General features: G+C 66.0%; 106 protein-coding genes, 3 tRNA genes and 1 pseudogene (1 of these 110 running past the window's edge). 36 read left to right on the top strand and 74 right to left on the bottom strand.

Features of this window, described 5'->3' with window-relative positions; all coding sequences use genetic code 11:
- Window positions 1-266 carry the 3' portion of an FAD-binding oxidoreductase gene (locus SSPN_RS0119945; protein ID WP_029535527.1) on the top strand. It extends 1,102 nt beyond the left edge of the window, so only the last 266 of its 1,368 coding nucleotides appear in the window; its start codon lies off the left edge, out of view; its stop codon occupies window positions 264-266.
- Between the two features lie 209 nt (window positions 267-475).
- Here SSPN_RS0119945 and SSPN_RS0119940 read toward each other — a convergent pair whose 3' ends face one another.
- The gene (locus SSPN_RS0119940; protein ID WP_010307663.1) at window positions 476-2,272 is read right to left on the bottom strand and encodes an endonuclease/exonuclease/phosphatase family protein; all 1,797 of its coding nucleotides are present in this window, start codon (window positions 2,270-2,272) and stop codon (window positions 476-478) included.
- 330 nt (window positions 2,273-2,602) lie between these two features.
- Here SSPN_RS0119940 and SSPN_RS0119935 point away from each other — a divergent pair, with 330 nt between their 5' ends.
- Window positions 2,603-3,133, top strand: coding sequence for a hypothetical protein (locus tag SSPN_RS0119935; protein WP_010307662.1), 531 nt, complete (start codon window positions 2,603-2,605; stop codon window positions 3,131-3,133).
- Between the two features lie 200 nt (window positions 3,134-3,333).
- On the opposite strand, the gene SSPN_RS0119930 is transcribed toward SSPN_RS0119935, so the two are convergent.
- Both SSPN_RS0119930 and SSPN_RS0119925 read right to left on the bottom strand, forming a co-directional pair.
- A tRNA-Ser gene (locus tag SSPN_RS0119930) sits at window positions 3,334-3,419 on the bottom strand.
- A gap of 44 nt (window positions 3,420-3,463) precedes the next feature.
- Window positions 3,464-4,024, bottom strand: a complete 561-nt coding sequence (locus SSPN_RS0119925; protein WP_010307661.1) for an RNA polymerase sigma factor — start codon at window positions 4,022-4,024, stop codon at window positions 3,464-3,466.
- A 396-nt stretch (window positions 4,025-4,420) separates the two neighbouring features.
- On the opposite strand from SSPN_RS0119925, the gene SSPN_RS0119920 reads away from it, so the two are divergent.
- On the top strand, window positions 4,421-4,708 hold the full coding sequence (locus tag SSPN_RS0119920; RefSeq protein WP_148272014.1) for a hypothetical protein: 288 nt from the start codon (window positions 4,421-4,423) through the stop codon (window positions 4,706-4,708).
- Between the two features lie 61 nt (window positions 4,709-4,769).
- Here SSPN_RS0119920 and SSPN_RS0119915 read toward each other — a convergent pair whose 3' ends face one another.
- Both SSPN_RS0119915 and SSPN_RS0119910 read right to left on the bottom strand, forming a co-directional pair.
- Window positions 4,770-5,246, bottom strand: coding sequence for a nucleoside deaminase (locus SSPN_RS0119915; RefSeq protein WP_010307659.1), 477 nt, complete (start codon window positions 5,244-5,246; stop codon window positions 4,770-4,772).
- Entirely contained in the window at window positions 5,243-5,731 is a 489-nt protein-coding gene (locus SSPN_RS0119910; protein ID WP_010307658.1) for a tRNA adenosine deaminase-associated protein, read from the bottom strand. Before SSPN_RS0119910 ends, SSPN_RS0119915 begins: the two co-directional genes overlap by 4 nt.
- A gap of 122 nt (window positions 5,732-5,853) precedes the next feature.
- On the opposite strand from SSPN_RS0119910, the gene SSPN_RS0119905 reads away from it, so the two are divergent.
- The 3 genes from SSPN_RS0119905 to SSPN_RS0119895 all read left to right on the top strand — a co-directional run bounded on the left by SSPN_RS0119905 (window position 5,854) and on the right by SSPN_RS0119895 (window position 9,591).
- Window positions 5,854-6,822, top strand: a complete 969-nt coding sequence (locus SSPN_RS0119905) for a prephenate dehydrogenase (protein WP_029535524.1) — start codon at window positions 5,854-5,856, stop codon at window positions 6,820-6,822.
- Window positions 6,823-7,686: 864 nt separating this feature from the next.
- A complete protein-coding gene (locus SSPN_RS0119900) occupies window positions 7,687-8,379 on the top strand; it encodes a TetR/AcrR family transcriptional regulator (RefSeq protein WP_010307656.1) in 693 nt (230 codons plus the stop codon).
- A gap of 33 nt (window positions 8,380-8,412) precedes the next feature.
- A complete protein-coding gene (locus tag SSPN_RS0119895) occupies window positions 8,413-9,591 on the top strand; it encodes a cytochrome P450 (protein WP_010307655.1) in 1,179 nt (392 codons plus the stop codon).
- A 77-nt stretch (window positions 9,592-9,668) separates the two neighbouring features.
- On the opposite strand, the gene SSPN_RS44690 is transcribed toward SSPN_RS0119895, so the two are convergent.
- Entirely contained in the window at window positions 9,669-10,370 is a 702-nt protein-coding gene (locus tag SSPN_RS44690; RefSeq protein ID WP_010307654.1) for an MFS transporter, read from the bottom strand.
- A gap of 191 nt (window positions 10,371-10,561) precedes the next feature.
- Here SSPN_RS44690 and SSPN_RS0119885 point away from each other — a divergent pair, with 191 nt between their 5' ends.
- Window positions 10,562-11,032: a YbaK/EbsC family protein gene (locus SSPN_RS0119885; RefSeq protein ID WP_010307653.1), complete on the top strand. Its 471-nt coding sequence runs from the start codon at window positions 10,562-10,564 to the stop codon at window positions 11,030-11,032.
- Between the two features lie 126 nt (window positions 11,033-11,158).
- On the opposite strand, the gene SSPN_RS0119880 is transcribed toward SSPN_RS0119885, so the two are convergent.
- The 3 genes from SSPN_RS0119880 to SSPN_RS0119870 all read right to left on the bottom strand — a co-directional run bounded on the left by SSPN_RS0119880 (window position 11,159) and on the right by SSPN_RS0119870 (window position 14,060).
- The gene (locus SSPN_RS0119880) at window positions 11,159-11,944 is read right to left on the bottom strand and encodes an SDR family NAD(P)-dependent oxidoreductase (protein ID WP_010307652.1); all 786 of its coding nucleotides are present in this window, start codon (window positions 11,942-11,944) and stop codon (window positions 11,159-11,161) included.
- A gap of 62 nt (window positions 11,945-12,006) precedes the next feature.
- Complete coding sequence (locus tag SSPN_RS0119875; RefSeq protein WP_010307651.1) at window positions 12,007-12,678, bottom strand: O-methyltransferase; 672 nt, start codon at window positions 12,676-12,678, stop codon at window positions 12,007-12,009.
- A 374-nt stretch (window positions 12,679-13,052) separates the two neighbouring features.
- Complete coding sequence (locus SSPN_RS0119870; RefSeq protein WP_010307650.1) at window positions 13,053-14,060, bottom strand: GlxA family transcriptional regulator; 1,008 nt, start codon at window positions 14,058-14,060, stop codon at window positions 13,053-13,055.
- Window positions 14,061-14,103: 43 nt separating this feature from the next.
- On the opposite strand from SSPN_RS0119870, the gene SSPN_RS0119865 reads away from it, so the two are divergent.
- The gene (locus SSPN_RS0119865; RefSeq protein ID WP_010307649.1) at window positions 14,104-15,369 is read left to right on the top strand and encodes an MFS transporter; all 1,266 of its coding nucleotides are present in this window, start codon (window positions 14,104-14,106) and stop codon (window positions 15,367-15,369) included.
- 43 nt (window positions 15,370-15,412) lie between these two features.
- On the opposite strand, the gene SSPN_RS0119860 is transcribed toward SSPN_RS0119865, so the two are convergent.
- Entirely contained in the window at window positions 15,413-16,042 is a 630-nt protein-coding gene (locus SSPN_RS0119860) for an SRPBCC family protein (protein ID WP_029535522.1), read from the bottom strand.
- On the opposite strand from SSPN_RS0119860, the gene SSPN_RS60045 reads away from it, so the two are divergent.
- The 9 genes from SSPN_RS60045 (at window position 15,989) to SSPN_RS0119810 (ending at window position 26,305) form a co-directional block, all read left to right on the top strand.
- A complete protein-coding gene (locus SSPN_RS60045; protein WP_010307647.1) occupies window positions 15,989-17,062 on the top strand; it encodes a DUF1707 SHOCT-like domain-containing protein in 1,074 nt (357 codons plus the stop codon). The genes SSPN_RS0119860 and SSPN_RS60045 overlap by 54 nt on opposite strands.
- Before the next feature lie 43 nt (window positions 17,063-17,105).
- Window positions 17,106-17,606: a DMT family transporter gene (locus tag SSPN_RS63290; protein WP_428842112.1), complete on the top strand. Its 501-nt coding sequence runs from the start codon at window positions 17,106-17,108 to the stop codon at window positions 17,604-17,606.
- 515 nt (window positions 17,607-18,121) lie between these two features.
- Entirely contained in the window at window positions 18,122-18,898 is a 777-nt protein-coding gene (locus SSPN_RS0119840) for a hypothetical protein (protein WP_010307645.1), read from the top strand.
- Window positions 18,895-19,218, top strand: coding sequence for a hypothetical protein (locus tag SSPN_RS0119835; protein ID WP_010307644.1), 324 nt, complete (start codon window positions 18,895-18,897; stop codon window positions 19,216-19,218). Before SSPN_RS0119840 ends, SSPN_RS0119835 begins: the two co-directional genes overlap by 4 nt.
- On the top strand, window positions 19,215-21,056 hold the full coding sequence (locus SSPN_RS0119830; RefSeq protein WP_010307643.1) for a DUF2637 domain-containing protein: 1,842 nt from the start codon (window positions 19,215-19,217) through the stop codon (window positions 21,054-21,056). Before SSPN_RS0119835 ends, SSPN_RS0119830 begins: the two co-directional genes overlap by 4 nt.
- 172 nt (window positions 21,057-21,228) lie before the next feature.
- Window positions 21,229-22,743, top strand: a complete 1,515-nt coding sequence (locus tag SSPN_RS0119825; protein WP_044574677.1) for a hypothetical protein — start codon at window positions 21,229-21,231, stop codon at window positions 22,741-22,743.
- A gap of 80 nt (window positions 22,744-22,823) precedes the next feature.
- Complete coding sequence (locus SSPN_RS0119820) at window positions 22,824-25,139, top strand: hypothetical protein (protein ID WP_010307641.1); 2,316 nt, start codon at window positions 22,824-22,826, stop codon at window positions 25,137-25,139.
- On the top strand, window positions 25,136-25,630 hold the full coding sequence (locus tag SSPN_RS0119815) for a hypothetical protein (RefSeq protein WP_010307640.1): 495 nt from the start codon (window positions 25,136-25,138) through the stop codon (window positions 25,628-25,630). Before SSPN_RS0119820 ends, SSPN_RS0119815 begins: the two co-directional genes overlap by 4 nt.
- 453 nt (window positions 25,631-26,083) lie before the next feature.
- Complete coding sequence (locus SSPN_RS0119810; protein ID WP_044574675.1) at window positions 26,084-26,305, top strand: hypothetical protein; 222 nt, start codon at window positions 26,084-26,086, stop codon at window positions 26,303-26,305.
- A 98-nt stretch (window positions 26,306-26,403) separates the two neighbouring features.
- Here SSPN_RS0119810 and SSPN_RS44680 read toward each other — a convergent pair whose 3' ends face one another.
- From SSPN_RS44680 to SSPN_RS44670, 4 genes are all read right to left on the bottom strand, one after another.
- Window positions 26,404-26,844, bottom strand: a complete 441-nt coding sequence (locus SSPN_RS44680) for a hypothetical protein (protein ID WP_010307638.1) — start codon at window positions 26,842-26,844, stop codon at window positions 26,404-26,406.
- A gap of 43 nt (window positions 26,845-26,887) precedes the next feature.
- The gene (locus tag SSPN_RS49085; protein WP_010307637.1) at window positions 26,888-27,340 is read right to left on the bottom strand and encodes a hypothetical protein; all 453 of its coding nucleotides are present in this window, start codon (window positions 27,338-27,340) and stop codon (window positions 26,888-26,890) included.
- Window positions 27,341-27,681: 341 nt separating this feature from the next.
- The gene (locus SSPN_RS56900) at window positions 27,682-27,849 is read right to left on the bottom strand and encodes a hypothetical protein (RefSeq protein ID WP_158309605.1); all 168 of its coding nucleotides are present in this window, start codon (window positions 27,847-27,849) and stop codon (window positions 27,682-27,684) included.
- Window positions 27,850-28,124: 275 nt separating this feature from the next.
- Window positions 28,125-29,117: a helix-turn-helix domain-containing protein gene (locus tag SSPN_RS44670; RefSeq protein ID WP_010307635.1), complete on the bottom strand. Its 993-nt coding sequence runs from the start codon at window positions 29,115-29,117 to the stop codon at window positions 28,125-28,127.
- Between the two features lie 275 nt (window positions 29,118-29,392).
- Here SSPN_RS44670 and SSPN_RS55060 point away from each other — a divergent pair, with 275 nt between their 5' ends.
- Window positions 29,393-29,578: a hypothetical protein gene (locus tag SSPN_RS55060; RefSeq protein WP_143539448.1), complete on the top strand. Its 186-nt coding sequence runs from the start codon at window positions 29,393-29,395 to the stop codon at window positions 29,576-29,578.
- A gap of 322 nt (window positions 29,579-29,900) precedes the next feature.
- On the opposite strand, the gene SSPN_RS51410 is transcribed toward SSPN_RS55060, so the two are convergent.
- Window positions 29,901-30,662 (bottom strand): competence protein CoiA, encoded by a 762-nt coding sequence (locus SSPN_RS51410; RefSeq protein WP_158309604.1) that lies wholly within the window; start codon window positions 30,660-30,662, stop codon window positions 29,901-29,903.
- Window positions 30,663-30,932: 270 nt separating this feature from the next.
- Between SSPN_RS51410 and SSPN_RS0119770 the strand changes: the two genes are divergently transcribed.
- Window positions 30,933-31,133, top strand: a complete 201-nt coding sequence (locus tag SSPN_RS0119770; RefSeq protein ID WP_010307632.1) for a hypothetical protein — start codon at window positions 30,933-30,935, stop codon at window positions 31,131-31,133.
- A 352-nt stretch (window positions 31,134-31,485) separates the two neighbouring features.
- On the opposite strand, the gene SSPN_RS56895 is transcribed toward SSPN_RS0119770, so the two are convergent.
- The 5 genes from SSPN_RS56895 to SSPN_RS51400 all read right to left on the bottom strand — a co-directional run bounded on the left by SSPN_RS56895 (window position 31,486) and on the right by SSPN_RS51400 (window position 34,580).
- Window positions 31,486-31,812: a helix-turn-helix transcriptional regulator gene (locus tag SSPN_RS56895; protein ID WP_010307631.1), complete on the bottom strand. Its 327-nt coding sequence runs from the start codon at window positions 31,810-31,812 to the stop codon at window positions 31,486-31,488.
- A 324-nt stretch (window positions 31,813-32,136) separates the two neighbouring features.
- The gene (locus tag SSPN_RS44660; protein WP_010307629.1) at window positions 32,137-33,717 is read right to left on the bottom strand and encodes a YfjI family protein; all 1,581 of its coding nucleotides are present in this window, start codon (window positions 33,715-33,717) and stop codon (window positions 32,137-32,139) included.
- Entirely contained in the window at window positions 33,714-34,211 is a 498-nt protein-coding gene (locus SSPN_RS0119750; RefSeq protein ID WP_010307628.1) for a hypothetical protein, read from the bottom strand. The genes SSPN_RS44660 and SSPN_RS0119750 overlap by 4 nt, the downstream gene beginning before the upstream one ends.
- Window positions 34,208-34,432 carry a hypothetical protein gene (locus SSPN_RS0119745; protein ID WP_044574670.1) on the bottom strand — a complete coding sequence of 75 codons (225 nt, stop codon included), beginning with the start codon at window positions 34,430-34,432 and terminating at the stop codon, window positions 34,208-34,210. Before SSPN_RS0119745 ends, SSPN_RS0119750 begins: the two co-directional genes overlap by 4 nt.
- Complete coding sequence (locus tag SSPN_RS51400) at window positions 34,422-34,580, bottom strand: helix-turn-helix domain-containing protein (RefSeq protein WP_158309603.1); 159 nt, start codon at window positions 34,578-34,580, stop codon at window positions 34,422-34,424. Before SSPN_RS51400 ends, SSPN_RS0119745 begins: the two co-directional genes overlap by 11 nt.
- A gap of 118 nt (window positions 34,581-34,698) precedes the next feature.
- Between SSPN_RS51400 and SSPN_RS0119740 the strand changes: the two genes are divergently transcribed.
- The 3 genes from SSPN_RS0119740 to SSPN_RS51395 are packed head-to-tail and all read left to right on the top strand — an operon-like array spanning window position 34,699 to window position 36,739.
- Entirely contained in the window at window positions 34,699-35,352 is a 654-nt protein-coding gene (locus SSPN_RS0119740; protein WP_010307626.1) for a hypothetical protein, read from the top strand.
- A complete protein-coding gene (locus SSPN_RS0119735) occupies window positions 35,352-36,530 on the top strand; it encodes a site-specific integrase (RefSeq protein WP_010307625.1) in 1,179 nt (392 codons plus the stop codon). The genes SSPN_RS0119740 and SSPN_RS0119735 overlap by 1 nt, the downstream gene beginning before the upstream one ends.
- Entirely contained in the window at window positions 36,527-36,739 is a 213-nt protein-coding gene (locus SSPN_RS51395; RefSeq protein ID WP_083821965.1) for an Arc family DNA-binding protein, read from the top strand. The genes SSPN_RS0119735 and SSPN_RS51395 overlap by 4 nt, the downstream gene beginning before the upstream one ends.
- A 121-nt stretch (window positions 36,740-36,860) precedes the next feature.
- Here SSPN_RS51395 and SSPN_RS0119725 read toward each other — a convergent pair.
- The 4 genes from SSPN_RS0119725 to SSPN_RS0119710 form a co-directional block, all read right to left on the bottom strand.
- Window positions 36,861-36,933: transfer RNA gene (locus SSPN_RS0119725), tRNA-Arg, on the bottom strand.
- A 42-nt stretch (window positions 36,934-36,975) separates the two neighbouring features.
- A tRNA-Ser gene (locus SSPN_RS0119720) sits at window positions 36,976-37,065 on the bottom strand.
- An 81-nt stretch (window positions 37,066-37,146) separates the two neighbouring features.
- Window positions 37,147-39,141, bottom strand: a complete 1,995-nt coding sequence (locus SSPN_RS0119715; protein ID WP_029535520.1) for an acetoacetate--CoA ligase — start codon at window positions 39,139-39,141, stop codon at window positions 37,147-37,149.
- 82 nt (window positions 39,142-39,223) lie between these two features.
- Window positions 39,224-39,925, bottom strand: coding sequence for a dienelactone hydrolase family protein (locus SSPN_RS0119710; RefSeq protein ID WP_010307622.1), 702 nt, complete (start codon window positions 39,923-39,925; stop codon window positions 39,224-39,226).
- A 258-nt stretch (window positions 39,926-40,183) separates the two neighbouring features.
- Here SSPN_RS0119710 and hisC point away from each other — a divergent pair, with 258 nt between their 5' ends.
- Together hisC and SSPN_RS0119700 are read left to right on the top strand one after the other, a co-directional pair.
- The gene (gene hisC, locus SSPN_RS0119705) at window positions 40,184-41,245 is read left to right on the top strand and encodes a histidinol-phosphate transaminase (RefSeq protein ID WP_010307621.1); all 1,062 of its coding nucleotides are present in this window, start codon (window positions 40,184-40,186) and stop codon (window positions 41,243-41,245) included.
- A 76-nt stretch (window positions 41,246-41,321) separates the two neighbouring features.
- On the top strand, window positions 41,322-41,525 hold the full coding sequence (locus SSPN_RS0119700; RefSeq protein ID WP_010307620.1) for a hypothetical protein: 204 nt from the start codon (window positions 41,322-41,324) through the stop codon (window positions 41,523-41,525).
- 227 nt (window positions 41,526-41,752) lie between these two features.
- Here SSPN_RS0119700 and SSPN_RS57745 read toward each other — a convergent pair whose 3' ends face one another.
- From SSPN_RS57745 to SSPN_RS0119680, 4 genes are all read right to left on the bottom strand, one after another.
- Entirely contained in the window at window positions 41,753-42,331 is a 579-nt protein-coding gene (locus SSPN_RS57745) for a hypothetical protein (RefSeq protein ID WP_010307619.1), read from the bottom strand.
- A gap of 50 nt (window positions 42,332-42,381) precedes the next feature.
- Window positions 42,382-43,134, bottom strand: a complete 753-nt coding sequence (locus tag SSPN_RS0119690; protein ID WP_010307618.1) for a L,D-transpeptidase — start codon at window positions 43,132-43,134, stop codon at window positions 42,382-42,384.
- Window positions 43,135-43,521: 387 nt separating this feature from the next.
- Entirely contained in the window at window positions 43,522-44,079 is a 558-nt protein-coding gene (locus SSPN_RS0119685; RefSeq protein WP_010307617.1) for a DUF4352 domain-containing protein, read from the bottom strand.
- A gap of 157 nt (window positions 44,080-44,236) precedes the next feature.
- Complete coding sequence (locus SSPN_RS0119680; RefSeq protein ID WP_010307616.1) at window positions 44,237-44,743, bottom strand: GNAT family N-acetyltransferase; 507 nt, start codon at window positions 44,741-44,743, stop codon at window positions 44,237-44,239.
- A 50-nt stretch (window positions 44,744-44,793) separates the two neighbouring features.
- On the opposite strand from SSPN_RS0119680, the gene SSPN_RS0119675 reads away from it, so the two are divergent.
- A complete protein-coding gene (locus SSPN_RS0119675; protein ID WP_010307615.1) occupies window positions 44,794-45,366 on the top strand; it encodes a helix-turn-helix domain-containing protein in 573 nt (190 codons plus the stop codon).
- Between the two features lie 769 nt (window positions 45,367-46,135).
- Here the strand turns inward: SSPN_RS0119675 and SSPN_RS61720 are convergent.
- On the bottom strand, window positions 46,136-46,258 hold the full coding sequence (locus SSPN_RS61720) for a hypothetical protein (RefSeq protein ID WP_010307614.1): 123 nt from the start codon (window positions 46,256-46,258) through the stop codon (window positions 46,136-46,138).
- Here SSPN_RS61720 and SSPN_RS60040 point away from each other — a divergent pair, their 5' ends adjacent.
- Window positions 46,259-46,420, top strand: coding sequence for a hypothetical protein (locus SSPN_RS60040; RefSeq protein ID WP_010307613.1), 162 nt, complete (start codon window positions 46,259-46,261; stop codon window positions 46,418-46,420).
- Window positions 46,421-46,784: 364 nt separating this feature from the next.
- Window positions 46,785-46,940: a hypothetical protein gene (locus tag SSPN_RS57740; RefSeq protein ID WP_010307612.1), complete on the top strand. Its 156-nt coding sequence runs from the start codon at window positions 46,785-46,787 to the stop codon at window positions 46,938-46,940.
- Between the two features lie 162 nt (window positions 46,941-47,102).
- Here the strand turns inward: SSPN_RS57740 and SSPN_RS0119655 are convergent, their stop codons facing one another.
- The 5 genes from SSPN_RS0119655 to SSPN_RS0119635 form a co-directional block, all read right to left on the bottom strand.
- Window positions 47,103-48,515: a GH1 family beta-glucosidase gene (locus SSPN_RS0119655; protein WP_010307611.1), complete on the bottom strand. Its 1,413-nt coding sequence runs from the start codon at window positions 48,513-48,515 to the stop codon at window positions 47,103-47,105.
- Between the two features lie 7 nt (window positions 48,516-48,522).
- Window positions 48,523-49,404: a carbohydrate ABC transporter permease gene (locus tag SSPN_RS0119650; protein ID WP_010307610.1), complete on the bottom strand. Its 882-nt coding sequence runs from the start codon at window positions 49,402-49,404 to the stop codon at window positions 48,523-48,525.
- Between the two features lie 3 nt (window positions 49,405-49,407).
- The gene (locus SSPN_RS0119645; protein ID WP_010307609.1) at window positions 49,408-50,361 is read right to left on the bottom strand and encodes a carbohydrate ABC transporter permease; all 954 of its coding nucleotides are present in this window, start codon (window positions 50,359-50,361) and stop codon (window positions 49,408-49,410) included.
- A 6-nt stretch (window positions 50,362-50,367) separates the two neighbouring features.
- Entirely contained in the window at window positions 50,368-51,645 is a 1,278-nt protein-coding gene (locus SSPN_RS0119640; RefSeq protein WP_010307608.1) for an ABC transporter substrate-binding protein, read from the bottom strand.
- Between the two features lie 442 nt (window positions 51,646-52,087).
- Window positions 52,088-52,708, bottom strand: coding sequence for a helix-turn-helix transcriptional regulator (locus SSPN_RS0119635; RefSeq protein WP_029535515.1), 621 nt, complete (start codon window positions 52,706-52,708; stop codon window positions 52,088-52,090).
- Window positions 52,709-53,085: 377 nt separating this feature from the next.
- Here SSPN_RS0119635 and SSPN_RS0119630 point away from each other — a divergent pair, with 377 nt between their 5' ends.
- Entirely contained in the window at window positions 53,086-53,433 is a 348-nt protein-coding gene (locus tag SSPN_RS0119630; protein WP_010307606.1) for a hypothetical protein, read from the top strand.
- Window positions 53,434-54,121: 688 nt separating this feature from the next.
- Here the strand turns inward: SSPN_RS0119630 and SSPN_RS62785 are convergent.
- Entirely contained in the window at window positions 54,122-54,433 is a 312-nt protein-coding gene (locus SSPN_RS62785) for a transposase (RefSeq protein WP_010307605.1), read from the bottom strand.
- Between the two features lie 161 nt (window positions 54,434-54,594).
- Here SSPN_RS62785 and SSPN_RS53815 point away from each other — a divergent pair, with 161 nt between their 5' ends.
- Window positions 54,595-54,960, top strand: a complete 366-nt coding sequence (locus SSPN_RS53815; RefSeq protein ID WP_010307604.1) for a hypothetical protein — start codon at window positions 54,595-54,597, stop codon at window positions 54,958-54,960.
- 186 nt (window positions 54,961-55,146) lie between these two features.
- On the opposite strand, the gene SSPN_RS0119615 is transcribed toward SSPN_RS53815, so the two are convergent.
- Window positions 55,147-55,575 (bottom strand): SsgA family sporulation/cell division regulator, encoded by a 429-nt coding sequence (locus tag SSPN_RS0119615; protein ID WP_010307603.1) that lies wholly within the window; start codon window positions 55,573-55,575, stop codon window positions 55,147-55,149.
- A 374-nt stretch (window positions 55,576-55,949) separates the two neighbouring features.
- On the opposite strand from SSPN_RS0119615, the gene SSPN_RS0119610 reads away from it, so the two are divergent.
- On the top strand, window positions 55,950-59,657 hold the full coding sequence (locus SSPN_RS0119610) for a BTAD domain-containing putative transcriptional regulator (protein ID WP_044574666.1): 3,708 nt from the start codon (window positions 55,950-55,952) through the stop codon (window positions 59,655-59,657).
- Window positions 59,658-59,659: 2 nt separating this feature from the next.
- On the opposite strand, the gene SSPN_RS0119605 is transcribed toward SSPN_RS0119610, so the two are convergent.
- From SSPN_RS0119605 to SSPN_RS0119585, 5 genes are all read right to left on the bottom strand, one after another.
- Window positions 59,660-59,884: a hypothetical protein gene (locus SSPN_RS0119605; protein WP_010307601.1), complete on the bottom strand. Its 225-nt coding sequence runs from the start codon at window positions 59,882-59,884 to the stop codon at window positions 59,660-59,662.
- A gap of 124 nt (window positions 59,885-60,008) precedes the next feature.
- Window positions 60,009-60,626 (bottom strand): helix-turn-helix transcriptional regulator, encoded by a 618-nt coding sequence (locus SSPN_RS0119600; protein ID WP_029535513.1) that lies wholly within the window; start codon window positions 60,624-60,626, stop codon window positions 60,009-60,011.
- A gap of 65 nt (window positions 60,627-60,691) precedes the next feature.
- A complete protein-coding gene (locus SSPN_RS0119595; RefSeq protein ID WP_010307599.1) occupies window positions 60,692-60,916 on the bottom strand; it encodes a hypothetical protein in 225 nt (74 codons plus the stop codon).
- Window positions 60,917-61,967: 1,051 nt separating this feature from the next.
- The gene (locus SSPN_RS0119590; RefSeq protein WP_010307598.1) at window positions 61,968-62,378 is read right to left on the bottom strand and encodes a cold-shock protein; all 411 of its coding nucleotides are present in this window, start codon (window positions 62,376-62,378) and stop codon (window positions 61,968-61,970) included.
- A gap of 228 nt (window positions 62,379-62,606) precedes the next feature.
- Entirely contained in the window at window positions 62,607-64,061 is a 1,455-nt protein-coding gene (locus SSPN_RS0119585) for an amino acid permease (RefSeq protein ID WP_029535512.1), read from the bottom strand.
- A 419-nt stretch (window positions 64,062-64,480) separates the two neighbouring features.
- Between SSPN_RS0119585 and SSPN_RS0119580 the strand changes: the two genes are divergently transcribed.
- Window positions 64,481-64,795, top strand: a complete 315-nt coding sequence (locus tag SSPN_RS0119580) for an HC3 family zinc finger protein (protein ID WP_158309602.1) — start codon at window positions 64,481-64,483, stop codon at window positions 64,793-64,795.
- Window positions 64,796-65,501: 706 nt separating this feature from the next.
- On the top strand, window positions 65,502-68,870 hold the full coding sequence (locus tag SSPN_RS0119575; protein WP_010307595.1) for an ATP-binding protein: 3,369 nt from the start codon (window positions 65,502-65,504) through the stop codon (window positions 68,868-68,870).
- Here SSPN_RS0119575 and SSPN_RS44645 read toward each other — a convergent pair.
- The 3 genes and pseudogenes from SSPN_RS44645 to SSPN_RS44635 form a co-directional block, all read right to left on the bottom strand.
- Window positions 68,867-69,225 (bottom strand): annotated as a pseudogene (locus tag SSPN_RS44645) (IS3 family transposase); the annotation flags it as partial. The gene SSPN_RS0119575 and the pseudogene SSPN_RS44645 overlap by 4 nt on opposite strands.
- On the bottom strand, window positions 69,212-69,445 hold the full coding sequence (locus SSPN_RS62780; protein ID WP_010307593.1) for a reverse transcriptase N-terminal domain-containing protein: 234 nt from the start codon (window positions 69,443-69,445) through the stop codon (window positions 69,212-69,214). The gene SSPN_RS62780 and the pseudogene SSPN_RS44645, both read right to left, overlap by 14 nt.
- A 47-nt stretch (window positions 69,446-69,492) precedes the next feature.
- On the bottom strand, window positions 69,493-70,434 hold the full coding sequence (locus SSPN_RS44635) for an AraC family transcriptional regulator (RefSeq protein WP_010307592.1): 942 nt from the start codon (window positions 70,432-70,434) through the stop codon (window positions 69,493-69,495).
- 1,417 nt (window positions 70,435-71,851) lie between these two features.
- Here SSPN_RS44635 and SSPN_RS55045 point away from each other — a divergent pair.
- Window positions 71,852-72,394, top strand: coding sequence for a cytochrome P450 (locus SSPN_RS55045; protein ID WP_143539669.1), 543 nt, complete (start codon window positions 71,852-71,854; stop codon window positions 72,392-72,394).
- A gap of 49 nt (window positions 72,395-72,443) precedes the next feature.
- On the top strand, window positions 72,444-73,058 hold the full coding sequence (locus SSPN_RS0119555) for a response regulator transcription factor (protein ID WP_010307590.1): 615 nt from the start codon (window positions 72,444-72,446) through the stop codon (window positions 73,056-73,058).
- Between the two features lie 117 nt (window positions 73,059-73,175).
- Here SSPN_RS0119555 and SSPN_RS0119550 read toward each other — a convergent pair whose 3' ends face one another.
- From SSPN_RS0119550 to SSPN_RS60025, 26 genes are all read right to left on the bottom strand, one after another.
- On the bottom strand, window positions 73,176-73,607 hold the full coding sequence (locus SSPN_RS0119550; RefSeq protein ID WP_010307589.1) for a cold-shock protein: 432 nt from the start codon (window positions 73,605-73,607) through the stop codon (window positions 73,176-73,178).
- A 621-nt stretch (window positions 73,608-74,228) separates the two neighbouring features.
- The gene (locus SSPN_RS0119545) at window positions 74,229-76,076 is read right to left on the bottom strand and encodes a 1-deoxy-D-xylulose-5-phosphate synthase (RefSeq protein ID WP_029535508.1); all 1,848 of its coding nucleotides are present in this window, start codon (window positions 76,074-76,076) and stop codon (window positions 74,229-74,231) included.
- Complete coding sequence (gene ispH, locus SSPN_RS44630; protein ID WP_237710671.1) at window positions 76,077-77,105, bottom strand: 4-hydroxy-3-methylbut-2-enyl diphosphate reductase; 1,029 nt, start codon at window positions 77,103-77,105, stop codon at window positions 76,077-76,079.
- Window positions 77,106-77,592: 487 nt separating this feature from the next.
- Window positions 77,593-78,678 (bottom strand): polyprenyl synthetase family protein, encoded by a 1,086-nt coding sequence (locus tag SSPN_RS0119535; protein WP_010307586.1) that lies wholly within the window; start codon window positions 78,676-78,678, stop codon window positions 77,593-77,595.
- A gap of 887 nt (window positions 78,679-79,565) precedes the next feature.
- The gene (locus SSPN_RS61715; protein ID WP_275296520.1) at window positions 79,566-79,802 is read right to left on the bottom strand and encodes a 3-deoxy-7-phosphoheptulonate synthase; all 237 of its coding nucleotides are present in this window, start codon (window positions 79,800-79,802) and stop codon (window positions 79,566-79,568) included.
- Between the two features lie 164 nt (window positions 79,803-79,966).
- On the bottom strand, window positions 79,967-81,223 hold the full coding sequence (locus tag SSPN_RS0119525) for a dihydrolipoamide acetyltransferase family protein (RefSeq protein WP_010307585.1): 1,257 nt from the start codon (window positions 81,221-81,223) through the stop codon (window positions 79,967-79,969).
- A 1-nt stretch (window position 81,224) separates the two neighbouring features.
- Complete coding sequence (locus SSPN_RS0119520) at window positions 81,225-82,217, bottom strand: alpha-ketoacid dehydrogenase subunit beta (protein ID WP_010307584.1); 993 nt, start codon at window positions 82,215-82,217, stop codon at window positions 81,225-81,227.
- Between the two features lie 68 nt (window positions 82,218-82,285).
- Window positions 82,286-83,422, bottom strand: coding sequence for a thiamine pyrophosphate-dependent dehydrogenase E1 component subunit alpha (locus tag SSPN_RS0119515; RefSeq protein WP_010307583.1), 1,137 nt, complete (start codon window positions 83,420-83,422; stop codon window positions 82,286-82,288).
- Window positions 83,419-85,536 carry a pantoate--beta-alanine ligase gene (locus tag SSPN_RS0119510; protein ID WP_237710794.1) on the bottom strand — a complete coding sequence of 706 codons (2,118 nt, stop codon included), beginning with the start codon at window positions 85,534-85,536 and terminating at the stop codon, window positions 83,419-83,421. The genes SSPN_RS0119515 and SSPN_RS0119510 overlap by 4 nt, the downstream gene beginning before the upstream one ends.
- A 1,144-nt stretch (window positions 85,537-86,680) precedes the next feature.
- Window positions 86,681-86,875 (bottom strand): hypothetical protein, encoded by a 195-nt coding sequence (locus SSPN_RS0119505; protein ID WP_010307581.1) that lies wholly within the window; start codon window positions 86,873-86,875, stop codon window positions 86,681-86,683.
- A gap of 258 nt (window positions 86,876-87,133) precedes the next feature.
- The gene (locus tag SSPN_RS56885; RefSeq protein WP_158309601.1) at window positions 87,134-87,298 is read right to left on the bottom strand and encodes a hypothetical protein; all 165 of its coding nucleotides are present in this window, start codon (window positions 87,296-87,298) and stop codon (window positions 87,134-87,136) included.
- Between the two features lie 296 nt (window positions 87,299-87,594).
- Window positions 87,595-88,815, bottom strand: a complete 1,221-nt coding sequence (locus tag SSPN_RS0119500; protein ID WP_010307580.1) for a beta-ketoacyl-[acyl-carrier-protein] synthase family protein — start codon at window positions 88,813-88,815, stop codon at window positions 87,595-87,597.
- Window positions 88,815-89,054, bottom strand: coding sequence for an acyl carrier protein (locus tag SSPN_RS0119495; protein WP_010307579.1), 240 nt, complete (start codon window positions 89,052-89,054; stop codon window positions 88,815-88,817). The genes SSPN_RS0119500 and SSPN_RS0119495 overlap by 1 nt, the downstream gene beginning before the upstream one ends.
- 32 nt (window positions 89,055-89,086) lie before the next feature.
- Window positions 89,087-90,109, bottom strand: coding sequence for a beta-ketoacyl-ACP synthase III (locus tag SSPN_RS0119490; RefSeq protein WP_029535506.1), 1,023 nt, complete (start codon window positions 90,107-90,109; stop codon window positions 89,087-89,089).
- 776 nt (window positions 90,110-90,885) lie between these two features.
- Window positions 90,886-93,591 (bottom strand): DEAD/DEAH box helicase, encoded by a 2,706-nt coding sequence (locus SSPN_RS0119485; RefSeq protein WP_010307577.1) that lies wholly within the window; start codon window positions 93,589-93,591, stop codon window positions 90,886-90,888.
- A 46-nt stretch (window positions 93,592-93,637) separates the two neighbouring features.
- Complete coding sequence (locus SSPN_RS62775; RefSeq protein WP_083821957.1) at window positions 93,638-94,051, bottom strand: ATP-binding domain-containing protein; 414 nt, start codon at window positions 94,049-94,051, stop codon at window positions 93,638-93,640.
- Between the two features lie 86 nt (window positions 94,052-94,137).
- Entirely contained in the window at window positions 94,138-97,386 is a 3,249-nt protein-coding gene (locus tag SSPN_RS0119475; RefSeq protein ID WP_010307575.1) for a hypothetical protein, read from the bottom strand.
- Between the two features lie 41 nt (window positions 97,387-97,427).
- Window positions 97,428-97,913, bottom strand: coding sequence for a hypothetical protein (locus SSPN_RS0119470; RefSeq protein ID WP_010307574.1), 486 nt, complete (start codon window positions 97,911-97,913; stop codon window positions 97,428-97,430).
- Window positions 97,914-98,420: 507 nt separating this feature from the next.
- Window positions 98,421-99,473, bottom strand: a complete 1,053-nt coding sequence (locus SSPN_RS0119465) for a type III polyketide synthase (RefSeq protein ID WP_158309600.1) — start codon at window positions 99,471-99,473, stop codon at window positions 98,421-98,423.
- The gene (locus SSPN_RS44625) at window positions 99,473-100,075 is read right to left on the bottom strand and encodes a methyltransferase (RefSeq protein ID WP_049887642.1); all 603 of its coding nucleotides are present in this window, start codon (window positions 100,073-100,075) and stop codon (window positions 99,473-99,475) included. The genes SSPN_RS0119465 and SSPN_RS44625 overlap by 1 nt, the downstream gene beginning before the upstream one ends.
- A complete protein-coding gene (locus SSPN_RS58475; protein ID WP_049887641.1) occupies window positions 100,075-100,287 on the bottom strand; it encodes a hypothetical protein in 213 nt (70 codons plus the stop codon). The genes SSPN_RS44625 and SSPN_RS58475 overlap by 1 nt, the downstream gene beginning before the upstream one ends.
- 172 nt (window positions 100,288-100,459) lie before the next feature.
- Window positions 100,460-100,849, bottom strand: a complete 390-nt coding sequence (locus SSPN_RS56880) for a transposase (RefSeq protein ID WP_010307572.1) — start codon at window positions 100,847-100,849, stop codon at window positions 100,460-100,462.
- Window positions 100,850-101,377: 528 nt separating this feature from the next.
- Window positions 101,378-104,800: a right-handed parallel beta-helix repeat-containing protein gene (locus tag SSPN_RS0119450; RefSeq protein ID WP_010307571.1), complete on the bottom strand. Its 3,423-nt coding sequence runs from the start codon at window positions 104,798-104,800 to the stop codon at window positions 101,378-101,380.
- The gene (locus SSPN_RS0119445) at window positions 104,785-105,792 is read right to left on the bottom strand and encodes a hypothetical protein (protein ID WP_010307570.1); all 1,008 of its coding nucleotides are present in this window, start codon (window positions 105,790-105,792) and stop codon (window positions 104,785-104,787) included. The genes SSPN_RS0119450 and SSPN_RS0119445 overlap by 16 nt, the downstream gene beginning before the upstream one ends.
- Window positions 105,789-109,085: a hypothetical protein gene (locus SSPN_RS0119440; RefSeq protein WP_010307569.1), complete on the bottom strand. Its 3,297-nt coding sequence runs from the start codon at window positions 109,083-109,085 to the stop codon at window positions 105,789-105,791. The genes SSPN_RS0119445 and SSPN_RS0119440 overlap by 4 nt, the downstream gene beginning before the upstream one ends.
- Before the next feature lie 280 nt (window positions 109,086-109,365).
- Window positions 109,366-109,578, bottom strand: coding sequence for a hypothetical protein (locus tag SSPN_RS60025; RefSeq protein WP_010307568.1), 213 nt, complete (start codon window positions 109,576-109,578; stop codon window positions 109,366-109,368).
- A 291-nt stretch (window positions 109,579-109,869) separates the two neighbouring features.
- Between SSPN_RS60025 and SSPN_RS0119430 the strand changes: the two genes are divergently transcribed.
- A complete protein-coding gene (locus tag SSPN_RS0119430; RefSeq protein ID WP_010307567.1) occupies window positions 109,870-110,184 on the top strand; it encodes a hypothetical protein in 315 nt (104 codons plus the stop codon).
- Window positions 110,185-110,670: 486 nt separating this feature from the next.
- Here the strand turns inward: SSPN_RS0119430 and SSPN_RS0119425 are convergent, their stop codons facing one another.
- On the bottom strand, window positions 110,671-111,702 hold the full coding sequence (locus SSPN_RS0119425; protein WP_010307564.1) for a hypothetical protein: 1,032 nt from the start codon (window positions 111,700-111,702) through the stop codon (window positions 110,671-110,673).
- 57 nt (window positions 111,703-111,759) lie between these two features.
- On the bottom strand, window positions 111,760-112,404 hold the full coding sequence (locus SSPN_RS55035; protein WP_148272011.1) for a hypothetical protein: 645 nt from the start codon (window positions 112,402-112,404) through the stop codon (window positions 111,760-111,762).
- A 301-nt stretch (window positions 112,405-112,705) separates the two neighbouring features.
- Here SSPN_RS55035 and SSPN_RS0119415 point away from each other — a divergent pair, with 301 nt between their 5' ends.
- Complete coding sequence (locus SSPN_RS0119415; RefSeq protein WP_083821951.1) at window positions 112,706-112,963, top strand: hypothetical protein; 258 nt, start codon at window positions 112,706-112,708, stop codon at window positions 112,961-112,963.
- Window positions 112,964-113,449: 486 nt separating this feature from the next.
- Here the strand turns inward: SSPN_RS0119415 and SSPN_RS0119410 are convergent, their stop codons facing one another.
- Entirely contained in the window at window positions 113,450-114,481 is a 1,032-nt protein-coding gene (locus SSPN_RS0119410; RefSeq protein WP_010307564.1) for a hypothetical protein, read from the bottom strand.
- A 21-nt stretch (window positions 114,482-114,502) separates the two neighbouring features.
- Window positions 114,503-114,790, bottom strand: a complete 288-nt coding sequence (locus SSPN_RS0119405) for a hypothetical protein (RefSeq protein ID WP_148272010.1) — start codon at window positions 114,788-114,790, stop codon at window positions 114,503-114,505.
- Window positions 114,791-115,343: the final 553 nt, after the last annotated feature.

Raw genomic sequence — 115,343 nt, 5'->3', positions numbered from 1 at the left:
CCTACCGGGATGCGAACTTTGCGGGCGTCATCGCCGGGATGTGGCCCGACCCGGCGGACAACGAAGCCAACATCGCCTGGGTGCGCGACTACTACGCCGCGACCGCGCCGCATAGCGAGGAGGGCGGGTACGTCAACTTCATGGCCGGCGACGACCAGGACCGGATCAAGGCGAACTACAAGGGGAACTTTGACCGGCTGGTCCAGGTGAAACGCGAGTACAACCCGCAAAACCTCTTCCACCTCAACCAGAACATCCGCCCTTGAACGACGTATGCGCAGGTGACGGCCCGTGAGCACCCGTGGGTGCTGAACACGCTGCTTTGGAAGGTGCTGGCATGGAGCGAACGGACCGTTCGCCTCGCCTATTGACGTGAACAGTCCGTTCGCTTCACACCGGTAGGCGAGGCAGAACCAAGCCACTCTCGCTGCGGCGGCCACCGGAACCGCCCGGCAGGAACGAGCCTGGAAACAGGCTAGAACTGGAGGCGGGCGACCTGGGGGTCGTGGTCGCTGGCCTGGTCGGCGAACTCCGCGTTGATGTGGACGACGTCGTACTCCGCCGTAATCGACGGGGCGGCCAGGATGTGGTCCAGCTGCTGGGAATTGCCCTCGTAGACGTAGCTGTAGCGCTCGGCGGGCGGCAGCGAGCCGGCCAGCGGCACCAGTGCTCCCCCGGTGGTCAGCGCCGCGAGTGGCGGGGCGAAGCCGTAGTCGTTGAGGTCGCCGAGCACCACAACCGCGGCCTCGTCGTTGACCGCCCGCGCCTCGTCGACGAAGACACGAACCGCCTGGGCCTGCCGCTCCCGCTGCTCCTCCGACGACCTCGCCGGCGGCTGGAGGCGGCCGTGCAGCGGCTGGTCACCGCCCTTGGAGTTGAAGTGGTTGGCCACCACGATCACCGGCGTGTCGTGGAACAGGAACTCGCCCGCCAGCGGCTTGCGGCTGTCTCGCCACGCCTCGTTGGCCGGGTCGATGCGCCCCGGCGAGGCGCTCAGTGCGATCCGCTGGCCGTGGGCCACCGGGTGCACCGGCGTGGTCGCGTCGCCGCCCGGACGATCCACAAAGGACACCCGGGCCGGGTTGAACAGGAAGGCCACCCGGATGTTCCCGCCGGGCTGCCCGCCGTCGGCGTTGTTCTGCGGGTCGATCTGCCGCCACTGGTAGCGCGGCCCGCCCGCCGCCACGATCGCGTCGGTGAGCCGCTGTAGCGTCTGCGCCGCGGCCACCACGCCGTCGTCGGTCGGCCCGGAGTTGTCCTGAACTTCTTCCAGCGCAACGATGTCCGGCGTGGCGAGCCGGTCGACGACGCCCTCGGCGAGCCGGTCGAACTTGGCCTGGTCGGCGCACGGGGCGAGGTTCTCGACGTTGTACGTGGCGACGGCGAGCTCGTCGCGTCCCTGCGGCCGCGTCGTCTCCGGCTGAAGGCCGCCCGGCACGTGCTCGCCCAGCCGCCCGGCCTCCAGCACGTACCCACCGAAGCGCGTGTAGTCCAGTGGTCCTTCGGTGCTGCCGCGCAGCCGGTCACCGACGTTCGCGGCGGGGAACGGCGCGTCCGACAGCGACTCGACCTTCAGCCGCCCGGCGTTGGCTTCGGCGTAGCCGGTGTAGGTGGTGCCGCCGCGGCCGTTCGCGTTCTGCTCCGGCTTGCTGGTGATCCACAGCGCGCGGTAGGCGTCGGTCGGCGCGACGACCCGCACGTCCTCGACGCGCAGCAGCATCCCCTCGCGCGACTCGAAGTAGTCCAGCGCGAATCGCTGCGGCTCCAGCTCGCGCTTGTCGATGTTGCCTTCCAGCAACGCGAACTCGGCAGGGACGGTGTCCGCCCCGAGCACCTCGGCCGGGACGCTGCCCTTGCCGGTGGCCTGCCAGGTCGCCTCGGTGAGCTCGGTGACCGACTGGTTCGGCGTGGTCTCCGGCGTCTCGCCCTCGGCCGTCGGGTAGTACTCCGCGACCAGCCCGGAGACCGCGACCGCGTCGCCGACCGCCACCGCCGGGGTCTGCTTCCCGGTGAACACGAAGAGCCCTTCGCTGGTGCGGGGGTCCGCGTCGGGTTCCGGGTCCTGGAGCCAGAACCCGCGGGACGAGCCGAAACCGCGCACGCCGGTGACCACTCCCGGCACCCCGGCCACCCGCTGGCCGGCCAGCGGCGAAACCCGCGTGGTCCCCTGGACGTCGTGGATGCGGGCCTGCTGCTGCGGCGCCGCGGCCGCCATGATCGGCGCCACCAGCAGCGCCGCTGCGGTGGCGGTCAGCAACGACGTGATGCGCATTTTGGCTTCCCCTCGCCAAGCGACCTGATCGACGAGAAGCTACCGCCGAAAAGCGAGCGGGAAAACACGATCACGTGAACATGCCAGTATCTCAACCTCCTGTTGCGCTACTAAGACTTTCTCCGCACCAGGGGACCTTCTTGCCGCGATGCGGCTCATGGCCGCGAGCCGCCAACCGTTCCGCACGGTCCTGGCCATCTAGGCACCAGCGACGCCCGTTCGGGTGGTAGAACCGCTTTGGATGATTTTGCCGACCGCTGACAATCGCAACGGCCCCGACACGTCTGCCTGATCGAAGAGTCGGAAACAACCCGGTTGTAGGAGAAACAAATGCGCAAGATCAGCCGAATAGCCGTTCTGATCCCCGGCGGGCTGCTGGCCGCAGCGGTGTTCGTGAGCGGGTGCACGTCCCTGGCCGGACAGCCGACATCGGCGCCTACCCCGCCTGGATCGGCGGCAGGCGCCGCGATCATTACCAACCCCGAGACGGACGCCAGGGCAGGCGCCGTGGCCCCGAACATCCACGCCGTCGACGTTGCCGTCGATCTGGAGTTCGCCAAGAACAACGGGGCATGGATGGTCTCCTGGGTCGAAGGCAGGATGGATGACTCCTCCATGTCGGCGCCCCACCCGGTTAGCACCGGCGGACCGGTTCAGGTCGCCGCGCTCGCTCCGGATGTCCAGTTTCTCAGCCCGTTCGAAGGTGCCACGCCGACCGGCTCACCCCAGCTCGGCTCGGAGGGACTGGGTGTAGTTCCGGTCACCTTGGACGATTTCACTCAGCAGGGAAACCAGTCGGCCAAGATCTGGCTCGAAGAAAATGGCCAGGTCACCAAGATCGCCGCACGGTACCAGCCCTGACCAGGACCGCCGGGGGTTCGTGCCGTTGTGTGCCGCGCAGAGCTAGCCCCGGGGTCAGGAAGCACGAGATGATCTACCTGAATGGCGTCGCGCAAGCCGACCGGGTTGTGACCGGTGCCCTGATGCCCGCCTAACAAGACCAACTGGGACCGCATGATCAAGGGCCGGTCCCCGTCTTCACGGGAACCGGCCCTTGCGAGCGGTAGCGGTGGGATTCGAACCCACGGTGGCTGTTAACCACACGCGCTTTCGAGGCGCGCTCCTTCGGCCGCTCGGACACGCTACCGCCAGCTAGGCTACCGGTCACCCGACAGCGCTCGACAGCGGGGGTCAGCGCCAGGCCCGCATCATGCTGGCGAGGCTGGCCCTGGCCCGCGAAAGCCGACCTCGCACCGCCTGCTCACCGGCACCGACGCGCTGGCCGATCTCGACGTAGGACAGGCCGTCGACCTCCGCGAGCAGCCAGACATCGCGCTGCCGGCTCGGCAGGACAGCGAGCGCGCGCCGCAGCGCCAGCACACCCTCTGCCGCCTCCGCGACCCGCTGCGGATCGGCGATCAGCGCGGCGGACCCGACCGCGGGCCGGTGCTCGGGGATCACACCGACGGGAGCGGTGCGGCGCGTCCGCCGGCGGCGCAGCACGATCAGGCAGTACCGGTGGGCGACCTTGAACAACCAGCTCCGCAGGGCGGCCGGTTCGGCGAGTTCACCGGCCCGCCGCCACACCGCGATGAACGCGTCCTGCACCACGTCCTCCGCCTCGACCCGGTCGCCGAGCATCCGCAGCGCCATGCCGAAGATCCCCTCGGAATACCGGCGCACCACCAGCTCGAAGGCACCGGTGTCGCCGGTCGCGATGCGCGTGGCCAGGACTGCATCAGTCGGCTCCACGTCACACTCCCCTGCAACGCGATCAGTCCGCCCGTCGCAAGCGGACGAGCTCATCGTCACAGGCCCGGACACCGTTCGCGGTGCGGACAGGCCGCCCGAACCGGTGGAAGCTGCCAGATCCACTCTCCCTCCCACCTGGGGTTCGAGCGGCGCAATCGACCTCGCCGGAATTGATCACTCCGGGAGTCCCGGCGGTTTCGCGCGGACGACGGCAGTGGCGGTGGTGCCGAGTGGAGGTGTTCGAGCAGGTCATGGGCAGTGCGGACACTGTCCACTCTGGCCATCCGGCGAGGATGTGGGCGCGGATAAACCAAAACCCGTCCTTGGACTGCGGTTTTCCCGCGCTGCGGCCGCCTATCGTGCATCTGGCGCGAGGCGGTCGAGAAGGGAGCTGTGGTGATCGAGATCGAACACCGCCCGCCCGACTCGCCGTACATCGAGCGGGTCTGGAGCAGCAGGGGTGCTTCGGCGGCAACCCGCATGCACTCCATCGCGTACGCGGAACCGGGAGCTGGTGGTCTCTGGGAGGACCGCTCGGCGATCGTGAACGACCGCGTCGCCCAGCCCGCCGGGGCGGTCGTCGCCAGGCTGTATGTCGTCGGTGCGGCCGACATCAACGTCGCGACCGCGTGGGCCGAGAAGCCCACACCGCCCGCTACGGCAGCGTCGACGTGCGCCCCTTAGTCGAATAGGACGGCTGAAACCGGGCCGCCCGGGCGCGGGTCGGTCGTGGTGATGCGGGTTCCTACTCGCGGTGGTCGGCGAAGAAGTCCTCGAGCAGCGCCGCGCACTCGTCGGCCAGCACGCCGCCGACCACCTCCGGCCGGTGGTTCAGGCGGCGATCCCGCACCACGTCCCACAGCGAGCCCACCGCGCCGGTCCGGGGTTCCCACACCCCGAACACCACCCTGGCCACTCTGGCCAGCACCAATGCCCCGGCGCACATCGTGCAGGGCTCCACCGTGACCGCCAGCGTGCAGCCCCCCAGCCGCCAACCGTCGCCGTGCGCGGCGGCTGCGGCCCGCAACGCGAGGATCTCCGCGTGCGCCGTGGGGTCCTGCAGCGCTTCGCGCTGGTTGTGCGCGCTGGCGAGGAGCCGCCCCTCCTGGTCGACCACGACCGCGCCGATCGGAACATCCCCAGTGGACGGTGCTTCGGCGGCGACTCGCAACGCGGCCCGCACCAGGTCGGTGTCCCCGGCGCGGGCACCGGATGTGCTCACTGGTCCAGCTTCTCCAGCACTTTCGCGAAGTTGTCCCCGAAGCCGCAGCGCTGGGCGATCATCTCCAGCTGCTCGTCCGGGTAGAGGTCGACCTCTTCGATGATCACCAGCAGCTCACCCTCGGGCAGCCCGAGATCGGACAAGATGGCGAGGTTACCTTCCGGCCACACCTCTTCGTCGTCCTCATCGGGCGGGTCGATGCGCAGCAGGTCGAGGACGTCCGCCGCGATGTCGTAGTCCAGCGCCGCGGCGGCGTCCGACAGCAGCAGGTCCACCCCTCCGGGCACCGGTCTGATCAGCACGAAGAACTCGTCGTCCACATTGCACATACCGAACACCGCGCCGGTGGAACGCAGCTCGCGCAACGCCGTGATCGAGGCGTCCAGGCCGGTCAGCACCGATTTGTCCATCGTGCTGCACCGCCACCGCCCGTCCTCCCGCACCACGGCCACGGCGAAGCCAGCGACCGGCTCCTGCACCGTCATGAGGACACCGTAGAGCGTACGAACGCCACCCGAAAGCACTATTGTTGGCTCGTAACCTTCCGGGCATTGTTTGCCGCTCAACCGGGTGCGTGGTCGACGGTGAAGTCGGGCAGGATGAACCGATGCGTGCCGTGTGCGTGATCGGACTGGGACTCATCGGCGGCTCGGTGCTGCGAGCCGCCAAAGCTGCTGGACGCCCCGCCTGGGGCACCACCAGGTCGGAGTCGGACGTCGCCGCCGCGCGGGCCGACGGTTTCGACATCCTCGACATCGGGCCGACCCTGCGCCGAGCCGCCGAGGAGGATGCGCTCGTGGTCGTCGCGACGCCGCTGACCGCCGTGCGCGACGTGCTGCGGGAGGTCGCCGAGCACGCCCCCGAGGCCTGGCTGACCGACGCAGTGAGCGTCAAGGGTCCGGTCGCCGCCGAGGTCCGCAGCCTGCTGCCCGGTGCCCGGTACGCCGGTGGCCACCCGATGGCCGGGGTGTCGGGTTCCGGCTGGTCGGTCGGGTCGGGCGAGCTGTTCGCCGGGGCGGCCTGGGCGGTGACCGCCGAGGAGGACACGACGCTCGCCGCGTGGCGGGAGGCCGCCCAGCTCGCGCTGGACTGCGGCGCCCAGGTGGTGCCCACCTCCGCCGCCTCGCACGACTTCGCGGTCGCGCGCATCTCGCACTTGCCGCACGTGTTCGCCGCGGTGCTCGCGTCGGTCGGGGCCGATGGCGGCCCGCTGGCGCTGTCGCTGGCCGCCAGCTCGTTCCGGGACGGCACCCGGGTCGCGGGTACCGCGCCGGAGTTGGTGCGGGCCATGACCGAAGGCAACCGGATCGCGCTGCTCGACGCCGTGGACGACGCCCTCGGCCGGCTCGGCGCGGCCCGCGGGTCGCTTGCCTCGACCGGGGGCCTGAAGTCCACAGTGGACGCGGGCCACGACGCGCGGCAGACGCTCGACGAACTCGCGACCGCGGCGCGCGCGAGCGCGACCGTGCAGCTCAACGGCACCGCGCTGGAGCGCCTGCGGGAGCTCGGCGAGCGCGGCGGACGGGTCGTCGCGCTGTCGGCGGAAGCCGCCGCCGTGGAGCTCCCGGTGGCCTGATCACCGCAATTTCCATTGAAATCAGAGCTCTGATTTCAATGGAACCTTCTCGCCCTGGCCGATCCGCAACCGCGACGCCGGAGGTCCCACAGGCTGCCGCAAGCGGCGTAGCCGCCTTGGCCCACCCTCGCAACTGGCACCGCTGCGGGTTCTCGGCTTCTTCTCACGAGGACAGTCCGGACGCCGCTGGTCATACACGGGTCCGGGATCCCACAGCCGAGAAGCCGCTGAGGTTCTGCCACCCGCGCCGCATGCAAGATGAGGTGGAAGAGCTCGACGAATCGAGGGATTCTGGACATTAAGAGAGGCCGCCCTGTGCGTTGAGGCGGCCTCTCCATGATCCGCTCCGACCACTGCCGGGCGGGATGGCCCTCACCTGGTCCCGCTCGTCAGCATGGGTCGGGCGGCGATGTTCGGTCGGCTACCGCTGCTCGCCGGATCCCGGTTCGGAATCGCCGAGGAACTCCTCGCCCTTCTCAACGGCCTTGTCGATCTGCTCCTCGTGACCGAACTACTTGGCCACCTCGGCCGCCTTATCAAAGGCTCTGCTCGATCTTCTCGCCGTGTTCCTCGCCGCGGTTCGGTAGGCGGTCCTTGAACTCGCCAAATCTCATGGTGCCCCCTTACGGGCGGCGGGGAAAGCCCTTTCGGTATGGGGGCTGCCTGCAGAAGCTAAGCCCGCCCAGGCGGCAACGCGCGCCGGTTGGTGCTTCCGGGTGACGCGTCAAGACCGCGTCAAGGCGGACCCGAGGTCCATTGCCCGCCGCAGCGGCTAGCGTTACCGTGACAAATGACTGGTTGACCAGATTTCAAACCTGGTCAAAGCGTCATCGCAAGCGCCTACCCGGACCAAGGAGACGCACCATGCCGCAGCCCACCGAACGTGCCGACCGCATCCTCAACGCGGCCGGCGAGCTGGTGATTCGGCTGGGCTACCGGAAAGTGACCATCGAGGACATCGCCAAGCAGGCCGGCGTCGGCAAGGGCACCGTCTACCTGCACTGGCGCACCAAGGAGCGGCTGTTCGAATCGCTGTTCCTGCGCGAATCGGTGGACCTGATCACCGGGCTCGTCGACGCCGTGCGCCGCGACCCCGACGAGGTCCGGCCGCACCGGTTCATGCAGAACTCGTTCCTGGCCACCCAGCGCAGGCCGCTGATGCGGGCGCTGGTCACCGACGACGCGGAACTGCTCGGCAACCTCAAGCAGACCTCGGCGCAGATCCGCGGGCAGGAGTTCACCGCCCGTTACTTCGAGCTGATCACCAAGTACGACCTCGTCCGCGACGACGTGCCGCACCTGATCTTCTCGATGAGCGCCACCGTCACCGGGTTCTTCGTGGTGGACAACATCAACCCGCACCTGGCGGGCCCGGACGACCGCGCCAAGGCGGACGCGCTGGCGCTGACCGTCCGCCGCGCCTTCGAACCCGAGCAAGGACCGGACCGCGCCTCGCTGACCGCGGCCGCGGCCGAGATCAGCGCGCTGTTCGACGAGATCAACGCGAACTACCGGAAGTGGATCTACACCTCCGAGATGGACCTGGAGCGCACCTGACCGGTGGCGCTCGCCAACAGGAAGGGGCACCACATGACGACCCTCGCCGATGCCTGGGGGATAAACGAATCGCAGTTCTGGTTGCGGGGGGTGCGACCGGATCAGCCGGTGGCGAACGACTCGGCGGCCGGGATCTGGAACGTCTACGGATACCCCGAGGCTCTGGAAGCCCTCAGCGACCCGGCGACCTTCTCCTCGGCCACCCAGCGGCTGGTGCCGGAGGCGTCCGGGTTCCGGGAGGGCAACATCGTGCAGATGGACCCGCCGGAGCACAACAAGCTCCGCAAGCTGGTGAGCCACGCGTTCACCCCGAAGGTCGTCGCGGGCCTGGAACCCCGGATCGCCGCGCTGACCAACGAACTCCTCGACGCCGTGTCCGACCGGACCGAACTGGTCCGCGACCTGGCCTACCCGCTGCCGGTCATCGTGATCGCGGAACTGCTGGGCGTGCCGAGCAGCGACCGGGGCCTGTTCAAGAAATGGGTCGACGCGATGTTCGAGACCTCCAGCCAGGTCTCTCTCAAGGACCGCTCGAAGGAACAAGAGGAGTACCTGGCGAAGGCCCTGGACCAGGTCCAGGAGCTGACCAAGTACCTGGGCGAGCACGTCGCGGAGCGCCGGCGGGCGCCGCGCGAGGACCTGCTGAGCAAGCTCGTCCTGGCCGAAGTGGACGGTGCGCGGCTCAGAGACGCCGAGGTGGTCAACTTCGGCATGGTGCTGCTGATCGCCGGGCACATCACCACGACCATGCTGCTGGGCAACACGGTGCTGTGTCTGGACGCGCACCCCGAGCAGTTCGCGAAGGTGCGGGCGGACCGGTCGCTGGTGCCCTCGGCGATCGAGGAGTCGCTGCGCTTCTTCAGCCCGTTCGCCGCGGTTTCCCGGGTAACCAACCGGGAGGTCGAGTTCGGTGGCCAGCGGATCCCCGCCGATGAAATGCTGCTGCTGTGGGTCGCGGCGGCCAACCGGGATCCCCGCCAGTTCACCGCCCCGGACGTCTTCGACATCAGCCGGGATCCGAACCCGCACATCGGGTTCGGGCGGGGCATCCACTTCTGCCTGGGCGCGCCGCTGGCCCGGCTGGAGGGGCGGATCGCGCTGAACATCCTGCTGGACCGGTTCCCGAACCTGCGGACCGACCCGGCGGAGGGCCCGGAGTTCATCCCCAGCCCCACCATGACCGGAGTCCGAAAGCTGCCCCTGCTGGTCTAGGAAACGCGCGTCCAGGCTCGACCTGTGTGAAGGGGGAAGGCCGTGAGTGCGCTTGGGGGCCATGTACCCAAGCGCACTCACGGGTCTTGACCAGCGGGTTCAGGTGACGGGTTGGGCCTCCTGGGCGGGAGCCGCAGCCGTTGCCGTGGTGGCGACCGCAGCGGTGGTCGTGGTCGGGTTGGTCCGCCAGAAGAGGACCCGGGCAAGGAGGGCGACGGCGGCCGACACCGGCCCCAGGGCCACCCAGCCCCGACCGCTCCCCCGGTCAGGCCGCCGAAGCCCATGCCCAAGTACAGAGCCGACGAGGCGAGCATCGACACCACGAGCACCCACAGCACGGCCCGGTTGCGCAGCACCGACACACGTTCCCGGATCCGCATCACCGGCGGCGCCGGGACCGGCGGACGGGCCAACAGGGCGATCGAAGCGAGCACGCCCAGCACGGCAACGGTCCAGAAGAGGCCCTGGTAGCCGATGGAGCCTTCGAGCAGCACGCCCAGCGGCACACCGATAACGGTCGCCAGGGTGAGCCCGCTGAGCGCTGTGGACACTGCACGCCCACGGCGATCCAGCGGCACCAGGCCGGCGGCGATCACCACGGCTGTCGGGGTGAAAAGGCTCGCGCCCAGCGCTCCGAGCACGCGGGCAGCGGTGAGGGCGGCGAAGTCCGGGGCCACCGCCGTGACGATGGTGCCCACCACGAACAGGGCCAGCGACAACCACAGCAGTCGCCGGCGATCCCATCGACCGACCACAGTGGACAGAACAACGAGGACCATGCGCCAAGCCGCTGCTTCAGATGCTGTGGCGCGGAGGGTGGCAACGGGGAGCTTCGTCGCTGCAGTGGCACCAGCCGCTCAGCCAACCCGCAGCTTGCACCGCCGCGGGTTCTCGCGCGGCGTCCGGGATCCCGCCACCCGATTGGGAAAGAACTTGTTCCGACGGCGCCGCTTGGGGGATTCTGCGCCACATGAGCAATGCCACGGACACCTTCGCCGCCTGCCTGCGCGACCTCGACGTCGCGGGGACAGTCGTCGAGTTCAACACCGACGTGCCGACCGCGGCGGCGGCAGCCGAACGGCTCGGCTGCGAGCTCGGCGCGATCGCGAACAGCCTGATCTTCACCGCCGACGACGAGCCGCTGCTGATCGTCGCCAGCGGCGCGCACCGCGTGGACACCAAGCACGTCGGGCGTTTGCTCGGGGTGCGCAAGATCCGGCGGGCCACCCCGGAATTCGTGCTGGAGGCGACTGGGCAGCCGGTGGGTGGTGTCGGTCCGGTCGGGCACCCACGGCCGATCCGGACCGTGGTGGATCGGATGCTGGCCGACCACCGGGAGGTCTGGGCGGGCGCGGGCTCCAAGCACGCGATGTTCCCGACGACGTTCGACGAGCTGGTGCGGATCACCGGCGGTTTGCCCGCCGGAGTGGAGAAATCCTGAGCGACACCCCGACCAGTTCGTGAGGGCCATGCCGGTTCCGCCCGGAACACTCACTCACGACCCACGATGCGCAACGAGGCCTCGCCGACTGGGCGGGGCCTCGTTCTTGCTTGCGGCGCAAGCGGATTAGACGCTCGGCTCGAAGCGGCCGTCGATCGCCGTCCAACCGCCCTCCACCAGCTGGAGGCTGCCCGTCACGTACGAGGCGGCGTCCGAGGCGAGGTACACCACGGCACCGGCGATCTCGTCGGCGTGCGCCCAGCGCTTCAACGCGGTCTTGTCCGCGTACGCGCCGTACCAGCCCTGATCGGACTTGATCTGCTCGGTCAGCGGGGTCTCGAACGGTCCCGGCGCGATCGCGTTGACCCGCACGCCCTTCGGCCCCAGTTCTGCGGCGAGTGCGCGGGCGATCTGCACGACGCCGGCCTTGGTCGCGGCGTAGATGCCCTGCCCTGGTTCGACGACCACGGCGCGGAAGCTGGCGAAGGTGACGATGCTGCCCCGGCCGCGTTCGGCCATCCGGGCGCCGAAGTCCCGCACCAGCCGGTAGGTGCCCTTCAGGTTGACGTCCACGACCCGGTCGAACTCCTCGTCGACGGTGTCGACCAGCCGCTTGCGGACGTTGATGCCCGGCGTGACGACCAGGACCTCGGCGTCTGCCTCGGCCTCCGCGAGCCGTTGGATCTGCTCGCCGTCCCGCACGTCCAGCTCGCGCCAGCTCGCCTCGTGCCCGAGCTCCCCGATCGCCTTGGCGGTCTCCTCGGCCCCGGCCACGTCGACGTCCGCGACGACCACCTTCGCGCCGAACTCGGCCAGCCCCACCGCACTGGACCGGCCAAGACCGCTGCCACCGCCGACGACGACCGCCTTTCGCCCGTCGAGCCGGAACAGGTTGGCGAATCGATTCGTCATGATTTGTCCTCCCGGGTAGCGATCAGTCCACTGCGGACGCGGCTACTGGTCTGACCACTAGATCATTCACCAGGCGGCAGGACGACGGCAAGGGTGAAGCCGTCGTGGCCCTTCGCGCCGACCGTCTGGATCGTGGTGGCCGACGCCCGCGACTCGGCGGCGAGCATCTCGTGGAACCGCCGCGCGCCCTGCACGGCCGGATCGCTGCTGTGCTCGTCGACCACCGCACCCCGGCGGACCACGTTGTCCACGATCACCAGCCCGCCCGGCCTGGTGAGCACCAGCGCCCAGCGGAAGTACTCCGGGATGTTCGGCTTGTCCGCGTCGATGAAGACCAGGTCGAACGACTCCTCAACCAGCTCCGGCAGCGTGTCCAGGGCAGGGCCGACCCGCACTTCGGTGATGCCGTCCAGGCCCGCGCGAGCCAGGTTGGCGCGCGCGACCTCGGCGTGCTTCGGCTCCGCCTCCAGGGTGACCAGCCGACCGTCCGCGGGCAGCGCCCGGCCGAGCCAGATCGTGCTGTAGCCGGCGAGCGTGCCGATCTCCAGGATGCTGCGCGCCTGCACCGACCGGGCGAGCAGGTTCAGCAACTTCCCCTGCAGGGCCGACACGTTGATGTGCGGCAGCGCGGCCTCGTCGCTCGCCTGCAGGGCGGCGGTCAGCACCGGGTCCTCCGGCGTGAGCAGCGCGCCCAGGTAGTCGTCCACCGCAGCCCACTGCTGCTGTTCAGCCATGCCGACCTCCTCGTCGACGCCCGTTGCACCTGGGCAAGCCTGCGGCGGTCAGTCCGCCGCGCTTTGCCTGAACCTTGCTCCTGCGCAGCCCAACCCGCCAGGTGTTCGGAGCCCAAGTCACATCCCCGTGCGCGTTTCTTGTGTTATAGAGGCTGTTTTGGAAGTGATCGTCCAGGGTGCGGTAGGGCGGATTTTTGTCTTCGACACGGCGCCAGCTGCTCAGCTCACGCTCGCAGCAAGCACCGCCGCGGGTTATCGGACTGTGCCCACCCGTCGGGGTTCTTGGCGAGGCCAGTCCACGGCGTCTGAGGTTCCGCCACCCGCACCGCCACGCAAAACGAGCCTGGAAGAGCCCCTACAGCAACCAAAAGCGCTCACGGGCTCCCTACGGCTGCGCTTCCTCGGAAGGTGCTGCGGTACGCACTCGGGGACACCCCGAGTGCCGCCTGCAGGTGCTGGCGCAGCGAAGCCGCAGTGCCGAATCCCGCGTCCGCCGCGATCCGGTCGACCGGCAGATCGGTCTCCTCCAGCAGATGCCGGGCTCGCTCGATGCGCTGCTGGGTCAGCCATTGCAGCGGTGAGATGCCGACCTCGTCGCGGAACCTGCGGGTGAACGTGCGGACGCTCATAGACTCCCGCGCCGCCAATTCGCGCAGCGCCAGCGGCCGGTCCAGGTGCTCCAGCGCCCATGCCCGGGCCTGCGCGGTCGACGAGAGCTGGGGTTCGGGGATCGGGCACCGGATGTACTGGGCCTGGCCGCCGTCGCGGTGCGGCGGCACGACCGTCAGCCGCGCCACCTCGTTGGCGACCGCCGCGCCGTGGTCGCACCGGATCATGTGCAGGCACAGGTCGATGCCGGACGCCTCCCCAGCCGAGGTCAGCACGTCGCCGTCGTCTGTGTAGAGGACGTCGGGGTCCAGCCGGACCGCCGGGTAGAGCCGGCGGAACCGGTCGCAGGAGTTCCAGTGCGTCGTCGCCCGGCGGCCGTCGAGCAGCCCGGCCGCGGCCAGCACGTAGACCCCGGTGCAGATCGAGGCGATTCGGGTGCCCGGCCGGATCCGCGCGAGCGCCTCGGCGAGATCCGGGCCGAGCAGGCCTTCGGTCTCGGTCTCGTCCGGCTCGTGCGATGCCGGGACGATCACGGTGCTAGCCCCGGCCAACGCTTCGGGACCACGCTCGACGCTGATCGGGAAGTCCGCGTTGGTGCGCACCAGGCCGGGGACGAGCGTGCACGTCACGACGTCGTACAGCGGCGTTCCGGCAGGTGAGCGGGCATTCCCGAACAGCTGGTGCACTAGGCCCAGTTCCATCGGCAGCACGCCGTGGCGGACCAGCACCGCGACTCGACTGGCCATGTCCCGATTCTTGCACATGTTGGCCATCAGGCCACTCGTTCGGCCGCGCCCGGCGACGCAGGGTCTGGGCATGACGACCGAAACAGTTCCCCGGACGCGCATCCACCGCGCGTGGTGGGTCGCCGCCGTCACCGCGCTGGCGGTCATCAGCGCGGGTGCCTGTGCTACCACGGCGGGCCTCCTGGTCACCCCGCTGCACGACGAGTTCGGCTGGTCGCGCGCCACCATCGGGGTCGCGGTGTCGGTGAACCTGGCGCTGTACGGGCTGACCTCGCCGTTCTCCGCGGCGCTGATGGACCGCTTCGGCATCCGGCGGGTGGCGGTGGGCGCGCTCCTGCTGATCGCCGCGGGTGCCGGGCTGACCACGATCGTTTCCGATTCCTGGCAACTGGTCCTGGGTTGGGGCGTGCTCGTCGGGATCGGTTGCGGCGCGTTGGCGATGGCGTTCGCCGCGACCGTGACGCACCGCTGGTTCGTGGCTCGACGCGGCCTGGTGACCGGTTCGCTGACCGCGGCGAGCGTCTTCGGGCAGTTCGCGTTCCTGCCGGTGATGTCCTGGGTCGTCGAACACTTCGCGTGGCGCACGGCGATCGTCGTCCTCGCGCTGATCGCGTTGGCCACGGCACCGCTGGTGTGGTGGGTGCTGCGCGACCACCCCGCCGACCTCGGCTTGCGGCCCTACGGCGCAACGGGTTTCGAACCCAAGCCCGAACCCGTGCCCGACGCGGCCCGCCGCGCGGTGCGACTGCTGTTCGACGCGGCGCGGACCGGCCCGTTCTGGCTGCTGGCGGGCACTTTCGCGATCTGCGGGGCATCCACCAACGGGATCATGTGGACCCACTTCACTTCCGCCGCGCATGATCACGGCATGCCGACCACGGTGGCGGCCTCGCTGCTCGCGGTCATCGGGGTGGTGAACGTGGCCGGCACGATCGGGTCCGGCTGGCTCACCGACCGCTGCAGCCCGCAACTGCTGCTGGCGGGCTACTACGGGCTGCGGGGCGTCTCGCTGCTTGCCCTGCCAGCACTGATGGGGCCGACGGTGCACATGGGGATGATCGTCTTCGCGGTCCTGTTCGGCCTGCTCGACGTCGCCACCGTGCCTCCGACGATCGCCCTGTGCCGCGAGGTCTTCGGCCACGGAGGCGCGATCGTCTTCGGCTGGGTGAGTGCGGCACACCAGGTGGGCGCCGGGCTGATCGCCTACTTCGGCGCGGTGACGCGGGATCTGCTGGGCTCCTACGACGCGGTCTGGATCGGAGCCGCCGCGCTGTGCGGGGCTGCCGCCGCGATGGCGATGACGATCGGACGCTCGCGTCGAGCTGCTACCAGCTGAACCCGCCGACCTGCCACACGGCAGCCCAGCGGGGACGGGACGTTCAGGCGCTCGTCTGGTCGAGATCCGGCGTGAGCTGGGCGGTCGCCGCGGCCACCCCGTCGGCGATCTGGTCGCCGTCGGCGGTGCCGGAGTCCTCGGTCGCGGTGGCCCACGCCCTGATGACCTGCCGGGAGAACCGCTGCACCTCGGCCGAGTTCTCCCATCCGGGGATGTCCTCGCCCCGGAGGTACACGTCCAGCCCGAGCAGGCCGACGTCCCAGGCGGGCCCGACGAACAAAGCGCCCGCGCCGCTGCTGATCGGATCCAGCGGAACCGAGTGCATGACCTCGACCCCGGTCCCGGGGCCAGACCCGTCACCGTCAGAAAGCCGCAGCTCAACAACGCTGTTGTCCTCGTCGAACGTCGTCTTCAGCAAGCGCGGCGCCGTGCAGCGCAGGATTCGACCGCCCGCAGTGCCGTCGAACCAGTGCCAGCCGCGTCCCCACAGCTCTCCGGTGACCGGCAGGAGCCAACATCGCAACGTGTCCGGTTCGGTCAACGCGCGCCAGACCTCTCTGATCGAAGCGGCGTAGTTGCGGCGCAGCAGGACGCTCACCTGCCCACCGCCGTCGATCGAGTGCTGGCTGACCACCCGCTGCACGGCGGCTACCTGCTTGGCGATGTCGATCATCTGGTTCCCCTCAGTCCCGACTACGGGCCATCATCGGCCCTCGACCCGCCGCGCGCTCGCCGCCGCCGTGACCAGCTGATCCGCATCGCCAGCGCACAGCAGGCAGGCAATTGGCCGATCCGGGTCAGCTGCCAACTCCTGGTCGGGCCGCAGGAGCTGGACGACGTCGACTCGGCGAGTGGAAGCAGCGAGGGGACGTCCAGCGGGCACTGGCCGTCGGGGCCGGAAACCGAGATGAACACCCGGTCGAACCCGGAGGCGGAGTCGATGTCCCACCGGGTGCTCCGCCGATCAACACCGCTACCGAGCACCGGACCCGGCCGGCGCCAGGCCGACGCACCCGGCACGCGCGTGAAGGCGGCCAGGTGCGAGATGCCCGCGATTTCCCGAATCCGCCTCGGCCGCGCGTCCTACACTGCCGGCATGAGCAGCCCAGACGGGAGCGGGGACCGATCCATCCGCGCCTCCGATGCCGAACGCACCGAGATCGCACGACGGCTGACCGACGCGGTTGGCGATGGACGGCTGACCTTGGCCGAGTTCACCGAACGCGTGGACGCCGCCTACCAGTCCGTCACGCGCGGAGAACTCGACGCGCTGGTGACCGACCTGCCGGCCACGGCATCTGACCGCCCCGTCGAGCCCACCGACGGGACCAAACGCCGGTGGAAACTGGCGATCATGGGCGGTTCCGACTACAAGGGGCGCTGGCGGGTGCCACGGAAGTCGGGGTACTTCGCGCTCATGGGCGGGTCCACGATCGACCTGCGCGAGGCGACACTGCCCGGCCCGGAGATCGAGATCATGCTCGTGTCAATCATGGGCGGCAGCGACGTGATCGTGCCGCGCGGAGTGCGGGTGGTGGTCGACTCCACGGACATCATGGGCGGCAACACGATCAAGGTGGACGAGGAAGCAGAAATGCCGAACGCCCCGCTCATCCGCATCCGCAGCTTCTCGATCATGGGCGGCAACGACATCCGCCACCCCAAGCGAAAAAAGCGCTTCTGGTCCGACTGAGCGTTTTCAACCTCTTGCGTTGCGGCGCGGGTAGCGGTGCGAGCTGCGAGGGTGGGCCAAAGCGGCAAAGCCGCTTGGGCAGCCTCGTACGGTAGGGCTTCCAGCGTCGCGGCTGCGTATCGGCCAGGGTGAAAAACGCTTACTGAACTGCAGAACACGCCAGGCCGACAAGCGTTTCGATGCGCCAAGCCGGGATTCCGGGCCGCGAGTTGGTTTTGGCGTAATAGAGCAATACATCGGCTCGTTCGCAGCCCTCTCCCTCGACCTGGCGGGCATGGACATCGGCGTCGCCTACGGCATTTGGGCCGCCTCCGGCGTCGCCCGGACCGCGCTGGCCTCTCGCATCCTGTTCAACGAACCGCTCACCAAGGTCATAAGCGTGGGCATCGGTCTCATCATCGCCGGTGTCCTGTTCATCGAGCTCGGCGCCGCTGGCTTGCGGTGCTGGCGCGTTCGGCTCAGCGGGAACTTGACGAAGCTGCTTTCGAGCTGGGTGGAGGCCGCTACACCCGGGAGCAGAGGAACCCGCTCGCCGACCAGTTGACTGCCCTTTGCCACAGCGCTGCGCGCTGAGGCAAATGAGCGGCTGATCGACGCGGTGGATTGAGAATGACGGACAGCAAGGCGTGGCGGTTCGGCGTCGGCGGCTGGACGGCGGAGGCGCTGGCCTTCCTGGACTCCGAAGCGCCCGGCGAGTAGCCGGGAAAGTTGGCAATTTATTGGCAACTGGGGCCTGAACGGCAGGCAGCAACCCGGCCGTATATGCCCCGGAAAAACAAGAAACCCCCAGTTCAGGGGGTTTCTTGCTGTCTCGACCAGACGCGCGCCCGAAGGGATTCGAACCCCTAACCTTCTGATCCGTAGGCGCGTGAATCGGATCCGGTGAGTCTGCCGGAATCCGAATTCCCTGGTGAAGTCCGACGAAAGTCCAGAAACGGGTTGCTATTTCAGCCCCGTCTGACGAGTCCGTGAGACGCGTGTGAGACGGGTCGGCCCCCGTCGGTGCAGCAACACCGACCGAGGGCCTTGGTCCCCACCTGCGGATACCAGGGAGAACCCGTGACTGAGTATGTCAGCAATGCCGGCCGTCTTGTCGCCGAGGACGTGCACCGCCACATCGAGGAATTGAAAGCCGATGGCGTGCGCGTCGCCTTCTCCGACCGCCTACCAGAGCCCGCGTTCGCGACGCTGCGCCAGGACGGGAAGGTGCTCACCGCCACCGGCACGATCAACATGGACACCGCCGGTGACCTGACTGTTGTGCTCTGGGACGGCAACGAGCACATCGATCGCGCCATGCTCAAGGTCGCCAAGAAGGCACTCGGCGGCCGGGCCTGGTCGTGTGGTTCCGGCGATTGTGACCGGTGCTGGACCAACCCGGACGGCTCGACCACGTACCTGCTCCGAGGTTGGCTGGGGTTGACGCGGGCCGCTGAGTTCCTGGAGTTGCACATCCTGCGTGAGCAGCTGGACCGGCCTGACTCGTGCCGCCGCTGTGGTCGCGGGGTGCGCACCTACAAGCCGTTCGAGGGCGGCTGGGTGTGCCGCAAGTGCGCCACCGACCCGACCGAGCTGGAAGGCGTGGCAGCGCAGCGCGTGTGGTCCTGCCGGGAGCTGGGTGCCCGCCACATGCTCGATGCGCTGCGTGCAGAGGAAACCGGCGCCTACGCCGAGGCCACGCAGAGCTGGGAGCTCGCCGAGCATTTCGGGTCCGAAAAGGACATGGCTTTCTGCATCGAGCTCGCCGGTGGCATCGCCGACCGCAGGCAGCGCCAGGCGGTCCTGCGCGCTCGTCGCGCCGCCAAGCACGCCCGCGTGAACGGAGGTGCGGCGTGATCACCACGTTGATTACTCCGGCTTGGTTGGGTAGTGCGGCGCGGGAGTTGCTGGATCGGCTTGCAACGCAGCGGTACGAGCTGAGTAGCAGTGCGGACAACGCTGCGCGGTGCGCGGCGAAAGCAGCCCTGTATGAGCGTCAGGCCTGCGTGTGGCGGGTGCTGTCCAAGCACACCGATGACCTCCTGGCCACGCATGCGATGTGCGATGCCGGCTTGTACGCGACGGACGCCGCTCGGGAGTACCGGCAGCTGGCGAAGTTCTGGCGTGACCGCGCCGAAACCTCCGAAGCCGCCGCAGCTGAGGGCGATGCGGCGTGAAACTGCTCCCCGGCTTTGTGCACAAGAACACCGTGCCAGCACACCGCCGTGTCGCCGCGTCGAGCGAGCACGGGTTGGCGGCGCTGGCGGATGCCGAGATTCGGACGGCGGATGCCGAGCTGGACCGGGACCTTCGCCGCCAGCGGGGCGAGTTGGAACTAAAAGAGGCCCGCGATCAGATCCAGGAACGCGCCTCGCAGCGTCGCGTGTCGACTGACCTGCGCACCAAGCAGGCTAAGCGGGCGATCAAACGGCGCACCAGGCGCGCCAAGCGGCGGGCCCGCAGGCAGTGGTGGGACGGCGCGAAAGCCCAGTTCATCGCGGCGCTGGGTGGCCGCCTGGTGGCCGTGCTGGTCGCGATGGCCGCCGGCACTGCCTGGTACGGCCAGTTCCGCTACCTGCACGGCCCGGCGCCGCAGGGCCTGGCGCTGCTGCTGCCGTTCGCGCTGGCCGGTGCGACCGCGCTGGAGGTCCTGGGTCTGGCGATGGGCACCGTGGTCCGAGCGGCCGGAGAACACCGGGACCGGGCACTGCGGGCCCGGCTGCTCATGTGGGCCGTGATCGCGTTCAGCGCCTGGTCGAACTGGACCCACAACGGGCCCGCGCTGGCCGTCCTGTCGGTGGCCGGGCCGACCGCGTGGGAGATCCACGAGTGGTGGCAGCGCCGCGCCCGGCTGCACGCCAAAGGCAAGTTGCAGGCCCGGCCGGTGCGCCCGCGGTTCCCCGCGGATCAGTGGCTGCTGTTCTTCGGCCGGACCCTGGCCGCCTACAGGGTCGCGGTCCGCGACCGGATCGAGGACGCCGACACCGCTCTATCGGTCGCGGCGACCGAGCGGCAGGTGGCCAAGATCCGCCGCGCGACCGAACGGCAGGCGGCCAAGAGCCGCCGGTGGCTCGGTCGCCGGGCCGCGAAGAAGTGGGGCCCGGTCGTCCAGCAGATGCTGGCGGCCAGCCGGGCGGCCGACGCCGAGCGGGCCGACCGGGTGCTGAGGGAGGCCCAGAGCGTGCTGGACGCGGCCGCGTTGGTGTGGGGACCGGAGGCACTGCGGGAGGCGACCGAGCCTGCGGCCCAGCCGCTCCCGACCGAGGCGACCGGCGACCGGCCCCGCCGCTGGTTCTTCGGCCGTCGCCGCGACCGAACGACCGAACGAGGCGACCGGCGACCGAACCAGCCAGGCGACCGAGGCGACCGGTCGAGGCGACCGGAACGACCGGGGGTAGCCGACCGAAAGCAGGCGACCGGGACGACCGGGGGCACAACTGAGCTGGTTGACCGGCCGCAGACGACCGAGACGAAGACGACCGGCCCGACTGCCAAGGCGACCGAGACCGGCGACCGGCCGCGTGGTGGCAAGGCGACCGACAAGAGCGGCCGAGGCGACCGGGCGACCGAGATGACCGACCGACCAGGCCGGGACACGACCGACCGAGGCGACCGAGCTGGGGCGCTGCGGGTGGCGACCGACGACCGACCGACCGGCACGACCGAGGCGACCGAAGCCGACAGGCGGCACGCGACCGGCGCGGCCGAGCCAGGCGGCGAGACCGGCGACCGGAAGGCGACCGGCAACGGCGACCGAGGCGACCGGCGCGGCCCGGTGCGGGTGGCGACCGAGCCGACCGAGGTGGACGTGTCCGATCTGCTGGAGCCCGCTCGCCAGGTGGCGGCCGAGCTCGGCGACCGGCTGAGCCGGGACGCGTTGCTGGAGGGCCTGCGGGCCCGGGGCCTGTCGGTCGGCGGTCGGCGACGCGCCGCGATCTACACCGCTATGCAAGCCGAGCGCGCAGCCACAACGACCGACATGCACCCGGTCGTGCCCGAAGGCGAGGCCGCGTGATGAGCACCCCCGGCCACCGCCACGACACCGAGGTAGCGACGGGCAAGACCCGCAAGCAGTAACCGTTCCGCGTCCGCAGGTTCCCGCCGGACCTGTCCGGCCCGGCGGGGCCGCTGGGGAAACGGACCCCCGACCGAAGTCCGAACGATCACGAGAGGTGGTGAAAGGGCAGATGACCAAGACGCGCACAGGAACCGCCGGGCTGGCCCGGGCCGTCGTCGGCGGGGCACCGGTCGGCGCGGTCGCAGCGGCGGAGATCGGCGCCGCGGCCGGGCCCGCTGGGCTGGGTGCTCTGCTGCTGGCCGTCCTGGCAGTCGGGTACCGCACTGTTGCCCGAAACCGGCCGATGTCCACTCGCCGTGCGGCGGAACGAGCTGCGCGCCGCAGTGAGCGCCAGGCGCAGCGGCGTCGCCCGTCCGGCGCGCGGTCGACCGGCATCCTGGGCGGTGCCCGTCGCGTTGCTGGACGGGCTACCGCCAAGCCCAAGAAGGGCAAGGCCGCAGGGAAGTCGACCACGGGGAACCCTGGCTCGACGACAAAGCAGCTCAGACGCAAGCCTGCCGCCAGGAAGTCGACCAAGGGGAACCCTGGCTCGACATCGAAGCGGCTCGGACGCAAGCCTGCCGTGGGGCACCAGGCCCCCACCAGGTCGACGGCGCCCCGTCGTGGCGGGCTGGGCCGGACCCTGGGCCGTGTCGGCGGTGAAAAGACCCGCAAGCACGGCACTGGCCGTACGGCTGCCGGTGCCCGCAGCGGTTCCGGTTCCCGTCCAGCTGGTCGCGGCCCGGGCCTGGGGCGTCGCCTGCTGGGCAGGATCACCGGCAAGCGGCCGGCGGGCACGTCGAGCCGCCCAGGGCGCGGCAGGAAGGCCGCCAGGGCGGCGAAGCGGTCCCGCAAGGCCATCAAGGCAGCCCGCAAGCAGCAGCGGCAGCGGGAGGCCAAGCGTCGCAGGAGCGCCGCTCGTGTGATCTCCCGCAGCAAGTGGTTGCTGTGGCGTCGGCGTATCGCGAAGACCGGCCTGCTGCGGGTCCTGTGGAACGTGGGGCACTGGACCGTGCGCAAGTCCCTCGCCGCGCTGTTCGAAGCCTGGTACTGGACCTGCATCGCTGGTCACCGGCTGGGCAACCGGGTCCGTGCCCTGCACTTCGATGCGGTCACCGCGCTGCGGGCTCCGTTCGTGGGCTTGTTCGCGGACTGGCAGCGATTCCAGCAGGCACGCCAGGCACGGCACGAGCGCGAAGTGGAGCGCGCCACCGGCAAGAAGACCGAGAAGACGACCACCAGCCCGACCGGGTTCGGTGGCACCTATCAGGAAGGAACGCAGCCCATGATCCGAACGAACGTCCGGGACATCATCGAGTCGATCCAGAACGCTCAGCGCCTGGGCCGAGGTGAGAAGCCGCACGCGGCGGAAGTTCACCAGTGGCACAAGGATGTTGCCGAGTTGGCCGAAGTGCTGGCCGACTTCCTGACCGAGGATGTCGAAGTGGCCATCGAGACGCTGCCGCCGGAGGGTGCAGCCCACGACATCACCGCCGCTGTCCCGGACGGGTTCAAAGCCAGCGCGGAACAGGTCGCCGAAGCCACCTACGCATGGGAGCAGGCGCAGGGGACGAAGCTGGATCGCCTGTACTCCGACGACGTCCGAGAGGACGCCTGGGACCGCTCGACGATGCCCGAAGCCTGATCAGGCGGGCAGCCAGGACACGGCACGTCCTGGCTGCCCCTTTCCCTCCCGCCCGCTACGAACGAGAGAGATTGCCCATTATGTCGACCAGCGACCCCACCACCAACACCACGCCGAAGACCACCGCTAGCAGCACCAACGGGGGGCACGTGACCGGACACAATGGACCGGGCCCGACCATCTGGCAGACCTGGCTCATCACCACATGGGTCGGTGCGGGCGGCGTGCTCGCCGACGCCGCAATGGACCCGAACCTGCTGGGCCACGTCGGTCTGACCGCCGGCGCTGGCCTGTTGGGCACCTTCGTGGGTGGCGCGGTGATGCCCGCTGACAAGGACGAGCAGCGCCGACTGGTGTTCGAGTCCGGCCTGTTCGGCACGGCAACCGGGCTGGCCGCTGGCGCCTGGGCGTGGTGCGCGGACGCGGCAGGTTTGTTCGCTGATCTGTGGCAGCCGGGCATGTGGAGTGGCTTGGCTCTGGGCGGCGTCGCCTGGGGATCCGTCTACATCGCCCTGCGCGTCCGAGTCCGCCGCGCTCGTAACCCCAAGTCCGAGACTGCCGCCAAGCTGCGGAAAGCCGAACTGGGCGGGGACTACGAGCAGATTTTCCACGACGCCGGGTTCGGCCTGGTGGAAATCCTGGATGTCACCGCCGGGTTCGGCGGCGCGAGTGAACGCGTGCTCGTCGAGCTCGACCTAGAACGGAACGACACCGCCCAGAGCGTGAGGAACGCGGAAGCGAAGCTGATGGGGATCACGGCCCGCGTCATGCGTGAACGCCGTGGCATCCGCATCCCCGGCGACGCGGTGAAGGTCACCGAGGTCCAGGGCGACGCGAAGCGCGTGTTCTTCGACGTGACGCTGCGGGACGTGCTCACCGAGAAGTTCGACCCGTCCGACGGGGAGGACATCACGGTGCCGGTGTTCGACCCGGAACACCCGCTCATGCTCGGGTTCTACCAGCACGGGGCCCCGATCGAGCAGCCGGAAGCGGGCCCGCACGGCGTCGCCATCGGCGCGTCCGGGTCGGGTAAGTCCACCTACTTCCGGGCCCAGATCGTCCACTACCTGCGTCGCCCGCACGTGGTGCTGGGCATCGCGGGCATGTCGAAGCTCTCGGCGTTCCTGCGGCCGTTCATGCAGCCCGTGGTCGATGGCCGGGCCACCCGGTCCCCGTTCGCGATCATCGGCGGCGGCGACAACGGCACCCAGGAGGAAGTGGACAGCGCGGTGAAGGTGCTCATGGCCGCGTACATGCTGTACCGCCACCGGATGGCCAACCCCAGCATCCCCCGCGACGACGGGGGCAACGTGATCCCGACCCCGAAGCACCCCCGGTTCATCGCGTACCTGGACGAGGTGGACGCACTGATCAAGGCCAAGAAGGACGGAACCCAGCACATTCCGGTCACGCTGCCCAACGGGGAGAAGGCCACCGTCCCGCACATGCTGACCACGCTCGGCTCGAAAGGCCGCAGCGAAGGGGTGGAACTGGAGATCGGCACCCAGCGCACCACCGACTCTCACATGGGGTTCAGCGGGAACGACCTGTTCGTTAACACCAACCGCCGCGCGATCTTCCGCACCAAGTCCAGCCACGACGCGCGGGCAGTGGGCGGTGACCGCCTGGACCCGACCCGCATCCCGGAGCACACGTTCGTCCTGGCTCTGGGATCGAAGGCGGAGCAGATCCCGGCGAAGGTGTTCTACTACTCCGCCGACCACATCGCGCTCGCGATGCAGGCAGCGGAGGTGAACGGCACCTTCGGTGACCTCTCCGGCGACGAAGCCGCCGCCCTGGGCGAATTGTGGTCCGGCCGGTGGTCCGCATCCCGGTTCGGCCACGTGGCCGACTACTTCGGGTTGCCGCTGCCGGACAGGGGCGAGTACCCGACTAGCGGTGACGGTGGCCAGGCACAGCAGCCGGGCCCGGTGCGCCGGACCGGCGGCGTCGACCGGGTCGGAGCCAAGAGCACCCGCTTGCAGGAAGCGATCGAGCGAGCCCGGCGGGAAGCCGCCGGCCAGCAGAACGAACGGAAGGTCGACGAGCTGGCCGACTCGACAGTGAACGCGGTGATCGCGGACATGGAGGCGATGCTGGCTGACTGCGCCGGACTGGCACGTGACGCGACACCGGCCGACGTGCTGGCGAAGGTCCTGGAGGTCATCGGGGACCGGGTCGGCGCGGAACCGGTGGAGATCCTGGGCGCGCTGGGCTGGGTGTCCGCCGAGACCAGCACCGCGGACTACAACCGAGCGGCGGAAGACCTTCGGGACGCCCTGCGCGCGGCCACTGGAAACCCGAACCTGACGACGAAGCCGAAGCGCATCGTCTCGGGCGAGTCCCCGAAGCGCGTGTTCGTCCGCGACGAACTGGACGGGAAGGGTCAGGCGTGAACCTCGACGATGTCGACCGCGAAGCCGCCAAGCTCGCCCAGGACGACGCCGTGCTCAACCAAGCATGGCTGTGGCACCTCCCGCAGAACCGCGTGGAAGCGTTCGTTCTGGGCCCGGCGCTGATCGGATACGGGGTGACGCTGGCAGGAGCCGTGTCGGTGCCGGTCTGGCCCTGGTGGCTCCGCCTGGGCGCGGCGACGGTACTCGTCGGCCCCTGGCTGCTGGTGGCGTCCGGCATGGCCGTCCGCTCGTGGTGGACCGGTGCCGGACCGCTGGCCGCGCTCACCACCGTGTGGCCGCTGCTGGCGTGGCTCGCCCTGGTGGTGCTCCTGCACACCCAGCCGCTCCCGGTGTGGGCGCAGTGGTGCTACCTCGTCGGGTACCTGGCCGCAACGGCGGGAACGGTGTCGTGGTGGCACCAGTGGACGGAAAAGACGCGCGCGGTCCGCCGCCGCATTCGGTGGCTGCGGGACGACACGACCCAACGGTAAGGCGGTCGGTTCCCAACTCGTGACGGCTCCCAGGTACTCCCCTGGGGGCCGTTTTCCTGCCTTGGGCCGGTAGCAGACCCCCCGTAGCAGGGGGTGTTGCAGACCTCGTAGCAGACGTGTTGCAGACCCGCGCCGTAGCAGACCCCGTAACAGACGCCCTGTTACAGCGATTGAGCTGCGAAAACGTGCCAGGTTGCAGAGGTCTGTTACGGACCTGGGGAACACGCGTTTCGAGCCCCTGGCAGGGTCTCGGCGCCCTTCACCGGTTCACCGCGTCCGGCGTCGCAGAGGTCTGCTACGGACGCACCAGCAGCGTTGAGCGCACCGGCGTCGTGGACCGGGCGGCAGGGAACGAGCCCAGGAGCCGAGTGGACGCCTAGTATTCTCCGCCCCAGGGTTGCCGCTACGTTCATACCCATGCCAATGGCCCCTAAACTCGCCAAGCTTCGTAGCATGTCCGACGCCGACATTGAGGCGTTATACGACAACATTTCCGAAACCACGGTAGTCGGGCTGAACTACTACGCCGATGAGTTGAATCGGCGCGCCTATGAACGTGCTGCCTTTGCTGCGCTGGCGGAGGCAAAAGCTTCTCGTCGGTTGGCGGTCTGGAACATGGTGGTGGCGCTCGTCGCTGTTGTTGTCGCTGTAGTGGCGATCTTCGTGCAGGTTTGACTGTGGGCTAGCGATTTTTCGGAAGCGACCAGCAGGTCGGCGCGAAAAACTGTTCGACGCGCCGACTTCCGCTATGACCAATGTCAGGGCCACCACGACTAGCCGCACGGCCCGAAGAACCTGCACTCGATCAACTCCCGCGGGTCCAGCTCCCGGGCATGGGCCTCGGCTTCGTCCAGGAACGCCGACATCTCGGTAGGGTCATCCAGTGCGGACATCGGAAAGAAACGCTGGATTATGTCGTGCTTCTCGCAGCCACGAACGTTGCCTGCAGTGTTGAACTTGATCGGCTTCGGAGCCCAATCCCAGGTGCTTTCGTCAATGTCCGTGACGGCGTCGAGGATCTGCGGGCCAGCTTCAGCGATCTCGTGGATTTCGACGGCGCGGTAGGACTGCGGGTAGTCCCAGATTGGTTCAGCTGTGTCTGGCACGCCATCGTCGTCGATTTCGTTGTCAAGCAACGGGCTGACGATCCAGCCCCGCTGTCCGACGAGGTAGCGGTGGAGTTCTCCCACCAGGTCTCGGTCCGTGTCGGTCATGCTGCATCTCCTCTCGCTCAACGGCGACAAACAGGTGGGACAACTAGCTCGCGAAAGCCACTCCGCACGCTCCGAAGACCCGGCACTCCATCAGCGCACGCACATCCGCTGCGCGCGCTCTCCGCTCCTCCGCGTCTAGGACCTCTGCAAGACGCTCATAGAAGTGCTCACCATCGGGCACGAAGATCGCTCTGATGTCGTGCTCACCGCAGCCCCTATAGGCGCCAAAGGAGTCGACCCTGACACCATCGGCCGAGCCCCAGTCAGTGAACGAGAACCTGCATTCGAGAGGTGCAGGTGTCACATCGTCGAGGCGATGGAATGCCTCACTTTCGAAGCTGCCCTCGTACTCCCAGCAGGTTTCCGGCCCGAGAATGTAGCCCGGCTCGTTCTTGTCGAACGTTCCGTCCGGTTGCCAACCGCGGGGGGAGAGGAAGTCATGCAGTTGCTCAAGACGTTCGCATTCGATTGACGGTCCATATACCACGTAGTCCATATGGCCTAATCGTCATCGGTAAGCAGCAACTTGACCATGCAACGCGTTCGTGTGGTCCGTCCTGGCACCGGTCTGCAAGGGCCTTATTGACGACGGCCCTGGGGTCGCATGCCGTTGGACGGCATCCCGAGAGCGGACCTATCTCACGCGCGATCACAGACGCCGTTGCAGTCCTTGCAGGACTTCTTCGAGCACTTCCCGTGTCGGGGGTGCCCACTGCTGGAGAGGCGGGGGAATCGTGAAGCGAGGGCGAGTCGGCACGTCCGCCAGGTCGAGGACGCCCTGGATGCGCGGCCACGGGTTATGGCCCGACGGCTGGAGGTGGTGCCGGCCAGTAGGAGTCACTGGCAAACCTTCCCGGTGCAGAGGTCCTCGTGCAGGTTCAGCGCCGCTAGGTCTGCGTACTGCTTGCCGCAGCGGTAGCAGGAATGGGCGAGCCGGTTGCGGCACTGCTCGACGGTTTCGCCTTCCCTGCGCTGCATGTGTGGTTTGACGGCGCTCCAGGTCACGGCAGGACCACCCGCCGTCGGGACCGGGCGGGGCCGGTGGCGTCGGGGGTTGCTTCCACCGGCCCCGTGGTTCCGCCGCGCGCTACGGGCAAGCCGTTTCGCGTCGGGCGGGCGGTAGTCGCGCTGGGACTGCTGACCAGCCACCACATCAGTAATCCGGTGCCGTACATAGCGGCCCACAGAAGGACAGCGGCGAGGATCAACAGCCATTGCGACACGCCTTTAGCGTCGTCGCCTGGTCACTGTCAGTGGAGGGGTTGCACCATGCGCATGCCCTATGCGCATAGAGCCTGTGCGGCGGCGAGGTCCCGCCGATACGCCTCGGCCCAGTCCGCAGACTGCTGGTCTGTGGGCAAGTCCTCCAGTCCGGTGGTGAGCATCTCCACCGCCCGCTGTGGCCGAACCTGATACAGCGCACGCCCGCGCTCCAGCTCCCAGAACGCAGGGGAACGGTAGTAGTGCCACGGTGGCGCTCCTGGCAACTCGGCGAGCGCCCGTTCAGCCAGGTCCCAGGCGTCTTCGACGAGCCGCTCTACTTCGTAGGTGTCTCCGATGGCGGCGTGTCCACGGGCTTCCTGTAGAGCGTCGTAGGCGATTTGGCCGGGGTAGATGTCGCGGTAGCGGCGCGCAACCCGGGTAAGTCCGATCGTCGCGCCGACCTCTCCGCGAAGCCACGCCACGTGTCCCTTGAATGACCAGACGGTGGCGGCAAGGTCGTCATCCTCCGCCTCAACCGCCCACTCCAGCGAGCGAGAGAACCACCGGCATGCCTCCTGGTAGCTCCGCAACGCCGTGTTGAGCCAGCCGTTGTACTGCGCCCATTGGCCTGCCTGGTCGACGACATCGCGGCGGATCGACCCACGGGCTTCAGCCGCGAGCGTCTCCATGAAACCTAGGTATGCGCGAACCGGGTGGAGGACGGGCGCAACGCCAATGCCGTCTTCCAGGCGTCGGGTGGAAGCGAGCACGGCGCCGAGTGATTCCAGCGCGGCGCGGTCGATGGCGCGCGGCGCACGCGCGACGTAGGCGAGCCGATCACTATCAATGTCGGGCCCGAGCAACGCGGCCGGCGCATGACGGTCGACAAGCGACCCACGCGCGCCGAGTAGTTCGTCGAGCCGGGCCGCCATCGCCGGATCAACCGCCTGGCGATCAGCCTCGTACCGGGAGAGGCTGGACTGACTGATGTGCGCCTGCCGGGCCAACTGTGGCTGAGATATGCCCGCGTCTTCTCGCAGCCTGCGGAGCGCCTGCCCGAACGTTTCCATGACGGAACCTGTTTCGCCGGAGTCGGGTTCTTCGCCGTCCCCCCGGGGAGCTACCCCGGGGGCTGTCGACCTCCGGCGAAGAGGTGATGTTGAGGGTAGCGAGTACCTGATCAGCTGACGAGGGCAGCGGGAGACGGCCCGCCATGCGGAACCTGCGGATTCGACATCCGCTGACTGTCACGTAGCCGCAGGTAGCACGCGCATCGGTTCCGACTCGGTGCCATTGATCGCGAGCCGCCATGACTGCCCGGGCTACTCGGCGGATACTGCCGGTCATGCGATGGCTACGTTGGCGACGCCCCAAGCCAGTTGACTCCAAACGTGTCCGCGACCCCGCCGAGTGCGACCACCCCAACGCCAAGCTCTACACCGGGTCTCCGTACTCAGAGGACATGATCGTGTGCCCGGACTGCATCACGCTGCTGGCCAAGGTCTTACCGCGGGAGCCGTGGCTGTACTGATCCCAGCGGGTACCGCAGAGGACGCAGGGCTTCCCAACCGCAGCCACACCCCGAAAACCACATGACCACCGATCAAATGGCCACGTGCCGCACCCACTCTGACCAGTGCGTCTAATCGGCCGTCTCACCGGATCTCACACGCCGAGTGGTTGCAGAATCAGCAATCAGCGTCAGGTTTTCGGCGACGCGACCAACCGCAGAATCGAGTAGGAGGGTCGGGTTGCCCGACCCTCCTACTCGATTTGATCAATTCGCCAACAGCGTCCCTGTGGTTGCGGGGGCCTGTTGCCGGCGACCGGTTGGCGGCAGACAGGATTCAACGCTAAGCCTGCTTCGACGTGAACACCACGGTGAAGTCTGGATGCCCCGGCTTGTGATAGCGGGTTTGACGGGATGTCAGCGCAAACCCGACCTCTGTCCGCGAAACGGTCTTTGTGAACTTCAACGCCTGGTCCGGGTAGTTCACGCCCGTCAGCTCGCCGTCTTCGGTGTACCACTGGCGCGATTCACCTTGCCGGACAATCCTGCCGAAGTTGCATCGCCACATCCGCTCGGCGCGCTCATCGATGACGAACACACCTTGGTGATACCTGTCGTGGACCCACAAAATCTCGTTCGGAACACGGGCTTCGTCATCTTCCTGGGCTGCAAGGAGTCGGGCCGCACGCGATGATGTGAATACCCACATGGTGGCAAAAAACCCGATGCCTCGATCAGTGCGATTGCGACGCTGCATTTCGTTGACACTTATCGCGGAGTCTTGCACCTCGACAGCTACTCGGTCGCCAGTTGGCACCGTCACCGCGACATCGACCCGGCGACCCACGCTCAGGTGCGGTTCTTCGATTTCGACGGTGTAGCCGAGCGCGCGGAAGCGGTCGGCGAGGAGCCGCTTGGCGAGATGGTGGCGCATGCTCTCTCCGGCCCAGTCGCATACGGCACCTGGCGCGTGGGCGAAATGGGCAACCTTGACCCGGCCTCGTTTGAGGATGGCGTCGCTCGCGCACATTGGGCAGGCGTAGGCACCATCGGGTAGGTCGCGGGTGGCTTCAACACGCTCGCCAGAGCGTTGCGCTACCAGCATGGCGTTACTCCCTTTCCACACATGGCCCTGCATCCACCGCCGCCGACCACCTGATCAGCATCCTGCCAATGTGGGGGCGGGCAGTAGATCATCTGGGGCTGAACCGGCCCCAGACGTGACGGTGCCCCGCGTCCCAATTATGACGACGCGGGGCACCCTCTCTCCCTCACCCCAACCCGGACACCACACCAACCGGGCGAGCTCTGCGAGATCACGCTAACCGCAGGGCCTGAAACCGCCAGCGAAACAACTAGAACCAGAGGACCATCCGTGGACAACGAGATAACCTGCGAGAACTGCGGACACAGCGAGCGGTGGGACCACGGCGACTACTTCGGCGAGAAAGTCGACTTCGCTCACCACGTCTGCGGCAAACCGCGTACCTACCAGATGTGCGGCCCGGACTGCGACCACTCATTCCCCGGCTGCGCACGCATACCCGAGCACCCCAACTACAACCCGGACATCTAGCGCGCCCCGTACCCGGTGCTGGGACGCTGTTAGCGAGTTGATCAACACGGCGGTACCCCCGGCCTTTGAACCGGGGGCACCGCTGCCGACAACGCCACGCGCACGGAAGCACTTCGAACGCACATCCAAAGGTGGGGACAGTGCAGGGGCTGGCTCACCGTTTCGGCCGTGAAAGCCCTTCCTGGGGTTGGGTCTTTCACAGCCGACGAGGACCTGTTCGAGGCCGCCGAGTTTCGTAACAACGAGGCCGGGAAGCCGGAGGGATGAAACGAAACTGGGTGCGCGGAAATAGACTGCGGGAGAGTCCTGCCCCGCTCGTTTTGCCGTGCTCCTGGGGCTGTTTCGCGGGTGTTCACCAGGCGCAGGGGCGGGTTTCTCCCGTACCGGTGTTGCGACCGTAGTGGTCGCGGACATTGCGGGTGTCCTCGACGCTGGTACCGGGTGGGATCTTTCCCGTGCGGTAGGGGCTGCTGTGGCCGGCATGGGCGACCGCGACGGACAACAGCAGAGCCCGCTGGGGGCCGTTGAGGTCCAGGGCGTCGGCCACGCGGTTGGCCAGGACGACCGAGGGGGCGCGGGTGCCGGCCTCAAGCCGTTGGATCGTGACCTCGTGACAGCGGGCAAGGCGGGCTACGTCGACCTGGCGCAGCTGCCGCTGGACACGCACCGAGCGGAGCATGGCCCCCACCGCGGGATCAACGTGGCGTATGGGCTGCCGTGAGCGCCACCAAGGGTCAGCGTGTGCGGTTGTCATGTCAGCTCCCCGATCTCGTTTCCATGTGCGGCGGCACTCTTGCCGAAGCCGTGCCGCGTGCATTGGCCCGAAAATCGGTGTCTCCGGCGGCTTTTGACGCGCGCCGTGATCGTTCTCCGTGATTTCGGGCCCTGATTTGCCCGCTGAGCCGTTTTCCGCGAGTCCCGAGGGTGATTCCACCCGCCAAACAGGTTTGGACGGGCCCAGCGGCTTCCAGTGCATCGGCCTCGAACGGATCGAACGGCAGGCTCATGACGCCTCCCGTAGACGGCCGGAAGGATTGCCAAAATTGCCAATATCAGGCTGGTGTGCCGCAGGGTTGACGTCGTAGCGCTCGCTGGGCCGACCTCTGCGCTTCTCCTCCGGCTGGGGCTGGAGCCGGACCCAGCCGAGTTCGTCCAGGTCGGCGACCGCCTCACGCACGTCGTTGGTCTCCGTTACCCACGCCTGACCACCGAGTTCGCGCCACGCCTGGCGCACCGTGAACGACGGGATCTTCTTGCGCTGGATCCAGTGCAGGACGGCGCGGGCTGGCTCCCACGGGCTGCGCTGGCCGCTCATCAGCTCGAACGCGTCCAGGGCGTGTCCGATGAAGTACGGGGCCAGGTCGACCGCCTGGCGCATGTCGTTTTCGGCAATTTCGGCAACGTTCGGGTTCATGAACAACGCGAACAGGCCAGCGATGCGGACCAGCTGACCGGGGAGCTTGTTCGCCCAGTCCGCAATGTGGGCGAGGTTGCCTTGGTCGGGATGCAGGCGCGGTTCCAGCTCGTTGCGGAACGCGTTGAGCACCTTCCGGGCGGCCTCGCTGAGCACGATCTCGGTCGTCTGCTCGCTTTCCCGCACCGTGCGAGCGAGATTCCTCACGGACTCGCTGTAGTCGTGCAGGACCTTCTCCGGGACTGGCGCGGAGTCCTCGGCCATACGCGTTCCGACCAGCGACTTTGGCAGGGCAAACAGGAACCGTGCCAGCAGGCCAGCGCCGCGGAAGTGGCGTGCCTCGGCCAAGCCAGCGAGCAGGTCCGGCTGGACCGCGAGGCCGATGGACAGCACCGGCTCACTGATGGTCAGCGTCTCCCGTGACACCCGATCGACGCGGCACTGGTCGCCCGACCACGCCTTAAGGACCAAGTCCAGGTTTGGGATACCGCTGGAGTACCGGCCAGCGAGGATGGAGAACAGGCCAGCCTCGGCGGACATCACGCCGAGCCGTCCACCCTGCTGCGCCATGATCTGCGCCAACTTCTCCGGCGTGGAGTCGTCGGCGAGCAGTCGCGGCACCGGAGGAACAACGGTCGACTCCAGCTCCTGAACCGCACTCTCTAGTTGGGAGAGAGTGTCGCGGTCGGTCCGCCCAGACCGCTTCAGTTTCTCCACGGCATTGAACCGCAGGTCATAGAGGGCCTTCTGCATGGCCACGTCCTGCTCGGATTTCTCCCGCAGCTCCTCTTCGACCTGGAGCAGCGGAGCGGTCACCGCAGCGAATACCGGCGACTTGCGCTCGCCGGAGGGCAACGCAGCGGCCGTGTAAAGGGCCAGCACCTCTACCCAGTCTGGTGCGACGCGCACACGTCTGCGGCCCCCGGCGGACGTTGCCAAAATTGCCAAAATCAGCAGGAACGGCAGATCGCGAGGGACCTGATAGCTAAGCGCCACCGCGTCCACCATCGCCCACAGCTCCGCTGGCTCCCGGTCGAGCGACTCCGGCAGGGGGGTTTTGGCATTTTTGGCAATGGATTCGGGGGTGCCCCACTCCACCATGTGCACCGTGCCGCCCTCGTCCGCCCAGTCCTCGGCGTTCGGGTTGTCCCGGCTGTAGGTGAGAGTCACGCCGCGGCCTCCTTACTGATCAGGGGCCGACCGGTCGCCCAGTCGACGGGACCGCCGCAGTACTCCCCACGCCGTGCGACGCAAGCTTGGTGTAGCTGTCCTGGAATCGACCTGCGGCGGGCCAGCTCGGCGTAGGTGGGCGCGGAAGCCACAGCGCGCCAGTCGATAGCACCAGCGACCGCGTGTGACGTCTCGACGGCCGTCCGGCGGCGGTCCCACTCGAACCACTCGGCGAGTAGTTCAGCGACATGTGGGGACGACATCAGCAGTCGCCAGCACTCGGCGTCGTGGCGCAACTGCGCGTACTCGGCGCGAGTCAGCGACACCGGCTCGGCAAGCAGTTTCCGCCCGACATCCGAAAGGCTGGGCCGCTCAAAGCGCGCTGCGCTAACATCGGTGCGGCTCAGCGGCGTGGTTGCCTTGTTGTGAGCTTGAGAGCGGCCTTCGGGGGCGTCATCCCCGGGGCCGCTTCGCTCGTTCAGCGGGCTGGTCACGCGGCCGCCTCCTCCTCGGACAAGGCGCGGACGATCGAGGCGGTGACCACGCGATAGCGGCCCCCGACCTTGAGCACCCGAGCGGGGAATTGGCCAGTTTTGACGGCCTCATAGGCAGTGCTTCGGGGCATTCCGAACGCGGCGCCGCCGGTTGGCACGTCGACAGTCGCCGGCCACTGGCGGATCTCGTCGAGCGTTGGCGCCTTGGTCTCACGCGGCATTGCCGTCACCGCCAGCCTGGCTACGCAGAGCACGGAGCACCTCGGCCGGGTTGAACCGCAGCTCCCGGCCAACGCGGTAGTAGGGAATCCGATCGGCTGCTACTAGGCGACGTAGGCCGCGGTCCGAGATGTTGAGCTGTGCGGCCATGCGAGCCACGCCTACAAGCTGAACGGTCGACTCGACATGGTCAACTGTCGAAATGGTCATGAGAGCAGTCTTATAGACAGTGCTCGACACTGTCAACCTGATGTCATAGCCTGTCGATGTGACAGAGCCAAGCCAGTCTCCCAGTGACCTCGTCGCCGAGCGGATCAAAAAGACCCGCCAGAAGCGCGGCTTCACCACCACGAAGGCACTAGCCCAGCGATGCGCCGAGATCGGTGCGCCTCAGCTCACGGCGCCCGTCCTCATGAATATCGAGAGCGGACGGCGAGACGACGCTGGTCGACGGCGTCGCAACATCACAGTTGACGAGCTACTGGCCCTGTCGCTAGCCCTGAACGTGTCCCCGTTGTCGCTGCTGACGCCGAAGGATGACCTGGCGACGGTCGATGTGACACCGAGCCTGACCCTCGAAGGCGAAGCGCTGGGCAAGTGGATCGCCGGCCGGGAACCCGAGTTCGCCGGTGTTCCACCGTTCGACACGGAAGACTCGGACACGTTCCAGTGGGAGGCCGATCTGCCCGCCTGGCGTCGCGTCGAGATCCTGGACGAGCGCCTCCAAAGGGACGCCGAGATTCGGAAGAGCTTCCGTAGAACAGATGCCCTTAGAGCCGAGATCGAGCGCCGTATCGAGGCTGGCGAGCTACCGGCCGATGTGCACACAGCGTGGAAGTGGCGCGCCACGACAGATAGCTGGACCCTCACCAGCCCGTCCGGTGAGTGCGTCGAAATCCCCCGACCCGAAAGCGAGGACTGATGGCAGGTGACCCGATCAAGCGGGTAGAGCTGAGCGACGGCACGGTCAGGTACCGGTTCGTTGTGGACATTGGCCGCGACCCAAAGACAGGGAAGCGGCGGCAGATCACCAAGACGTTCGACACCAAGCGGGAAGCCAAGGCCGAGCACGCCCGGATCAAGCACCAAACCGGGGAAGGCTCGTACGTCGCGCCGTCAAAGCTCACGGTCGGCGACTGGCTTGATACCTGGCTCAAATCGGCAACGGTGGACCTGGAGAAAGCCACCGCCCGCAGCTACCAGGACGCGCTTCGCTGCGTCTATGACCTGCTCGGCGACCGGAAGCTTCAGACGCTCACCGAAGAGGACATCGACGACCTGATCAGGTGGATGCTGACCAGTGGCCGGAAGATCGGCGGGAAGCCTGGCACCGGGTTGGGCCTGCGTTCGGTGCAGCTGATGCTTAACCGGCTGCGGGCGGCGCTGAACGAGGCTGTTCGGCGTCGGCTGGTGGTGCGGAACGTCGCCGAAGCGGCACGCATCCCCAAGGCTGCTCGGGAAGCAGCAGCGGAGGCCAAGGCGGAACGGACGCCGTGGAGCACGGAGGAGGTCAAGGCGTTCCTGGCCACGATCCGGGAAGACCGGCTGTACGCGCCCATGCTGCTCTCGCTGATGGGGCTTCGCCCCGCCGAGGCGTGTGGGCTGCGATGGACGCCTGACGTCGACCTGGAGGCGCAGACGGTCAAGGCCGGAGACAACACGCGGACGCTCGTCGTCGGCGAGGTTGTCGAGAAGGGCGCGAAATCCGAGGCGGGCAAGCGCGGTTTGCCCCTGCCAGTCCAGGCTGTGTCCGCGCTGAAGGCGTTCAGAGCCCGCCAGGCCGCGGAGAAGCTGGCGGCCGGCGAGGCGTACGAGGACAGCGGGTATGTGGTGGTGGACGAGCTGGGCAGAGCGGTGAAAACCGATTGGCTGCGGCGTCGCTTCTACAAGCTGATCGAGCGGGCAGGCGTGCGAAAGGTGCGGCTGTACGACGCTCGGCACGCCTGCCTGACCTACCTGGCTACCAGTGGTGTCCCGGACGTGATCGTGTCCGCTTGGGCTGGTCACGCGGACCTGAGCTTCACGAAGCGGGTCTACATCCATCCGAACGCCGATCACCTCAAGGTGGCGGCTGATCAGCTCGGCGAGCTGCTCGGATGAGTCACCCTTTCGGCGGTACTACGACAGTACCAACACGGTGCTACAGTGGTGCTATGAATGACAAGCCGGTCAGCCTGAACCTCCGCCTCCCCCAGGAGCTGCACAAGCGGCTCAAGGCGCGGGCTGACGAGCAGCGGCGGTCTCTCAACTCGGAGATCGTTCTCCTGCTCGACGAAGCCACCAGCGGAAAGCAGTACGACCGTACGTGAGAAATTGTGAGACGGTTCCCCGTCTCACTGGAAATGAAGCAAGGCCCCGATCTGGACTTTCCTGCCAGGGAAAGCAGGAAACCCCCTGCTAGAGGGGGCTTCCGACTGTCTCGACCAGACGCGCGCCCGAAGGGATTCGAACCCCTAACCTTCTGATCCGTAGTCAGATGCTCTATCCGTTGAGCTACGGGCGCATTTTCAGTTGTGCGGTCCCCGCCTTCCGGCGGAGGCCACAGCGGAGGCTCCGGGATTTGAACCCGGGAGGGGGCGTAACCCCCAACCGCATTAGCAGTGCGGCGCCATAGACCAGACTAGGCGAAGCCTCCCGGTAACCCTCGCGGCCACCGGAGAAAAGATTACACAACCCTCCGAGCGGCCGTCACGGGGGGGGTCGGTTTTGCGGTCCATCAGGTCGCCAGGTCCGTGCTTAGCTGCACGAACGGATCGAGGGACGCCGGGTTCTGCAAGGCATCGCGGCTGACCGCTCGCTCCGGCGGGGTGCCGGTGAGGATCTTCTTCACCGGCACCTCCAGCTTCTTGCCGTTGAGGGTGCGCGGCACCTCGTCGACGACGATGAACCGGTTCGGGACGTGCCGCGGCGAAAGCTCGGTACGCAGCGCCGCCCTGAGCTTCGGCTGGACCTCGTTCAGGTCGGCGCCCTCCGCCAGCACCAGGAAGCACAGCAGTTCGCCGTCGGTTTCGCCCACGCCCGACGTGTCGATCACCAGCGAGTCGACGATCTCCTCGAAGCCCTCCACCACCCGGTAGAACTCCGCGGTGCCCATCCGGACGCCGCCGCGGTTGAGGGTCGAGTCGCTGCGGCCGTAGATCACCAGGGTGCCGCGGTCGGTGACCCGCACCCAGTCACCGTGCCGCCACACGCCCGGGAACGTGTCGAAGTACGCCTCGCGCAGCCGCGAGCCGTCCGGGTCGTTCCAGAAGAACACCGGCATCGTCGGCATCGGCTTCGTCACCACCAGTTCGCCGACCTCGTCATGCAGTTCCTTGCCGTACTCGTCGTAGGAGGCGACCGCCGCGCCGAGCATCGGGCAGGAGATCTCGCCCAACCACACCGGCACGTCCGGCGCAGCGCCCACGAACGCGGTGCACAGGTCGGTGCCGCCGGAGATGCTGGCGATCTGCACGTCGGCGCCGACGGCGTCGGCCACCCAGCGGAAGCCGTCGGTGGTCAGCGGCGCGCCGGTCGAGCCGACGGTGCGCAGCGCGGATAGGTCAAGGGCGTCCTTTGGGCGCAGCTCCCGCTTGAGGCAGGTCTGGATGAACGGTGCCGACGTGCCGAAGTAGTTCACCCGGTGTTGCGCCGCAAGCTTCCACAGCGCCGACAGCGACGGGTAGCCCGGGCTGCCGTCGTACAGCACCAGGGTCGTGCCCGTGAGCAGGCCGCCGACCAGGAAGTTCCACATCATCCAGCCGGTCGTGGTGAACCAGAAGAACCGGTCGCCCGCGCCGAGGTCGCAGTGCAGGCCGATGGTCTTGAGGTGCTCCAGGACCATGCCGCCGTGGCCATGCACGATGCCCTTCGGCAGGCCGGTGGTCCCGGAGGAGTACAGCACCCACAGCGGGTGGTCGAACGGCACCGGGTCGAACTCCAGCGGCGGGCCGCGGTGCCGCGCAAGCAGGTCGTCCCAGCCGATGGCATCCGCCAGCTCGGCGCCCTCGCCGAGGTAGTCGACCAGCACCGTGCCCGTCAACCCGGGCATCGCCGCGCGCAGTTGGTCCACAGTGGACCGGACGTCGAAGCTGCGGCCGCCGTAGGAGTAGCCGTCGACCGCGATCAGCACCTTCGGCTCGATCTGCACGAAGCGGTCCGCGACCGCCCGCGCGCCGAAGTCCGGCGAGCACGACGACCAGGTCGCACCGAGGCTCGCCGCGGCGAGGAACGCCACCAGCGTCTCGGGGCTGTTCGGCGCCAGCGCCGCAACCCGGTCCCCCGCCCGCACGCCGAGCGCCTTGAGGCCCGCGCGGGCGGCGGCCACCCGGGCCCGCAGTTCGCCGTAGCTGATCTCCTCGCTGCCGCCGTCCTCCCGTACGAAGATCACCGCCAGGTCGCCGTCCCCCTTGCCCGCGCCGTCCCTAAGCGCGTGCTCGGCGTAGTTCAGGGTGGCGCCGGGAAACCACTCCGCGCCCGGCATCACCTCGGCGGTCAGGACCCGCTCGGCGCGGTCGCGGAAGCGGACGTCGAAGAAGTCCGCCACCGCAGCCCAGAAACCGCGCAGGTCCGACACCGACCACTGCCACAACGCCCGGTAGTCGGGCAGGTCGAGGTCCCGCTCGATGCGCAACCAGTCTCGGAACGCGGCCATCCGGCTCGCGGCCACGCGCTCCGCGCTCGGTTGCCACAACAGCTCGGGGACTTGTCCTGGATTGGTGCTCGACGTCATGGGCTCTTCGTAACCCACCGCGCCCCCGTTCGCCTAGCCTCCGGTGGCGGTGAGCTGCTGGTTCTCCGCTGGAGACGCGCGGTCAGCGCAGGTGGAGGTCCAGCCAGTTGCGGGCTCGCTGCCACGCCTCCGCCGCCGCGTCCGCGTCGCGGTCGAACCGGTGCCCGGCTCCCGGGTAGTGGATCACGTCGGTCGCGGCCTGCGCGGTGTCGGTGACCTCGCGGAGCTTCTCGACCTCGCCGGGCTCCATCTCGTCGTCGTCGCCGTACAGCCCGAGCCACGGGCAGGACAGCTCCCCGGCGATCTGCACCAGCGGCGGCACCGCCGCGGACAACGGCTCCAGGATGCCGCGCCCGCCGATGCTCACCGCAGCCCCCACGGTGCGGCTCGCCGCCACCACCAACGCCGCCGAGCCGCCGATGTCGAAGCCGAGGATCCCCTGCCGGTCGGCCGGTACGCCCTGGTCGGACAGCCAGAGGAAGGACGCGTCGGTGTCGGCGAGGATCGTGTCTCCGGACAGCCGCTGCACCTGGTCGTGCACGTGCTCGTCCGGCTGGTGGTCGTGGAACTCGTCGGTTCCGTCGCGGTGGTAGAGATGTGGCGCGACGGTGAGCCAGCCCTCTTCGGCGAGGGAGCTGCACAGCCGGCGCACCCGCTCCGTGACGCCACGGGCCTCGTGCAGGACGACCAGTCCACCGCGTACCACGGTGTCCGGTTCGGCGACGGTGAACCGGAGCTGGGTGCCATCGGTGAGCGCAAGCGTCTCGGTCCGGGTTTGGATCATGCCGTGCAGGTAATCACGCCGAAGTGAACACGAGTCAACGAAGTCCACCGGTCGGACGAGCGAAATACACGGACGGCCGCCAAGACAAGCCATCAGACGGAACCGTCCGTCGCACCAGCCCCGCCGGGCAGGCTATGCCCCACGCGTCCCACTGCTCCAACGCGATCTTCGTCACCGGCTTCGCGAAATGACCCGTGCCCCTGTTACCCGGTCAGGCGAGCTAACGTCCAGGTGACCCATCGGAGCTAGGAGTCGTAAATGACTGTGCGCACTCGTGCCGACCTCGACCAGCTTCCCGCTTACGTCGCTGGTCGGACCATACCCGGCTCGATCAAGCTGGCCAGCAACGAGGTTTCCGAAGGCCCGCTGCCCAGCGCGGTCGCGGCGATCAACCAGGCGGCCGGCGAGGTGCACCGCTACCCGGACATCGGCGTCGGGCGGCTGACCGAGGCACTGGCGGCGCGGTTCGGGGTGGAGCCGGAGCGGATCGCCGTCGGCTGCGGGTCGGTCGCGCTGTGCGAACAGCTGGTGCAGGCCACCTGCACCGCTGACGACGAGGTCATCTTCCCGTGGCGGTCGTTCGAGGCGTACCCGATCATCACGCAGGTCGTGGGCGCCACACAGGTCCGCGTGCCGCTGACCGCCGAGCACGCGCTGGACCTGGAGGCGATGCTCGCGGCGATCACCCCGGCCACCCGGCTGATGTTCGTGTGCACGCCGAACAACCCGACCGGCACCCTGCTGCGGCGGGCCGAGCTCGAAGCCTTCCTGGACCGGGTGCCCTCGGACGTGCTGGTGGTGCTCGACGAGGCGTACTTCGAGTTCGTCACCGACCCGGACGGCCCGGACGGCATCGAGATCGCGCGGACACGCGACAACGTGGCCTCGATGCGGACCTTCTCCAAGGCGTACGGCCTCGCCGGGCTGCGCGTGGGATATACCGTGGCCCCGCCGGAGGTCGCCGCAGCGCTGCGCAAGGTTGCCATCCCGTTCAGCGTCAACGCCCTAGCCCAGGTCGCCGCGATCGCTTCGCTGGAAGCGCAGGACGAGTTGCGGAAGCGGTGCGCCAACGTGGTCGCCGAGCGGGAGCGGGTGCACCGCGAACTCGTGGCCGCCGGGTATGCGGTTCCCGAGACGCAGGCGAACTTCGTCTGGCTGCCGCTGGGCGAGCGCACCGCCGAGTTCAACGAGCACTGCCTGCAGAACAAGGTCGTGGTCCGTGCTTTCGCCGGCGAGGGCGCGCGGGTCACCATCGGACAGCCCGAGGAGAACGACGCTTTCCTGGCCGCAGCCCGCTCGTTCGGCCAAACGGCGCAGTGATCTTGCGCCGATTCGGTGCACCCGCGAGTCCGGGGGGCACCGAATCGCCGAATGCTGCGCCGTATTTCCGCGAAACGTGATCGCGCCGGGCGATGGCCCCACGACCCGGGCGGCCGACAACATCGGCCTGAAGCGGCCGGCCACGCACACCACGGGCACCGTCGGCGCCGACGAGAAGATCATCGTCCTGCTCGCCCTGAAGCCCGGAGAAGACGCCCTGGGTCAACGCCGCCAAGCGGGCGACGGCGTTGACCCAGGTGCTGGATCGCATCGCGGCTGACCGGTTTTTCGGGATGGCCCCGTAAACAGTGGTGGTGCCCTGCGAAGAGAGGGGGAGTACTTCGCCGGGCACCACCACCGGGGGTGTGGTCGTTCGAGCCGGAACGACCACTCGGAGTGCGTAGTGATCTACGCAGCATCGGAATCTAGTGCTGATCAAACGGTGCGAGCCAGCCAGCGACTTAGGCATGCACTCGTTCGAGTGAAATAAACCAATCGGTCGGATGATCAGCCGGTCACCGGGTGGTGTCCGCGAACCGCGACCGGTGCTGGCGCGGTGGGCAGCGGCTTGGCGGCCGACACCTGCCTCGGCGGGGTCTGGACGGGGTCGCTCGGCCCGCCGGGGCCGCCGGGCGCGCACTGGTCGCGCCCCGGGCCGCCCTGCCAGCCGGGCCCGCCCTGCCAGCCCGGCCCGCCGGATCCACCGTGCCAGCCGGATCCGCCCTGCCAGCCCGGCCCGCCGGATCCACCGTGCCCGCCGGATCCACCCTGCCAGCCGGATCCGCTCGGCTTGCCCGATTCGCCCGGCACGCAGGGCCCTTCGGTGCCCGGCTTCTCGGGGACGGTCGGGTGGTCCACGATCGGCGCGTTGGTGCAGCTGTTGGCCTGCGGGGAGAGGATCGGCACCACGGCCCCGAGCACCCCGATGTTGTTGCCGCACAGCTGGATCGGCAACACGCTCAGGTTGTTGTCGTTGCCGATGTTGATGCCGTCGTTGTCCGCGCTGTCCGCGAACGCTGGCGCGGCGCCGGCCAGCAGTCCGGTGCCGGCAGCGAAAACTCCGGCGAGGCAAGCAGTCTTGCGCATTCGTAGCACTTCCTTTTCGGTGTACTTCGGGGACTTTCCATCCACGGCGATCACCGCAGATGGACGAGGGTGCCCAACGGCAGGGTGGTCAGCAGGCGAAGCGCGTCGTCGGGTACGCGAACGCACCCGTCGCTGCTCGCCTGGCCGAACACCGCGGGGTCGGGCCATCCGTGCAGCGCGACCGTGCCCGGGCCGCCGCCGTAGGTGCTGAAGGTGTCGGAGTGCGCGCCGAGCGGCAGGATGATCGGGCTGAACCTGGTGACGGTCTCCTCGATCGCCGCCATGATGAAGGTGCGGCCGCGCGGCGTCGGCGAACCCGGTGCGCCGACCCCGACAACCCACGCCCCGATCGCCGAGCCGTCCTCGCGCACCACGAGCCGACGCGCATCGATGTCGACGTCCACGACGTAGGGAGACCGCGCCCGCTCGACTTGATCGTCGGTGCGGACCCAACCGGTCGCCCCGTTGGGGCGCGACGGTAGCAGCACCTGCGCCCACGGGCCGTGTTCCGCGATCACCGGCACCCAGGTGGGATTCCCCAGCTGGGTGGCCGGGAGCTTGGCGAACACGGCGCCGCCGGGTGCCTCGTGCACTGCGACGTCCCGCTTGATGTGCAGCACAACCCCGCTGGTTTCCGCGTTCGGCGCCGGGTCCCGCGGCGCCTTGGGGAAGTTCGCGAAGGTTGTCGCGGAGGCCTGCATGCCGAGGTCGGCTTGCGCTATCGCGTGGGCTGGCTCGATCGATGCGCCCGAGCATCCGCTGATGCCCAGGCAGAGCGCACCGAGCGCGGCGGCAGCCGCCATCCGGACGCGGCGACCGGCGTGGTCGGGGCGTCTGGTACTCGTTGTGCGACGATTCATGATCAGCTCCTGGCCCGTTGGCGTACCTGTTGTCGGCAGCTCCGGCGAAGGCCGGGAAGCACCTGCAGCGGGCAGCCTGATCTGCGAGATCAAGTGCCGCCGGGACGCTAACGCGCACTCTGCGGCCACCGACGCGGACCGACCTGATCCCGATCACCCGCATCTGCCGCTTGATCAGGACAAACGGGTCGGGGAAACCGTTGAGTTTGGAGTGTTACACAAAAGGTAATCGCTCGATCGTGTGTCGTTTTTACCTCTAGCGAGCGACAAAAAGGCCGGGGTGTCCGCGTCAAAGCGACTCGGAAAACCCGGCTTAGGGGCCGTGCGACCTCACTTCCAGCTGGCAAGGGGACCCAACGTCTTGCTGTTGACGCCGGTCGGCGAGTACTCGACCGTCAGGCCGGGGGCGTCCGTCGGCACGTCGTAGATGATCTTCCCGGTGACCGGCTTGTCCTTGTCGGTCAGCAGCTCGATGAACGATCCGGAGATCTCCATCGAGGCGATGGCCGGCTCGTACCGGTTGCCCTCGCCGTCGACGAGGCAGAACTCGTCCTCGCTGACGTTGCCGACGACACCGGCAGCCAGCGCGGCCTCCGCGTCAACGACGACGTACTTGCCCTTCTCGGGATCGAAGTCCGTCTCCTCGGTGAAGTCGGTCGGGGCGCTGATGGTCAGCTTCAGCTTGGTACCCTGGTCGGTCTTGACCGTGACCGACTGCCCGAAGGCAACGCTCTGCGGCCCGGTGGACTCGGACTCGCCGCTGCTCGGGCTGGTCTCGCTGCTGGACTTGGAGTCCCCGCCGCCGGAGGACTGCGGCTTAGCGCCGACGCCGCAGCCGGCCAGAGTGATCAACAGCGCCGCAGCTAACGGCGCAATCAGCCTCTTCAATTTTCCTCGCACGAAAATGTTCAGGCCCAATACGACGCGCGAACCTTCCCACAAGCCCCCGGACGGAACAATCGGATTCGCAAATGTCTTAGGGAGCACTTGGACTGAACACCGGATGACGAACACACCGCGCGAAACACCTTGCCACGAAAAGGATTTACGGCACCGGATCCAATTTTCGCTGTAGCAGTGCGGTATCGATCCAGCGGCCGAACTTGTGGCCTACTTCAGGCAGCCGCCCGACCTCCCGGAAACCGCATGCGCGGTGCAGCGCGACCGAGGAGTCGTCGCCGTCGTCGGCTATGACCGCGATCATCTGCGTCGCCCCGGCCCGCGCGCTATCGGCCATCAGGTTGGTGAGCAAGGACTTCCCGAGGCCCCGCCCGGTCCACCCCGGCGCGAGGTAGACGGTGTCCTCGACGGTGTGCCGGTAGGCGGGCTTGGGGCGCCACGGTCCGGCGTAGCCGAAACCGACCACCTCCGCGTCGATCTCGGCGACCAGGAACGGCAGGCCCTGGTCGGCCAGCGCATCGAGTTTCTGCCGCCACTGCGAGACATCCGGCGGGATGATCTCGAACGTCGCGGTGCTGCCGTCGACGTAGTGAGCGAAGATCTCGGCCACCGCGCGCAGATCCCCGTCGACAGCTCGCCGCACCGTAATCATCACAACCCCAATTTCTCTATAGTGAAAGTTTCGACCATTATAGTGAAATCATGGATCTGGTGGAACTGGGCAAGCGCGTACAGGCGTTGCGGACTGATCGGCGCATGACGTTGCAGGACCTGGCTGCGGCCGCATCGGTGAGCGCGGGGATGTTGTCGTCCGTGGAGCGCGGGCAGAAAGCCGCGACGATCGTCGTGCTGGCACGCATCGCGGACGGCTTGGGCGTGCCTGTAGCGGACCTGATCACCGCGCCGGAGCGGGTGATCGTCCGGCGCGCGGCCGATCAGGACGCCGTCGACGAACCCGGCGGCTGGCGGCGGACCATCCTCAGCCCGGTGGTGCCTGGCGTGAACTTCGAGTGGATCCGGTCCACCCTGCCGACCGGTTGTGATGCGGGGACCTTCCCCGCGTACGCGGCGGGGTCGCACGAGTTCGTCGCGGTGGAATCGGGCAGCCTGCGGCTGACCATCGGCGACGAGAGCTTCGACCTAGCGGCCGGCGACTCGCTCTACTTCGCCGCCGACGCCCCACACGGCTACGCGAACACCACCGACGAACCGTGCACCTACTACGTGGCCGCCCTGATCATGCGCCCCCGCCGCGCCGCCGACTATTCGCGGTGAAGGGCACCTTCACCGCGTCCACCCCGCAATTTCAATTGAAATTGGACCTCCGGTTTCAATTGAAACTGCGGACCCGATGACGTGGAGCGGGGTGCGGCCGGTCGGTGCGCAGGGAGGGGAAGCGCACCGACCGGCCGCTCGGCTCGACGCCGCGAGGTCAGGGGCATGGGCATCGAGCCGGGTTCCGGGGCGGTCCAGGGCAATGGCTGCGGTTCTCCTGGCCAGGGTCCGTGAGTACTTTTGGTCGGTATAGAGGCTGTTGGAAGGTACTGGGGTGAAGCGAACGGACCATTTGTGTCGTCTATCGAGGTGAACGGACCGTTCGCTTCGCAGCGGTTGGTGAGGCACAGCCAGGCCACTCCCCCGCGCCGTCTGAGAACCCACGGCAGTGCAAGCTACGGGAACCGCTTTAAGCGGCTTCGCCGCTTCAAAGGCACAAGCCCGCACTACCGCAACCCGGACGATCACTTCCCAAACAGGCTCTGTAGCAACAAAAAGTGCCCACGGTCGTGAGCACAAAAAGTGCTCACGGTCGTAGAGCTGCGCAAACGTTCATCCAGGTGATCACGGGCTTTGAGCAACGCTCGCGCAGGTGACCCGGAGGACACGGCGTTGGAGGTCCAGTGGTGGAACTGGACTGTCCGGTGGTCCCGTCAGTTCGCGTAAGCGGTGGCGACCGCGTAAGCGGTGGCGACCGCTAGGCGGTGGCGGCTGCCTTGTTCGCGTTGTCGCTGCTCGGCTTCCACGTCGGCGTTGAGGTGCCAGACCGTCAGCGCACTTCGCCCGCGCCCGCATGTTGGGGGCGGTAGCGCTTCCACGTGACGATCAGGTTGTAGGCGATGATCGCCGAGATGGCCCCGATTTGCGGCATCACGTCCAGCACGTTCGGCATGTGATCGGTCCTTCACGCGCTGGCGCGCGCATCGTTGTTCGCGGTTTCGTGCACGACTGCGTCGGCGTGGAACTGCTTGAGTCCGCAGGCGTGACCGTCATCGAACTGCCCGAGCTTGCCGACGCGGCAATGGCCGCCAACGCACACCTACGGATCCGATAGAAGCTTCAACCACCAGACCTGAAGCAGGCCCGCTAGCCCCGGCTGCCCTATGCGCATAGGGCAGCCGCATGCCGCAACCCCTTACCCACAGTGATCATGCGTCGACGCTATGGGCATGTCGCAACCGTTGCTCCTGCTAGCCGCCGTTTCCTGTGGGCCGCGATGTACGGAGGCGGCCTCTACCTGTGGTGGCAGTGGAGCAAGCCGTGCGCGACTAACCGCCCGACGCGACGCAGCCCCCTCAATCCCGAACGCGGCGCGCGGCGGTACCTCGGCGGGGCCGGCCGGTGAAGGCGTCCACCACCGGCCCCGTCCGGACTCGGGAGGAGCGCAGGGGATCAGCCAGGGTGCCGTCAAGCCGCACATGCAGAAGCGGGCAGGCGAAACCGCTGAGCAGTGGCGTATCCGGCTGGCGCATAGCTGCTACCTCTGTGGCTCGGAGTACGCCGACCTAGCCGTGCTGGCGCCGCATGAGGACCGATGCGACGGGATGAGCGCCCAGCGGGATGGCCATGACTGACTCTCCGGTGCCCGCCGATGACCTGTGCAAACGGCAGCCGCAGACTTCCCAGGGCGCGCGTACGGACTACACGCTCCGCATCACCGGCATCCGACCGCGGTCGAGATTAGTGGGATTTCGCTGAACAAGGAAAATCATCTGCGGAAGTGCGCTACCTCGATGTCAGTCCGCAACTCGATCGACCGAGGCGGCGTCCGGGATCGCGTTGGCGGCCACGACGCGCGAAAAGAACCGGGCGCTGTCTTTGATCGTGCGTTGCTGGGTGTCGAAGTCGACGTGAACCAGACCGAACCGCTGCGAATACCCCATCGCCCACTCGAAGTTGTCCAGCAACGACCAGGCGAGATAGCCGCGAACGTCCGCGCCTTGCTCGATCGCCCGGTGGACGGCGCGGAGGTGCTCGGCGAAGTAGTGGATCCGTTCGCCGTCTCGGATCCGGCCGTCGAAGTCGACCGCGTCAGGGAAGGCAGCGCCGTTCTCCGCCACCACGAGCGGAACGTCCGGGCAGTGCCGGTGCAGCCACAGCAACAGGTCAGTCAGCGACTCTGGTGTCTGCTCCCAACCGAACGAGGTGAGCGCGCCGCGTGGCGGAAGCACGTTGAAGCCCCGCTGACCTGGAAGGCCGCAGTTGCTCGGTTCGGTTGGATCCGGCAACGGTGCCACCCGGGTCGGCGCGTAATAGTTCACCCCAATCCAGTCGATCGGGGCGGTAATCGTCTTCAGGTCGCCATCCTGGATCGCTGGTTCCAGGGCCTGCAGGTGAGCGACATCGCCGAGCACGTCCTCGGGATAGCCGCGGCCCAGCACCGGATCGAGGAACATCCTGTTATGCATACCGTCGAATTTGCGCGCCGCCTCGCGGTGCGCCTCGTCGTCCACATCGACCAGTACCGGCGAGAAGTTCAGCACGATGGAAAATCGCTGCTCAGGGCTTGCGGCTGTCCGCAATACGTCCATTCCCAACCCGTGGGCCAACAGGAGATGGTGCGCCGCGACCAGTGCCGTGCCGGGTTCGGTAACTCCTGGCGCATGCACCCCGTTGCCGTAGCCGAGAAAGGCCGAGCAGAACGGCTCGTTGAGCGTCGTCCAGTCCTGAACTCGATCGCCAAGAGCGCTGTACACCGTCGCCGCGTAATCGGCGAACCGTGCGGCGGTGTCGCGGACGCGCCATCCCCCGGTGTCTTCAAGCGCCTGTGGCAGATCCCAGTGGTAGAGCGTGACCATCGGATCAATGCCCTGGCTGAGCAGCTCGTCGACAAGCCGGTCGTAGAACGCGATTCCCGATGGTTGCAACGTCTTGCCGTCCGGCATGACTCGGGGCCAGGACACTGAGAAGCGGTACTTCGGGAACCCGAGTTCCGCGATCAGTGCGACGTCTTCGGGGTAGCGGTGAAAGTGATCGCAGGCCGTCTCACCCGTGTCACCGTTGATGACTGTGCCCTCCCGGGCGGTGAACGTGTCCCAGATGGACGCTCCACGACCATCTTCCTTCGCACCACCTTCGATCTGGTACGAGGCCGTGGCAACCCCCCAGGCAAAGCCCGGTGGGAATGCAAGTTCCTGCCCGTTGATCATAACCACCTCATCCGTTGACTGAAGCTCGCGTAATTCCGTTCACGATCTGACGTGCCAGCAAGATAAATACGATGATAACGGGCAAAACGCCGAGTGTCGTACCGGTCAGCATCAACGAGTAATCCAGGAAGTACCCGCTCGCCAGCCTCGACAGGGCGACCTGAACGGTGGGGCTCTCGTTCGGGTCCAGCACGATCAGCGGCCAGAAGAAATCGTTCCACGCCGCCATGAACGTCACCATGCCCAGCACCGCCGCTTGGGGGCGGATCGCCGGGACCGCGACGTGCCAGAACGTTCCCCACATCGAACAGCCGTCGACCCGTGCCGCATCGACCAGCTCGACGTGCACCGCTTCCTCGCACGCTTGGCGCATCCAGAAAACGCTGAACGCGTTGATCAGTCCCGGCACGATCACCGCTTCCAAGCGGCCGTACCATCCGAAGTTTCCGACCACCATGTACAAGGGGACCACGCCGAGCTGGGCGGGCACCATCACCGTACCGAGCACGACCAGGAACAGGGTGTTCCTTCCTGGGAAGCGCAGGCGAGCGAAAGCGAATCCGGCGAAGCTCGACAGCACGACGGTCGACACCATGACCGTGCCCGACACGATCAACGAGTTCTGGATCGCCAACCAGAAATCCACGGTGTCGAAAACACGTCGGACGTTGTCCAGGAAGTAGCCGCCTGGGATCAGCGGAGGACTCGCCTCACCGATCGCCGATCCGTCACTCGAAGCCACCACGAAGGACCAGTACAGCGGGAAAACCGACGTCGCGACCACTGCGAAGAGAAAACCGTAGACCAGAACGCCGGGCCGGCGGTCCAGCCGCCGCGCGCGCGCAGATCCGCGAACCTGCGGCGGCCGGCCAATGACACTCGCGCGCATGACTCAACCGCCTCCCCGAATTCGACGGGCCAGCACGAAGTTCGCCAAGGCGGCCAGCAGGCAAATAACGAACAGCACCCACGCGATCGCAGCCGCGTACCCGGCGTCGAACAGGCCGAACCCCTTCTCGTACAGGTACATGGTCAGCGTCTGGAACTGGCGGTCGTTGCCACCGACACCCGCGGTTCCCGACGAGTCGAACAGCTGCGGCTCCGCGAACAGCTGCAGGCCGCCAATCGTCGACACCACCACGGTGAAAATGATGGTCGGTCGGATTCCGGGGACGGTGATCGACCAGAATGACCGCCACCTCGATGCTCCGTCCAGCGCTGCGGCTTCGTAGAGCTCACTCGGGACGTTGCGCATAGCCGCCAGGTAAAGCAGGGAGTTATAGCCGGTCCAACGCCACATCACCATGACCGCGATGGCCAGGTGGGACGACCAGCGCTGCCCCTCCCATTCCACGGGTTCCACGCCGAACATCCCGAGGACCCAGTTGGCCACGCCGAAATCACGCCCGAACAACTGACCGAAGACCAACGCCACGGCTACCACGGAAACAACGTTCGGCAACAGGACGCCAGCCCGCCATGCGGTTCCCGCCCGCAGTGGCCGGTTGAGCAAGGCCGCAATGCCGAGAGCGGCGAACAACTGCGGAACGGTGGAAACCAGGAAGATGCTCGCGGTGTTGAACAGGGCGTTGTAGAAGTCGGGGTCGGCGAACAACGCAGAGTAGTTCGCCAACCCGACGAAACCCTGATCGCCGTCGATCAGGTTCCAGTCATGCAGCGAGACCCACGCGGTGTACAGCAGTGGGAAAAGGCCGAACACCGCGAACAACACGAAGAAGGGCGCGATGAAGAGGTACGGAGTAACTCGACCGTCGATCCTGGCGAGCAGTTGGCTCGAGCGTGAGCCCGAAACAGTTGACGGCAAGGCCGACGGGCGCGCTGCCATCGGACCCTACTTGATTGCTTCGCGTGCCTGCTGGACCGCTTCTGCCCATGCCTCATCGAGGGTTTGTTTCCGGTCTTCGACGCGACCAAGCGCCAGACCGAACTTCGGGCGCACGAGGCTGTCCTTGGGACCGCGGTAGTTCGGTCGCAGGCTGTCCCCGGCGGCCGCGTAGATCTTGCCCACCGGCGCGTTGTTGAAGTAGGGATCGGTCTTGCTGACCACCTCGGGGGCCTGGTAGGCGGCTGGCGCGCTGGGCAGGATTCCGCTCTGCAAGAAGATCTTCTTCTGCTGCTCGGGAGCGGTCAGCCACTTCGCGACGTCGTAGGCTTCCTTCTGGTGTGTGCTCTGCTTGGGCACAGCAAGGTAGGAGCCGCCCTGGTTGCCGCTGTTGCCGGGGACCGTCGTGACGTCCCATTTGCCCGTGTTCGCGTTGCCGCCCGCATCCTTGATCTGTTCCAGCATCCAGGCCGGGCAGTTCATGACGGCGAACGAACCCTGCTTGACCGCGACGTTCCACGCCTGGGTGTAGGTGGTCACCTTGGCGGTCTGCCCCTTCGCCCCGATGCTCCCGGCGATGTCGAAGGCGCGGCGCAGGTTCGGATTCCGGTCGGCGATGAACGAATCGTCCGTCTTGGAGAAGAAGTTCTCCTCGGACTGGTTGAGGATCGCGGTGTAAATGCTGCCGGCGGAATCGGCGAACTTCGCATCAGGTACCGCGGCGCTGAACCGATCGGCAACACGGCCGAAATCTTCCCAGGTGGGCCACAGCTTGGCCACCTCATCGCGGTCGGTGGGCAGGCCGGCCTTCTCGAACATGTCGCGGCGGTAGCAGAGTGCGAGACCACCCATGTCCGTCCCGAGACCGAGGACGAAGCTGCCGTCCTTGCTGACCCCCTGCTGCCACTTCCAAGGGGCCCACTGGCCCTGCAACTCCTTGGCCCCGAGGTCGGCAAGGTTGACGAACTTGTCCTTCGACTGCAGGAACTGCGGCATGTACTGCTCTTCGATCGCGACGACGTCGGCGACGCCGCTCCCGCCTGCGAGATGGGTGGCAAGCCCCTTGTGGTGAGCCTCGAAGTCGGAGACTTGGGGCACTAGGTCGATGTTGGGGTGCTGCGCCTCGTACTCCGCGAACAGCGGTTCGTAGCCGAACTCGCCGAAGGTCGCGACCTTGATCTCAATCTTCCCGCTGTCGGATCCGCCGGCTCCCCCGCATCCTGCCAATCCCACCACCAAGGCCGCGCTCATCGCGAGCGCTGACCAGGACGAACGTCTCATCGTCATCGCACTTCCTCATCTGTCAGTCGCGAGCCACCATGTCGCAAACTGATCATGAGTTCACCGGGTGCCCGAAAAGCGTGTCCACATCGGGAAGCCAAGTCTGCCCATTGGTACATCCGGCCGTTGCCATGTGCCATCGGATGGACGCGAGGAGTCACGTGGGCCACGGCGCCAACCCCCTCCAAAGAGACTTGTGAAACATGCTCACTTGCTGCCATAATCTCTTCATTTTTTGCTCTACGCCCTTACCAGCGCGCCTGTGGTTTGCTTGTCCAGGCTAACGCTGCCGAGTCGTCGAGCTTCGGGAAGAACGCGTCGCCGAGCGAGCTTCCTCGTTCGGCGACGCGAACAGACCCTCCAACATCCGCGGGGCGGCTGTCAGTAATTCTCACCCATTCGCAGCCCTGCTGCGGCGTCCGAACGGGAACCAGACTGTTGACGCGTGTCAGATCACGCCTGCACGCATTGCGTAGGCGACGGCATGTGGCCGGTTGCGCAACTTGAGCCTGTTGGTCATTCCGTAGATGACGTTCTTCACGGTGCGCTCCGAGTAGGCCAGCTTCTCAGCGATATCAGCAGTATCCAAGCCCTCGGCCAGCAAGCGGACGACATCGAGCTCGCGAGGTGTCAACCCGGAAGCGCTGATACCGCGCGGTGCCAGGACCTCCCGCTGCAGACGAGCGATCTCGCGGAGCAGCTCTCCGACCAGTTCCGAAGGCAGCACGCCACCTCCGGTCGCGGCGACCTGGATGACTCTTATCAAATGGTCGTCGGTGGCCGCACTGCGTGGTATCACCGCCGCCACACCACATTCCACCGCCGCGAGCAAGCCAGCCGGATCCAACTGGTCAATCACCAGGACTGCACTGCGCTCCAGGTCAGCCCCCAAGGCGCGCAAGGCGGCCACCCCGTCAGTCAGCCGCTCGGCTGCCACGACGACGACGTCCACCTCGACCAGGTTTCGATTCGGCACCACCAACACCTCGGCGCGAGAGTTGAGGCAGCTTGCAAGCCCGGCATGCGTAATGGCATCAGAGGCAAGCACAGCCACGCGTACTCGTTCCATCGCACCTCCCGTGGTTTCTCTCTCTGCACCGAACAACCTGCCGGAGCCGACTCCACAAGGTCTCTACGTCTTCTCAAGATCAGCTAGCCGCGGGTGAAGTCCGGCGGAAATCACGCCATCTCACATCCGCACATGTGCTTACCGAACCAGTCCACCACGTGCGGATACGTGCAACCTCGCAGGGACGCGAGGGCAACGTGCTGGCCGGTACCCCAGCGGGGCGCTAACGTTGCGCTACAGGATCGGGATAAAACACTCCCACCGGACGCCTGGGATCGCGTCAATTGCCAGCCAAAGGCGGTCCGTATCCCCTGCGGCAGAAAAGATCAGCCTCGCGCTTTCTTACTTTTGCTCGGACCGCTCAAAGGGAGGATGAGATGTCCGTCACGGACCGGGACGCAGCCCTATCGGCCACCCCACAACAGGATTTCGCAGACGCCCTCGATCAGGTGCTCTTCCACATGGGGTCAGCCCTCGACGAGGAGCAGACAAACATGGTGGCAGGCCACCTGGAGCGCCGAAACGTGCTGCCCGCTGCGGAGGCGATGGCGTCCATCGGGGCGGAAAAACGGCGGCGGATGTCTCGCGAGGACCGGAACCTTCTCCGCCTGGTCATCGAAACGTACGACGGCAATCGCACGGACATCGATCGCTTGGACTCGCAAGCTGTCCTTGACGCCCCGACCGTCAGAATCAGAGCACCCCGATTCCTCGGTCTGGCTTGATCCCCAGAAGCACCCGAAAACGAGGCTAGCGAAAATACCAGAGGCTGCCCCGCACGAAGGGCATGGCGCCTGCGCCGTCCAAAGCACCTCCCCAGCGATTTGCGCTCACGGTCGTCTCCCCCGCGTCCGTTGATTCGGCTGGTGAACACCGAAGACAGGATGCCGTGTCCGCCCCATAGAGCGGCTCATCCGAACGTTCTGCTCACGGGATGTGTTGTTGTCCGAAAGTCGACATCCGTGCGGGGGTCTCGCGATAGCGCCGCCCGCAAGCTCTCCACATGCACATACGTCTTCAGCAGCAAGATCAACCTTAGTGCGCCACGGCCTCGAGCCCTGCAGCCGCCGGTTCTTCTGCAAAGACCCACTGACTTATGGCAGCCCACTCGAGGGGGTAGGAATTCCTACCCCCTATTTTGCTGCCAGAAACCGCGCGGATTGGACGAGACCGCAGGTCGGTCCCCGAACTTTCGCAGACCCAGCACTGCCTGACAGGCACAACTCAATGCCCGGCGTCCTTTGCGGGAACGACAACGGCAGCGGCCATCGGTCAGCAACTTGCTGAGGTAACGGGCGAGTTAACGGGAAACGTCGAGCGTGATGCCCCTACGACCACCAGGCCGCCCGCGCAGTCTCACAAGAGTGTCAAACGGGCGTGGCGAGTGCATCGCGGATAATTTGGTAGACGGCCCTAGCCTGGAAGCGTTCGAGGCAGGCAGCGAATGATCTCGCGTTTGGGCCGTACTTCGACGGTTCGCCATTGCAGGTATTCGCGGGTGCGCTTGTCCCATCGCAGGCCGGTGAGTACGGCTCGGAACAGCGCTGCGTTGGCCCGCCGATGCCCGCCTCTGTTGAGGCGATGGCGCTGGGTCTTGCCAGCGGAGGCCTCGACCGGGCTGACACCGCACAGCGCCGCGAACGAGGACTCGCTTCGCAATCGGTGCGGGTTGTCGCCAGCGGCGATGAGCAGCTTCGCTGTGGAATACGGGCCGATACCGCGCAACTGCGGCAGTGCGGGCGCGGCGGCCCTGACGGCCGTGGTGATGCGCTGCCAGGGGTCGTGGATCTCCTCAGCGAGGTGCTGGATACGACAAGCCAGCCGGCTGAGCGTGTGCGCGACAGCGGCGGTGACACCCCGATTTGCCTCGGAATCCCGGAATCCAGGTGGGCGGAACGGGCAACGAGCCGGCTGAGACTCTCCGCGGCGAGTTCCTCGCGCAGCTGCGGCTCGGCGTTGACAGGACAGCCTTGGGTTGGTTGATTGCCTGCACCCCTGGCCGTCACCGCAGAGTCCTTGGCGAGTTTGAGCACCCGGATCGCTTCCAGAGGCTCGTCACCGCTTTCGGCGTGACCACGGTCTCGCCGGATAACACCGTGGGCGGCTGCCTCGGCATCCATCGCGTCGCTCTTGCCGCAGCGCCCGCGCATCGCCCGGTTCGGCCTGTTCACCTCGACTACATCCACACCGGCCGCACCCAGGAAGCGAGCCAGCCCGGCCACAACGAGGAGGATCCGGCTGTCGGCCTGTGAGGCTGCGGCAGAACGCCGGTCATGGGCGGCGTCTCCGGGTCCGCTCACCTCTCACAGGCACGCTAGATGATCAGCTGGGGTGTCCGCACCGAGAAGAAGATGATCTTGTGGTGAGAACTCGTCTACCAAAGACCCAGCCCCATCTCAACGTAGGCCACCCCGACGCACAGCCTTACTGAGATCACCTCAATGCAGGTCATTCTGCAGCAATCGACTAAGCTCCTCGTCGATGCTCATCCACTTGTGCTCGTCACCCGGGGCGACGACGTCGTAGGTCTCGTCCAGGAAGTCCGCCAGTTCGGCAGCGTGCGCTTCGAAGGCGGCCTGCCCGGACGGCGAGCTCAATGCGATAATGACGAGCTCGTGGTTGTCGGGTTGGGGGATGATCTGCACGTCACCTTCGCCACTCGCAACGATCAGCCCGTCCGCCAGGAGGTCCCGGGCGATCACCCAGTCGATCTGACCAGTCATCCCAGCGTGGAAGCTCATGTTCACCGCGTACGGCTCACGGCTCTCGTACCGCAGTTCCACCCAAACCGGGGACCTGACGCCCGCCGGGGCCGTGAGGTCGAAAACCACGTTAGAACGGATCGTCTTGTGGTTCTGGCTCGTCATGGCTGCACTCCTCAGCGTCGGATCCTGCACAACACCGAGCATTGCCGTCCTGGGTCCACAACTTCTTCACACCGTCTTCAGCCCGTCGCACGCCGCCGACGACCACCCTCCGCAAGCCGTGGAACAGCTCAAGAGGTCAAGCTGACGTGCAGAAACGACACCGACCGCGAGACGCGTCAGAGACGCAGCGGCGCCAAAGCACCCCTCCTGACGGCGCGCGTGCGCAAAGGGGCAATCCTTCGAGCAAACAGCGCGCATGTACAAACGGGCAATCCTTCGAGCAAACAAGATCAAGGACACAAACGGATGCCCAAAGGTGCACTACCTTGCAAGAGACCCAACCGTCGGTGGCTTCTGTGTAACAAGGGGTGGCAATGCCTGCGAGCGTGAGCGGCCCGCTCAAGGTCGAATTGCTGGGGCCTTCGCGCGCTTGGCTGGGACAAGAGGAGATCACGCTGGGCCCACCACGCCAGCGAGCGGTGTTCGCGGCGGTGGCGCTGCACGCCAATCACGTCGTCTCCCGACATGAACTCATCGACGCACTGTGGGGAGAACGCCCTCCCACCAGCGCCGAAGGAAGCGTCTACACCTATATCTCGGGCCTGCGTCGCCACCTGGAACCGCAGCGCTCCCGACGGTCCAACGACGGCGTCCTGGTCTCGCAACCAGCCGGTTACACGCTTCGGCTCGCTCCGGAAGCCCTGGACGTAGCCGTCTTCGAGCGACTGCGCGACCAGGGCCGGCAACAGCTTTCCTCCGGTGACTGCGAGGCCGCGGTTGAATCCCTGAACGCTGCATTGGGTCTGTGGCGCGGGGAAGCGCTGTCCGGCGTCCCGGGGCCATTCGCCGAGCGTCAACGCGAACGCCTGGCGGAACTGCGCCTGGCGACCATCGAACACCGCTCGAAGGCTGTCCTCGCACTGGGCGGTCACGTGGATTTGGCTGCGGAGCTTGCCGGGCTGGTCCGCGACTTCCCGTTGCGGGAGTCCCTGCGCGTGTTGTTGATGACCACCCTGTACCGCAGCGGACGACCGGCGGAGGCATTGGAGGTCTACCGGGACGCCCGCCGGATGCTGGTTGAAGAACTCGGCGTCGAACCGGGGCCCGAGCTGAGTCGAGTGCACGAACAGATCCTGGCCAACGATCCCGCACTGGACGCAGAGCCGGCGAGGCCACCGGTGGTTAGCAGAGCACAACGTCCGGCCAGCAGCGCACCGCTCTCGGTCGTTCCGGCCCACGTCACCCGTGCGCTGCAGCGAAGCGAGGAAAGCCGCTTCGTCGGACGCGCTTCGGAGGTCGCACGCCTGCAGGACTTGGTTGTCGAGGTGCTCGCCGGCCGTGGCCGACCGGTGTGGATCGAGGGCGATCCGGGGATCGGGAAATCCGAGCTGCTCACAGTCGCGCTCGCCGATGCCGGCCGCCGCGGCTGCCAACTCGCGTGGGCGGTGGCCGACGAACTGAGTCAGCGATTCCCGCTCCAGGTCATGACGGAGTGTCTCGGCATCGATGCGACGGCATCCGACCCGCGGCGGGCACAGCTTGCCGCCACCCTGCACGGCGAGCATTCCGCGGACCCGGTCCACCGGTTGCTCGAACTCGTCGATGAGATCTGCGTGATCTCGCCGCTGATTCTGGTCATCGACGACCTGCAGTGGGCGGACGAGGCCAGCGTTCTGGTGTGGCACCGGCTCTGCGCGGCGACGCGCCAATTGCCACTGCTGCTGGTCGCGGCATCACGCCCGGCACCAGACCGGGCGGAGGTGGGACAACTGCGCCGCGCTGTCGAATCGCGGGATGGCGCGGTTTTCCTGTTGGCTCCGCTGTCCGAGACCGAGACCGATCAGCTGCTCGGCGAATTGGTCGGCGCCAAACCAGGTCCGGTGCTGCGGGAAATAGCCGGACGCGCCGCGGGAAATCCGATGTACGTGCAGGAAATGACCGACGCCTTGCTGCGGGCCGATGCCGTGGCCATCGGCGATGGCACTGCCGACGTCCCCGCGTCATCGATCTCGGATGCCCCTCAATCCCTCGTTGCCGCAGTTGGTAAGCGACTCGACTTCCTTTCCCCGCGCGCCCGGGAAGTGCTCCGCTGGGGTGCGCTGTTCGGTATGGAATTCTCCGTCACCGACGTTGCCGCGGCCACTGGCCAACAGGCGTTCGAGCTTCTGGCGGCCTTCGAGGAAGCTGTCGCTGCCGATGTCGTCGTAGATGCCGAGACCGAACTGGCGTTCCGGCACCCGCTACTGCGGCAGGCGCTCTACGACGGAATCCCGAAGGCAGTGCGGGGCGCGCTGCACCGGCAGGCGGCGGAGGCATTCGCCCGCGGCGGTGCCCCGGTGCGACAGGTCGCCGAACAACTCCTGGCGGCACCGGCCGTCGACGACCGCTGGGTGCTGGAGTGGCTGGCGGAAAACCACGTCGCGGTGTCCAACCGGGCACCGCTGATCGCCATCGAGCTGTTCGAACGTGCGCTCGAAACCTGCCCGGCCGGTGACGCCAACCGAGAAGTGCTGCTCGCTGCGCTCGCGAAGGTGCTGTTCCGGGCGGGCCGCGAGGCGGAGCCGCAAGTGCGGCAAGCCCTCGCCATCGCGACCGCCCCGTACCGGTCGGCGGAGATGCGGCAGCTGCTGGCGGCGATGTTGTTCCGACGGGGCGAAACAGCCGCGGCGATCGACACTCTGGGGAGCTCGGACAACGATCCCGAGGTACCAGAGATCTGGCGGGCCCGGCACAGATCGCTGCAGGCCAACTTCCGCCGCGGCGACCTCAGCGACCTCGACGCGACCGAGAGTAGCGCCATCGACTCCTATGCGGAGGCGGCGGCGGCGGGTGAGCCCTACCCGATCGCGCACGCGTTGCAGACCAGATGGCTGGTGGACACGGTGCGCCGGGATCACATGCGAGCGCTGGAGTACGTCGACAGTGCGCTCGAGGTGATCGGCGACGATCCCGACCTCTCCGAATTCCGCTTCGATCTGCTCGACAACCGGACGTTCACCTTGCAGAACCTGGATCGCCTTGACGAGGCGGAAGAGGCGATGCGCTTGGCCCGCAAGGTCGCGGCACAGGACCTCTCGTCCAGCCCTCTCCAGGTGACCGAGGCGGTGCACTACTACTGGGTGGGCCGCTGGGACGAAGCCATGCTCGAGTTGCAGACTCTGACCGAGGATGGACCTGCGATCTCGTTCTACGGATTACGTGAGCCCGGTCCGGCCGCGTTGCTCTCGCACGGCGTCGGCGCGTTGATCGCCGGGCGGCGGGAAGACACCAAGACGACCGCACGTCATCTCGACGCGGCCGAGGAATATTCGCCGGCGAGCGGCGCGGAGCGGGAGAACGTCGACTTCTTGCTGGTCGCCCAGGCATTGGCGGCCGAGCAACGCGGGGAAGCGGACAAGGCCCTGTCCATCATGGATCCGATCCTAAGTCCGGGGTTCGCGCCCCTGATGCTGCGGCACCAATGGCTGCCAGACCTCGTCCGGCTGGCGGTTGAGGTCGGCGATCTCGACCGGGCACACCAAGCGTTGGACGTGTGCCGAGAGGAAGCGGGCGAGGAAAGCCAGCCGGCTCGGGCGTTCACCGCAGCCGCCCGCTGCGAAGGACTCATCTCCGGCGACCCCGAACCGATCATGGCCGCGGCGGAGCACTACCGAGAGGTGGGACGCGGGGTCGAACTCGCCGCGGCTCTGGAAGATATCGCGCTGCTCCTGGCCCAACGGAATCTGCAGGACGACGCCCAGCGCAAACTCGACGAGGCAGTCGAGCAATTCGGCCTGCTGTCCGCCCGCTGGGACATCCGCCGAGCCGAGTCCAGGCTACGCGCACATGGGATTCTCCCGAGTCCGCACGCCCGGGTCGTGCGCCCCGTCGAGGGCTGGGCTGCCCTGTCCCCGGAAGAGGTCAGGATCGCAATCCTGGTCTCGGAAGGGCGTTCCAACCCGGACATCGCGGCCGAGCTGGCCGTGCCACGGCGAATTGTGCAAAGTCATGTAACCAGGATCCTGGGCAAGCTGAACGTGCACTCTCGATTCGCTGTCGTCGACGAAGTTCGCAGACACGTCCCAGACGGCGCGCTGACCTAGATTCACACGTAATCGCCTGGGTCGACATCCAACAACAGATCTCGCAACGCCGCGCGCAACCGTTCGACCTGCAACGGCGTGAGCACCACATCGATACCATCTGGAGTGGTCAGAACCATCCTTCGTCCAGCGAACACAAGCGTCAGTTCGCGATCGCCGCCCTGTTCGTCGGAGCACGGAAGCACGCATCCCGCTGCATTCGCGGGGATCTCATCCGTGGCGAGCATCAAGGTCCTCCTTCGCGCCGCGACCTTCCGACATACGCCGGGTTCGGTAGCCAGCGCCGGGAAGTTAGCCGAGCGGCCAACTGTTTCGCGCAGTCGCACACCCACGTCGCCCGTCTCCTTCTGATCAGATCGCTCCGACTCTCATCGCATAGGCCACCGCGTGTGGCCGGTTGCGCAGGTTGAGTCGATTGGTCACCCCGTAGACGACGTTCTTGACCGTCCGCTCGGAGTAGCACAAGTGTTGCGCGATCTCCGCGGTGTCCAGTCCGTCAGCCATCAACCGCAGTACGTCTACTTCCCGGGAGGTTAACCCGGATGCGTTCAAGCCCTTCGGGGTCAACACTTCCCGCTGCAGGTAATCGACCTGCTTGAGCAACTCGCCCAGCAGGTTGGGTGGCATCATGCCGCCGCCCTTGGCCGCGGCGATCACGCTGTTGATCAGTCTCGATCCGGTAGCCGCAGTGCGCGGCAGCACAGCCACCACGCGGGATTCGACCGCACCGAGCACATCAGCCGGGTTGAGTTCGTTGGTAACCAGCACTCTGGGCATCGACCACTGCTGTGCGGAATGCCGCATATCAGCCAGAATCTTGGCATTGACGCGGTCTGCGGCGAACACGATCACATCGGCTTCAGCGGGGTTGGGCACCACGAAGAGCTCGGCCCGCGTCTTGAGGAAACTCGTCAAGCCCGCCAGGGTGATCGGATCCTCGGCCTGCACACCCACGCGCACTCGGTTCATCGGGGCCTCCCACACGCTCTGTGATGTCGTGATCTCAGTGTGCGAAGGCCGTCTTCACAATTTCTCTACATCTTCTCTACGTTTGTTCTCCCTGACCACAGCTGCTCGATCAGGCTACACCGGCTCCACTCGTCGAGGAGGAGATCGATCCACAGGACATGCAGTTGAGCAGCCCGTTCATTACCCGCCGCACGGCACCGCAGGACGTACTGGCGGGCGTCCGACATCTCGGTCTCCAATTGCCGCAACACAAGCCCGCCATCTTCGGGCTGCTCTTCCGTTCCCAACACGTTTCCTCCCCATCATGTTGGACAACCAGGCCTGAGGCCTCGCGGAACTCCGCTCCGCCCCTCGGGACTGGCCAAATGATTAACCTGGGTTGCCTCGTCGCACCATCCATTCGACGAAATGCAAAATCGCTGCAAGTAGCGGCTGAGCGCGTGCGGCGAGCACTGGCCGGCGTGGCGGGCCTGCCTGAGATCGGCCCGTTGAGCAGAACCTGGGCGCCGGCCAGGTACAGCACCATGCCCTCTCAGGCAGCGGGCACCGCCCGATACGTCGCTCTCTGCACTGATCGCGGCATTCCAGCGTGACGGAGCGCCGCTGTCGTTTGACCTGTAACCAGCAACCCCTCCCTTGCCGGCCAAGATGAACAGTTTGCGCGGGCCTGGCAGGCCCACCGCCGGAAACCTGCCAGGCCCTACGAAGGCGTCGTCGGGAGTTGCAGACGACGCCGAGTTCGCGCTGCGCGGAGCAGCCGGATCCGCGCGCTCGCATGAGGTGTAACCGGGTAGGAAACCGGGGGAAACTCGCCGTCTGCGATGCGCACATCGCTTTCGCAGCCCCCGCACCCACAGACACGGCCGATCACCTGCCCGCAGCGCCGCGTCGGATCAGGAGATTCGCCGATGCTGATCGACCGTGGTCGAGTGATGATCGCAGCCCGCATCTGCAATGCACCTTCCTCAACATCGTCGTTGGCCTCGTGCATTCAAAACTGCGCTCAAATGAGCATCGCGCAGCCCAAGGGCCGAACAATGATTTCCGGGCTATTCAAGACCTCGTCGGGCGCCCACAACAAATGCATGAAGAAATCTAAGCCCCACGGGACACGCCGTCTTGCCCATTCGCGCACATCTCGTCCGCGCAGCGGCGGCACTCGCCGCAGCTAACACGACTTGACCGAAATCAGAATTCCAGATTACGGAAACGATTGGGCGGTGGATCGTAGGACAGGTGATAAATGCCGAATGCCCGGTCAGAAGGGCGTTGCGCCCCGACCGGGCATTCGGATCTTCTAAATGTTCAGCGAAGCCAGTTCTACGACGCCGGGCAGGCCTGTCAGTCCTCCACCCAGCCGTGGCGCCGCGCGAACGCAACGAGTTGCTCACGCACCTGCAGGATCTGCCCGCCCGTCATGTCGGGCACAGCCCCGATCAGCACATCCGTGATGTTCTGAGTGAACTCGACCGGCGTCAGAACTTCGCACAACTCATCGCTCTTCCGATCATCGGCGGCGGCCTGCGCCACGGACGTTTGCGAAACGACACTGAGCAACCGCACAGCTACGGCCTTCGTGCCCTGGTTGCCCGGCGCCGCCTCGAACTGCACCCGCGTGCCGCCGCGAAGAACGTGCTTGAGTTCCTCACCCAGGATGGACGCGTGCAGGAACACGTCCTCGCCACCGATGTCCGGCTCGATGAAACCGAACCCCTTGATCCCGTCGTACTTTACGATCGTACCTGTTTGCACCGCTACCGCCCTCAACCTCAAGTCCACGATTCAACACCACCAACAATTGCATCAATAGTTTAGCGCCCGCGACGCGAAAACAGAACGCATCTGGACACTCGTTTCGCTCCGCGCAGCGAAAATACGAGAACGCGGTCACGAGCTACCCCGAATTACCCGTGACCACGTCCCGTGCCGGCGTTCCCTAGGCGCGGACAAAGGGCGCACCGACGTTCTGGAGGAGCCCGGCTAATGATCCTCGCCGGTTCCCTCCAGAGACTTCGCCGCGTCCACTCGCTTGCGGACGCAGAACCAGCCGATCACCAGCGCGAGCGCGAGCACCGGCACGCACAGCAGGGTCATCCGCCCCGCCGGGACGTCGAACCACATCAGGAACGCGACGGACAGCAAGAACGCGATCGTGACGATCTGGGTGACCGGCGAGCCTGGCAAGCGGTAGGTCGGCCGCGTGACTGCTCCGGTCCGCGCCTTGCGCACGAACAGGAGGTGGCACAGCATGATCATGGCCCAGGTGGTGATGATCGCGATCGCGGTGAAGTTCAGGACGATCTCGAACGCGTCAGCGGGCACCACGTAGTTCAGGCCCACACCGAGCACGCAGACCGCGCCGGTGAGCATGATTCCGCCGTAGGGAACCTGGCTGCGGTTCATCAAGCCGGTGAACTTCGGCGCCGAACCGGCTGCCGCCATCGAGCGCAGGATGCGGCCGGTGGAGTAAAGCCCGGAGTTGAGGCTGGACATCGCGGCGGTCAGCACCACGAGGTTCATCACGTCACCCACAGCCGGAACTCCGACCTGCGACAGGACCGTCACGAACGGGCTCTCGCCCTTCTGGTAGGCGTTCCACGGCAGCAGCATCGCCAGCAACACCACTGAACCGACGTAGAAGATGCCGATCCGCCACATGATCGAGTTGATCGCCTTCGGCATGATCTTCGCCGGGTTCTCCGTCTCCCCCGCGGCGACACCGACCAGTTCCACGGCGGCATAGGCGAACACGATCCCCTGGACCACGAGGACCAACGGCACCAGACCGTTGGGCAGGATCCCTCCGTGATCCGCGATCAACTGCGGCCCTGGCACCGTGCCACCGATCGGATGTGCCGTAACCAGCAGACCGATACCAACCGCCATGAACGCGACCAGTGCGCCGACCTTGACGATCGCGAACCAGAACTCCATCTCACCGAAAAGCCGCACCGAGACCAGGTTCAGCGCAAGCACCACCACCAGCGCCACCAGCGCCAGCACCCACTGCGGCACGGGCACGAACAAGCTCCAGTAGTGCGCATACAGCGAGATCGCAGTGATGTCGGCAATGCCCGTGGTCGCCCAGTTCAGGAAATACATCCAGCCGGCAACGAAAGCACCCTTCTCACCCATGAACTCCCGCGCGTAGGACACGAACGCGCCCGACGACGGCCGATGCAGAATCAGCTCGCCCAGCGCACGCACAACGAAGAACGCGAACACACCGCAGACGCCGTACGCGATCGCCAGCGCCGGACCAGCCTGCGCCAACCGCCCACCAGCACCGAGGAAAAGCCCGGTACCGATCGCACCCCCAATCGCGATCATGTTGATGTGGCGAGGTTTCAGGGACTTGCGGTATCCCCTGTCCCCTGGGTCCACATGTGTTTCCGGCTCCGGCTGACTAGGATCCTGCAGTGTTTGCTTAGTCACAGAGTTCTCTCGTTTCCGGTGTCGTCTCCTGAACAACACGCCAATGCGACCCACGGGAGATCGCCAGACTCGTCGTGCTCGTGACACTTGGAGTGGAATGCTGGGGCTAAGGTTCCGAATGGTCAAGATTTCCACCCGAGAACGGGATTTCCGGGCAGCCCCCATGTCCCGCTGAGGCAACGCTTCCTGTTTTGCTCCGAAAATCCTGCGCGAACGGGCAGCACCCGTAGCGCTACATTTGCCGACGAAGCACCGAATTGTGATTTAGACCATCTCGGGCAACCCAAAGGTACACGTGGGTGCCGACCAATCGCGAATTACCCGCTTGCTTTCGTAACGTCGACGTCGTGAGTCGGTTGATGCAGCGGCATCGAAAACCGACGGCGCAAGTTCCGCAACGACATGTGGAGGCGATCAACGTGAGCACCGTTCGGTGGCGGCCGGTGGACGGCGCCAGGCATGCCATGCGCAAGGAGCAACTTCACCGCGAGCTCGGCGCCGAGTTAACCGCACTCTGCGGTAAGACCATCAAACTAGTCCGACCAAAGGAAACCGACTGGTTCTGGGACAGCTGCCCAGACTGCTGGTCCGCAGCGAAGATCATCAACAGCGCCGCGGCCCGCGAGAGGACGCTGCACCGAGGTGATTCCGGTGCGGGCTGGGCCGCCGTGCCCGTGGTGGTCCAGGACGAGTGCTGCTCAGACGATGGTGCCGATTCGCGAGGCCGGAGGTGAAGTGTCGCAGAGCACGCCAGCGGCACGCGAGCGCAGCGAATCCGCATTCCCCCAAACGCGCAGTCGCGCAGCATGTCGTGTACCCGAGCCGGGTTCGACGTCGCAAGCCCCAGGTCGGGGAACCGCCGGGCTGAGTCAAGGCATGGACGTTGCCGTCCGGCCGCCGGGTCTTGCCGGAACACCGCCACCGGTCGATCTGGGCGCCATTGGCACTCGTGGTTCTCACCGACACGGCCGGAGGAGAAGATCTTTCCGTCCAGGATCACAAAAGGCGAGACCGCGGATTTTGGCCCGCTGGAGGGCTTCGTGCAGATCCGGACCTGGGCTGCCAACCATGATGACCTGTCGGGATACCGGTAGCCGGTCGCGTTGTCACGGGTCGACGTGGGGACCGCAGGACGGTCCCCAAACGCCGCAACCCCAGCAAGGCCTGCGGAAACGCGGTCAGCGGCCAGCGTGTTTCGAGTGTGCCGATGCGGCACGTGATCAGGAGGAGCCTGCCTCTTGTGGATCATCCTTGGTCAACTCTTGGACCCAGCTTTACTCAAATCACCTCGATGAATCGGCTCTGCACCCGAAAGTGTGTAATAAGACCGGCTCTTGGCGGCATGGACTCGGGTATCGTCACCGCGCGCACTCGAGCGGATGACTCCGATTGGTGCGCCTTGCGCCTCGCCGAGCGTGTACTGAGGACTGGAGTGACCCGATGACAGCTGAACTCCGCATCGAGTTGCTCGGCCCGGTGCGGGCCTGGCGCGGAACCGACGAGCTCGCACTCGGTTCCGCCCACCGCCGGGCCGTCCTGGCCATACTGGCGACCTACGCCAACCGTGCCGTCTCGCGGCAGGAGCTCATCGACGCCGTGTGGGGCGAGACTCCCCCGACCAGCGCCGAAGGCAGCATCTACACATATGTTTCCGGCATCCGCTACGCCCTGGAGCCCGGGCGCCCACGGCGCTGTGCCGAAGAGCTCCTGACCTCGGTGAGCGCTGGCTACTGCCTGCGGATTCCGGCCGAGGCGTGCGACGTGCACCGCTTCCAGGAACACCGTGATCGCGCCCAGCGCTGCTGGGCCGCACGGGACGCGGCCGGAGCCATTGAAGCATTGGATTCCGCCCTGCGGCTTTGGAAGGGCGAGGCGCTCTCAGGCGTTCCCGGACCGTTCGCCACGAACCAACGAGCGCGCCTCGCCGAGTTGCACCTCGCGACATTGGAACGGCGCGCCGAGCTCATGCTCGCCGCGGGCGGACATGCGGAGATCGTCGCGGAGCTGTCGATTCTGGCACGTGAGCACCCATTGCGAGAAGGATTGCGCGAGCTGTTGATACTCGCGCTCTACAGATGTGGCCGACAGGCTGACGCACTGGCGGTCTTCCACGAAACCCGCCGAACGCTGATCGAGGAGTTGGGCACCGAACCGAGGCCAAAGCTACGTGACCTGCACGAGCAAATACTCGCCAGTGCTCCCGGGCTGGCGAAAACCGACGTTCAGGTAGCAGTCCCGAAACCGACGCCACCCAAGGTTGCGTGGGCCGGATCTCCGCAACCCGTCCGTCCCGCCAACTTCGTCGGGCGTGCGGACGAGGTGGCCTTCCTGCGCACAGCGGTGTCCGAGGTCGCTGCGGGGAATGGCCAGTCGGTGTGGCTGGAAGGTGTGGCCGGCATCGGGAAATCCTGGTTGCTGGCCGAAGGACTCGCCGAGGCGACGGCGTCGGGCTGCCAACTCGCGTGGGGGGTGTGCGACGAACTCGACCAGCCTTTCACGCTGCATGCCCTGCTGGGCTGCCTCGGTATCGAGGCGGATTCGGCGGATCCGCGGCGTGCCGCACTGGCATACGAACTGGGCGGCGGTTCCGGCGTATCGGTTCCCGCAGACTGTCTATCGGAGGCCGTGCACCGCCTGCTCGGACTGGTCAGCGAGCTGTGCGCGGACGCTCCGCTGATCTTGGTGCTCGACGACCTCCAGTGGGCCGACGAAACGAGCCTGCTGGTATGGCAGCGCTTGTGCCAGGTCAGCAGGCAGCTGCCGCTGCTGCTCATCGGGGCGTGCAGACCCATTTCGTCTCGGCGTGGACTGCAGCGACTGCGCGCCTACGCAGAAGCCGAGTGCGAGGCTCTCGCGCTCGCGCCTTTACCGGATTCCGAGGTGGGCGATCTCCTCAGGAAGATCGTTGGACTCCCGGTCAACGCCGAGCTGCGGAACCTGGTCCACAGCGCCGGTGGAAACCCCCTGTACGTCCGGGAGATCGTCAATGGTCTGCTGCGCACTGGCTCGATCGTCTTCACCGACGACAAAGCCGGGACCGACCCCTCGTTGCGAGGGGAGGTCCCGGACGTAGTGCTCTCGGCGATCGGGAGCCAGCTGGCGTTCTTGTCCGGCCCGACCGCGGATTTCCTGCGTTGGGCCGCACTGCTCGGCGAACGCTTCTCGCTGACCGACGTGGCGACCGCGCTGGGCAAGCCGGCGTCGGAACTGAGTGAGATGATCGACGAGGCGTGTGCCACCGGGCAGCTGAAGGAATCCGGCGAAATGCTCGCCTTTCGTTATCCGGTGGTGCACCAAGCCTTCTACGGCCGGATTCCCAAGGCCGTCCGGCTGGCCTTGCACCGGCAGTTGGCAACAGCCCTGGCTCAGGCGGGAGCGCCAGCCGAGCGGATCGCTGGCCAGTTGATCGCAGCACCGGAGCCGGTGGATTCGTGGGTGGTCGACTGGCTGCTAGCCAACGTCGCTGTCCTGGCCAGCAACGCGCCGCGCACCGCGACGGCGTTGTTGCGCTCCGCGCTCAACCGCGTATCGATGTCCGGTCGGGCGCGCGAGGAGCTGGCGGCGACCTTCGCCCGACTGCTGTTCTCGCTGGGCCGAGTACCGGCGAACACAGCTCAGTACGTGTTGTCCAGGACCACCGACAGCCTGCTCGCTGCGGAGGCACGGCTGATCCTCGCTTACAGCTACTACCGCAAAGACCAGCTCGGTGCCGCCCTCAGCACGCTTCGTCCGGCGATGCGTGACGAGCGTGTTGCCGATAGCTGGAAGAGGCGGATTCAGCCCCTGCTCGCCACTTTGGACCCCACCGACCCGGCCGTGGTCCCGAAGCCACGCGTGGCGCACGACTCGCTGGACCTACCGGACACCTACAGCGCGGTGCCCGAACTAGGTGACCTGTGGCTGCTCGCCCTGCAGGACACGACACTCGCGCTTCAGAGTCTGGACCACCTCAGCGATCCCTTGGCGGCTTTGCGAGGTGCCGAGCACTTCGCGACCTCACACACCCTTCCTGGTGAGGTCGCGCTTGCCGGCGCAGTGCACTACTACTGGCTGGGGATGTGGGACGACGCACTCGCCAGGATCACCGCAGTGACCGAATGTGCACCGGAGACGGAGTCATACTTGCTGGCGCGGCCAGGTGCGTCCACGATCGTGCACGGAGTCGCAGCGTTGGTCGCCGCGCACCGCGACGACCAGGAGACGGCGTTGGGACACCTGCACTGCGCAGGACAATGGTCGCGGACCGAGTTCCAGCCCGGCATCGATTTCGTGCTCGCGACACGTTCGCTGCTCGCCGAGCAGCAGGACCGACTGCCTGAGGCGCTGGCCTGGCTCACCCCCGTCATCGGATCGGACTTCGCGCCGATGGTGCATCGCTACCGATGGCTTCCCAGAGTGGTCCGGTTGGCGACGCACCTGGGCAAGTCCGATCAGGCACGAGCCGCGCTGCGGGTGTGCGAGTCCGATTGCATCCGAACCCCGTCACCGTCACGTGAGGCTGCGGTCGCACATTGCCGAGGACTGGTCACCCGCGATCCCGGGGAGGTCGTCGCGGCGGCAGACCACTACCGGTGCATCGGCCGCAGGATAGAACGCGCCGCCGCCGACGAGGACGCCGCAGCCCTGCTCACCGAGCGTGGTCTTGTCGAGGAAGCCCGAGCCGCACTTATGTCCGCACTTTCGGCATTCACCGATGTGAGGGCGTTCTGGAACGTTCAACGCGTCGAGTCTCGAATCCGGGAGCTCGGAAACCACCGAATCGCAGCCGCACCAGCGCCACACCAGACGTCGTCGCCGCCACAGTATTAGATGAGGTGTGTCAATGATCTTGGACGGACCTCGGTGGTTTCCTCAGACCGCGGTGACGGTGAGGTGATCTCGGTGTGCCTCGCGGCGGTGCGGTAACCAAGGCTGTTGTGGAGTCGTTCCCGGTTGTAGAAGACGTCGATGTAGTCGGCGACGGCGAAACGGACGCGGGCCCGGGTTGCGAACGGTTCTCGGTGATATGTCTCGTTTTCCAGCAAGGTGAAGAACGACTCGGCGACGGCGTCCCAACACACACCAGTGCGACCGACGCTTGTGCGGACGCGACTTTCCTCGCAGAAAAACGGGAAAACTCAGCCGATATGTACCTGCGTTCCGCGTCGGACTTAAACACCCGTCCCGGTCGACGTGTCTGTGGGTGACGAACCGCTGCCCGGGCGGAACCGCAGCATCAGCTCCTGCAGATTTCTGACCTTGGCCAGGTCTCCTGCCTGCGACACCGTGAAGATCCGTCGCCGCAAACGCCTCACGTTGCCCTCGGCTGCGTCCCAATCGGCTTGGGACCAGCCGACAAGGCACGTCTGCCGCTTCTCAGCGGTCAGTCCCCCGCCCCACCGCATTCCATCTGCGGTGCTCAACGATGGCGAGGCGTCAACGAGGGTCCACGTTAGTGGTCGCGATGGTCTTTTGGAGTGTGGCCGAAGTGCTGGCGGAATGCCTTGGTGAAGGTGTGGGCCGAGTTGAAACCGGATTCGTAGGCGATTTGGGTGATCGTTTTGTGAACATTGGCGGGGTTCTCGAGTTGTTGTCGCGCGTAGTGGAGGCGTTCTTGGCGAATGAGTTCGCTTGGGGTCGTTCCAGCTTGGCGGAGAACGGTTTGGATTTGTCGTTGCGACCAGCCGAGTGCTTGTGCGATCGATTCCGTGTTGAGTCCAGAGTCCCGCGCATTGCCGCGAACGTGTTGGCGTATTTGGGTTTCGATCTCGCGTGCGTGGCTTGTCGGCGGTTGGGTGTCGCCGAGGACGAGCAGGCAAACCAGGTCGGTGAGGTGTTGGCTTGCTCGGTCGAATTGGGTTGCGGAGAGGGAGTGGCGTTCGGTTTTGAGGGTTACGAGGCTGGTGTGGATGAGTCGCCCGAGACCGCGGGTGAGGTCCATTTCGGGGTTGAGGAGTGCGGCGCGGCCGAGACGGTGGTCGATCTCGCGACGGGGCATGGTGAGGATCATGCCCCTATGACGGGATCCGACCCCGAGGTCGAACGGAGTGTTCACGGTGAACAGCGCGCCAGCGCCGGCGGTGAGCACACGCTGGTTGTTGGCGTCGCGTAACGCGAGCGAGCCGCTGGTGGTAAGGACGAGTCTGTACCGCTCGTCGGGGTCGGTATGAATATGGCGCTTGGTGCGCTGGACCCATTGCGGGGTAGAGACGCCCCAGGCCACGAGTTGGTAGGACTGGGTGCGTTGGCAGGTTGCGCGGCCCTGGAAGTCGTCCGGCCGCAGGACTCGGGAGTTGACGGTGCAGTGGAATGAGCTGATTCGCTCGCACCAGTATTCGAGCCGGTCGGCGCGTGACATGTCCACGCTGGTGGTATCCACGGTGGTGGTAGACACGTGGTAACTCGGTGGCATCGCGGCCTCGGGCTGTATCAGGGACGGATATCGGGAAGTCTAGGCCGTGTGGCTTGTCTCGACTAGACCGTTTAGTGGCAGCGCTTCGCTCATAAGTTGGCGCGGGTCGCCGCAGCAATCGGCGGAAAGGCCGCAATTGCGGAGCGGTGACGGAGGACACAATCGACGGCCGAAGCCACCCGGCCAAAACCGGTCCGCGATGTCGCAGGCGACGCAATCCGAGAATGCGGGCCTCGCCCTCGGCCCGGGTGTGGGTCCGGCCGCGGTCCGGTGCGCGGACCGATCAGCCAAGCCCCGCACCCCAGGGCGTGTGCAAGGTTGACCTATCCGGTTTAGGTAGTTTCGGGCGGGAAGGTGGGTGGCAGGTTGCCCAGGTGGTGGACAGGTTGGCCAGGTGGTGGACCGTTTCGATACCGGCGGCTGTGCCGTTCGGTCGGCGCCAGCGCCATATCCGGTTCGCAAGTTTCCGTCCAGAACAAAGACCTTCCAGGCTGCGGGTCCTGGCACGTCCGTACCCGCCCACGATTTCCATTGAAATTGCGGAGGTTGTCCACAGGCATCGGCGTGTCGGGATGCGACACGCCGACGGTCCGCAAGTTCCATTGAAATCGAAGGTTCGATTTCAATGGAACTTGCGGCTTCTCTCCGCCGAGGCGGACTCGATGAACGTCTTCGCACCGGGAGTCACACGACCCCGCAAGGACTCGACTGTGAGGGTGGGCCGGTCAAGCACACCGAAAGGGCCGGCAGCACCGAAAGGGCCGGCAGCAGCCGCTGCCCATATAGGATTCCCCGTCCACCGCCTCCAGCGCCCGCCAGAGACCGTCCACACGACCCCGCAAGGACTCGACTGTGGGGGTGGGCCGGTCAAGCACAACCCGAACCAGGGAAGCCAAGAACACAAGAGCGCGGCTCCTGGACAGACCGTCACGGCTTGAACAACCCGATGATCTCCCACCGGAAACCGCGCCCTCGTCTCGCGTCCTACCTGGACAAAACCCCGCCGCAACCCTCAGATCAACCTTGCACACGCCCTGGCCCGCACCGCGTGACGGTGCGCCACTTGTACACCCGCCGCACGGGAGACACCGAGTTGTGCGGCGCTCCGGGCGGCCCGCCAACCAGGCGACAAACCGTTTTACCAGCCGCGAATGGCCATAAATGGCCAGTCAGGCGTCACGGAGCGCCATCGAACCTCTCCAGTCGTCGCTTCGGTGAGTAAGTCAGACCAATTAACCACACTGGAGACCTTTCCCGATCAAGTAAATCTGAAAGGAACCTCGACAGCACAGTCGTGCGCGTGTGGGCGGTTGTCGTGCGTTTCTGGGCGCAACAACGACGGACGCGCCCTTTTACAGTCGCCTTACCTGCAACACCAGGGACTCACGGAGAGGTAGGAATGGCAACAGACGCCTTGCTGTATCGATTAACGGGCGAGAAAGAACCGGATCCGTTACCGCTGTGTAACGACTTGCGGGAAACCGGGAGTGGGCGGGACGATCAGACTTTCAGCTCGGAGCATCTCTGGCATGGCGCATCGAGTCACCACGATCCCGATGATCCCGAGCTTCGCCGGTTCGTGCGGGTGAGCTCGCAGCAGTTCACGCTTCACAACCCACCTGCGCATACGCGGATTCGCACCACGATGCAACCGGCGTCCACCGGGCATGCGAGCAAGCGGCGGCGGAAACAGCCGGGCGAGGATCTGGCCTCGGCGCTGGTCGCGGCCCGTGATGAGGAGGGCAACCCGCTGCCGGACGGCGAGTTGCTCGGTTCGCTGGCACCGTTTGTGACCGCGGGCAATGACACGACCGTGAACCTGCTCGGCAACGGGATGACGTTCCTGCTCGATCATCCGAAAGCGCTGCGCGCCATGCTCGACGATCCTGGGAAAATTCCGGCTGACCTACCTACCGAAAAGCCTGACCAAGCTTCCTGGTAGCGAGAGACCCGGCATTTCCAGAACGAGCGCCACTATGCAGGAAAGAACTATGGAAAAAATCCGCGTGGTCATTCACTCGCCGGATCACTTGACGCACTTGGGACTTACCAACTGCCTGGACGGAGACAAGCACATCGTCGAGACTGGGGGTGACAAAGCCGATGTTGCCGTGATCGTCATCGAAAACGCCGACATATCCACCATGAAAGAGCTGCAGCTGCTCAAGCCCGACGCTGCCACCTCCCTGCTCCTCATCGTGGGCGGCCGATGGCACGCCGACATCTCCGCTGCGGTAGAACAGGGTGTTCGCGGAGTCCTGTGGCGCCGACATTTCTCCGCTACGTCGTTCATCCAGGCCATTCGTGCCGTCGGCAGCGGTGGCGGATACTTCCCCACCTCACTGCAAGGCGCGCTCATCAAGCAAATCGTGCACACCTTCCGCGAAGTACTCGCACCGCAAGACTTGACCCCTTCCGGGTTCACCAACCGCGAAATAGATGTGCTCCTCCTCGTCTCCGAAGGATTCGACCTCCAACAAATAGCCGAGAAACTGCACTACTCAGAACGCACTGTCAAGAACATCCTCTACCAGTTCATGAAGCGGTTCAACCTACACAACCGCGCTCACGCCATCGCCTACGCAATCCGCTCAGGTCTCATCTAGCCGGGTACAGCGGCCAGCGGCCCGGAAAGCGGAGCATCCGGGCCGCATGGCTGGCGTGGAGCCCTGCGGGACCAACTCGTGGGGCCCTCTGCCCCGCTCACCCGTCTACGCAGCCACCTACTCGACGATCCAGCCGTGCTTCGACGCCAGTGCAACGAAATCCTCGCGAACTAGCTGAATCTGCTCAGCGGTCAGCCCGGGAAGTCGCTGGAGAAGCCGTTCAGTTACCTCGCTCCGCAGCTCATCCTCGGTGAGGACGTCGCACATTTCCTCCGCCTCCGTCGCTGTCACGGTCGGCGCGACGGCAGCCTCGGCGGCATGCTTTGACTCATTGCCACCATTGTTATCCACAATATGGAGGTTGTACGCCTTGAGCCCCCGTTGGCCCTCCATCACATCGAACGTCACCCTGGTACCGATCGCGAGCGAACTCCAGCCACGACTGAGCGAGTCTATGTGGAAGAACACATCTTCCTGAGACCCGCCGTCCTGGGCGATGAACCCGAACCCGCGCTCTTCATCGAACCGAACAATGCGACCAGTTAACACCGGAAAACCTCAACCTCCCGAACACCGTTGCACTAGAAACCTGCCAAAGACACGTCCACAACTCGACAACCGACACTGAAGCCTGCCCGAACAACTTCGGAATGATGCCCAGATTTCCCTTACCTGATCAACGACCCATCCAGATCAGGTCTGCCTGAACGAGGATGGATCTCGTCTTGGCCTGACGCGCCGAGCACGGTGCGTGGCGGAAAGCAACGACGACGGCCGAAACACTGGACTGCGCGACCGATGAGTTCGCCTGGTGTGGCACAAGCACCGGTGGCGCTGCCGGTCCCCGCAGTGTCCGAAGAGGACGTCGCTTCGGGCAGCGATGGTAGCCGTGGCCCTTTCGATCTTCGGCGAGGAGTTGTGACTGTCGGCTTCCGGTCAGATGAGCAGGCTGCGAGGTGCGGGGCGCTTCCCGGGGAACTGTCCCGAGGTGGCGGGCTCAGTCAGCGACCTCCTTGACGTTGTCGGCGAGCTTTCTGATGTTTCCAGAATTGACCCGCGCTATGTGCATCCGGCCTCGATCGGGGCGAACCGATACTTGGGCTGGAGGTGGATATCGACGATCACCGGGATCGATGACTTTACGTGCGAGGGGTTCCCGACCGGAAGGGCTCATGCTCTTACCTCTGCGATTCGCTTTCCCGCGAGCTGCTGCTGTCGGGGCAGCAACCCGCCTGGGACCAGACGCTCAGCCATTTCGCGCTGAATTCGCCTGGCCAGCAGGTCCGCGCTCAGCTCCGCACCGGCAAGCAGTTCTTTCCGCTTACCCGCCGCGAGGAATGCTGGCGGTATCCCCAACGCGCATACCGGTGTGTGCACACCGCGGTCGTGCAGCAACTGTGCGAGCGCTGTGCCGAACCCGCCGGCCCGGTTGTTGTCTTCGACAGTGACCACCAACCGATGCGCCGCTGCCAGTTCGGCCAACAACGGGTTCACCGGCAATACCCAGCGTGGATCGACAACTGTGACACCGATGTGATGGCTGGCCAGCTGCGCTGCCGCAGTGACGCAATCCTCGGCCATAGCACCGACGGACACGATGAGCACATCCGACTGCTTCCCGCTCACGAGCATATCCAGGGTGCCTATGGTGGAGACTGCGGGAATATCGGGTCCGACGGTGGCTTTCGGGAATCTGAGGACCGTTGGACCCCCTTGGTATTCAACGGCCTCCCGCAGTTCGGCGCGCAGCGTGTCGGCATCACGCGGCGCGGCAACTCGAATGCCGGGCACATTGTGCAGAATCGACAAATCCCACATGCCGTGGTGGCTGGGGCCGTCCTCGCCGGTCACCCCGGCTCGGTCCAGCACGAATGTGACCGGGAGCCGGTGCAGCGCCACGTCCAACAATGCTTGGTCGAACGCTCGGTTGAAAAATGTCGAGTAGATCGCCACTACCGGATGCAGGCCACCCATCGCCAGCCCAGCCGCCGAGGTGACCGCATGCTGCTCAGCCATACCGACGTCGAATACTCGTTCCGGATAGTTGCGGGAGAATCGAGACAACCCAACGGGACGGAGCATCGCGGCGGTGACGGCCACCAGGTCGGCCCGTTCGTCGGCCAGCCGTGCGATCTCTTCGCCAAAGGCATCGGTCCAGGTCTGCTTCTTTCCGCCACCGGATGGGGCAAATGCCGGAGCATTTGGACCGACCGCGTGCAGGCGATCGGCCTCGTTCTCCTCGGCTGGTGCGTAACCTTTTCCCTTGCGGGTCACGCAATGCACGACGACGGGCCGTCGCAGATCGCGGGCCTGACGCAGCGTCCTCTCCATTGCGGCGATGTCATGACCGTCGACTGGGCCAAGATAGTGTAGGCCGATGCGTTCGAAGAGCGACTCATCGCTGGTGGTTCGACTGTCATTGGCGCGCCTCATGCGCAGCCTGGCGAGATGCTCGGCAACCGCGCCTACCGTGGGCGCATAGGATCGGGCGTTGTCATTGAGCACGATTACCACGGGTCGATTCGGCTCCGCGCCGATGTTGTTCAACGCTTCCCAGCACATCCCGCCGGTCAGTGCACCATCGCCGAGCACAGCGACTGCGGTGCGGGTGCTTTCCTTGCGGATATCGAATGCTTTCGCGAGGCCGTCCGCATAAGATAATGCGGTTGAGGCGTGCGAGTTCTCCACGAAGTCGTGTTCGGACTCGGATTGGCTTGGGTATCCTGAGATGCCACCGCGTTGGCGCAGGCGATCGAATTCCGAGTGGCGTCCGGTGAGGAGCTTGTGCACGTATGTCTGATGTCCGGTGTCCCAAATGATCGGGTCCGTTGGCGAGTCGAAGACTCGATGCAGCGCGAGAGTCAGTTCGACGACGCCGAGATTGGGGCCGAGATGGCCGCCGGTGCGACGCACGGTGTCGATGAGCACTGATCGGATCTCATCGGCAAGCTGGACCAGATCGGCTTGGCTCAATACGCGTAGGTCCGCAGGGCCATGAATGGTCTGTAAAATACACATTCAGACGCCTCCTGCTTGTGTGGAGTGTTCTGGAGTGGAGGTCACTGACTCGCCTGCGTGGCCACGTACTTGCGTTGGGAGGCCGAAGCTGAGTGTTTCTTTGGCGACGACTCGTTCCAACACAGTGGTGTGCCCCAGGCCAGCCAGTGCATCGAGTAGATCGGACACCAGCTGCGGTGGTGCCGAGGCACCGGCTGTGATGCCGATTGTGCGTGCGTCTGCGAGCCACCGTGGATCCACGTCGCTGACATCGTCGATGAGAAAAGCTGGTGTGCCCATGCGTTCCGCGACTTCCACCAGTCGAACCGAGTTCGATGAGTTCGCCGAGCCGACCACGACGATGAGGTCCGCCTGCGCGGCGATCGTGCGTAGCGCGTCCTGCCGATTCGTCGTTGCGTAGCAGATATCGTCCGAGTTCGGGCCCGTCAAGTGCGGAAACCGAGCCCTCAGGCGCTGCACCAGCCGGTTCGCCTCGTCCACTGCGAGCGTGGTCTGCGTCAGGTAGGAGACCGGGCCGTCGATCTCCAAGGCATCGATGTCGTCTTCGGTTTCCACGAGTCGGATTTGCTGTGGTGCTTCGCCGAGGGTTCCTTCGCTCTCCTCGTGGCCTGCGTGGCCGATGAACACGATGGTGTCGCCGCGTTCGGCGAATCGCCGCGCTTCTGAGTGCACTTTCGTCACCAGCGGGCACGTGGCATCAACCACCCGTAGTTGCCGCTGCTGGGCCTGCTCGCGCACGGCCGGTGCCACGCCATGCGCTGAGAACACCGCTGTTGCGCCGACCGGCACCTCATCGAGTTCATCGACGAAGACCGCACCGCGCTCTTCGAGGTCCCGTACGACGTGCGTGTTGTGCACGATCTGCTTGCGGACGAAGATCGGCGCCTCTTGGCCGGCGAGCAGCCGCTCGACGATTGTGATGGCACGTTCCACGCCGGCGCAGAACGCCCGAGGACTAGCGAGCAGTACCGTTCGTGACGCCGCTGCGGCGCCCCAGGCTTCCACGCTGGAGAGCACTGAGTGGATCAATCGGGCGTCGTCAGGTGCAGTTTCGGCCGGTGCCAGCGCAAGATACGCCGCTGGTCCGCCGGCCGCGGCCGCCGTACGGAACAGTTCAGTCAACCGGTGATCGGCGCGCAGCTCAGCGATCGCCTGCGTTGGAGCGGTTTCCGATTGAACCGAGTCAGCTGTAACCCGGGCGGGGGTAGCCGTGACCCCGGACCGATGCAATGTGCCCAACAAGAATGGAGCCGAGGGACAATGCTGTGACCACCCCTGCCCACGAACCTCGTTAGCCACAGTGACGCCGTCCACGGTGACGCTCCCGGCTGTCCCGGTGCCGCTACCGAGCACTGCGACCGCGCGGTGTCCATCGAGCGCTGATGAGAGCTCGTGTGGGCTTGTACCCACCAGCAGCTCCATCCCGAAACTGGCGGCCGCGTGGTGATATGGGGCCGCGACGTCCGGCGTTGTGAGAAGGAGTGGCCGCATTGTGTTCCCTCCGCGGTCCGCTGGGTCAGTGCGTCCTGCTGGTCAGCCGGTGAGCCATGTCGGCCAAGGTGTTGTGCACGGGGCGGGGAAACGGCGCGTTGTCAAGCGCCCGAGTCGCGCTCGCCAAACGGTCCTTGATCATGCCTTCGACGATCTGCAATGCACCGGTCGATACGAGTACGTGCCGGATGGCCTCAGCGCCGCTCGCATCCAAATCCGGGTTACCGACAAGCGACCTCAGCAGTGCCACCTCCGTCGAATTTCCCTGTTGTAAAGCAACGGCGATAAGCGTGGTCCGCTTGCCGTCCCGCAGATCGTCCACAGTTGACTTTCCGGTTACCTCGGGATCGCCGAATACTCCGAGCACGTCGTCCCGGAGCTGGAATGCTTCCCCAAGGGGCAGCGCATAGGCGGTACACGCCTCCAGTACCGAGCTGCCGCCGCCCGCGATGGCCACACCGAGATGCAGTGGTCTCTCGACCGTGTATTTAGCGGTTTTGTACCGGATCACCCGAAGTGTCGCGGCGATGTCGGCGGACAGACGTTGCTCAGCCAGCAGATCATGATATTGGCCGAGTAGGACTTCCGTGTGCATCGCGTCCAGCACCGGACGAACCGCTCGGTACTGCTCATCGGTCATTGCGCTGGTGGTCAGCATCTCCATAGAGAGAGCCAGCGCGAGATCACCCAGCAGGATTGCGGCGCTGGTACCGAACCACTCCGGGTCGCCCTTGCTGGAGTCGTCGCCGCACCAATGAGATGCCAGCACTCGATGTGCGCTGGGATTTCCACGGCGGACATCCGAGCGGTCGATAATGTCGTCGTGTATCAGTGCGAACATGTGGAACAGTTCCAACGAGGCTGCGACGTCGATCGCGACGTCGATAGGGTGCCCGTTGGCTGCCGCGTGCCAACCGCACAAACACAGCACGGGGCGGATTCGTTTTCCGCCCTGCTTATGGAAGTCGCTCAGCAAACCAAGAAGCGCGGCCGTCTCATCGGAATCTGCCGTCGTGATCTTAACTTGAAGAAACTCGGCCAGTCGCTGGTCGGCCATGCTTCTAAGCCAGTCGAGGTCAAGTGTTTCACGAGTGCCGACGTCTACGGTCATGGCGCCCTCCTGAGCTGGGTGACGATGGTTGACCAGCGGCCGCTCATGGCGGAATTTTCCGGCATCGTTTGGAGCGGCGTTCCAGACTGCGGACCGCCGCGCTTCAGCTAGTGGACGAAGGTGGAGCAGACCGCATCGTGCGGCGCTGACGAAAAAGAAGGCGATGACCGGGCCGATCCTGGCGGTCTGCGGTTGTCGGTGGCAACTTCTCGGCCAACACTCGGTGCCACCGTTGGCTACTACGTGAAACTGGCGAAGTTGACCAGGGACAAGGTCTTGCTTACGGGATCTTTAGATGTACCTCCACGTAGTGCGGCCGGTATTGCGACGTGTGCGATGTGGTCGCCACGTTCGGCATATACCGTACGTGGCAATATACGCATGAGGATGGGGCGTTTAGCGCAGGACTGCACGTTTGTACACGCCTCGTTGCCCGTTTGGCGGGTCTTCGAGCTTAACCGCTGCTAGCAGGACCGTGACGGCGTCTTCGGTGGTTCGGCCGTGTGGTCAGCCGGGCACGAGCCGGGACGACGGCACCGTCTCGGTGAGCATCGTTTTCGGACACTGCGGGACCGGAAGCACCACCGGTGCTTGTGCCACACCAGGCGAAGGGTGTGCCCGCCGAAGGGCCGATCCCGGGGGGCAGGTGGCCACTCTCTCCTTGAGCGAGGTGGCGGCCAGCCCACCCGACGGGCAGCAGCTGGCCTGCTCATCGGCAGTGATCACAGGCACCATGTCGATGTGTGGCGGATTGATCGTGCCGCCTGGGCCGCCTGCCGACGAGGACGGCAGGCGGCTCCACAACGTCTTTACACCGTAATCGAGTCCAGGACAGAACTTGACCGGAACCGCCGGACCGCCGAACGCACCGTCGCCGGCCTGTTCGGCTACCGTCGATACGCCCGATACGGCACGTTGTTCTGTGTCTTACTCACCCTTGCCGCCGCGCTCACCTCCGTCACCTCGTCGAGCACGTCGTCGAGGAGTCGGGTCTGGTAACCACCGGGCGAGGCGAACGTGTTGCCGTGCATGGGATCGCATACCCATGTCACTGGTGCGCACTCGGCCGTTGAGCCTCGGTGATTCCGCTTCCCGCACCGGCTCAATCCGCGGTCCGCCCACATCGGTGCGAGTCCGCAGAACCTGCTGGGACACGTCTCGGCGAGCATGCAGCAATTCGATGACGCGCTGGTCGATATCATCAGTCCTTCGGCGAAGCACCGACATGTCGACCTTTCCGTCGACGTACTCGTCCGGCATGGACATGAGAGACATAGCTACCTCTCGGCTACGGCGCTGAGATGAGTTTGAGTGGCTGCTCGATATGATCGGCGACATAGCGGAGGAAACCGGACGCAACGTCTCCATTGCAGACTCGGTGATCGAAAGTCAAGCCGAGTTGCACGACTTGGCGCACCGCCAACTCACCATCGTGGACCCAGGGCTTGGCCACGATGCGTCCCACACCGAGCATCGCTGCCTCAGGGTGATTTATGATCGGTGTGGCACCGTCGATTCCATAACGGCCGTAGTTGTTCAGTGTGATCGTCGCACCGGTCATTTCGGACGGAGTCAGCGTGCCGGACCGAGCGGATTCGGCGAGCCGCCGGATCTCACTGGACAGTTGTGAGAGGGTCATCCGGTTGGCTTTGTGCACCACAGGAACCAACAACCCCTTGTCAGTCTGCGCTGCGAAGCCAAGGTTGACGTTGGCGAAGCGGATGATCTCCTGCCCGCCAGTATCTACTGTGGAATTCAATTCGGGGAACCGGAGCGCGGCTGCGACGCAGATGCGTGCCAGCAGCGCAAGCACACCAGTCCGCTCGGTAGCGGAACTGAGTACGTCCCTGGCCGTGAGCAGGTTGGTAGCATCTGCATCGACCCAACACGTAACGTCTGGTATCTCACGCCGACTGCGGGAAAGCTTGTCGGCGATTTTCTTGCGCACCGAGCGAATCGGAATGCGCTCGGTTTCCGTACAGTCGACCGCATCGGCTCGGCGGCCTGCGGCTACCGCTCTTTCGACGTCCGCACGCAGGACAAGACCACACGCGCCGGTGCCCTGGACGGTCCGCAGATCGATCCCGTTCACCCTGGCGAGGCGGCGAACCAGTGGTGAGACCACAGCGACCGGTGCGCCCGCCAGAGCCGGCGGGGTGGTATGTGTGACCGATGTGGGACGCACAACGGTGTTCGCGGCGTGATGAACAGGCACCGAGCGAACACGGCGGCGGCTCCGAGGGGGTACAGCACGGACGCCAGAGCCGACAAGCACCTTGCCCACATCCTGCGACCGCTCGGGCGTGACCTCAACTGTCACCAGAGTGCTGCCAACGGCGAGGATCTCTCCCACCGCGCCTACCCGACTGGTGACTGTTCCCTCGTACGGGCAAGGCAGTTCGACTGTGGCCTTCGCGGTCTCCACCTCGACCACCGGCTGGTCGACCTGCACGTGATCGCCAATGTCCACGAGCCATCGAACGATTTCCGCATCGATGAGACCTTCACCGATGTCAGGCAGCCGGAACTCACGGATCGGTGACATGTCAGCAGGTCTCCCCATCGGATGTGCCCGGCTCCCATTGCAGGCGAGCCACGGCATCGAGAATCCGGTCCACGGAGGGCAGGTGGTGGTTCTCCAACATCGGTGGCGGGTACGGAATGTCCAGCCCGGTGACCCGAAGAATCGGCGCTTCCAGGTGGTGGAAGCACCGTTCGGTGATGCGCGCTGCGATCTCCGCGCCTGGCCCCGCGAAACCGGCAGACTCATGCACCACGACGGCGCGTCCTGTCCGCCGCACTGCGGCGGACACCGTTTCGTCGTCGAACGGCACCAATGAGCGCAGGTCCAGGACTTCGAGTTGCCAGCCTTCCTTGATGGCTTCCGCCGCCGCCTCCATGCACACCGGCAGGCTTGGACCATACGTGATCAGCGTCGCCGAAGTCCCATGACGACGGACCGCCGCAGTGCCGATCGGATCCACTTCCGGGATGGACTCCGGCGACCACTGAGCTTTGGACCAGTACAACCTCTTGGGTTCCAGAAAAATCACTGGGTCATTGGAAGAGATCGATGCCCGCAGCAGGCCATAGGCGTCAGCATGGGTGGCCGGGCAGACGACGTGCAGCCCCGGCGTGTGCATGTAGTAGGCCTCAGATGAGTCGCTGTGGTGCTCGACCGCACCGATTCCGCCGCCATAGGGAATGCGGATGGTGATCGGTAGCTGGATGCGGCCCTTCGTCCGGTTGCGCATGCGGGCGACGTGGCTGACCAGTTGCTCGAAAGCCGGGTATGCGAAGGAATCGAACTGCATCTCCACGACCGGACGCAGCCCGTTCATCGCCATTCCCACGGCGGTTCCCAAGATCGCCGCCTCCGCCAAGGGAGTATCCGCGCACCGGTCGCTGCCGAATTCGGCGGCCAATCCGTCGGTGATCCGAAATACCCCTCCCAGCGCACCCACATCCTCGCCCATGATGTGCACGGATGGATCCTCTTGCAGAGCGTCCCGCAGGGCTGCGTTGAGTACCTGCGCCATCGTGATCGAGCGCTGGTTGGAAGTCCTTGCTTCGGGGACTGATCCCGCAACAGCGGCCGAAGCTCTAGTCACAGTTGGCTGTCCCCTTCTGCTTGCGCGTGCAGCTCGGCACGCACCATTGCTTCCTGCTCACTCAACTGGGGTGTCTTCTTCGCGAAGACGTGCGAGAACAATGTCATCGGATCCGGGTTCGGCTGGTGCTCGTGGCGCTTGCGCAGGTCTGCCGCGAAGTCGTCGGCCGAGCGAGCCGCTCCCTCGATGTCGGAGTCGTCGAGAACGCCCAGGCCGCGCAAGGATCGTTCCAGCACCAGAACCGGGTCGTGCTCGCGCCACCGGTCGACCTCCGAGGGGTCGCGATACCGGCTGTCATCGTCGGAGTTGGTATGCGGATCGATGCGGTAGGTCATCGCCTCCACCAGGGTAGGTCCACCGCCGTGCCGAGCGCGTTCCACGGCTTCGGTGAGAACCTGGTGTACGGCGACGACGTCGTTGCCGTCGACAAGACGTCCCGGCAGCCCGAAGCCGACCGCTTTGTCGGCCAGCGCCAGTGCGGCGCTCTGCTTGGCCAGCGGGACGGAGATGGCGAACCTGTTGTTCTGCACCAGGAAGACCACCGGCGCCTGCAGTACCGCAGCGAAGTTGACCGCCTCGTAGAAGTCACCTTCGCTGGTGCCGCCGTCCCCCACCAAGGCGAGGGCAACGGTGTCTTCGCCTTTCAACCGAGCGGCCCGGGCGAGCCCGACAGCGTGCGGAAGCTGGGTAGCGAGCGGAGTGGCCAGTGGGGCAACCCGGTGCGCGTAGGGATCGTATCCATGATGCCAGTCCCCACGCATCACTGCCAGCGCCTCAACGGGGTCAACGCCTCGGACGATAGCGGCGAGCGTGTCGCGGTATGTGGGGAAAAGCCAGTCCTGCGGCGACAAGGCGCGGGCGGCCGCGACTTCACAAGCCTCTTGCCCGGTGGTTGACGGGTAAACGGCGAGTCTTCCCTGCTTCGCCAACGCCGTTGCCTGCAGGTTGTAGCGTCTACCCCGCACAACGTCCCAGTACAGGGTCCGCATGAGTTCGATGTCGATGTCAGCGGCCTTGGCCGTACCGAGGACCTGGAACGGCTCACGTTCAGGAAGTAGCGAGGCAGGGTCGAGCCGCGGCGGCCGCACCGGCGCTGAGACGGTGCCATCGACCTTCTCAACTGTAGTGTTCATGCGGGGCTCATCACCGTGTCATCGATGGACTCGCCGACCGGAAGCCGTGGTCGCGCCAACTGAGGGACGGCGTCGAATGGCCGGTTCTTCCCCAGCGACTCATGTGCCGCGACGAACTCGTTGCTGCATTGCGCCGCAGCGCATCCGATTTCGCCGCCGAGCATCACGGCGGCCATGATCTCGGCGAGCTTCTTGGCTTTCCCCGCACCATAGCAGTCCACTATGGAAAGCGTTGTGCGGAAAGCGGGAAGGCCCGTTCCGCCACCAACAGTCCCCACGATGAGGGTCGGCAAGGTTATGGACACCTCAAGATCACCGGACGGCAGGAACTGGCAGTCCACCACTCCTTGTGAACATTCACCAAGATATGCCATGTCCTGCCCGAAGGCCTGGAACAGCGCGGCCATGCCGTTGACCGCATGGATATTGAGGGAAGGACTTCCGTGCAGGGCCAGCGCATTCTTGTAGTTCCGGATGTAGCTGGCCAGTTGATCCAGGCCAACTCGGGTCATCGTCCGCACCACATCCTCTTTCAGAACGGTACGGGCGATGACCTTCTTCCCCTTCTTGCGGGCCGGGATGTTCTTCTTGTCCTCCGGGTACGGCACGAATTCCTCGCGCACCAGACCGCTGTTTTTCGTGACATAATTGGACACTAGGCTCACGGCCTTGCTGACCATGTTGCTGCCCATCGCGTCACCCGTGGTGCACCGGAGCGACAAGATGACGGAAGTACCCGCACAATCATAGGAAATTTCCGCCACACCCAGATGACGACTACTGCCGACCGCTATCTCGCGAATAACGTCCTCGCGTTCCCGGCACCACGCGATGAGCCGCGCCGAGCCATCGAGGGAGTCCGTGGTGAGTTGGGTGGCACGCAAGAAGTAGTCGTCATACACCAGGGTCTCGCAACCTCCCGACCGGTTCATCACCTTAGCTCCGCGCGAATATGATGCGAGCAGGGTGCCCTCAAGGGTGGCCATCGGGACCGCGAAGGTTCCTCGCGCTTCCCTACCTCGGATTTCGAGGGGACCGCACAGTCCGAGTGGGATGGGAACCGCACCTACGAAGTTTTCGATGTTCCCCCGAACGTCCGATTCCGCAAGCTCACTTCTCAACGGCTCGTAGGATTCGCCGGTCCTGTCGAGCAACTGCTTGATCAGACCAACGCGCTCATCGAAGCTGTGGCGGGAAACAACGATGTCCACAGACGACTCCGCGCAACGGTGGGCGTGGTTTCCGGCCTGATCCACTTCGCTTAGGTCCTTCTCGGTGCCGGCGTCGACGCACGTCTGGTTCTCAAGTTCTGGACGGATGATATCGAACAAAGCGACCGCTCCCGCCCGCGCACCGATGGCCAACAGCACCGGATTCGCCACCGTCTCGACGGGCTCGAGGGTTTCGATGTCGAGCACCTCGAAGTAGTCGAGTTCAACGTCGCCTGACAAGACTTCCACCGCTATCGCTGCCAGCGCGCGCTCCCGCAGAACGGCAGCATCGGTTGCTCCGTCGCTCAGCGAGTCGGCAGCGGCGCGCAGTGCGCGGTACAGCGCAACAGCCTGCGGCCGGTGGTCACCCAGGCACAGGTTGCGGCTCGACATCGCGAAACCGTCGGACTCTCGTGCTGTCGGCAACACCTTGACCGACACGGCAAGGTTCAGGTCTCGAACCATGCGCTTCACCGCGACCCAGTCCGGCAGGTCCTTCTCCTCGAAGAACACGACGTCCGGTTGAACGATGTCGAACAGCTTCGTGGCGATCGTGCACTTCCCCGGCAACTGGCCGTCGTCGGTCGACCCCGTACGCCGAATCGCCTCGACCAGCGGCCCGCCCAGGCCAACGGTCGTGGCGAACCTATCCGGGGAGATCTCCGCCGCTTCCGGAGCGAGCAGCACATCCATACCTAGTCGAGCAGCGATCTCCGCATCGCGCTGCTCGTCGCGGAGATAGCCCTCGAAGCCGCCTTCGCCGCTGAACTGAGCCGGGTCGATGAAAGTGGCCAGCACCACGACGTCACACTCTCGTCGCGCCGCTTTCATCAAGGATTCGTGACCTCCGTGTAACGCGCCCTTCGCGGGGACGAGACCAATGCTTCGTCCCCGTAAGCGCATTTCCGTTGTGTAGTCGCGAATCTCGGCTACCGTTCGGACTATCTTCATGGCCAAGGCTCGTCTCCGTATCGCCCGATGCAGGCTAAATCCGTCGCCGCCTTCCAGCTGGAGGCGTCGACCAAAGTTCAGAAACTAAGGCACGGTCAGCGCTGGCTGCATGCCTAGTGAGATGGGAAGGTGCGAGAGGTTGACACTGTCCCTTCCGGCTGTGAGGGTTTTCCCTTGTGAGGTTCCTCGCGAAGGAGGATGCCCGAACCGCCGCCCATTGTCAGCGGTCCGGGAACTGATCGCCGCCGTCTCTGCCCGTAAATCCAGTAACGGCTGCCTGACTGGGCAGCCGACCGCGCTCAGATTTCGTGCACGCTAACGGCTGAGACAGCCCAGCGCGGGGAGCTGCGGTCAATACACCCGGATCGATCAAATGGGCGTCCGACCAGCAATTCTGTGGTGAGACGTTTGAACGGCGAGCGACGCACGGTCTACGCGGCCGCAGTTCACTCAAGAGGTAACGCCCAGGCGGAAGTACCACCGAAGGTGCCCCAAACGGCGGTCAGAGCAGGTTCAGTGCATCACAAGCCGATACTCCCAGCAGGCTCCCTGCGAAAATCGAGCGCAACTTCTGAAATACCTGCCCAGGTGGTCTTGGCGGTTTGCGGGCCACGCGACAATGCCCCGTCGGACGGCCTGCCTGCTCGCGGTGCTTCAAAGCTGTGAGCGCGACCAGGTTCGCCGTCCCGAGCCCATCCCGACCATTTGCAGCAGAGTGCTACCCTCAGCCAGGCTTCACGGCAGCTTCTCATGCAGGAACCTCCAACCTCCAGATCATCCGTGACTCGGGTAACGATGACCTGCGGGGCACCGGCCTGGCAGCTGCTGTCGTTCCTGACTGTCCGAAGTGTTCGGAGAAGTGGTAGGCGAGCACGGACCACCCATTACGCACAGGATCGCTTGTGGCGTTTGACGATCAGCAACGCCACCCACGTCCACACATGGTGCATGATCTTCTCGAATATGCGCGGAGTTGCCATCCCGAAAATGCCGGCCCAGCCGCGTTGGAACCAATTCGCTCATCCCGGATCACGTTCACCAGAGGCAGCAGCCGCGACCATTTTGCTCAGCGCTCTGGGCCGGTCACGGGCATGCCTCATGGCCCGGCCAGGAGGCCAGCGACGCCGAACACTCCGAAGCCGAGGGTGTGCAGGGTCGTCGCGTCGCGGTGCTTGCCGAGGCCGATGGCGATCATCTTCGCCAGCCCGCTCTCGTGCGTGCCCCGGAAGTCGGTGTGCGGCGCCATCGCCGCCCGAATCGCCGCGGCCACCGCCGCCACGTCATCGCCCACGCGAACCGATGCTCAGCACTCGATGGTCTGCCGCAGCGGCGTGAACAGCCGTAACAATCGCAAACCCACCCGTCACGACGCCGCGCCCGTGGCGATCCGACGACGCGCCCGGGGCACCCGGTCCGGCGACGGACGGCACCGCCCCCGCCACCCCCGCACCAGCTGGCGGATCCGACCGGGCTGCAACCCTGTGGACGGCAGCCGGCACGGTCCAGGCTCTCGCGTGGTACGCGAGCACGCTCTCGCCCGGCTCCGCGCTCAGCGCCAGCGCGACATCCGGCGGGGCCAGGGAGTGCGCAAGGTTGACCTGTCCGGTTTAGGTAGTTTCGGGTAGCGTGGCAGGTTGGCCAGGTGGTGGACGGTTTCGATACCGGCGGCGTGGGCTTCCTGGTCGCTCTCCGGCCGGCTGGCCACTGCGGTCATCGGATCCTCCGGGAGTCGGTCTCAGACGGCCTTTCGAGGCTCTCGGGTTCCTGCGGGTCAGTGGCTCGTGAGTCCCGTTGAGGTGCTACGACGCCTCAACACACTCACGACTTCTGACCGGTGCAATCATGTGGGGAGGGTCAACGGCATGCCAGCAACCGCAGGGCGGGGCGGCCGTCTCCGGTTTCCGCGTTGTCCACGGCGGTCAGGAATTCCTTCAGTGCCAGTCGTGTTGTGTTGCAACGCTTCTCATCTTCTTTACCTTTCACGCGCCGGAGGAGCGAGCTGGTCGGCTACTAGGCTGCGAGGGCGAGCACGGCGTTCTGGCCACCGAAGCCGAAGGAGTTGCTCAGTACAACCTCGAGCGCGCAAGGACGTGCCGTCTTGGATACAAGGTCGACTTCGATCTGCGGATCCGGGCTTTCCAGGTTGGCCGTGGGAGGGATGTGCCCGTGTTGGAGGGAAAGGATCCCGTATGCCGCTTCGATCGCCCCGGCGGCACCGAGCGCGTGCCCGGTCACGCCCTTGGTTGAGCTGACGGCGACGTGCTCACCGAACACCCGCCGGATGGTGGCGGCTTCGATGACATCATTGAGGGGCGTGGCGGTGCCGTGGGCGTTGACGTGCTGGACCTCGCGCGCTGTGAGACCAGCGTCGGTCAACGCACCACGGATTGCCTGCTCGGCCCCGTTGCCCTCCGGGTCGGGCGCCGTAACGTGGTGGCCGTCGGCGGACGCGCCGTAACCGATGACCCGCCCACGCACCCGAGCTCCTCTGGCCAACGCATGGCGCTCGCTTTCCAGAATCAGGACCGCGCCGCCCTCGGCTATGACGAAGCCGTCCCGCGCCGCATCGAAAGGCCGGGACGCGGCGCGTGGATCGTCGGTGTTCCTGGAAAGTGCTCGCATCCGGCTGAATGCGGCGACGAACAGCGGTGTCACCGCCGCTTCTGTCGCCCCGGCAATGACGATATCGGCCGAGCCGGAGCGAATCAGGTCCCGTGCCACGCCGATCGCGCTCGTGCCTGAGGCGCAGGCGGTGCAGATCGTGAGATTCGGCCCCCGTACCCCGAGCTCGATCGCTAGTTGACCGGCCGCCATGTTCAACAGGCCCATCGGAAGGGTCAGCGCCGAAACTTTGGCCGCGCCGTTATTCAGCAACTTGGACTGCTGCGTTTCCATCGTCGAAGTTCCACCGGCGGCGGAACCGAGAACAACGCCCACTCTGGTGACATCCCAGTCGTCCTCGGTCAGTTTCGCATCACGAACGGCTTCGCGCGCCGCGACGAGGGCGAACTGCTGGTTACGGTCGAGCCGCCAGGCGTTGTGCTCACCGAGACTCGCGGCGGGATCGAAACCCGGTACGCGGCAGGAAAAGTCGACCTGGAGCCCGGCCAGCTCAGGGTCGGTGGCCGCCGTCGGACAACCTTCGGCGACCTGCTTCCAGTTCTCCTCCACACCGATCCCTGCGGGCGTGATGAGCCCGAGGCCGGTGACCGCCACCGCGAATCCGGACATCAGACGGTCGCTCCCTTTTTCTCCAATGCTTCGAGGATGTCAGCTAACGTGGCCATATTCTCCATCTCGGCATCGGTGACCTCGACCCCGAAATGCTGCTCGAGCAATTCACCCAGTTCTACCTGCGCCAATGAATCGAGGCCCAGGTCTTCGAACGACGCGTCGGTCCTCAGATCCGAGCTCTCGACATCGAACTTACTCGTCAGCAATTCGCCGAGTTGGGTGTACAAATCGCTCATCACGGTCTCCTTCTGAATTCAATTCGAAAAACTCACAGTGGACTGTCTACTGGAATGTCCGGCCACACCAAGACTGTGGAACCCCAGGACAATCCCGCCCCGAACGCGGTGATCAGCACCCTGTCCCCCGGACGCAGGTCGCCGCCAGCGGCGGCGCTGGCCAGGACGAGCGGGATGGATGCCGAAAGGGCGTTTCCGACTCGATCGATGTTGATAAGAACCTTCTCCGACGCGATACCCAACCGTTGGGCGACGGAGCTGAGGATGCGGATGTTGGCCTGGTGTCCGACGAAGCGGTCCACGTCGGTCACCGACCAGCCGGCACGATCGAGCACGGCAAGTGAGGATTCCGTCATCCGGGCAACCGCCTGCTGATAGATCGCCCGTCCGGCCATCGATAGATACCAGTCCTCGGTCGGTACCTCGCCGTGACCGAGCCCGGTCAGTGACCGCTGCCGTGAGCCACCACCCTGGATGGCCAGCAGATCCGCTTGCGCGCCGTCGCTTCCCAGGTCGAACGGTCCGATCGCGCCCGGCTCCGCTGGGCTTCCGCGACGCAGGACCGCCGCCCCGGCTCCATCGCCGAAGATCGGTGCGGTGGTGCGATTCTCAGAGTCGATGAATGTCGAGAACGCTTCGGCACCAATGAAAAGCACACTTTCGGCGACCCCGGCGCTAATGAGCCCAGCGCACGTGGCAAGGCCGTAGACGAAGCCACTGCACGCAGAGGTCAGGTCGTAAGCTGCGATGGGGCCCAGCCCGAGCCTCGACGCCACCTCCGGCGCTCCAGCTGGACAGATCCGATCTGGTGAGGTCGTCGCGACAACGACCGCATCGACCCCGGGCACCCCGGCTGCCTTCAGCGCTCGACCGCCAGCCTCCACCGCCAAGTCCACCGTCGCCACACCGTTCGAGACGACCCGACGCTCCATAATGCCCGTGCGGCTTTCTATCCACTCCTCGGACGTGTCCAGCCTCGAGCACAAATCTTTATTCGTGACAACCGCGGGAGGCAACCAGGCAGCCAACCCCGCGATAACAGCGCTGACTGCCATCCCGACCAACTCCGTTGCTAAATGGCTTGATGGTTCCCGCATGAGACGGTGGAGCTTGTTTCTGCTTTTGACGTGCGGCGGCTCGGAGGGTGGATACGTGCGACTCCAAATACATTCCTAAGGTCGGTTCTCTACTCCACACGGAGCATGAAGCTTATCCGTATGAGCGTGATCATCGAAGCACATGGAGGTACTTTTGTCCATCCATGTCTGCACGAAAGTACCTCCCCGGCACCAACCTGGGGGTGCGGCGCCTCGGCAGCTCTGGGCCACTGCAGCCGGCGACCAATGTGGATCTTTGGAGACTGGTTGAGGCCAAACCCAAGATCGAAAGCGTGCGGACCGTCCGAACGTCGCACACACGTTGACGATCTTGACCGAATCCGTCAAGTCGCTGCCCTAAATGGCCGACGATGCTGCCTGGACAACTCTTGCTGCCGGCACTGCGGCTCGGCCAGTATTGCTTCGGTCAGCTCGTGGCGCGTGTGGTCCGATTGTCTCCTCCTTTCGCACATCCCCCCGGCAGGAGGAGACCCTGCGGGGGCCGACCAACGGCCCGTAACCGGCCCTCGCGAGAGCCCCGACGGCAAACGCATCGCATGGCAGCTGCCATGTCCGGATACTGTGGGTCGCATCGAGGTACGTCAGGACTTTCCCGCACCCAAGATCTTGATTCGAGGCGAGGTGCCCGGCCGCGCTTGCTGGCAGCTCCTTCGCTCCAGTGTCGGTGGCGGGAGATTCCGCGCGGTCACACCTAACGCTGGGCTACTGCGAGGTCACAGATCAGGGCCGTGCTTGATACCCGAGTAGGCGGCGAGCCAGCCCGTGGCGCAGTAGTCCCCGCGCCGTGTGAACAGGGCGATGTCAGCGTGCTCCTCAGAAGTGTCCAGCAGAGCGGGTAAGACTGCTTGGCCAGTGTGCAGCATCGCGGTTGCGCACTTCGTCCCCGCCCAGGTGGTGGCGATCGATCCGACGGGGCCTTTCGCTCTGCCCGTGCCATTTTCCGAGCAGAGGACGGCTCCGGTAGCGCGTTCGCGCAGCAGCGCAACGTAGTCGTCCTGTTCGAGGCGGCAGCCTTGCGGTCGGCTGGTGGATTCCCAGTCCGGCCTTGTGATTCCGCGTGCGGTGGCGGCTTCCCACAGCTTCGGGACCGCGTCTTCGGCGTGCAGCGGTGTTGCGATCTGTTCGCACATCCACAGCAATCTGCCGGCTCCTCGTGGCGGTTGGCAGCGCCGCCAGCGGATGCGCCTGCTCAGATCGGCAGCGACGATCGCACACCACGGATGGAGGGTGCGGAGATACCCTTGTGTGCCCAGCCAGTGCAGGTATCGCGGTGCTTCTTCGAGCACCGGGTACATGGTCGGGTATGGGATGCCGCCGATCTGCCGAGCGCGCGCGTGAAACGCCGAAGGCGTGTTCGCCGCAGTGAGCAGCGTCGCTTTCGCCAGATCGCCGGGCGCGTAACGTCCCTGTCCAATTCCGTCTGGGCGAAAGGCGTCGTGGAGGCGTCCGTTCGACTCGAGCAGTCGCAGGACCGTGGCTTTCAGGTCTTCGCTGATCGAGGCCTGGGCGATTTTCGGAACAATTGTGGACAACGCGCCGATGAGAACTTGCTCGGCATCTTCGGCGTCGGCGGGCACCGGCTCGCCGGCGAGCGCTTTGCGGAGTTCGTGTCCGACCGTAGTCGACACCATGATGCGCGCGGTGACCGTGCCGAGTTCGGTTGGTGCGAGCGCGACGTCGTCGTCGGGAGTGCAGGTGGCGCTCAGATAGCCGCCTTCCACCAGGAAGTCGACGGCATGTCGGAGTGGGGCGAGACTGTGGCTGCCCTGGTGGTGGGCGAGCGTCTGCACCCACCACTGCTCGGCCTCCCGGAGCGAGCGGATGCGTCGTTGCACCGCTTCGGCGAGGATGTGGTCGGGAAGGCTTGACTGGATCTGCGAGTCCACCTTGTGGCCTCGGCTCAGCCGGGCCTGCCAGTGCGGCCGTTCGGTTTCGTTGACGATCAGGAAAGCCCAGCCTTGGTTTTCGCCAGTGCCCACGCGTCCCGCTCGACCGAACATCTGCTGCACGGTGGCGACGTCGATGTTGTTCAAGCCGACCTGTGTGTCGCGCACGACCACCGCGCGGGCCGGCAGGTTCACCCCGGCCGCGACCGTCGAGGTCGCCACGAGCACGTCGAGGTCGCGTTGCCGGAAGGCTCGTTCGTCGTCTTGCCGGTGATCCCAACCCTTGTAGTGCAAGCCGACCCGCGCCTGCCGGCATGCCGTGTGGAGCCGGTCGAGGTCGTCCGGGTGAACGCCGTCGATGTTCGCTCCGCGGCTGCCCGCGATGATCAGCGCGGTTTGGCGGACACCTCGCTTGCTGCCGCAGAACACGAGCACGCTCCCGCCGTCCGAAGTGATGAGACCGGTCAGGGAACTGGCCAATCGGGTGCGGGCGGCCTCGCTCTGACTCCAGTCCGAATGCGCCGAGATGGTGGGAAGCTGCCAGGTCAACCGGTTTGGCCGCCACACCGTGCGCACCAGCTCGGCGTGCAGCCAGTCCGCGATTTGTCCCGCGTTGGACACGGTCGCCGACAAACCCACGATCCGCGTCCGCGCATCGCCGTCTCTGACTCGGGCGAGCAGAGCTTCGAGGACCGAGCCCCGGGTCGGATCCCCGAGAAGGTGGATCTCGTCGACAATAAGACAACCCACCGTCCCCAACGCTTCCCGGAACGACGAGGCGCGGCAGATCGCTTCGAACTTCTCAGTGGTGGCGACCCAGATGTCGGCATCGCGCACGCGTTGGATATCGACGCTGTACTCGCCGGAGAGCCGCTCCACCCGCAGCCCACCCTGGCGCCACGCGTCGAGTTCCTGGTTCAGCTCGTCGGTGAGGGATCGTTGCGGCACCAACCATGCTGCTTTGCGCCCGTTCTCCTTGATCGCGCGCAGGGCCGCCATCATCCCGATTACTGTCTTTCCGGTGCCTGTAGGCGCGACGACGACCACGTTCTCCTCGCCGTGCAGAATGTGCGGCGCTGCCTCGGCTTGCGCTGGGTTGAGCATCCGGTGGGGCAGGAAGCCAAGCCAGTCCGATGGCACGAGTTCACTCGCAGGCTTGGACGTGACCGGCTCGGAATCGATCGGCGCGTGGATGTTCCAAAGCAGATCGAAGGTATCGCGGGCCGTCGACGCCGCCGGGTCGAACGCGCTCGAGAAAATCCTCGGAACAGCACGTGTCAGGTGGCATTCACCGCTGGTGACGGCCAACCGGCCGTTGTGCGCGAGGGTGCTGATGGTGTCCTGTTCGACGAGGTACCGCGCTGTCCGAACCGGAATACCGTCGGCGAGCAACTTTTCCCGAAGCGTTGCAAATTCGGCATGATCGGGAAGCATGACCCGGACGTCGACTCCTGGCGGATGATCCGGAATCGACGCATCCGGGTCGGTGATCTTCATCCAATGCAGCGGCGCGGAGTCGGCGGCTAAGGACATTGCCGAACATGTCCTCCCCGGCTAGCAGCGACTTCTTGATCGCCAGTCACGTTACCGCATGCCGAGTAGGGTCAAGCCAAGCCACGTCTCGGTCGTTGGGATGCCAGCGTGCGTCGCGCCCGGAACCGACGGTGCGGTCAGCCTGGCCGAATGCCTTCTCGGAACCCACGAGTACCACGAGCCGGTTGGCGCGTGTGATCGCGGTGTAGAGCAGGTTCCTGGTGGTCAGCGGGATGACCACCAGGGGATGTTCGCTGCCCTGGGAGCAATGGACTTTCAGCGCCCAAGGTGCGTCGTCACATCTGGATCTGTCGGTCGTTGCCGCCGGTACCGGCGGTTCCCGCCGACCCTGGACGTACCGAGCCCGAGTGGACAGCCTGCGCCGGGGGATCGAAAGCCTCGATGTCGAATGTCGAGAGCAACACTTTTGCCGGTCCGCTGGCCGATGAGCTGGGCACACACCCGGCTACCGAGCGGTCCAGCAGATTCCCGTGGTAGGGCCGGTGCCAGCTTGGCCGGATTCGAAGCGTGCTTCGGGCCGAGTGCTCACACCACCGGAGGAGCGTCTTTGTTTCCGCGATAACCCTTGTTCCGGACAAACCTCACCAGGGAAATCCCGGACAGAGAATTCGAATCTTCCTTGTACTCGTACCACCCAATAATATCCTCGGCCCCGATATAGCGATAAAGGATTTCCCGCTCCCACGGAACCCAATAATTCTTATTCTGCGCCTTCAGGGTGTCCGCCACGGAGATTCCAGTGACCGACGGGTCGATCACGTAGCGGTAGCGAAGATTCTTGTGATGATAATTCGGATCCTCGGTCGTCGACACATATTGGTCGCGGGAGGCCGCATAAGTGTGATCGTAGATAGTCGTTATCCTGTCGTTACCGCCGATAAAGCCATACTTCGTGACGTCCGCAGGAGCCCGGCCCGAAGCCTTGTACACACGTTCGCGGGAGACCTCCACGATACTGCTCCGGTCGCTTTCCGCGACCCACGCCAAGTCGACTCCCGACGGTTTGGAGTCCCCCGCTCCGGCGCGGATGCGTAGACTGTTTCCGTGCGTGCCAAACCTTTCCGCCAGCGCATGGGAGAGCTCGCCGGCCCGGGTCTGGTTTTCAAGGCTTTGGTCGGGGTGCTGGGCAGCGACCAACGCCACCACATCGGCCAAGGGCACACGAGCATTCTCGCGAGCCAAATTAACGACATCGTGCGTGTACCGCACAATGTTCTTGGCCGCCTCAACATCGCTGGGTTCCGCTACCGCCTTGGCATGCTCGATCTCCGCTCGCAGATCCGACTCCGACCAATCCGCCGCCGACACCAGGCGCTCCCGGGCGGCATCCGCCTCGGACGTGGCAGTAGCCGGTGTCCTCGGTTGGTCGCCCACGACACCCGATGCCGTCTCCGGGCTTGGCACCTCGCGGGATGTCACCGTTTCCGCCGTTGGAACTGCGGTGGATGCGTTCGCCAATGCCCCCAGATCGCCGCGCTGCGCGGCCGTCTGCTTCGACGCCGTCTTCCGGCGCGGCTCGCCCACAGGTTTGGGGCGAGACCCGTCCGCGCGGAACCACATCCATCGCGGGCCACGCTCGCCGCGCCCCGGGACCAACGCAACAACATCGCCGCCCAGTGTCTTTGCCAGATTCGATGCCTGGCGCCGAGATAGCACCACACCGGAATTCGGGTCGGCCTGGGAAACCAGTAACACCGGCGTCGTAGCAGTATCGCCAACGCTACTGCGCACAAGCGCCGCCGATACACCAACGGAAGCCGCCTCGGCAGGCACTGGCACCGGCACTGTGCCCGGAGGCAACCCCGACAGCCCCGCAACCCCAGCATTCGATGTTGGCGACACCTGCGATTCAGCCACAGGCAGCAGCGGCTCGCCATCCGAAAGATGCGAATCCTCATGCAACACAACAGCATCCGCATGTCCGGTGGACACAACATGGCCGCTCGTGCCTGCTGGCGACGACTCGACATGCGCACCCGGAAGCACCTGGTCTTCCAGCGCTTTTGATCGACCTCCCAAGAACTCCGACGAGTCCAGCGACTCCGGCCCACCTAGCCGGTCCGCAACGGCAGCAGGCGCGGTGGCCTTCGGCTGGGCAGCATCCGAAGGCAGACCGGGTGCACGAGGGGTTTCCGCCGACGGACTTTGCGCGCTTGCCCCAGGCTCCACACGCTGAGACAAACCGGGCACACCAGACGATTCCGCCGACGAACCTTGCACCCGCACCCCAGACTCCACACGCTCAGACAAACCGGGCACACCAGACGATTCCGCCGACGAACCTTGCACCCGCACCCCAGACTCCACACGCTCAGACAAACCGGGCACACCAGACGATTCCGCCGACGGACCTTGCACCCGCGCCCCAGGCTCCACTCGCTGTGCCTGATCACCGGATCCACTTGGATCATCCACACCAGACACGCCATTGACGACCTGATATGTGCCGGCAATCGGGCTGTACGCCGGAGGCGTCGCCGCACGATCCTGCTCGAACAACTGCGTCGTGGTCGCATCCGCCGATTGCGGCGTACGCGGCCGGTCCTGCCCGAAACCCGCCACGATCCACGGGGCCGTCGCATCGCCGTCATGCCGTGACATCGGTTTCGTGTTCTGCCCGATGCTTTCCGGCTCCCCCAGCACGGATTCGTTGCCACGCTCACCCGCCAGAAGGTCCGAATCACCAAGGATTCCAGCCTTTCCTGCCCCGACACCCTTCAACTCGCCCAGTGCCGAGAAAACGGAATCCACATCAGACATCGCCGACACCTCCGAGGAGTCTGACATCGCTGACGAATCGGATGGCCTGCCGAGGTACGGGGAGCCAAAAGCATCGCCTGTCTGCGACCCGGAACCCTTCTCCAGCAACGGGGACTCCTCCCCGTCCGCCGCATCGCCATTCGCACCGCCCTTGCCGCTGTGGCCGGTGTCGTTGAGGTACGGGCTCGGGCCATCCGGCACCAGCCTGCCCCGCGACGCCAAGCCCGCCACCCTGCCCACGCCGCTGAACACCGACTCGAAGAAACCCGCTGTCACCGAGTACGGATTCCAGGTCACTTCCTGGCCCGTGGCCGCCTGGTACCCCACCTCGCCGAACAACTCCGACAACGCATCCTCCAACGCCTCCCCCACGCCATGCCCGAACCGAGCCGACCACATGCCCCGCACCGACATACCCGCGTAATGATCCAGATGCTTCGCCACCACGTCGGCGAAGCTCGCCATCGCTGACACCGGATACAACTCCGCGTGCTCGGCCACCGCTTTCCTGGCCGCCGCCTCCAGAATCTTCTCGTCCACCTCATCGCCCAGTCCCCGCACCAGCACCTTCGTCACCGCGTTGCTCACCAGACCACCCACCGCCGACAACGGCAGCGACACCAACGCCGAAAACGCCCCCATCCCCGCCGCCTGCTCACTGAGCTTCCCATCCCACTTCGCACTGGACTTCTCACCCAGCATCTGCACCTGAGCCTGCAGATCCGGCACCACGTGAACGCCACACCACCACGCCCCATCACCCGAGGACAGCAACCCATCAAAGATCTCCAGCCCGTCCGCGAACCGGTCCGCCGCCTTCCCCGAGAACTCCGTCCGCACCTTCCCCACCAACTCCGCCACGAATCCCCCTACCTCGCCCACTCCCACCGCACCCGACTCCAACGCATCCGCCACCGCGAACAACACACCCTCATCCGCATCCGTCATATCCTCACCGGTCAACACCTGAAAAAGCCGCCGCACACCCTCCGGCACCATGATCGACGAAAACATAAAACACACCCAACCCAACGACTCTGTTGCCTATTTGGTAGTTATGCGGCAAGGGTGAGGTTGGGTCTGGCGAGGTTGCTGGTGCGTGTCCGGCCGGTTCGGGCCGCTCGACCGCGTTGCGAATGTCGCGTGGGCGCAGCAACAGCTGCCGACGGCTGCGGGTGGATCGTGTTCACGGTGGGCTGGAGGTCTTGCTCCTCCTGCCACGCCACCTCCAGCCCGCTGTGGGTGATCCGGGTGACCGGGCAGTCCGGTGCCACTGCGGGCAGCGCCTCCAGAGCTGCTCGCAGCGTCTCAGCGAGAAACTCCAACCGGATGACCGCACGCATCGCGGCGAGCACCTGCGCGGAATCGGTACGCGGCCGGCTCCTGGCGTTGACCGGTCCCAGCTCCGAGCACCGTTCCGCGAACGGGCCCGACACCTCGTCACGGGCCCGCATCACCTGCGTGTACTTGGGAAACGCCGCCCGCGCCACCGCGACGGTGTGTTCAGGAACCTCCGGGCACGGAGGCGGCTGGACTGACATCACCCGATCCTTCCCGCGGCCGAGACGAAGACCGGCCGCAATTGATCATCGTCCACCCAAGAGGCTCACCGCGCCCAAGCAGATTCACAACCAGCCGACCCGAAATTAGAACCCAAGACAGCACCAACGGGCATGCGGAACTACCTCTTTCCGCCTGGATCGGGCCGCGGTGGAGTTGTATGGGCACGCTCTGTGCAGGCCGAGGTCGCATGGCTTTTGGAGGCTTTGCCGCAGAATGTTCAACGCTGGCACAAGAAGTGGACGCACCTTCCTGGCCACCCAAACCGACTGGCGGAACGCCGAACGGCCACCCGGCTACGCCCCCCGGCCTCAACTCCGTGGAATCCTTATGGTCCAGCGTCAAATGCGTCGAGCTGGCCAGCTTCTTTCCTGACACCAGCGAGAAAGCCATCACCAGCACCCATCACGGCATCGACCGCGTCCGCGCGCGACGGCGCGTTGCCGTCGATCGCTACCAGGAGGTACCGAGTGGTGGCGCGGGATTTCTCAATTCCACGAAGCGCGGATGGCCACGGTGGTGACGCCCGGTCCGAAGCCGACAAGCAACCCAGTTGCCGCTGGATGCGTGCTCGCTTGGTGCCAAGTTCGGGCGAGGACGTCCAGTACGGCGACACTGGCGGTATTGCCGAGTTCGCGAAGACTGGCACGGGAAAAGGCAAACAGTTCCTCGGAACATCCGAGTCCGTCCCTGAGCGCGTCCATGATCTTCGGCCCGCCGGTGTGGGAGACGAGGAACTGCGGGGCCCATTGCGGGTCGGCGCTGTTCGTTCGGAGCCACGTCGCCAGATGCGGTACGGTTTTGACTATGCAGTCAGTGACGGATGGCAGTGTGTCGAAGTGAAAGCCCGCCTCGTCGACGCGGTAGACCATGTCATCGAGGGAGGCCGGTAGCAGGTACTCCCAGGCGGCACCCAGGCGTAGGCCGCTGCGAGTGTCGTCGGCCGAGACCACAGTGGCCGCGCACGCATCCCCGAACAAAGCGCCGGAGACGAGGCTGGAAATCGTGAGGTCGTCCGCCTGGTAGGACAAGGAAGGGAGTTCCACCGCAACAACCAGGACGTGGGTTGCGTCGGGGTGAGCCGCGAGGTCCTGTGCGGCCCGGGCGAGCGCGTAGGCGCCGCCCGCACAGCCCATCTGGGCGATGGGCGTGCGGCGGACGGTCGGGCGCAGTCCGAGTGTGTTGACCAGATGTGCGTCCACGCCAGGTAGGGCGTGACCGGTACAGTTGGCAACCACCAGGGCATCAATGTCGTTCGCAGTGCAGTTGGCTGCGTCCAGGGCGTCGAGGGCCGTGCTGGCAGCCAGTCCGACGGCGTGTTCGAGGTGAAGACGATTCCGTTTGTTCAGGCCCGTGTGCGCGACGATCTCGTCCAGCGGGATAACGGCGCGCCGGGACCGTACGGTGGTGTTCTCCAGCACTCGTCGGATGGCGGCGGTTTTCGGGTTGCCCCGCAGGCGGCGTGTCAAATGGTCCAGGACTTCATTTTGGTCCAGCACATGCGGCGGTAGCCCCACCACGGGGCGGGAGACAATGGGCACTACTTCCCTCGCACGGCCACGATCGCGGCGTTCGCGCCGGCTGCGGCCAGCGGGACGATGCGTGGCTGCTCGAACCCGGCTTCGAGGAGCCACGTTGTGTACTCGGTCTCCGAGTAGTTCTTGCCCCCCTCGGTCTCGATGAGCATGTTCATCCCCATCAGGGCGGCGGCTGGAGGGCCGGTGCGCTCAGAGTTCAGCACCAGTTCGCACACGACAACTGCGCCGCCCGGCGGAAGCGCCGCGTAGCACTTGGCCAGGAGCTGACGATTGCTCGCCTCGTCCCAGTCGTGGAGGATCATGCTCAGCAGAATGACGTCGTAGCCACTGGGCAGCGGCTGGGCGTCGAGGAAGTCGCCGGCGGGGAGCACGTTGCCCATGCCCGATTCCGCGATCTTGTCCTCGGCGAGGTCACACACGTGTGGAAGATCGAATACGGTGGCCGACAGGTGCGGGTAGCGGCGGCACAGCTCGACCGGGAACGCTCCCTGCCCGCCCCCGACGTCCAGCAGCCGGTTGTGCGCAGCGAAGTCGTAGGAGTCGCCCAGTGCTCGGGCGGTGAACGTGGAGATGGAATACATGGCCTCCCAGAACAGGGCCATCATCACCGGATTTCCGCCGCGAATGGCGAATACTGGGTCTCGGGGTCCCAAGTGGTGGGTCGGTTCGTGCGCAGCGCTTGAACCACCCGGTGCCAGGCCGGGTACTCACGCTGATCGCAGAACCGGACGAAGCCGCCGAAGTAGTAAGGACGGCCCACCACGAGGAACTCTTCCGCGACCGGCGCGTTGCGGTATTCGTTCCCGGTCTTCTCCAACAGTCCCAGGGACGCACACGCGGCCAGTAGCAGATCGGTGGGCCGGCCCGTACCCCGCTATCCCGATCCGCCGTCGGCACTGCGTGAGCTCGCTCTGGGCGCGGGGCACACTCCTTCATCTCCTACGCAGCAACACATCAAGAAGCCCTGCCTACACCAGCTCCTCTCCGCGCTAAGGACACACACAAAGCCCTACTAGCCAGGTGCGGAATAACGAGTCCTGCCCGTGGGATTCGTCGGCGGTCAACCAGCGGGCGGGCACCCGGGTGTCCCAGCGCCGAGCCACCATCGCGCGGGCAAGCACGGGCTTGGTCGCGAACTCCGTCTCATCAGGCATGCGCGCCTCTCGGCAACGGCCCGGATCAGCGATCCACGACTTCGGCGAGTACGGCTCGCGTTCGATCAGTGTGCGGGTTTCCTTTGCTGTATAACCAAAAACCACACGCAGCTGGCAATTCACGACCCGTCCGGCCGGGCCCGAGTACTGCCGCTGCACTCTCGCGGACTTGGTGCCCTTCTTCAAGAGCCCGGTCTCAGCGACCAGAACACCACCGGCATCCACCAGATTCCGTACCACATAAGGCCGCAGAGCAACCCGCACCCGTCGGCATCGCACGTCGCGGCGTTCAGCAGCCGCTGCATCCCGTCCGGAGTCGGGTCGCAGCGACCTCAGCCAGGGTCCAACCGTTCTTGCCTGCGAGCGGCGGCAACAGACCCCGCACGTAGGCCCCAGCCCGCCGCCCCAGCCCGCCGCCGCAGCTCGCCGCCGCAGCTCGCCGCCGCAGCTCGCCCCGATGAAACCGGCCCGCCACCCTGACAGGACATCCAGTGCGGCCAACCACGCCGCAAGATCCCGCCGGCCACGAGATCAACAGTTCACCCAGCAGAGATCGCCAAGCGCGGCTGGAACAGCTCGCCGCCGCAGCTCGCCGCCGCAGCTCGCCGCCGCAGCTCGCCGTCGCAGCTCGACCCGATGAAACCGGCCCGCCACCCTGACAGGACATCCAGTGCGGCCAACCACGCCGCAAGATCCCGCCGGCCACGAGATCAACAGTTCACCCAGCAGAGATCGCCAAGCGCGGCTGGAACATTAAGTGCCGACGACCTCGGCTGGGCCTGGGATGTCTTCCGGGAGTAGGACGCAGAGATCCTCCAGCGTCGGGGACACCGTCAGGCGCAGGCGTTTCGCGTGGCGGGTCACCGCTTCGTCCATGACCTGGCGGGCGTAGCGGCCATTGCCGAACGACGTACCGCGTAGCACAGCCACGAAGTGGGCGCGCAGGGCCGCCACCGTCGGCCCAGTGCACTCGTAGCCCGCCGACGCCGCGTGCTGGGTGACGATCGTGACCAGTTCGTCGTTGGTGTAGTCGGCGAACCGGACCCGATGGGAGAAGCGCGAGGACAGTCCTGGGTTGGCGGCCAGGAAATCCTCCATCTGCTCCTCGTAGCCGGCCGCCACCACCACGACTTCGTCGCGGTGGTCCTCCATCAGCTTCACCAGGGTGTCGATAGCCTCGCGGCCGAAGTCGGTCCCGGAGCCGCGCTGCGACGACAACGTGTACGCCTCGTCGATGAACAGCACGCCACCGCGGGCCCGCTCGAATGCATCCGTCGTGCGCTGCGCGGTGTGGCCGACGTACTCGCCTACCAGGTTGGCCCGGCCAACCTCGACCACCTGGCCGCGCTGCAAGACTCCGAGCGAGGCAAGGATTTCGCCGTATAGCCGCGCCACGGTCGTCTTACCCGTACCGGGCGGCCCGCCGAAGATCAGGTGCCTGCTCAACGATGGCACCGGGAGTCCGGCGGCTTGCCGCTGGCCAGCCGAGGCCAGCAGATCGACCATGTTGCTGACCTCGGACTTCACCTCGGCCAGTCCGACCATCTGCTGCAGCTTGTTGAGCAGTGCCTCGACCTTCTCGGCGTCGGCGGCCGCCGCGCCCGCACCGATTCCGCTGCCGGGCAGCGGCGCGATGTCCTCGGGCAGCAGGCGGGTCATTTCGACCGCGTTGGCCTCCGGGACATCGGCCAGGCGGTAGGCCTGCCGCCCGATCATTTCCTCGAACACCTTCCGGGCGGTGCGACCGTTGCCGAAGGTCTCGTCGCGCGGCAGCTTCTCGAAGTAGTTCAGGGCCGCTTCGCGGGTCTCGAACTCCAGCCGGAAGTCGTTTGCCCGGCACAGGCCTTCCACGATCGTGACCAGGTCCTGCGAGGAGTAGTCAGCGAACTCGATCGTGCGGGAGAACCGTGAGCCGAGGCCCGGGTTGGACGCCAGGAACTTCCGCATTTCCACGGTGTATCCGGCCACGATCACCACGATGTCGTCGCGGTGGTCCTCCATCAGCTTGACCAACGTGTCGATCGCTTCGCGACCGAAGTCCGCGCCGCCCCCGCTGGTCGCCGACAGCGTGTACGCCTCGTCGATGAACAGCACGCCGCCCAGGGCCTTCTCGAAGCACTCGGTGGTTTTCAGGGCCGTTCCACCGACGATGCTGGCAACCAGATCGGCGCGGCCCACCTCGACGAGCTGCCCGGTCCGCAGCACGCCCAACTCTGCGAGGATCTTGCCGTAGAGCCGTGCCACCGTGGTTTTACCGGTACCGGGCGCGCCGGTGAACACGAGGTGCCGGCTCATCGGAGGCATCGGGAGGCCGACAGCGGCCCGCCGTTCGGCCATCTGCTCCAGCCGGGTCAGGATCTCCACTTCCCGCTTGACGTCTGCCAAGCCCACGAGCGAGTTCAGCTCGTCGAGCAGTCCGCCCAGCGGTCCCTCGAACTTGCGAGACGCGGACTCCGGTGGTTTTCCCTCCTGCTCGGCGGTTTTGCCCGACGTCTTGGCCGAGCGGGTGCTCCCGGAGTGCTTCAGCTGCTCCGACAATCGCGAGTCGCCACCGGTTGTGTCGCTTTGCGGGTCCTTGTTCCGCTTGCTCTCGATACCGCTGAGCTGCAGGTTGTCCCGACGCACCGAGAGGCGCAGGCCGGCACCGCCATTGGATTCGAACAGACATTCCCGAATGGAGATCGGCTCGGTGGAGGCGACCACGACGCCGTCGCCACCGTTGCCGGACGCCTCGCACTGCGACATGCTGCCGGTGGTACCGGCTGCCCATTCGATGCCGGACCCTTCCGACGTGCCGGCCCGGGTCTGGGTCAGTTCCACCGACGACCTGCTGGAAATCAACATGCCCTGCTGGCCGGCCCCGGACAGGTCACATCCATGCAGCGTCGCCTCACTGTCGGCGACCAGGACGTTGACCTCAGCGCTGCCCGACACCGTGACGCCGCGAAAGTCGAGGTACGCACCATCGGTGGCCCGCACACCCACTGCCTCGGAGCCAGTGACCGCCAGGTCTTCGGCCGACAGCCGCCCGCGCTCGGTCACCAGAACTCCGTCCGCGGCTGATGCCGCGATCACCGCGCCGGTCAGCCGGGGTGACGCACCACCGCGGACCTCGAAACCGCAGCCACCGGATGCCTGGATTTGAATGTCTGAAAACGATGGGTTAGCCGAGTCGCTAACCAGGATCCCCGTCGCCCCACTGTCTTCGACACGCAGTTCGCTGAACTCCGTGTTCGACTCACCGACGAACACGCCGACGTCATTGGCACCGCTGACCTCGCACTCGATGAATGCACCGGCCGACCCTTCCAGCACGTGGATGCCGTATCCGACCGGACGCCTGACCTGGACGCGACGCATCTCCGGCGCGGCCTGCTGCATGAGGACGATGCCCTGTGCCGCCCCGTCGTCGATCGAGCAGTCCTCGATGAGCGGCGTGGCACCGGAAGCCACCAGCACGCCGACACCATCGGTCTCCACAATGGAGGTTCCAGTCACCTGCAGGGTGCTGCCGCTTTCGATGACGACCGCGGGGTTGCCGGCACGCACGATGCGGCAGTCCCGCACCGTGCCTCGCGACCGTTCGGCCGCCAGCACAGCACTTCCGTTCACGTCGGTGATCGTGCAGTCCAGGAGTAGCGGGGTGGCACCAGTGCGGAACACCACAGCGGAGTTCTTCATCTCGCGCCACGTGCATTTGTCGAAACTGCCTCCGCCTCGTTCCACGGCGATCAGTCCGGCACCACCGGGGTTGACGAAAGTGCAGGCGTGCGCGAGCACCTCCGCTTGGCCCCGCACAAACACCGCAGCGGCCGACTCGGCCTCCACGGTGCACTCGTCCAACCGGAGACGACCGGACGGCACGTCGATCGCCGACGTCTCAGCGCCGCTGTGCACGACGACAACGCCGGAGAGCGCAGCTGACTCGGCGGTCATCTGGATCGTGGATTCCACACTGGACTCGATGCGGACGGCTCCTGCGGGCCCGGCGGCCGATAGCGTCACGTCACGGTGCAGGACCACCGATTCCCGGTATGTGCCGGGCTGGATGGAGATGACGTCGCCAGCGCGGGCTGCCGCCACGGCGTCACCGATGGTGCGGTAGCAGTCAGGTCCAGTAGCAGAGACCGTCAGCATCGATCTCGTGCTGCCACCGTTGATCAGCTTGCCTGCCACATCGACTCCTGGGGTGCGGGCGCGAACAGTTCGGCGAGGACGTGGTGGTAAGTGAGTTGGCTGAGCACCGAGGGCGGGGGCGTCGACGTCAATGCGTGGTCGACCAGGTCGGGCTCCGGGGAGAGCTGGTAGCGCTCCAGGTAGTAGATCACCGAGTCGCTCCAGATCCAAGTGCCGTCGGAGCGGAAACTGACCGGCACAGGGGCAGCTTGGCCGGGTTGCATCACGTCGTCCATCCGTGCTGTGCTGCTCAGCACGGTCTCTCCGGCCCGTAAGAAGGAGAGGGCCCGCGCCACGTCCGCATGCGGTAGCCGCGGGTGGTCGGGCTTGAAGTAAGGTCCCCGCGCCGGGTCCGCACCGTCGAATGTGCGCGCGAGGTGGATTCGGGGTGGAGGCGCCGCCGTCCACACCAGCTCAGCCTTCTCCAACGCGGCTTCGTGGTAGGGAGCGAGTTCCGTGCCTTCGGTGAACAGCTCGATCCTGGGTTCAACACCCGATTCCACCAGGCTGTGCTGCGCTTCGGCGGCGAGTTCGACCACGTCCGAGTCCGGCTCTGCTTCTCCCAGGTAGAGCCGCACTTCGCTGCCTTTGGATCGGCGAACGGCGCGCCACAGCCCGAGCAGCCCGCCAACCCGGCTCGCGGCCTCGACCACGATCGCGTCCTGCTGGTCCATCCCGTCCTGGTCGATGGCAGGTGTGGCGAACTCGAACGCAGGTGGTGGCAACTCGTCCAGGAGGGCTGTTTTTTCCAGCTCCGCAGTTCGCACACCGTGCTGGGCGGCCAACGTTCGGATTACGTCCACCTCGTGTTGGACCAGCGCCAGCCCTCTTGTCGTGACAGCGGTCACGAGAAGCTCGGCGACCTGGTCGTCCTCACCGTCGGCCAGACAGGTTCGCATGATGGCCAGGCCGTCATCAGGCACCCGCCCCGTGAGGCGCAACAGGAGTTCGTAGAGGTCATTCCGCTCCACCGTGGGTGCTGCATAGGTCACGACGCGCTCCCCGTACTCAGGGCGAGAGGAGTCCTGGGCATGCCGGGCAACGCGGCGAACCTGGCCTCGTCCTCGGCATCCGGTTCAGCGTCTTGAACGCCGTCACGCACGGCAGCTGCGGCCTCCAGCTTCTTCCTGATGCGGCTGGCGCGACGCTCGCCGCTTTCAGTGGTGGAATCCCAGCCAGGAGGCACTTCGGCCAGCAACACCCGAGGCTTGGCGGCCGTCCGGTCGACGTCCACCACCTCAAACACCGTGCCAGGCAGGAACACGACGTCGGTTCGACGCGCCCCTTCGACCAGGCCCGCCAGGCGACGGGACGTGATCGACCAGATGAGCACTTCGACGGCGCCCGGCACGGCCGCTTCCGGCTCGGCCCTCGCCACCATCGGGGCGGGCTCCAACAGCTTGGCTCCCACCACGTAGTCGTCGACCGCTGCGGCGTCGGATGGGCCGCCTCGAACCACGACTCCCTGCAGTGACGGCAACCTCCGCAGGCCGCTGGCCAGGCAGTGCAGGTACGACCGCTCGATCTGGCCGCTGCCGGATCGGATCGTCTCCACGACTTCGGCCTGCTCGGACGAGGCGAAAACCTGGACGGCCGCCAACTCCGTCGTCAGGGCTTCGGCGGTTCCGCCACCCGCGCGCATGCCAGGACGCTCGGCGAGCATCCGTGTGACCATCTGCGTCGCTGCGTCGAACCGCCAGCCGAGCGAAGCCCGGAACTTCCTGCGCTCCTCGTCGGTGCTGACGTGGTCGGCCAGCAGCAGCGGGGTGGCCACTGGTGCGGGTTCCGGCGCGGCGTCCGGCTCCGCGGACTCCGCCGCAGCGTCCGGCTCCGCGGACTCCGCCACAGCGTCCGGCTCCGCTGGCTCCGGCGCGGCATCCGGCTCCGCGGGCTCCGCCGCAGCGTCCACGGCGTCCGGCTCCGGTTGGGACGACAGATGCGGCTCGGCCTGCACCTCCGGTGCCGACGAAAGCTCTGGTACGGGCGACCCCTCCGGCACAGATGACAGGTCTGGTCCGGGTGTTGCGTTCTTCTGGTCCGAACCCGGTTGGGCCGCCTGGGCGGCAGCACCGCTCTTGGCCGGGGCGGCAACGGCACTTTCCTGCGTGACCGGCGGCATCGGTTCCTGCGGCGCAGCGGGTGCCGCCCATGCTTCCGTCGTGGGCGGCGGCGGAGGCGCCTCGGCCGATGTCGATGCAGCGCGGACCGATGGCGCTATCGGCAGGATCAAGGTCGGCCCGTCATCAAAGTTCCTGAGATCCTGCGTCTGGGCTCCGTCCCGTTCCAGACGCGGCTCAATCCGACCGGGATCAGCGGGCGATGCGCCCGCTGCGTACGCCGACACCGGTGCCTGCGAATCCTGCTGCGCGTCGTGATCGGAGCGCGCAACGGGCGGGATCGCAAAAGTGGAGCTTGAAAGCGCCAGCCCGGACACCGACGAAACGGGAGGCAGGCTGGCCGGCGGGACAGGCGAGTCGTCGGTCGGGGGCAACCGCGAGCTTTCGTTCGGCGGCTGTGATTGTGATGCTACGGGGTCCGGCGTGACAGGTCCGGATCGACGCCGCCGCTGCCAGTTCGTTCCGACCGGTCGTATCCGGCCACGACGGTCCACTGTGACCGGCGCCGGATCACGGTGCGCAGGCTGGCGGGGAGAACGATCATCGCGGGTATCGCCCTCTGGTGACTCGGCCCGAGTCGGGGCCGCGGCATCGGGACCACCGGCCACCGCATTGGACCGGCCAACGGCAGCCGGGCCCTTGGGCAACGCGGATGTGCTCCATTCCGCTTCGGGCTCCGCCGTGGCCGGCAGCTCCGGGCCACTCGGCACCTGATGATCGGCGGGTCGGTCGGTCTTTGCCAGGCTGAGCTGGTCGAGCCGAATCGTTGCAGCAGCAGCCTCCTGTGACACAGCAGCTTTCTGCGCCACAGCAGCCTTCTGCGCCACAGCAGCCTTCTGCGGCACATCAACCTTCTCTGACGTGGACCGATCAGGTTGCGGACCGGCCGGAGTCAGGACGTGCATGGGCACCCGCAGTGCCCCACCCAGGCCCACGAGAGAACCGGGGTGGACCCAATGCGACGCCACTAGACGCAGCCGCTGCCTGGCGTCTTCCGGCAGGGAGCGGGCGAACTTCTCGATCGCGGCGAGGGCCCGAGCAGGCACCTCGTCGGCGGCCCTGGTGACCGCGGTGACGATCAGGTTCACGTGGTCGGGATCTACCGGCAACCGAGTGGCGACGGCTTCCGGTGTGGCGGTGGCCGGTCGCACCAGAAAACCGCATGGGATCAGGTCAACCAGCCAGCCCTCGGTGAGCCAGTACCGACCGGGTCCGGCACCGTGCAGTCCCGGTGCCGGAGCCACTCCGCTGCACGGTGTCGGGGCACCATGCGGAAGGTACATGCTTTCGTGCAGGAACGGCCGCCACGTTGGGTAGCCCGCCCGGTTGATCGCGACCATGCCCCGAGCACCGGCCTCGGCGTAATACGGCATGCCGTGGCTCGCGCGTACTGGGACACCCAGGTAAGCGGCGAGCTGTTGCGCGAACGGCACCGGTCCCACCGGCTCGGGCCCGTAGACGGTGAGCACGAAGTTGTGCCGGACCGAATTCGGCAAAGATTCTACGATTCTCGAGACGTCCGCCACGTCCGGAACTTTTTCGCCCGGTGCTCCAACCACGATGCGGAGCCGGTCATCCGGTGGCGCACCGAAGCCGCTGTCGAACAGCGGGGCCGGGCGGTTGTTCGCGGTCCGCACCCACAGACCTGCCGGGATCGCCACCACGCTCGTCCGGTCGGTGGCCTGCTCCGCGAAATCCTCGGGTAACTCGGATTCCCACGGCGGTGCGGGAAATCGGGGCCCGTCACGTTTGGCCATTCGCCCGCGCCTGTAGCGCACCCAACCGGCGCCGGGCCCCGCCGAGAAGAGCTCACCGCCGCGCAGGATGACCAGTTCACCGTCGGGTGCGATCACTTCGACGCCCAACTGCCGGGCCAGTCTCGCCGCTAGCGACGGCGTTCCATCGGGGTTGGCACGACCGGAACCACTGGCCACCAGCCGCACGTTGTCCCGGCGACGGCCGCGGCCACGCGACAGCGCGCCGCTGAGGTCGGTCAGCACCTGGGAATCGTGTGCGTGCAGCGCCGCGTATCCCACCTGGTCCACGACGACTGCCTTGCGGTGATCCTCGGCGGCCACCTTGTCCGCGAACGCCAAGCGAGGGTCCCGGGCCCCACCGGCGCGAACGAGCACCGACGCACCAGCCCGTTCAACCACGATCGCAGCCATCCGCAACACACCTCCGCGCTAACACCGTCACCTTTTGCACGAACCACAACGTGCGTAGGGTTCACCCAAGTTGGGCTTCTTCCATACTGCCGTCGCCATGCTGGTCAGTCGCGGTACAAACGTCCCTTAATCCACGGTCTTTTCGGGAAGGTCGGCCCGAAAGGGCACATATTTCCGACCATTGCCACCTTGCATCACCCTAATGATCTTTCGGCAATAACGCGGGCCGTTGCGCGTGTTTTGTGTTGTGCGATGATAACGATAAGGGATGCCGAAGCCTTCACCGTCGATGGACAAGTGTGCCCGTGTTGGAAAACGTGGTTCCACGGGTCGGGATTTGGGCACCTAGCAGCGTCGGGTGTGTGGGGAGCGTGTCGGCCGTGGCAAGCAGCATGCCGACCCCGAAGCCGTCAACGAGGCTCACGCCGCTGCGGAAACCGGGCCGGTACGAATGCGCGGCAGCTATCAGGTGCGCTTCGTTTTCCTCGACCATACCGATCTCTCTCCATGAACCAAAATTACCCAGATACGCTAGATCATCAATAAGTCGCACAACGCCGGTTCTAGCGTACCGTTCTCTCCGTCACGCTCGCGACGGGGTCGGCGGTGACGGTCTCTGCCCCCAATCGAATCGTCGGCGCCTCACGGCCGCACCTGCATCCGATTGAGAACGGGCAATACGGGGCGTGCGAACGGGCAGGTATGCGACCCGATCTTCAGTGCGAGTTCAGCCGCCGTTGATTTTTCTGGGCGAGTCCGGGTTCTCATTTCATGGGAAGTGTAGATGGGCCAGGTTTCGTCCTCGTACCCGGGTGAGCGCATCGAGCTGTCGCGTCGTCGGATGCTCGGCCCGCCCACTATGTTCCTGGGACTGGCCGCCGTGGGTGTGGCGAGGCGCTCCCCCGGGGGTGGCGGCACGTCGACGAGCGACGCCCCGATAAGACCGGTCACCGCACCCCAGCCGGTCGGCGTGCTGGGGGCCAACGTCGACCAGAATCTGGACACCACGAACTTCGACGAGTTGCGGGCCGTCTCGGCGACCTGGTTGCGGGGCCTCTACAACGTGCAATTCACCGACCAGGACGACGTGGTCAGCTAATCCGGGATGCGGAAGCTCATGGCCGCCGCCAGTCCCGGCTATGGCACCGTGCTGAGCCTGAAATTCGGCCACAAGCAGAGACTTCCAGCCGCTGGTAGCAGTGCGATACCCTGGAGAATCCCGTCCAACGGGGCACGGACGGCCTACCCGGCGAGAACGAAACGTGGTCGAACGAATTCCGCACACTGCAACACTGCGACACCGTTGAACGCCGTGGCGGTCCGATAACCCGCGAACCCCGGCTTCCAGCTCCGGTGCGGTCAGTCGCGCCACAGGGTGTTGATCTCGTCGCGGAAGCTCGGCGGCAGGGCGCGGACGCCGTGAGCATCCACATCAACATGGGCTCAGGCAGTGTCACCAACGGGCACGGCTCGTTCACATGATCACGGAACCTGAGCATTCACGTGATCAACAAGAGCCGTGCCCGTCTTTTATCCAGGGTGGTCAACAGACTTTGCTGGAGTCCCTCACGTCGTCTGATCCGGCTCAGCGGGTCCAGACTGGTTCGGTTTCCGGGGGTTTGCGTAGTACGTCCATTGCTCGGTGTACGGCCACCGCGTCCAGTTCTGGAGGAAGTAGGCCAGCGTCGCGGATGTGCTCCAGCAGGTCCGGATCTGGCGCCAGGTGGTGGTGTTCCAGGTAGTACGCAACGGTGTCCGGCCAAATCCAGGTGCCGTCGGTGCGGAAGCTCATTGGAACGACCGCTCCACGGGTGGAATCGACGACGTCGTCCAGAGTGGCCGTCGTGATCATTAGGGCAGTGCCGGCGCGTAGGTAGTCGAGGATCTGGCCACGTTCGGCTTCATTGTTCATCAGGGGGTGGTCTGGGGCGAAGCTCGGGCCGGAAACCGGGTCCACCGCGTCGAAAACCCGCGCCACCGTGATTTCCGGCGCCTCGGTAGCAGCCCACAGGAGGGCACCGTAAGCTCGGGCCGCCCGCTGGTACGTGGGCACCGGGCCGACGACCGGCGTGACCTCGACCTGCGGAGCCGCTTCACCGGCGGCGACGAGCGCTTTCTGCAGCCGAGCGGTGAGCTCGGTTAGGTCGTCATCGTCGGCTTCGACGACGTAGACAGCTCGCGGCGGTGGGTACGGCGCGCCATCCGGGGACATTCGCCATGCACGCCACATTCCGTGCGCGGCCGGTTCTTCATCGAGGATCTCGATCAGTGCCGCCACGGCGGAATCGTCGGTGGAGTCAACGGAATCCGGCGGTTCGGCGCTGAACTGCCACACCAGCGGCGGATCGTCGATCATGGGTTCGATGCTTTCCAGGACGTCCAGCGATGCCCCCTCCGCCTCAAAGACGGTCGCGAGCACGCCCAGATCCTCCTCGGTGAGCGGCAGGACGTAGCGCGCGGCGGTGGATGCTACCGCGCGGGCAACCTCGTCGAACCGGTCGTCTGCGAGCCAGACACGAGCCTGCGTGACCAACTCGTCCGGTGCGAATCCGGCCTGTCGTAAAAGCACCTCGTGCAGCGCGGCCTTTACGTCTGCTTTCTGGTCAGGTGTGGTCATTTCCTTCTCCTCGAAACGTTGTCAGTACGAAAACTTGTGGGCCTGCTCCGCCCGATATCACTGCAAATCCGGTGCGCCTTCCAAACCCGCCTCGCGCACCCTTGCCGCGAGCTCTTCAGCACGCGTCCGCCCAGCCGCAACGGCGTCCAGGTCGGGTAGACCGTCTCGCGAGGCTCGATGCAGCGTAACTGCAACCTGATCCACCACCAGATCAAACGCCACCCGTTCCGGCGGCTTTTCACCCACAAACTGCGGAGCGAACAACAGCGGACTCACCAGCTCCGCAGCAGCCAACTGCAACCTCGCCACCTCGGCCTCCGGCCAACCCTCCGACTCGGCAAACCTCTCCCAATCCACGGGCAACAGATCCAGATCGCCGGCAACATCCCGCTCACCAACACCGTCAACCCCCTCCCACGAGAATGGATCCTCGTCATCCTCAAAATCGGCAGACCAGTGATCCAAAACTCCACGACCATGCCACGCATCCGACCAAAGAATTCTGGTAACTCCGAACCCTTGTTCATGCACCCATTCCAGTCCTGCCTCAGCCGTCACCGGCGACACATCCAGAACGCCGGCGACATCGCCCTCAGCAACACCCCTTTCCCACACGAATGGATCCTCCTCATCCGCAAAATCAGCAGACCAGTGATCCAAAACCCCACGACCACGCCACGCCTCCAGCCAAACTTTTTTCACAACCCCTACTCCCTGTCCACGCACCCATCTCAGTCCTGCCATAGCCGTCCTGGCCCCTCCCTCCTCTTGAGCCCGCACAACCCACTCGTACAACCGCGCCTTATCTACCCCAGGCTGCCGAACCCGCTTCTCCTTCCCAGTCGCAGCACGCCACGCATCCCCCCAAACCCTGTTATCAACCCCAAACCCCTGTCCATGCACCCATTCCATTCCTGCCTCAGCCGTCCTGGCCCCTCCCTCCTCTTGAGCCCGCACAACCCACTCATTCAACCGCGAGCGCATCGAGCTGTCGCGTCGTCGGATGCTCGGCCCGCCCACTATGTTCCTGGGACTGGCCGCCGTGGGTGTGGCGAGGCGCTCCCCCGGGGGTGGCGGCACGTCGACGAGCGACGCCCCGATAAGACCGGTCACCGCACCCCAGCCGGTCGGCGTGCTGGGGGCCAACGTCGACCAGAATCTGGACACCACGAACTTCGACGAGTTGCGGGCCGTCTCGGCGACCTGGTTGCGGGGCCTCTACAACGTGCAATTCACCGACCAGGACGACGTGGTCAGCTAATCCGGGATGCGGAAGCTCATGGCCGCCGCCAGTCCCGGCTATGGCACCGTGCTGAGCCTGAAATTCGGCCACAAGCAGAGACTTCCAGCCGCTGGTAGCAGTGCGATACCCTGGAGAATCCCGTCCAACGGGGCACGGACGGCCTACCCGGCGAGAACGAAACGTGGTCGAACGAATTCCGCACACTGCAACACTGCGACACCGTTGAACGCCGTGGCGGTCCGATAACCCGCGAACCCCGGCTTCCAGCTCCGGTGCGGTCAGTCGCGCCACAGGGTGTTGATCTCGTCGCGGAAGCTCGGCGGCAGGGCGCGGACGCCGTGAGCATCCACATCAACATGGGCTCAGGCAGTGTCACCAACGGGCACGGCTCGTTCACATGATCACGGAACCTGAGCATTCACGTGATCAACAAGAGCCGTGCCCGTCTTTTATCCAGGGTGGTCAACAGACTTTGCTGGAGTCCCTCACGTCGTCTGATCCGGCTCAGCGGGTCCAGACTGGTTCGGTTTCCGGGGGTTTGCGTAGTACGTCCATTGCTCGGTGTACGGCCACCGCGTCCAGTTCTGGAGGAAGTAGGCCAGCGTCGCGGATGTGCTCCAGCAGGTCCGGATCTGGCGCCAGGTGGTGGTGTTCCAGGTAGTACGCAACGGTGTCCGGCCAAATCCAGGTGCCGTCGGTGCGGAAGCTCATTGGAACGACCGCTCCACGGGTGGAATCGACGACGTCGTCCAGAGTGGCCGTCGTGATCATTAGGGCAGTGCCGGCGCGTAGGTAGTCGAGGATCTGGCCACGTTCGGCTTCATTGTTCATCAGGGGGTGGTCTGGGGCGAAGCTCGGGCCGGAAACCGGGTCCACCGCGTCGAAAACCCGCGCCACCGTGATTTCCGGCGCCTCGGTAGCAGCCCACAGGAGGGCACCGTAAGCTCGGGCCGCCCGCTGGTACGTGGGCACCGGGCCGACGACCGGCGTGACCTCGACCTGCGGAGCCGCTTCACCGGCGGCGACGAGCGCTTTCTGCAGCCGAGCGGTGAGCTCGGTTAGGTCGTCATCGTCGGCTTCGACGACGTAGACAGCTCGCGGCGGTGGGTACGGCGCGCCATCCGGGGACATTCGCCATGCACGCCACATTCCGTGCGCGGCCGGTTCTTCATCGAGGATCTCGATCAGTGCCGCCACGGCGGAATCGTCGGTGGAGTCAACGGAATCCGGCGGTTCGGCGCTGAACTGCCACACCAGCGGCGGATCGTCGATCATGGGTTCGATGCTTTCCAGGACGTCCAGCGATGCCCCCTCCGCCTCAAAGACGGTCGCGAGCACGCCCAGATCCTCCTCGGTGAGCGGCAGGACGTAGCGCGCGGCGGTGGATGCTACCGCGCGGGCAACCTCGTCGAACCGGTCGTCTGCGAGCCAGACACGAGCCTGCGTGACCAACTCGTCCGGTGCGAATCCGGCCTGTCGTAAAAGCACCTCGTGCAGCGCGGCCTTTACGTCTGCTTTCTGGTCAGGTGTGGTCATTTCCTTCTCCTCGAAACGTTGTCAGTACGAAAACTTATGCACCGGCGGCGAGGCAGTGCGCCGCATATCCGGCGCGCCCTCCAAACCCGCCTCGCGCACCCTTGCCGCCAGCTCTTCAGCACGCTCCCGCCCAGCCTCAACGGCCTCCAGTTCGGACAGACCGTCTCGCGAGGCTTGATGGAGCGTGACCGCAACCTGATCCACCACCAGATCAAACGCCACCCGCTCCGGCGGCTTCACACCCACAAACTGCGGAGCGAACAACAGCGGACTCACCAGCTCCGCAGCAGCCAACTGCAACCTCGCCACCTCGGCCTCCCTTCCCAGTCGCAGCACGCCACGCATCCCGCCAAGCACTGGTATCAAACCCAAACCCCTGTCCACGCGCCCATTCCATTCCTGCCGTAGCCGTCTTAGCCCCTCCCTCCTCTTGGGCCCGCACAACCCACTCCTTCAACCGCTCCTTATCTACCCCAGGCCGCTGAACCTGCTTCTCCGTTCCCGCATCAGCATCCTGCTGCCCGGAGGCGGCCACATCACCCGCAGCCGACCCCTGGTGGGCGGTGGCCTGGACCGTCGACGGCCCAGGCTGCGACTCACCCGGATACCCCTCTCCCGATTCCCGCTCCGAGGACCCATTCCCCACCGGTTCGCGCTGCCCGACACCCCCAACAGACGACGACACATCCTCAACACCACGTGCCGGCGGCGAGGCAGTGCGCCGCACATCCGGCGCGCCCTCCAAACCCGCCTCGCGCACCCTTGCCGCCAGCTCTTCAGCACGCAACAGATCCAGATCGCCAGCAACATCCCGCTCGCCAACACCGTCGGACGCCTCCCACGAGACTGGATCCTCGTCATC

Source organism: Saccharopolyspora spinosa NRRL 18395, from assembly GCF_000194155.1.
GTDB lineage: Bacteria > Actinomycetota > Actinomycetes > Mycobacteriales > Pseudonocardiaceae > Saccharopolyspora > Saccharopolyspora spinosa.
Note: the sequence above shows the minus strand (reverse complement) of the source record. Positions and strands in the feature narration are given on the sequence as shown.

Bases quoted from the DNA above. Each gene is read 5' to 3' on its own strand.
- SSPN_RS0119940 (WP_010307663.1), bottom strand. From the start codon at position 2,272: ATGCGCATCACGTCGTTGCTGACCGCCACCGCAGCGGCGCTGCTGGTG.
- SSPN_RS0119935 (WP_010307662.1), top strand. From the start codon at position 2,603: ATGCGCAAGATCAGCCGAATAGCCGTTCTGATCCCCGGCGGGCTGCTG.
- SSPN_RS0119910 (WP_010307658.1), bottom strand. From the start codon at position 5,731: ATGACGGTGCAGGAGCCGGTCGCTGGCTTCGCCGTGGCCGTGGTGCGG.
- SSPN_RS0119905 (WP_029535524.1), top strand. From the start codon at position 5,854: ATGCGTGCCGTGTGCGTGATCGGACTGGGACTCATCGGCGGCTCGGTG.
- SSPN_RS0119900 (WP_010307656.1), top strand. From the start codon at position 7,687: ATGCCGCAGCCCACCGAACGTGCCGACCGCATCCTCAACGCGGCCGGC.
- SSPN_RS0119895 (WP_010307655.1), top strand. From the start codon at position 8,413: ATGACGACCCTCGCCGATGCCTGGGGGATAAACGAATCGCAGTTCTGG.
- SSPN_RS44690 (WP_010307654.1), bottom strand. From the start codon at position 10,370: ATGGTCCTCGTTGTTCTGTCCACTGTGGTCGGTCGATGGGATCGCCGG.
- SSPN_RS0119885 (WP_010307653.1), top strand. From the start codon at position 10,562: ATGAGCAATGCCACGGACACCTTCGCCGCCTGCCTGCGCGACCTCGAC.
- SSPN_RS0119880 (WP_010307652.1), bottom strand. From the start codon at position 11,944: ATGACGAATCGATTCGCCAACCTGTTCCGGCTCGACGGGCGAAAGGCG.
- SSPN_RS0119875 (WP_010307651.1), bottom strand. From the start codon at position 12,678: ATGGCTGAACAGCAGCAGTGGGCTGCGGTGGACGACTACCTGGGCGCG.
- SSPN_RS0119870 (WP_010307650.1), bottom strand. From the start codon at position 14,060: ATGGCCAACATGTGCAAGAATCGGGACATGGCCAGTCGAGTCGCGGTG.
- SSPN_RS0119865 (WP_010307649.1), top strand. From the start codon at position 14,104: ATGACGACCGAAACAGTTCCCCGGACGCGCATCCACCGCGCGTGGTGG.
- SSPN_RS0119860 (WP_029535522.1), bottom strand. From the start codon at position 16,042: ATGATCGACATCGCCAAGCAGGTAGCCGCCGTGCAGCGGGTGGTCAGC.
- SSPN_RS0119825 (WP_044574677.1), top strand. From the start codon at position 21,229: ATGACCAAGACGCGCACAGGAACCGCCGGGCTGGCCCGGGCCGTCGTC.
- SSPN_RS0119820 (WP_010307641.1), top strand. From the start codon at position 22,824: ATGTCGACCAGCGACCCCACCACCAACACCACGCCGAAGACCACCGCT.
- SSPN_RS0119810 (WP_044574675.1), top strand. From the start codon at position 26,084: ATGTCCGACGCCGACATTGAGGCGTTATACGACAACATTTCCGAAACC.
- SSPN_RS44680 (WP_010307638.1), bottom strand. From the start codon at position 26,844: ATGACCGACACGGACCGAGACCTGGTGGGAGAACTCCACCGCTACCTC.
- SSPN_RS49085 (WP_010307637.1), bottom strand. From the start codon at position 27,340: ATGGACTACGTGGTATATGGACCGTCAATCGAATGCGAACGTCTTGAG.
- SSPN_RS44670 (WP_010307635.1), bottom strand. From the start codon at position 29,117: ATGGAAACGTTCGGGCAGGCGCTCCGCAGGCTGCGAGAAGACGCGGGC.
- SSPN_RS55060 (WP_143539448.1), top strand. From the start codon at position 29,393: ATGCGATGGCTACGTTGGCGACGCCCCAAGCCAGTTGACTCCAAACGT.
- SSPN_RS51410 (WP_158309604.1), bottom strand. From the start codon at position 30,662: ATGCTGGTAGCGCAACGCTCTGGCGAGCGTGTTGAAGCCACCCGCGAC.
- SSPN_RS56895 (WP_010307631.1), bottom strand. From the start codon at position 31,812: ATGCTCCGCTCGGTGCGTGTCCAGCGGCAGCTGCGCCAGGTCGACGTA.
- SSPN_RS0119745 (WP_044574670.1), bottom strand. From the start codon at position 34,432: ATGCCGCGTGAGACCAAGGCGCCAACGCTCGACGAGATCCGCCAGTGG.
- SSPN_RS51400 (WP_158309603.1), bottom strand. From the start codon at position 34,580: ATGGCCGCACAGCTCAACATCTCGGACCGCGGCCTACGTCGCCTAGTA.
- SSPN_RS0119735 (WP_010307625.1), top strand. From the start codon at position 35,352: ATGGCAGGTGACCCGATCAAGCGGGTAGAGCTGAGCGACGGCACGGTC.
- SSPN_RS51395 (WP_083821965.1), top strand. From the start codon at position 36,527: ATGAGTCACCCTTTCGGCGGTACTACGACAGTACCAACACGGTGCTAC.
- SSPN_RS0119715 (WP_029535520.1), bottom strand. From the start codon at position 39,141: ATGACGTCGAGCACCAATCCAGGACAAGTCCCCGAGCTGTTGTGGCAA.
- SSPN_RS0119710 (WP_010307622.1), bottom strand. From the start codon at position 39,925: ATGATCCAAACCCGGACCGAGACGCTTGCGCTCACCGATGGCACCCAG.
- hisC (WP_010307621.1), top strand. From the start codon at position 40,184: ATGACTGTGCGCACTCGTGCCGACCTCGACCAGCTTCCCGCTTACGTC.
- SSPN_RS57745 (WP_010307619.1), bottom strand. From the start codon at position 42,331: ATGCGCAAGACTGCTTGCCTCGCCGGAGTTTTCGCTGCCGGCACCGGA.
- SSPN_RS0119690 (WP_010307618.1), bottom strand. From the start codon at position 43,134: ATGGCGGCTGCCGCCGCGCTCGGTGCGCTCTGCCTGGGCATCAGCGGA.
- SSPN_RS0119680 (WP_010307616.1), bottom strand. From the start codon at position 44,743: ATGATTACGGTGCGGCGAGCTGTCGACGGGGATCTGCGCGCGGTGGCC.
- SSPN_RS0119675 (WP_010307615.1), top strand. From the start codon at position 44,794: ATGGATCTGGTGGAACTGGGCAAGCGCGTACAGGCGTTGCGGACTGAT.
- SSPN_RS61720 (WP_010307614.1), bottom strand. From the start codon at position 46,258: ATGCCGAACGTGCTGGACGTGATGCCGCAAATCGGGGCCATCTCGGCG.
- SSPN_RS57740 (WP_010307612.1), top strand. From the start codon at position 46,785: ATGCAGAAGCGGGCAGGCGAAACCGCTGAGCAGTGGCGTATCCGGCTG.
- SSPN_RS0119655 (WP_010307611.1), bottom strand. From the start codon at position 48,515: ATGATCAACGGGCAGGAACTTGCATTCCCACCGGGCTTTGCCTGGGGG.
- SSPN_RS0119650 (WP_010307610.1), bottom strand. From the start codon at position 49,404: ATGCGCGCGAGTGTCATTGGCCGGCCGCCGCAGGTTCGCGGATCTGCG.
- SSPN_RS0119645 (WP_010307609.1), bottom strand. From the start codon at position 50,361: ATGGCAGCGCGCCCGTCGGCCTTGCCGTCAACTGTTTCGGGCTCACGC.
- SSPN_RS0119640 (WP_010307608.1), bottom strand. From the start codon at position 51,645: ATGACGATGAGACGTTCGTCCTGGTCAGCGCTCGCGATGAGCGCGGCC.
- SSPN_RS0119635 (WP_029535515.1), bottom strand. From the start codon at position 52,708: ATGGAACGAGTACGCGTGGCTGTGCTTGCCTCTGATGCCATTACGCAT.
- SSPN_RS0119630 (WP_010307606.1), top strand. From the start codon at position 53,086: ATGTCCGTCACGGACCGGGACGCAGCCCTATCGGCCACCCCACAACAG.
- SSPN_RS0119615 (WP_010307603.1), bottom strand. From the start codon at position 55,575: ATGACGAGCCAGAACCACAAGACGATCCGTTCTAACGTGGTTTTCGAC.
- SSPN_RS0119610 (WP_044574666.1), top strand. From the start codon at position 55,950: ATGCCTGCGAGCGTGAGCGGCCCGCTCAAGGTCGAATTGCTGGGGCCT.
- SSPN_RS0119605 (WP_010307601.1), bottom strand. From the start codon at position 59,884: ATGCTCGCCACGGATGAGATCCCCGCGAATGCAGCGGGATGCGTGCTT.
- SSPN_RS0119600 (WP_029535513.1), bottom strand. From the start codon at position 60,626: ATGAACCGAGTGCGCGTGGGTGTGCAGGCCGAGGATCCGATCACCCTG.
- SSPN_RS0119575 (WP_010307595.1), top strand. From the start codon at position 65,502: ATGACAGCTGAACTCCGCATCGAGTTGCTCGGCCCGGTGCGGGCCTGG.
- SSPN_RS62780 (WP_010307593.1), bottom strand. From the start codon at position 69,445: ATGCGGTGGGGCGGGGGACTGACCGCTGAGAAGCGGCAGACGTGCCTT.
- SSPN_RS55045 (WP_143539669.1), top strand. From the start codon at position 71,852: ATGGCAACAGACGCCTTGCTGTATCGATTAACGGGCGAGAAAGAACCG.
- SSPN_RS0119555 (WP_010307590.1), top strand. From the start codon at position 72,444: ATGGAAAAAATCCGCGTGGTCATTCACTCGCCGGATCACTTGACGCAC.
- SSPN_RS0119545 (WP_029535508.1), bottom strand. From the start codon at position 76,076: ATGTGTATTTTACAGACCATTCATGGCCCTGCGGACCTACGCGTATTG.
- SSPN_RS0119535 (WP_010307586.1), bottom strand. From the start codon at position 78,678: ATGACCGTAGACGTCGGCACTCGTGAAACACTTGACCTCGACTGGCTT.
- SSPN_RS61715 (WP_275296520.1), bottom strand. From the start codon at position 79,802: ATGTGGGCGGACCGCGGATTGAGCCGGTGCGGGAAGCGGAATCACCGA.
- SSPN_RS0119525 (WP_010307585.1), bottom strand. From the start codon at position 81,223: ATGTCACCGATCCGTGAGTTCCGGCTGCCTGACATCGGTGAAGGTCTC.
- SSPN_RS0119520 (WP_010307584.1), bottom strand. From the start codon at position 82,217: ATGGCGCAGGTACTCAACGCAGCCCTGCGGGACGCTCTGCAAGAGGAT.
- SSPN_RS0119515 (WP_010307583.1), bottom strand. From the start codon at position 83,422: ATGAACACTACAGTTGAGAAGGTCGATGGCACCGTCTCAGCGCCGGTG.
- SSPN_RS0119510 (WP_237710794.1), bottom strand. From the start codon at position 85,536: ATGCGCTTACGGGGACGAAGCATTGGTCTCGTCCCCGCGAAGGGCGCG.
- SSPN_RS56885 (WP_158309601.1), bottom strand. From the start codon at position 87,298: ATGACCGCAGTGGCCAGCCGGCCGGAGAGCGACCAGGAAGCCCACGCC.
- SSPN_RS0119500 (WP_010307580.1), bottom strand. From the start codon at position 88,815: ATGTCCGGATTCGCGGTGGCGGTCACCGGCCTCGGGCTCATCACGCCC.
- SSPN_RS0119495 (WP_010307579.1), bottom strand. From the start codon at position 89,054: ATGAGCGATTTGTACACCCAACTCGGCGAATTGCTGACGAGTAAGTTC.
- SSPN_RS0119490 (WP_029535506.1), bottom strand. From the start codon at position 90,109: ATGGCAGTCAGCGCTGTTATCGCGGGGTTGGCTGCCTGGTTGCCTCCC.
- SSPN_RS0119485 (WP_010307577.1), bottom strand. From the start codon at position 93,591: ATGTCCTTAGCCGCCGACTCCGCGCCGCTGCATTGGATGAAGATCACC.
- SSPN_RS0119475 (WP_010307575.1), bottom strand. From the start codon at position 97,386: ATGTTTTCGTCGATCATGGTGCCGGAGGGTGTGCGGCGGCTTTTTCAG.
- SSPN_RS0119470 (WP_010307574.1), bottom strand. From the start codon at position 97,913: ATGTCAGTCCAGCCGCCTCCGTGCCCGGAGGTTCCTGAACACACCGTC.
- SSPN_RS44625 (WP_049887642.1), bottom strand. From the start codon at position 100,075: ATGATGGCCCTGTTCTGGGAGGCCATGTATTCCATCTCCACGTTCACC.
- SSPN_RS0119440 (WP_010307569.1), bottom strand. From the start codon at position 109,085: ATGGCTGCGATCGTGGTTGAACGGGCTGGTGCGTCGGTGCTCGTTCGC.
- SSPN_RS60025 (WP_010307568.1), bottom strand. From the start codon at position 109,578: ATGGTCGAGGAAAACGAAGCGCACCTGATAGCTGCCGCGCATTCGTAC.
- SSPN_RS0119430 (WP_010307567.1), top strand. From the start codon at position 109,870: ATGGGCCAGGTTTCGTCCTCGTACCCGGGTGAGCGCATCGAGCTGTCG.
- SSPN_RS0119425 (WP_010307564.1), bottom strand. From the start codon at position 111,702: ATGACCACACCTGACCAGAAAGCAGACGTAAAGGCCGCGCTGCACGAG.
- SSPN_RS0119415 (WP_083821951.1), top strand. From the start codon at position 112,706: ATGCTCGGCCCGCCCACTATGTTCCTGGGACTGGCCGCCGTGGGTGTG.
- SSPN_RS0119410 (WP_010307564.1), bottom strand. From the start codon at position 114,481: ATGACCACACCTGACCAGAAAGCAGACGTAAAGGCCGCGCTGCACGAG.